Source organism: Citrobacter sp. KH_055_1 (assembly GCF_057838705.1).
Map to the genome: position 1 here is coordinate 2,124,774 of NZ_CM174473.1, position 115,343 is coordinate 2,240,116.

The window sequence follows — 115,343 nt, forward strand, 5'->3', positions numbered from 1 at the left end:
GCATAGCCATGGCGCCGGCAAAGGGCGCGCGTTTTGTGAAAAGCTGGCACAGCAGGCGGGTATCGACCAGTCTCATCCGGCGCTACAGCGCTGGTATGCCTCTATACACGAAACGCAAAACGATCGTGAAGTGGTGAGTCTGTATGCTCATCTGGTGCAGCCTGTGCTGGATGCGCAGGCGCGACGTGAAATCAGCCGCTCAGCGGCAGAATCTACGTTGATGATCGCGGTCAGCCCGCTGGCGCTGGTGGACATGGCATTTATCGCCTGGCGAAATCTGCGATTGATTAACCGTATTGCGACGCTATACGGCATCGAACTGGGCTATTACAGCCGCTTGCGCCTGTTCCGCCTGGTGCTGCTGAATATTGCCTTTGCCGGGGCCAGTGAACTGGTTCGCGAAGTCGGTATGGACTGGATGTCGCAGGATCTGGCGGCACGTTTATCCACGCGTGCTGCCCAGGGCATTGGCGCCGGATTGTTAACGGCGCGTCTGGGGATTAAAGCGATGGAACTGTGTCGTCCGCTGCCGTGGATTGACGATGATAAACCGCGTCTCGGTGATTTCCGTCGCCAGCTGATCACTCAGGTCAAAGAGACCGTACAAAAGAATAAACCTGCGCGTGAAAGCTGAGTAAAAATGGGCGCCGATCGTATAACTTTACGCCCCGGCGCCTAATTTTCCAGCGTGCTGTCAATATTTGTTGACAGAGTCCTTCCTGCTAACGAAATACTGGCTTATCATCTATCACATGATCCCTTGTTTAGGTGAAGGTTCCCATGCGTCTGGAAGTGTTTTGTGAAGACCGACTTGGTCTGACCCGCGAATTACTCGATTTACTGGTGCTTCGAGGCATTGACTTACGCGGTATCGAGATCGACCCCATCGGGCGAATCTACCTTAATTTTGCGGAACTGGAGTTCACCAACTTCAGCAGCCTGATGGCTGAAATCCGCCGTATTGCCGGTGTTACGGATGTGCGCACCGTGCCCTGGATGCCTTCTGAACGCGAACACCTGGCGCTGAGCGCGCTGCTTGAGGCGCTGCCTGAACCGGTCCTTTCACTGGACATGAAAAGCAAAGTGGAGATGGCGAACCCGGCGAGCTGCCAGCTTTTTGCCCACACTCAGGATCGTATGCGCAACCACACGGCGGCGCAACTCATCAATGGCTTTAACTTCCAGCGCTGGCTGGAGAGCAATCCGCAGGATTCCCACAGCGAGCATGTCGTCATTAATGGACAGAATTTCCTGATGGAAATAACCCCTGTCCATTTGCAGGGCGAAAATCAGGAACAGATGTTAACCGGCGCGGTGGTGATGCTGCGTTCCACCATCCGCATGGGGCGTCAGTTGCAAAACATGACCACCCAGGACCTGAGCGCCTTTAGCCAGATTATTGCAGTCAGCGCCAAAATGAAACACGTGGTAGAACAGGCGCGTAAACTGGCCATGCTGAGTGCGCCGCTGCTGATTACCGGCAATACCGGGACGGGGAAAGATCTGTTTGCCCATGCCTGCCATCTGGCAAGCCCGCGAGCGGCGAAACCTTATCTGGCGCTGAATTGTGCGTCGATCCCTGAAGATGCGGTAGAAAGCGAGCTGTTTGGTCATGCGGGGGAAGGTAAAAAAGGTTTCTTTGAGCAGGCTAACGGTGGTTCAGTACTGTTGGATGAAATTGGCGAAATGTCGCCGAGCATGCAGACCAAATTGCTGCGTTTTCTTAATGACGGGACCTTCCGCCGCGTCGGCGAAGATCATGAGGTTCACGTTGATGTCCGTGTGATTTGCGCCACGCAAAAAAATCTGGTGGAGCTGGTACAGAAAGGCTTGTTCCGTGAAGATCTCTATTATCGTCTGAATGTACTGACGCTCAACCTGCCGCCGCTGCGTGATTGCCCGCAAGACATTATGCCGCTCACCGAGCTGTTTGTGGCGCGTTTTGCTGACGAACAGGGCGTGCCGCGCCCGAAACTGTCCGCCGATCTCAGTACGGTGTTAACCCGCTACGGTTGGCCGGGTAACGTGCGCCAGTTGAAAAATGCTATCTACCGGGCATTAACCCAGCTTGAAGGGTACGAACTGCGGCCACAGGATATCTTATTACCGGATTATGATGCGGCGACGGTAGCTGTGGGGGAAGAGGTGATGGAAGGGTCGCTGGATGAAATTACCAGCCGCTTCGAGCGCTCTGTCCTGACGCAGCTGTATATGAATTATCCCAGTACGCGCAAACTGGCCAAACGACTTGGTGTTTCGCATACGGCAATCGCCAATAAGTTACGTGAATACGGTCTGAGTCAGCAGAAAAAAAGCGAAGAGTAATACGTAGATGAAAAAGCCTCCGAATGGAGGCTTTTTGCTTTAGGGCGACTTAGGCTTTCAGTACGTCCAGAGCGGCAGCATAGTCTGGCTCGTTGGTGATTTCATTCACCAGCTGGCTGAAAATGACGTTGTCATTCTCGTCGATAACCACCACGGCACGCGCGGCCAGGCCCTTCAGTGGGCCTTCGGCGATTTCAACGCCGTAGTTTTTCAGGAATTCCGCGTTACGCAGGGTGGACAGAGTGATCACGTTGCTCAGACCTTCCGCGCCACAAAAGCGAGAATGGGCGAATGGCAGGTCGGCTGAAATACACAGTACGACAGTATTGTCGATTTCTGTCGCCAGTTGGTTAAACTTACGTACCGATGCCGCACAGACGCCGGTATCGATGCTTGGGAAAATATTCAGCACTTTGCGCTTGCCGGCAAACTGGCCCAGCGTAACGTCAGACAGGTCTTTAGCCACAAGGGTAAAAGCCTGCGCTTTGCTACCTGCCTGAGGAATGGAGCCGGCAACGGCAACCGGGTTGCCCTGGAAATGAACGGTTTGTGACATGGTTATCTTCCTGTTTACATATAGTTAACGTCGAGGTTAGTTTATGCCATCAACAGTTAACACGGCAAACGCTATTTGCGGATATCCACTTCCGGGACTGCATAAGGAAAACAAATGAGAACAGTGAAGGTATATGAGGAAGCCTGGCCGTTACACACCCCGTTTGTAATTGCCCGTGGCAGCAGGACCGAAGCGCACGTGGTGGTGGTCGAACTGGAAGAAAACGGCGTGAAGGGGATTGGCGAGTGTACGCCTTATCCTCGCTATGGCGAGAGCGATGCCTCGGTACTGGCGCAAATTATGGGTATCGCCCCACATCTGGAAAACGGACTGACGCGCGAAGATTTACAAAAGCTACTGCCTGCCGGTGCCGCACGTAATGCTGTCGACTGCGCGCTTTGGGATTTAAGTGCCCGGCAACAGCAGCAAACCCTGGTGGAGCAGGTCGGTGTCGAACTCGATGCAACGGTAACGACGGCTCAGACGGTGGTGATCGGCCCGCCGGAACAGATGGCGGCAAGCGCTGCCGCACTGTGGGAGAACGGGGCGACGCTGCTGAAAGTCAAACTGGATGCGCGCTTAATCAGCGAACGTATGGTCGCTATTCGTTCGGCTGTTCCTGATGCGACGTTGATTGTTGATGCCAATGAGTCCTGGCGTGCCGAAGGTCTGGCTGCACGCTGTCAGCTGCTGGCTGACTTAGGTGTTGCCATGCTGGAACAGCCGCTGCCTGCTCAGGATGATGCCGCGCTGGAGAATTTTGTGCATCCGCTGCCCATCTGCGCGGATGAAAGCTGCCATACCCGCAGTAGCCTGAAAGCGCTACACGGACGCTATGAGATGGTGAACATTAAGCTGGATAAAACCGGTGGCCTGACGGAAGCACTGGCGCTGGCGACCGAAGCCCGAGAACAGGGTTTTGCATTGATGCTGGGATGCATGCTGTGCACATCGCGCGCGATCAATGCCGCTTTGCCGCTTACGCCGCAGGTCTGCTTTGCCGATCTCGACGGCCCGACTTGGCTTGCGAACGATGTGCAGCCCGCCCTGCATTTTACGACCGGGCAACTCCATCTTTAGGGTGCCAGCGCAGCAAATTGGACATCGCCAGCAGGTATTTTTCGCTGGCTTCATCTGAAGAGATGGGCGGGAACTCTGCGGTAATGCAGTGCAAGTTCAGATCGGCACACCAACTGCCGAAAGAACCCGGTGTTTCATAACCCACGCTGGTGACGAGGGGGAGTTCAAACCCTCGAGCCAGCCACTCGCCCAGTTCGCTGTGCCTCGGATCTTCAATGCATGCCAGCGGGTCGTGAAATGAGACCACCCAGGCGGGATGAATGCGGTGAATCAACTGACACAGCGCCTGGGTTTCCGGTTCGGAACCCGGATGATCCCCCGTCAACAGCACGACATCGCGTTGTTCTGCACTGCTATTCCAGCGATAGACAGTTTCACCTGCTTTCCAGTTTGCTGCCGGGAAATTACGATTGAGATCAACCCCGTTAGCATTGGCGCGCAGGCCGAGTTGACACCCGTCAGGGTTTACCGCCAGTACCACGTGGTGACGGCGCAGGGAAGGGGTAAGCGTACGCAAGGCGCAGGATAGCGTGACAATTGAAGCGTTTTCGTCACCGTGGGTACCCGCCAGAATGAGTCCACTATCACGATCGGCTGCCGGCGCGGGAAACCAAATTAACGGGGCACCTAAGAGTGAACGTCCGTAATGTTCGGTTCCTGGCGGAAATGCGCCGCGCTCGGCACGGGGACGGGTAACGGTCATAGTCATCTCTGAATGCATAAATTGTTATTCGCAGTGTTGTGCAAAATGTATGGATAATCAAATCGTTTTCACACACTTATCTTTTCAGGTGTAATATCACTTTCTTGTCCGAAGTTAATTGCATTTCCTGCTGGCGATACAAATAATTACACATTCACTTAATGGCCAGATTTGAGGGTATCTTATGCGGCATTCTGTTCCAGTAACCTGTTGTGCGCTGTTGGTTAGCAGCATTTCCTTGTCCTGGGCTGCGGATGTACCCAGCGGTACGGTACTGGCAGAGAAACAAGAACTGGTGCGTCATATCAAAGATGAACCGGCCTCGCTCGATCCGGCCAAGGCTGTGGGGTTACCAGAAATTCAGGTCATTCGTGATTTATTTGAAGGGCTGGTTAACCAAAACGAAAAGGGCGAAATTGTGCCTGGCGTTGCCACCCAGTGGAAGAGTAACGATAACCGTGTCTGGACGTTTACGCTGCGTGATAATGCTAAATGGGCCGATGGTACGCCGGTAACGGCACAAGATTTTGTTTACAGCTGGCAGCGTCTGGTTGATCCGAAAACACTGTCTCCGTTTGCCTGGTTTGCGGCGCTAGCCGGGATCAATAATGCGCAGTCGATTATCGATGGTAAAGCCACTCCCGATACGCTGGGCGTTAGCGCGGTAGATGCCCGCACCTTAAGAATTCAGCTGGATAAACCGCTGCCGTGGTTTGCAAATTTAACGGCTAACTTTGCGTTTTATCCGGTACAGAAAGCCAATGTTGAAAGCGGTAAAGAGTGGACGAGACCGGGTCATTTAATCGGTAACGGCGCGTATGTATTAAAAGACCGCGTGGTTAACGAAAAATTGGTGGTGGTACCGAATACGCATTATTGGGATAACGCCAATACCGTGCTGCAAAAAGTCACCTTCCTGCCGATTAACCAGGAATCTGCGGCAACAAAACGTTATCTGGCTGGCGATATTGATATTACGGAATCCTTCCCGAAGAACATGTATCAGAAACTACTGAAGGATATTCCGGGACAGGTTTATACCCCGCCGCAGCTCGGCACCTATTATTATGCGTTTAACACCCAGAAAGGCCCGACGGCTGATTCACGCGTGCGTCTGGCGCTCAGCATGACTATCGATCGTCGTCTGATGGCGGAAAAAGTCCTCGGAACCGGCGAAAAACCAGCCTGGCATTTTACCCCGGATGTCACGGCGGGATTTACGCCTGAACCTTCACCGTTTGAGCAAATGAGTCAGGAAGAGCTGAATGCGCAGGCGAAGACGCTGCTGCGTGCGGCAGGCTATGGACCACAAAAACCGCTAAATCTGACGCTGTTGTATAATACGTCAGAAAACCATCAGAAGATTGCCATCGCCGTCGCGTCAATGTGGAAAAAAAACCTGGGCGTTGATGTTAAGTTGCAAAACCAGGAGTGGAAAACCTACATCGACAGTCGTAATACCGGTAATTTCGATGTTATCCGTGCTTCCTGGGTGGGGGATTACAATGAGCCGTCTACCTTCCTGTCGTTATTAACCTCGACTCACACGGGCAATATTTCGCGGTTTAATAATCCCGCGTACGATAAAGTGTTGACCCAGGCCACGATGGAAAGCACCGAAAAAGCCCGTAATGCGGACTATAATGCGGCAGAAAAAATACTGATGGAGCAGGCGCCAATTGCTCCGATTTATCAGTACACCAATGGTCGTTTAATTAAGCCATGGCTGAAGGGGTATCCGATTACCAACCCTGAAGATGTGGCATACAGCCGCAGCATGTATATTGAGAAGCATTAAATCTGGTATCGGCTGGGGAATTTTCGTGCCAGCCTTTTCCTGTTATTCCGGGGGCTGGTGCTCCCGGCAAATCAGCATTGAATCATCTTCACTCAACACCTCTTTCGTCAGATTACAAAATCCCTGACCCTTTATTTTTTGGTGAAACCGACAGCTATGGCACAGACCAAAGCCTGGCACATTGTGGGTCCGCTGAATTTCTCTTAGTAGTTCGAACAACAGTTCTTTTAGCTGCGTCGCGCGTTCACCCATTGCCGATTCGCCTGCCACTAAAAATGTGGGGGGAAGCAGCGCATCCAGTAAGGTGTTGGCTGACTCAGTTAACTGCAGATGAACGCTGCGTTTATCGCGATCATCCTGCTTGCGCACGATCAACCCTTTGGTTTCCAGAAGCTTAAGCGACTGGGATACCGTACCTTTGGTGAGACCGAGGTAATCCGTCACGCCGAGCGGCGTATTGGAATAGCGGTTGCAGCGCGCCAGATACATTAACGCGCTGAGCTGTACTGGTTGCAGCTCCGACAGTAATGGATGCTGGCGAAACCACATCCGCATCAGGCTAGAAAGCCTGTCCATAACGTCGAAAAGTGACATATCGTGCATAACAAAATCCTCCTCGACATATAGTATCGACTAAAAACTATATTGACAAAGTCTAAATCTATCGTAGTATAAATTATAGTATCGAATCGATACTATAATTTACAGGAGAGATATTATGAGCAAAGCCCGGTTTTATCATGCTGGTTGCCCGGTGTGCGTATCCGCAGAACAAACGCTGCTACAACATCTGTCCCCTGATGTGGAGGTTGATGTCATTCACCTGGGAGAACAGCCTGCTCGGGTGGCAGAGGCTGAGTTGGCTGGCGTGAAGTCTGTTCCGGCGTTGGTCATCGATGGCAATGTGCTGCATATCAACTTCGGCGCACCTATCGAAGCCTTGAAATAACACAAGCGTTCGGGGCGTTGCGCGGGCAATTTCCCGAACATCCGATCGAATGGTCAGGGGCCGTTATGTATTCCACAGAAAAGTATCACCCTGTTGATTGCGACCTTCATGATTATCTGGAGATCGCCTGCTTATACCGCTATATGCTGCGTATTGTGCTCACCGACGGCACAGTCTTTGATGCCAGAGCCGTGACGACACGAACAACGGCAGGTAAAGAGGAGTATTTGGTGGTTGAAAGGCAGGAAAGTCCGCAAAACATTCGTCTGGATTACCTGTCAGCCATCACCGCGTTAACGGCAGGGGCAAAATTTAGCACTGTGCTATTTGCCTCTGTGACTCGTTGACGTCACAGAGAGAGCGTTACACGGTATAAATCCGGATGTCGTGCGCCTGAAAAGCGGTGCCATACTGTTTGCTTATGTTTTCCTCTACCACTATCACATCGATTTCGCTGCTCTGAGCGACCACATATCGGGCCACTGCGGGGATCTTATCTGCCGTCAGCGCGACAATGGTTTCATTGCACTGCTTAATCACCGCTCTCTTGAACTCACAGTCGGCATAGTCAAACCCGGTTAAACCGGATTCCGGTGCCATTGCGCAGCCGCCAATAAATCCCTGGTCAAACAAAATGCCCTGCACCTGGGTTATCGCGGTGGTGCCTACACTTCCACCGGATGAGCGCTGTATCGGGCCACCGAGGATTATGACATCGTACAACGGTTTCTTGAGCAGAGCGGTGGCTATTTCCGGAGAATTAGTCACAACGGTCAAAGCAAGCTCGGCGGGTAACGCTTCAGCCATCGCCAGATTGGTGGTTCCGCTATCAATAAAGATACAGCTGCCGGATTTGACCAGTCGGGCACAGCGTTGCGCGAGGCTACTCTTTTTCGCCGTATTTTTCGTTTTCCTCACCGACATATCTTCAGATTCCGGCAAAGAAATGACGGCGCCACCGTACACTTTTTTGCAGACACCTTCTTTACTTAGCTCATGCAAATCCCGACGAATTGTGTGTTCTGACACGCCGAGTCGACCGGCAAGCTCGGAACAGACAACCCTACCGTTTTCCTGCAGGATTTGATAAATCAGCGACTGACGTTGTTCCGGGAATACAGCATAATCGAGCATAAAAACTCCTGGTAAAATAAACATCGAGCAATAATAATCATGATCGTGCATTATGACTGGTATTGTCAATGTCCCTTAATGGGCGTGTTTGAGAGAGGCAGGTGATGAAGATTGCACATATGGCGCTGTGGACACAGGATCTCGAGCGGCAGGCCCGTTTCTGGGTCACCTTTTTTGGCGGTGAGATTAACGAAAAATACGCCAGTAAAACTAATCCCGGGTTTGAATCCTATTTTGTCAAAATTGGCGAGAGTATTGCGATTGAGTTAATGACTAAACCCAGCCTGAGCCAGGTGGTGCCCGACAATAACACCACCGGGTGGGTACATCTGGCGATCTCTGTTAGTGGGGTAGAGAACGTCGACTCAATATCAATGCGCGCCAAACAGCAGGGGATCCTCGTCTCCGGTCCGCGTACCACTGGAGATGGCTATTACGAAGCGGTCATTCACGATCCCGACGGCAATTTAATTGAGATTGTTGCATAACGCGAGTTGGTTTGCGCATATCGCGGTGGAAATCCCGGCTCCAGGCGCCTCGAACGAATGCCTGGAACCCGTGGCCGACGAAGAATACAACCAACTTCCCTGATTGATAGACTAATAAGACGCGGGGTTCCGCGCCTTATGCCTTTTAATGAGCAGAAGCCTGAGGCTGAGGATTGTCCATATACAGCGTCTGGCTGGGGAAAGCAAAGTCAGCGCCGTTTTCCTGGACCAGGGTGATAATTTTCAAATAAACATCTTGCTGTACGGCAAGCCACTCCTGCCACACGGTTGTCTTGGTGAAGCAGTAAACCATAATATTCAGCGACGAATCGGCAAACTCATTAAAGTAGACCAGTAGGGTCTGCTTCTGGTCAATTCCAGGGTGATTTTGCAGCATTTGTCTGATCGCATCGACAATCGTGCTTATTTTATCGGCATCCTCATACCGCAACCCGATCACCGTTTTTATCCGTCGATTGCTCATCCTGCCCGGGTTTTCTACGCTAATTGATGAGAAAATCGAATTGGGTACATACAGGGGACGATGATCGAAGGTGTTTATTTTGGTCATCCGCCAGCCAATTTCGGTCACCGTACCTTCGATGTTTCTGTCCGGGGAGCGGATCCAGTCACCGATGCTGAACGGTCTGTCAAAATACAGCATGATACCTGAGAAGAAATTGCTCAGAATATCTTTCCCCGCCATACCGACAGCAATACCACCGATACCGCCGAAGGTTAACAGGCCAGACAGGCTCATACCAAAATGCTCGCCATACAGTAAAACGATGGCGACGACGATCGTAATCTTAATAATACGCGACAGGATCCGCGCACTGGTAATGTCCCGGCCTTTGTTGATCTGCGTTTTTTCAAACTGGTTAATCACCAGAAAGAGCTTTGTGGTTAAAATCAATGCAATCAACGAGGTACAAAGAAAATCGACCACGCTGGGCGAGACAAATGTCAGTTTATAGCTGTCGATAACGTTATTGGCGATGCTGCCAAACGTACCGATAATAATGGCATAGACGAAAAACTGCGCCGCGTGGAATATAAATCCTTTGCAGTGTTTTTCACTACGATGAAACCAGACGCTCATCAGCACTAATGCTGCACAGCAACTGAGAATGACCGTCAGATTAAAGGCATTATTCATAAACAATTTAGCGATCATGATTCTCCCTGGCTACTCCGTGTTAGCAAAATATCATCTGACATCCTGATCCTCAGGTATTTTACCTGTAACAGGCTGTCATATCATTCATCATGAGGAGATAGAAATAATACAATTAGCGCTATTTTCAGTTGAATAACGCGGGTGTCAACCCCGTAGGCAGTTTATGTAGCAGACAGTGAGTTGATGTCATGGTATTGTTATTGCAAAGTGACAATATTTTCATCTGCACAAGAAAAGGACGAGACTATGATCATGGCTAAGCTGAAGACAGCTAAGGGAAGAAAATTTCTGTTGTGTCTGCTTGGGGTGTTTATCATCGCCGCATCGGTGGTGACGCGTGCCACTATCGGTGGGGTGATTGAACAGTACAATATCCCGCTGTCTGACTGGACGGCTTCCATGTATGCCATCCAATCGGCAATGATTGGCGTCTACAGTATGGTGTTTACTATTCTGCTGGCAATCCCGCTTGGGATCTATTTCCTTGGCGGCGAGGATAAGCACTAAGCGCTTATGATGCCGGATGACATCGTCATCCGGCAGGTTGCTGCGTGATCAATCGTCTTCGTCGTCCAGTTCAACCGGCGTCTGATACTGATCGGGCTTAATGACCAGCAGATCGCAGCGTAGATGGTCGATGACCTGTTCCGCCGTATTGCCAAGGAATGCGGCAGAAATGCCGGTGCGCCCGACGGTACCCAGTACTACGATACCCGCCTGTAAATGCTCTGCTAAATCAGGAATGACCTCTTCAGGCAACCCTTTTTCAACGTGCGTGACTTTCTCATCGATGCTGAATTTCTGACGCAATGCCTTCATGGCCAGCAGGTGCTGTCCGCGAATCGCGTCGTTATAAACGCTAGGGTCAAACTCAGGCAGTTCAATGGCGATGTTGATTGGGGTAACAGGGTAAGCCCCCACCAAATGTACTTCGGTATGGTTAACCTGATCTGCGAGCATCAGCGTTTCTTTGACCAGCTTTTCGTTAAGCGCGTTGTGATACGCTTCTTCGCTGGCCAGGTTGACGGCAACCAGCGCCTTCCCGCCTTCCGGCCATGGTTGGTCTTTGACCATCCACACCGGACTTGGGCATTTACGTAATAAATGCCAGTCGGTTGGGGTGAAAATCACCGCCTCCAGGCGGTCGTGCTGGTGCGCCATTTTAAGGACCAGGTCATGCTTAGCACTGATGACTTCCTGGATGATGGCTTCGAAGGGACGGTTGTGCCAGACCACTTTAATATCAAGAGGAATACCTGCATCAATATAGTATTTCGCTTGCTCGCGTATCCATGCCGTTCGCTGACTGATAACGCCTTGACGCATTGCCGTCCGCTCATCGGGCGACAACAGGGTAGTCATCTCATAGGAAAAGTCATAGATCGGCAAAAAGGCTTTAATTTTGCCACCAATCCGTTGATGCAAATAAACAGCTCGCCGTAATGCAGGTTGATCGTCCTGGTTCGGATCGATGACCACCAGCATGTTTTGATACATAGCCATACAGGGTCTCCTTACAACTGTCACCGCAGTTTGTCATTAAAAGAGTAACCCAATAATGTGGATTGAAACAGGGGAGAACCTCCTGCCAGATCAATAAATCGGGAGAATCCCGGTTTTTTGTCCGTATCCCACGAAATGAGAGCAACTGTTCTTAGCCGTTGTAACCCTTTGATGCCAGAACGGGTTGAGATTTCTCGTCAATTTAAAAAAACTCATCGAGCATCAAATGAAACTGCAACTTTTTCAGATCAGGAGTTGCGATGCCATATGTATGAAAAAGTCTATTCTGTAAAGACGGTGAAAAATCACCGAGACAGTTCCAGATAATGGCAAGATCCTGGTATCGATCGGCGATACCAACGCGACCAACATCAATACAACCCACCACTTCACCCTGGCTAATAATAAGGTTATCCAGTGAGAAGTCTCCGTGCGTCACCACGGAGTCGGGCGAGAAGGGTAAAAGGGACTGCATCTCATTCCAGACGTGTTCAACAGACCACCCCTTGCGCTCATCATCAAAATCATCAGCATCAACCAGACCGCTATTCATTCGTGTTTGCGCCAATGCGAGCCGAAACAAATGATCGCTGTTAAAAGGACAGTGGCTTACAGGGATCTGGTGTAACCGCTGCAGGAATACAGCAAGTGCATCAACAATACTATTCTGTGCAGCAGGGTATTCTTCTAACATCTGAAACGCAGTCTTGCCGGGTATCGCTGTTGTGAGTAGCAGCGCTTCATCACCTGTGCGGGTAAAATGCTTGATAGCCGGAAGTGGTAAATAAGCCTTCAGCCAATTAAGTCGGATCATTTCATCTGTAATATCATCGGCAACGGTCCCTCTACCTTGCTTCAGGTACAATTCCGGCGCACCAGCTTTACTATACAATCGATAAATGGCTGCGCCAGATTGACCGACATGATCACGCGCCCATTGATAGCCCTTCAGGTCAGCGTCCAGACTTGTATGTAATTGCAGAGCTGAGCACTGCTTTTCCCTTTGAATATAATTCATAACATTCCTTTGTATTGTGACTGACTCATAGCGGATGCATTTGTTGTAAGCAGAAAACGGATACCAGACGGGCAAAGCGGAAAAGAGTCGATGAATGATGATTAGAGCAGAAGAGAACCTTCTGCCAGATCGTTAAATTGGGAACATTTAGCGATGTGACAGAAGGGTAATAGCGATGCTTGCAGAACGATTACGCTACGTTGCGTGAATGGCCAGCAAGAACAGCCAGCGCGTCGCTATTCTCGATAGTGATATATTTGCCTTTCACCGCCAGCATGCCGCTTTTCTGGAATCGACCCAGCAGACGACTGATGGTTTCTACCGTGAGGCCGAGATAGTTACCAATATCTCCGCGAGTCATGGTCAGGCGGAATTCGCGAGGCGAGAATCCACGTTGGGCAAAACGACGGGACAAGTTGTAGATGAAGGCCGCTAAACGTTCTTCTGCGTTCTTCTTCGACAGCAACAGGATCATGTCCTGATCGCCTTTGATCTCGCCGCTCATCAGACGCATCATCTGCTGACGCAGATTCGGCATCTTACCGGACAGATCGTCCAGGGTCTCGAATGGGATTTCACAGACCATTGAGGTTTCCAGCGCCTGTGCGAAGCTCGGATGATGACCGCTACCGATGGCGTCAAAACCGACTAAATCGCCGGCCAGATGGAAACCGGTAATTTGCTCATCGCCTTGTTCGGTAATGGTATAGCTTTTAATCGTTCCGGAGCGGATAGCATAGAGTGATTTAAGTTCATCGCCTGCTTTAAAGAGCGTCTGCCCCTTTTGGATAGGCTTTTTGCGCTCAATGATATTATCGAGCTGGTCAAGCTCGTGCTCGTTAAGTGTGAACGGGATGCAAAGCTGGCTGATGCTGCAATCCTGGCAATGGATAGCACAACCGCCAGACTGAATGCGCCGTATAATTCGCTTTTCCGGGATCATAGGTCTGCTCAAGCCGTAATTGATATTTGTCAATTTTAACATCTTTTTGGTGAGCACGTAAGCCTGACCTACCCCTAAGAGAGAATAATTCAGGCATAAGCGAGTTGAATGTTTGTATCTGTTTGATTAACCGCACTTTATCTGCGGTTGCTTTATGTAGAAGTGTGATGAATAAGGCATTAATTGCCTGGATTCTAGAGTAGCAAATAGCCTTCATGGCGCAATAACCACTCTTTTCGCTGCACGCCACCTGCATATCCGGTCATGGTACCGTTGCGTCCAATCACGCGATGGCAGGGAACAACGATGCTGACTGGGTTAGAACCGTTTGCCGCACCCACGGCCCTGGCGGCACCGGGACGCCCCAGTTGTTCGGCCAGTTGCCCATAGTGCATCACCTGACCACAGGGGATCGCGCGTAGTGCTTGCCAGACTTCCCGCTGAAACGGGGTACCTGCGGTGGCCGTTTCCAGTGTGTCAATAATGCCCAGATTCCCCGCGAAATATTCAGACAACTTATCGCTTAACCCCCCGGGGTTTTTTGCGGCAATGCGCTGGTAGCCTTCAGCGCGATAATGAATATCCAGCAGTTGTTCCATACGATCGCTGTGCTGATCCCATTCGACGGCGCGCAGGCGAAATTGTTCATCGCAAATCACCCACAGTGGACCTAGCGGTGTTGCAATGGTGTCTTCAAGTAAATTAAGCATCCGTTTCTCTCAATACCGGCGGGACAATACCCGTGTCATCTGGCGGCCCTACACCTTATCACGCCAAGGATATTCACAGCTATACCCCCTAAGATCCACGACTTAAACCACCGAGTAGAATCGCCGGATTATTGGAAATAGCTGTAAACCGTTGTCGGTATAGTTGTCGGTATAATAGTGCGCAGTTATGATAATGACCGTCGCAAAATGCTGGAGGATGAAACATGAACCCTGATGACGCATCATTGTTTCTGGACGCTATGGGGGATGTTGAACCTCTGAAAGGCTGTACTGATATCCACTGGCAGCCTTCGCGCAATCCTCGTGCGCCAGCGCGTATTGATACGCTGCAGTTGGATAATTTTCTCTCGACGGGTTTTCTGGAGATCGTACCGTTGAACGAACCGCTGGCATTTCATCGCGAGGGGTTACAGCAGGGCGTTACCGATAAGCTGAGGAGCGGAAAGTATCCCCAGCAGGCGAGTCTCAATCTTTTGCGTCAGCCGGTCGAAACATGTCGTCAGATGTTATTCAGTTTTATCCATCAGGCCCTACAGGAGGGGCTGCGCAACGTCCTCATTATTCATGGCAAGGGACGAGACGATAATTCCCATGCCAATATCGTGCGCAGCTACGTGGCGCGTTGGTTGACGGAGTTTGACGACGTGCAGGCGTACTGCAGTGCACTGCCGCACCATGGTGGTAGCGGGGCATGTTATGTTGCACTTCGCAAAACGGCGCAGGCCAAACAGGAAAACTGGGAGCGCCATGCAAAACGCAGTCGTTAACGGCTGCGATCTCAGGCTGCCAGCACCCGGTTTCTGCCTTCGTTCTTGGCTTTGTATAACGCGTCGTCCACGCGTTTGAACAATTCATCAATGCTTTCATTCGCTTCGTGTCGTGCCACGCCGATGCTGACGGTAAAGCGGGGAAGGCCTGGGAGGCTGACACGGGCAACCGTCGCACGTAGGGTTTCTGCCAGATTAAGTGCAACATCGAGAGATGTACGTGGCAGGAGCAGCAAAAATTCTTCACCTCCCCAACGAAAGACCAGATCGTCTTTACGCGCGCAGGCTTCCAGCGTGCGGGCCAGCGCGCAAAGCACCTCATCGCCCTTCAAATGACCGAAGAGATCGTTAATGCTCTTAAAACGATCGGTGTCGATCAGTAACAAGCTATAGTCCTGCGTCAGCGGCATAGCGTGCGTTTGTTCAGCTTCAGTGATGTGATAAAAATGCCTGCGATTGAATAATCCGGTTAAGGCGTCACGCAGTGCAGCCCGTTCCAGTTCCTGCTCAAGGCGTTTTTGCTCGGTAATATCGTGAATAATGCATAGCATCAGTTTATTACCGTAAATCTCGATGGTGCCAGCGTAGGTTTGCACGTGACGAGTGCTGCCGTCGGCCAGTTTGTGGACAAAATGTAAGGGCTTATGGCCGCCAGGCAGATGCGCAATTTTATGCATCACCGGTAAGACGTGACGCCCCAGCATGTTAATTTCCCAGGTATGTTTCTGGCACATCACGTCATGGCTGTAACCATAAAAATTCAGCGCACTGAGGTTGGCGTCGACAATCAGCCCATCGCGAGACGGATCGATGAGCAGCATCGGCGCTGAGTTTGTCAGGAAAAAACGCGCGTAAAATCCCTGTTTCTTACGTTGGTAATTGGCGGAACGACTGGCTTTAAGCCCTTGTGCCGCCGGGGTTTCAATACCTTCAAAAAGAATGACGTCACCGCAATTAGCCAGAACTCTGATCGACAGACGGCAGGCCTGGGCAATTTCCTCTCCGTCCCGGCAAACTGTGAGGATTTCCACAATGTCATGCTGATTTTTCAGGTCGCTGAGATACTGGGTTAAGTCGGCCTGAGCATGGGTCGAAAACACGCCCTTCCTGAGGCGTGAGAAATCCGCAGCTTGCATGATCTCCCGAGCTACGGTATTGGCGAATACCAGGTCCTCGGTATAGGGCGAAACGAGCCAGACCGGAATGGTTAATAAATCCAGTGAATGCAGTTCGTTTGTGCTCATCGATAATCCCGTTATCTTCATTGGCTATGTTGCCGACCGACTGGCAACTAATATTTCTTTTTCAGTCTCACACGATATTGATTCCTGGTGAGACAATGCCTGTGCGGCCAGTATCGGTTTTACGCTGCTTTCTGTGTGCATCAATTCATGGATCTGATGTGCGGGCAGGGGCTTAGCAAACAGAAAACCTTGTAAAACTCTGCATCCCATTTGGGTGAGGAGTATTTCCTGCTCATGTGTCTCTATACCCTCAGCCACTACGCACATATTCATCGAGTGGGCTATGTCAATAATAGTAGACACGATTTTTGTATTTTTGCTGTTCTCACTAATATCTTTGACAAATATTCTGTCAATTTTTAATTCCCGCGCCGGGAGTGACTTTAACATCAGGATATTTGAATAACCGGTGCCAAAATCATCAATAGAAATGGTGATGCCGAGTGCAGAAAATGCATTCAAAACGTCGACGCTATGCTTTAAATTTTTAAGGGCTGTACTTTCAGTCAGTTCCAGCGTTAATTGTGTCGGTGATAGCTGATATTGCGCGAGAGCATTGCAGACAATATCGACGATATCATGCTGTTCAAACTGGGCGGATGAAAGATTTACGGCGAGCGTCCACTGGCTATGACCTTGCGACGCCCATTGGTGTAACTGAAAACAGGCCTGATGAATAACCCAGTCACCGACTGGAATGATCAGACCTGTCTCCTCAAGCGCGGGAAGAAATTCAGCAGGCAGCAGCATGCCGCGCTCGGGGTGGTGCCAGCGAAGGAGTGCTTCAAATCCGGTCAGCGTATGATCGCCTGCGGTATATTTAGGCTGATACCATAGCTCGAATTGATTACGCTCAATCGCCTGCGACAGTTCCTGTAAAAACGTCGGTGGCGTATCTGCGATTGCCTCCATTTCTGGCGTGTATATTGCCCAACCGTTTCTGCCTGCCTGCTTGACATGGTACATCGCTATATCGGCCTTCACTTTTAACTCATGCAGCGTTGTACCATGCTCAGGGTAAATACTGCTTCCTGCGCTTAACGACACCCGAAGAGAATGTCCACATAACGAAAACGGCTCTTTGAAAACATTGGCAACACGGGTCAGCAGGTCGGAGATAGCCTCTCTGCCGCTATTCGGAACCAGCAGCATAAATTCATCCCCACCCAGTCTTGCGAGGGTCATGGTCTCATCGAGACAGCTATAGATGCGTTGAGTGCTGGCGATCAGCAATTGATCACCAATGTGATGGCCCCAGGTATCGTTGACCACTTTGAACCGATCGAGATCAATAAAGACCAGCGCAAAAGGGTGTTGATGCAGCCTGGAATACTGCAGGCAGGCCTGTAGGCAGGCATCGATCTGGGTGCGGTTGGCAAGCCCAGTCAGCGGGTCAAAGTGGACCTGATGTTCGAGCTGACGGTTTAATTGATGCAAATTATCTGCCAGTCGTGATGTCCGTAGTTGGGCGTCCACCATCGAAATCACCAGCATTATCCCCAGGATCACCATCGTTATGGCGCTGACCCAAATGGAGAGTTCCAGCGTGGAGATCCCCTCGTGCGCGGTGTGCGTGACGTGAGTGAAAGTTGCAGCACTCATCCCGGTGTAATGCATAGACGCAATAGCCAGCGCCATAATGAGCGCGGCAATAAGGCGGTTGATCAACGCGCGCCGGGTATTTTGGCGTAAATGAAACGCCAGCCATAAACCCACGCCCGACGCCACGACGGCAATGACCACAGAGAGCAGAATAAGCCTGCGATCCCAGATAATTGCCACATGTTCAATAATGGCCGCCATGCCAACGTAGTGCATTGCCACTACGCCAGTGCTTAATAGACTCGTGGCGACAACCAGGCGTTTTGTTGAAAGCGTCTGACCCGATATGGCGATATTGATGGCAAACGTTGCACTTACAAGAGCAATGAGAAAAGAGCACGCGGTGAGTACGAAATGATAATTTATCGACATGCTCATTTTCATGGCCAGCATACCAATAAAATGCATTGACCAGATCCCCAGACCCAGCGTCGCACCACCGGATAACCGCCAGAAGGTCGATTCTCGTCGACTGGAGATTGCCACTTTTCCCGCACTGTCGAGAGCAATAAAAGAGGCAATAAAAGCGACTACAAAGGAAATCCCAATCAGTACAGGGTCCCACGACACGTGCAACATCGTACTACCTATAGATAAAAAGTCGTGATGTTAAATCTAGCAGGTTTTGTCAAGTTAACCCGATAAAACCAGGAATAGTCTTAATATTTTATCATGAGTATTAGCTTGAACCTCTCAAAATAGGAAATATTCTATTTTCGCTTATGTAAACATTCACCATATTTATGTTTTTGCGCATTTTGTGTTCGTGGTGTGCTCCTCATCACAATAATCTGAACGTTGGTGCGGTGACCCGCTTTGGCAGAGAAAAATGCGGCATTAATGAAAATTTAAACTGTAATAATACGCCTTAAGTAAAAGTGGGGTAGAGTCCAGTTGAAAATTAAGGTTTCTGCGTAAGCGAATGGTAATCTGCATCGCAACTGCTATAAAAATTACTACCCGTATTTATATTATTTCTTGGTGAGCAGAGCTGAAATGTTGAAAAATATAAGCGTCAGGACGTTTATTATTTCATTTGTGACATTAACACTTTTTATTCTCAATGTGATGGAGTTATTATTATCCACAGAGATTGATACTATTATTTATACTGACGTAGTGAGTCTGATCTCGATATTATGTCTGTGGTGGTACATGACAAAATATCTCGTTGAACCAATCAATACCGTCAAAAAAAGCATTGAAGAGGTCACGTCAGGGAATTTGGCGATCAGTATTCCTGAGTTCGGAAATAATTGCGCCGGGCGACTTATTCCGGGTATCAATAGCTTATCGAGTAATATTTCTGCGTTAGTCAGCGAAATCCGCACTTCTTCACGCACGGCGATGATGCTCTCTGAACAACTTGCGGACCGCAGTGCAGCGCTGTCGGTTAAAACGGAGCAGCAATCAGGGGCGTTAACGCAAACCTCTGCCAATATGGATGAGATAGCCATCAGTACACGTAATAATGCTGAGAATACGCAGTTGGCCAGTGCCCAGGCGAATATCGCTACACACTCTGCCCGTCAGGGGGGCGAATTAATGGTACAGGTTGCGACCAATATGCGCTCTATCACCGAATGCGCGCAGCAGATGACGGAAATCATCGCCCTGATCGATGGCATTGCTTTTCAGACGAATATTCTGGCATTAAACGCAGCTGTGGAATCAGCACGAGCAGGTGAGCACGGCAAGGGGTTTTCCGTGGTAGCGGGAGAAGTGAGGACGCTGGCCCATCGTAGTGCTGAAGCAGCAAAGAGTATTAAACGGCTGATTGATGAAACTCATTATAACGTGCGCGAAGGGGCGGCTATTGTCCGCGAAGCCGAAAAAAATATGCAGGATATCGTGGGCGGCGCCGGGCAATTGGACCAATTGATGGGGGAGATATTAACCACCACGCGGGAACAGGAGAAGGGTATCGTTAAGATTACCCAGGCCCTGGCAGAGTTGGAAAACGTGACTCAAAGTAATGCCATCATGGTCGATGAGTTATCGGATTCATCTGCCATTCTGAAAAATCAGGTAAACGACCTGCAGTCACGAACACATAAATTTCATTTAAGTAACACTCCGGAAAAAGAATTTTTCCCACAACCTCACGGCACCGTAACACCTTCAGAGTTCAGCCGACGGGATAAATACGGTCATTCATTCTAATCCTGTCGTCACCGCGCCGACGTCGTCGGCGTTTTCATTTTTATTTAACTTTTCTGAATCATTTCAGCACAATGGGATAATGAGATATTGCTTAACATAATCTGCAGGCTAGACTAACGAAAAAGACTGAATGACTGTGGAGGCGCTGTGGAAGCCATTAAGGGAGCGGACGTTAATGTGCCGGATGCCGTGTTTGCCTGGCTACTGGATGGCCAGGGCGGAGTAAAACCGCTGGAAGATAACGATGTGATCGATGCTCAGCATCCCTGCTGGTTGCATCTTAATTATACCCATTCTGATAGCGCGAAGTGGTTGGCTACGACGCCTCTGCTTCCTAATATTGTGCGCGATGCGCTGGCCGGTGAAAGTACGCGCCCACGAGTCAGCCGGATAGGTGAAGGCACGCTGATCACCCTGCGGTGTATTAATGGCAGCACGGATGAGCGTCCGGACCAACTGGTGGCAATGCGTTTATATATGGATGAGCGGCTGATTGTCTCGACGCGTCAGCGTAAAGTGCTGGCGTTGGATGATGTGATCAGCGATTTGCAAGAAGGAACGGGGCCGAATGACTGTGGCAGTTGGTTGGTGGATGTCTGTGACGCGTTAACCGATCATGCCAGTGAGTTTATTGAACAGTTGCACGACAAAATTATCGATCTGGAAGACAATTTACTCGATCAACAAATCCCACCGCGCGGCTTTCTGGCACTGTTGCGTAAGCAACTGATCGTCATGCGGCGCTATATGGCTCCACAGCGAGATGCCTATGCACGTCTGGCGAGCGAACGACTGCCGTGGATGACCGACGATCAGCGGCGTCGGATGCAGGATATCGCCGACAGGCTGGGAAGAGGGTTGGATGAGATTGACGCCTGTATTGCCCGGACCGGTATCATGGCGGATGAAATTGCGCAGGTGATGCAGGAATCGTTGGCTCGCAGAACCTATACCATGTCGTTGATGGCGATGGTCTTTCTGCCCAGCACATTCTTAACCGGATTGTTTGGCGTTAACCTTGGGGGAATTCCCGGTGGCGGCTGGCAGTTTGGTTTCTCATTGTTCTGTATTCTGTTAGTGCTCCTGATTGGTGGTGTTACTTTATGGTTGCATCGTAGTAAATGGTTGTAACGGCAACGTTTTTTACCGCCTCTGATGGGCGAAAACGTTTAATATTTTGAGCGAGGTCAATAAACTCTCTACCTATTCGGGGCAATATCTCTCTCGCAGGTGAATGCAACGTCAAGCGATGGGCGTTGCGCTCCATATTGTCTTACTTCCTTTTTTGAATTACTGCATAGCACAATTGATTCGTACGACGCCGACTTAGATTAGTCGGCTTTTTTTTGCCTGCAGGAAATGAGCGTCTACCCTAAAAGAGTCAACCTGAATGACTGGAGGGAATATGACCCGTCTCACGCTATTGCTACCGTTGCCCACACTCAACACCGACTCTGTACCGACCGATCCGGTACCTATTCCTGACCCGATACCTCGTCCGCAGCCGATGCCTGATCCACCGCCGGATGAAGAACCGATTAAATTGTCGCATCACGGGCGCAGATCTGCGAGGATACGCGCCTGCTAATTGTAAGTTCTTACCGCGAGATTAAATTGTGACCGCTTTTTCTACTCTGAATGTTTTACCTGCCGCTCAACTCGAGAATCTTAACGAGCTGGGTTATCTTGAAATGACGCCTGTTCAGGCCGCTGCGCTACCGGCGATCCTGGCAGGAAAAGATGTTCGCGTGCAGGCAAAAACCGGCAGTGGCAAAACGGCCGCGTTTGGTCTTGGACTGTTACAGCACATTGATGCCGCGCTGTTTCAGACGCAGTCGCTGGTCTTATGCCCCACACGTGAACTGGCTGACCAGGTCGCGGGCGAACTGCGTCGATTAGCGCGTTTCCTGCCGAATACCAAGATATTAACGTTGTGCGGTGGGCAACCTTTTGGCGCACAGCGTGATTCTTTGCAACATGCGCCACATATTATTGTCGCCACGCCGGGCAGATTGCTCGACCACCTGCAAAAAGGTACCGTGTCGCTGGAAGCCCTGAATACACTGGTAATGGATGAAGCCGATCGCATGCTGGATATGGGCTTTAGCGATGCCATTGATGAGGTGATCCGCTTTGCGCCTGCGTCACGCCAAACGCTGCTGTTTTCGGCGACCTGGCCGGAAGCGATTGCCGCAATCAGTGGCCGGGTGCAGCAAAACCCGTTAACGATTGAAATCGATACGGTAGATGCGCTACCGGCGATTGAACAACAGTTTTTTGAAACCTCCACACACGGCAAAATTTCGTTGCTGCAAAAGTTGCTCAGTCAACATCAGCCGGCATCGTGCGTTGTCTTCTGTAACACCAAAAAAGATTGCCAGGTCGTGTGCGACGCGTTGAATGCCGCGGGGCAAAGTGCGCTGTCACTACATGGCGACCTGGAGCAGCGCGATCGCGATCAGACGCTGATTCGTTTCGCTAACGGTAGCGCGCGCGTGCTGGTGGCAACCGATGTTGCAGCACGTGGCCTCGATATTAAATCGCTTGAGCTGGTGGTGAACTACGAACTGGCATGGGATCCGGAGGTGCATGTACACCGTATTGGACGTACTGCGCGTGCGGGTAACAGCGGCCTGGCCATCAGCTTCTGTGCGCCAGAGGAAGCCCAGCGTGCCAATATTCTTTCTGAAATGCTGCAACTTAAGCTGAACTGGCTACCTGCACCTGGCAACGGTTCAATTGTGCCGCTTGAGGCCGAGATGGCGACGCTGTGCATTGATGGCGGCAAAAAGGCAAAAATGCGTCCGGGTGATGTTCTGGGGGCATTGACCGGTGATATGGGGCTGGATGGGGCCGACATTGGCAAGATTGCCGTGCATCCGATGCATGTCTACGTGGCCGTTCGTCAGTCCGTGGCGCATAAAGCGTGGAAGCAGTTACAAAACGGTAAGATTAAAGGCAAAACCTGTCGGGTTCGCCTGTTGAAATAAATGTCCGTTGGAGTGCCTGATGGTGCTCTACTTATCCGGCCTACAGGCGTTTATGCATGTCGTAGGCCGGATAGGACGTTTACGTCGCCATCCGGCATGATAAATTACTTCACTTCAACCACGTTCAGGCGTAACTCATCCAGCTGATTTTCATCTTCTTCCGGCTGCCAGCCAGCAGGTTGCAGCGGGATCTCTTCGCGATCGAACGCTAAGTCACCGCCGTCAACGACCGCTGAGCCGTGCTTAATACCTTTAAAGTCGAACAGATTGATATCGCTAAGATGCGAAGGCACCACGTTCTGCATTGCGCTGAACATGGTTTCAATACGGCCCGGGTAGCGTTTATCCCAGTCACGTAGCATGTCAGCAATCACCTGACGCTGCAGGTTCGGTTGTGAACCGCACAGGTTACACGGAATAATCGGGTAGCCTTTGGCTTCTGCAAAACGTTCAATGTCTTTTTCACGGCAATAGGCCAGCGGACGAATGACGATATGCTTTCCGTCGTCGCTCATCAGTTTCGGTGGCATACCTTTCATTTTCCCGCCGTAAAACATGTTTAAAAACAGCGTTTGCAGGATATCGTCGCGGTGGTGTCCCAGCGCAATTTTCGTGGCACCGAGTTCGGTTGCCGTGCGGTACAGAATGCCGCGGCGCAGGCGAGAGCACAGTGAGCAGGTAGTTTTCCCTTCCGGGATTTTGTCTTTGACGATCCCGTAGGTATTCTCTTCGACAATTTTGTACTCGACGCCCAGTTGTTCCAGATACTCCGGCAGAATGTGTTCCGGGAAACCGGGCTGTTTCTGATCCAGGTTAACCGCAACCAGAGAAAAACTGATCGGCGCGCTTTTCTGCAAATTGCGCAGGATCTCCAGCATGGTGTAGCTGTCTTTCCCACCGGAAAGGCACACCATAATGCGATCGCCATCTTCAATCATGTTGAAGTCGGCAATCGCTTCGCCCACGTTACGACGCAGACGCTTTTGTAATTTGTTCAGGTTATACTGATCTTTCTTGCTAATATCTTGATTTTGCGACATTTAATAGAGGCTCAATTCATAGTGTGGCATCAGAAGAGAATGCATCACGCCGGATTGTCCGGCAAAAGAAGTCTGATATAAAAACTGTGGCGTGTATGGTACGGATAAGCGGGAAAAATGTCAGCACATTTAGGTCAGGAATCGCGGGGTAAAAGAGGTAGAAATGAAAAGCCCGCAGCGATGTGCGGGCCAGAAAGCTTAGCGGACGACCAGAACCGAACACTCCGCATGCCGCACTACAGCTGCGGCGTTGGAGCCAAGCAGATAAGTGGTGATGTCAGGTCGGTGCGAGGCAATAATGACCATATCTGCGGGTAATTTCCTGGCAAGCTCCAGAATTTTATCTTTTGGCGAACCTTCAACGACATGAACGTGAATTCTGTCTGCCGGGATATTGAACTTCTTGATCATCTCTTCCAGTTGAGATTTCGCTTCGGCCTTAAGATCGTCCATGGCCGGCAACTCAGCCGAGTAGGCCAGTCCAAGCGAAGCATAATAGGGCAATGACGGAATAACGGTCAGAAAATGGACCTGTGCATCGTCAATTCTTGCCTCGGCTTCTACATGGGCAATAACACGTTGAGTTAATTCTGAGTCTGAAATATCGATGGGTACAAGAATCGTTCTGTTCATAAAACCTCCTGTTTAAGTATCCTCCTAAAGCTTACCGCGTAATGGCACTTTATGTACAATGACAGAGATCACATTTTGGCATCACTTTATTTTGAGTTCAGGGAACTTGCCTTTTATTACGCCATCGTAAAACCGGCCTTTTGAGACCACTGTCAGGAAATCTCGAAAGATACGCGCCGGGACCGAGTGATATTGCAGGATTTCCGTATGGTGAAAACGAATTTCTAACGTGCGGGATGATTCGTCATAACCGACGGATGCAATACGGGATGATTTAACGGGGTGATGATTCATTGCAGGCATCCTCTGCGGCGAGTGTGAAGGCAATATATCATCTATCAGTGATGTGTTTTAACGCAACAGATATAATGTTTTGATCTAGATAAAACGCAATTACGGCGCAAGGGGTGGGAGTAGCCCGCTGTTTCCAGCGGGCTGACAGATTAGAACTGGTAAACCATACCCAGTGCTACAGTGTCATCGGTAGAGATATCGTTTTCAGTGTAGAAGCTCTTGTCTTCATCCAGCAGGTTGATTTTGTAATCAACGTAGGTGGAGAAGTTTTTATTGAAGTAGTAAGTCGCACCTACAGAAGCATATTTAACCAGATCCTGGTCGCCATCAGAACCGTTTACACCCAGATCCTGACCTTTAGACATCAGGAAAGAAACTTCCGGACGTAGGCCGAAGTCGAACTGGTATTGCGCAGTGACTTCAAAGTTCTGCGTTTTGTTGGCAATAGTATTATCAAACTGATTACCATATGGCGTCATATTACGGGTTTCAGAGTACATGGTTGCCAGGTAGATGTTGTTCGCATCGTACTTCATACCCACAGTCCATGCGTCAGCTTTGTCGCCGCCAGCGGTAGAGTGATTAACCTGCTGGTTGGTACGGTCAGAAGAGGTATATGCCGCACCGAAGCTGACGCCCATACCCAGATCGTAGGTAGAAGACAGACCGAAGCCGTCACCGTTGGAGTTCTTCATATTACGATCTTCACCACCGTTATTGGTGCCTTCTTGCTCCGGTGACTGATTTTCGTTCGCGCCCTGGTACTGCAACGCCACGTTCAGACCATCAACCAGGCCGAAGAAATCGGCGTTACGGTAGGTTGCTACGCCGTTGGCACGACCGGTCATGAAGTTATCGGCTTTGGTGTAAGAGTCACCGCCGAATTCTGGCAACATATCGGTCCAGGCTTCTACGTCGTACATCACGCCGTAGTTACGACCGTAGTCGAATGTGCCGTAATCGCCAACTTTAATACCCGCGAAAGCCAGACGGGTCCAGGAATCGCCTTTATCACCTTCTGTACCGTTTGCCTGAACCTGATATTCCCACTGGCCATAGCCGGTGATCATATCATTAACCTGAGTTTCGCCTTTGAAACCCATACGCATATAGGTCTGATCGCCATCACTGCCAGCGTCATCAGAGAAATAGTGCAGACCGTCTACTTTACCGTAGAGATCTAATTTATTGCCGTCTTTATTATAAACTTCAGCAGCGTGTGCAGCGCCTGCAGCTAACAGGGCAGGAATTACAAGGGCCAATACTTTTCTGTTCATTGAAATAATCCTTTAGTTTTTATATTTACCTGCAACGACCCATATAGGGTGTTAAAGCATGCTAAAGGAGAAGTTCCGTAAAGAGATAAATATGAATTGTTACGTCTTAAGTAAAATCTTAAACAAATAATTCCACGGAAATGATGATAATTGTGGTGAATGAGTTAACGATTAAATATATAAAATAAATATTATACAAGTTAATTTTGTTGGGATATTCTGCGCGGGTTATATGCCTTTATTGTCACGTTTTATTTTTCGTTGGAGAGTTGTCCCAGAATTGATTAGCCAGCGAATAAATTGACAAGCCCGAACATCTGTTCGGGCTTTTTTTATTCCAGATTAATACTTAACTTAACGTATTAATCGGTACTGCTTTTTTCGGCTTTTCCCGCCAACTGCGCCAGGAAGTCATAGCGTTTTTGCAAATCTGCGGTCGCATCCTTCCACAACTGCTCTGCCACCTCCGGCTGCTGTGCATTCAGGCGGCGGAAGCGCTGTTCGTTCATCAAAGTCTCAGCCAGCGCATCTGACGGCGGGCGAGAGTCCAGTGCCAGCGGTAGTTTACCTTCGTCAGCGCGACGCGGATCAAAGCGATACAGCGGCCAGAATCCGGTGGCCGTGAGCTGGCGCATCTGATCGTGACTCAGGGCGAGATCGTAGCCGTGTTCTTCACACGGGCTGTAGGCAATAATCAGCGACGGACCTGGGTAAGATTCTGCTTCCTGAATCGCTTTCACCGTCTGGTTTAACTGCGCTCCCAGCGAGATCTGTGCGACGTAAACATGACCGTACATCATCATACTGACGCCCAGATCTTTACGTGCTTTACGCTTACCGTGTTCGCCAAATTTGGTGACCGCGCCAAGCGGTGTCGCTTTCGAGGCTTGCCCGCCAGTGTTGGAATAACACTGGGTATCCAGCACCAGGATGTTAACGTTCTCGGTCAGGCTCAGGACATGGTCCAACCCGCCAAAGCCAATATCGTAGGCCCAACCGTCACCGCCAATCAGCCAGATTGATTTCTCAACCAGTGCATCGGCATCGGTTAACAGTTGCTGTGCGCCATCAACACCTTGCAGATGTTGGCGCAGTGCGGCGACCTGCTCGCGACGAACTTCCGGCGTGGCTTCTGCGTGCAGGGCGTCATTCAGTTCAGCCGGGATCTTATCGGCAAACTGTTCCAGCAAGCGCATGACGCGAACGCGGTGTTGGTCCACCGTCAGGCGGAAGCCCAGACCAAACTCGGCGTTATCTTCAAACAGAGAGTTTGCCCAGGCTGGCCCACGGCCGTTTGCGTCGGTGGTATACGGTGTGGAGGGCAGGTTTCCGCCATAAATCGATGAACACCCGGTTGCGTTGGCGATCAGCATGCGGTCACCGTACAGCTGGGTAAGCAGTTTGATATACGGCGTTTCGCCACAGCCTGAGCAAGCACCGGAATATTCAAACAGCGGGGTGATCAGCTGCGAGGTGCGAATATCAATGCGTTCCAGTTTGCTGCGGTCGATCTCTGGCAGGTTGAGGAAGAAATCATAGTTCACTTTTTCTTCTTCGACATGCTCCAGGCGGGACATCATATTGATGGCCTTGATCTCTGGATTCTGACGATCTTTCGCCGGGCAGACTTCCACGCACAGATTACAGCCGGTGCAATCTTCAGGCGCGACCTGTAGAACATATTTCTGACCGCGCATATCGCGGGATTTCACATCCAGCGAATGCAAACTAGCCGGGGCGTCTGCCATTGCTTCCGGGGAAACCACTTTGGCACGAATTGCCGAGTGCGGGCAGGCGGCAACGCAGTGGTTGCACTGTGTACACAGTTCTTCTTTCCAGATAGGGATTTCTTCGGCGATATTGCGTTTTTCCCAGCGCGTGGTGCCCATGGGCCAGGTACCGTCTGGCGGCAGTGCGGAGACGGGCAGTGCGTCACCCAGACCCGCGAGCATCGCCGCCGTCACGGTTTTCACAAAATCAGGCGCGGCATCGGAGACCACTGGCGGTCGGTTGGCGCTGTGCGGATCAACCGGCTGAAGAGCCACTTCGGCGACCGACTCACGTGCCAGCGCAAGCGCCTGCCAGTTACGTTCAACCAGATCCTGACCTTTGTTGCTGTAGCTTTTTGCAATTGCGCCCTGCAGTTCCACCAGTGCGCTATCACCGGGTAAAATTTGTGTCAGATGGAAAAACGCCATTTGCATTACGGTGTTAATACGTGCTGCCAGGCCGCATTCACGGGCGATTTTGGCAGCGTTAATCACGTAAAAACGGGCCTTCTTCTGGTTCAGAACTGCCTGAACTTCTTGCGGCAGACGTGACCACACCTCATCCACGCTGTACGGCGTATTGAGCAGGAAGATACCGCCTGGCTTCAGGCGTTCTGCCATTTGATATTTATCGATAAACTGCAGCTGATGGCAGCCAACAAAATCCGCCTGCGACACCAGATACGCCGAACGGATCGGTTTTTCGCTGACGCGCAGATGGGACACCGTCAGGCCGCCGGCTTTTTTCGAGTCATAGACGAAATAGCCCTGCGCATACCACGGCGTCGAGTTACCAATAATCTTGATATTGTTTTTGGTCGCTGACACGCTGCCGTCGCTGCCTAATCCGTAAAACAGGGCTTCGAGCTTTGCGGTGGAGGGCAGGGTGTTTTCTGGCAGGGGGAGTGACAGATTGGTGACATCATCATAGATGCCGACGGTAAAGCGCGATTTTGGTTTGGCATGGCTTAACTCATTAAACACCGCCATCACGCAGTCCGGGCCAAACTCTTTCGAGGAAAGGCCATAGCGCCCGCCAATTACACGCGGTAGCGTTTCACGCTCGCCACAGTTAAAGGCTTCGGCCAGCGCGGTCATGACATCCAGATACAACGGCTCAGCCTGTGCCCCGGGTTCTTTGGTGCGATCCAGAACGGCGATGCTGCGTGCGGTTTCCGGCAAGGCCTGCAGTAAATGTCGGGCTGAGAACGGACGGAACAGACGGACTTTCAGTACGCCGACTTTTTCGCCACGGGTAAGCAACTCATCCACGACTTCTTCGCAGGTACCGATGGCGGAGCCCATCAGAATGATGACGCGCTCTGCCTGCGGATGTCCATAGTATTCAAACGGCTGGTACTGGCGACCCGTTGCGGTGGCGAAATCGTTCATCGCCTGTTCGACATGCTCGTAAACCGCGTTGTACCACGGGTTTGTCGCTTCGCGTGACTGGAAATAGGTATCCGGGTTAGCCGAGGTGCCACGAATCACCGGATGCTCCGGATTCAGCGCGCGAGAACGATGGGCGTCGATCTCCGCCTGCGGCATCAGTCCAAGAATGGTGTCATCGGCCAGCGGTACGATTTTATTGATTTCATGTGAGGTGCGGAAACCATCAAAGAAATGAATAAACGGGACGCGGCTTTTCAGCGTGGCGATATGCGAAATCAGGGCAAAATCCTGCGCTTCCTGAACGCTGCTAGCGCACAGCATTGCACAGCCGGTCTGGCGAACGGCCATCACGTCGGAATGGTCGCCAAAAATCGACAGCGCATGGGTGGCAATCGTACGTGCCGCAACATGCAATACAAACGGCGTCAGTTGACCGGCCAGTTTGTACAGCGTCGGGATCATCAGCAATAAACCTTGCGATGAGGTAAAAGATGTAGACAGCGCCCCGGTTTGTAACGCGCCGTGGACGGTCGCAATGGCACCGCCTTCCGACTGCATCTCCACAACGCGAGGTATATCGCCCCAGACGTTTTTTAGCCCGTTCCCGGCCCAGGCATCGGCCTGCTCCGCCATCGTCGAACTCGGCGTAATCGGGTAGATGGCGATAACCTCGCTGGTACGAAATGCAACCGAAGCAACCGCACCATTACCGTCAATTGTTTGCATACTGACACCCTTACATTGCGCAAAAAGAGGGACCCGCAAAACGACGACGAGTCCTGTAGTTATCTTTCTATTTTAGCAAAAGCCATCTGGACACATTTTCGCATTTGTGTCCCTGTAATAAACAGAATGAATGGTTTGATCAAAGGAGCCGTCAAAAAATTGCCAGAAAATGTAAACAGGGCGCATAAATGCGCACTTTACCTCTCGACGACAGTGTTTCTGCTGCCTATTATTTAGGGCTGTGTCGTTGGGTTATTTTTTAGAGGGGAGTGAGATGCGCGCAGCGTTTTGGGTAGGGTGTGCCGCGTTATTATTATCGGCTTGCAGCAGTGAACCTGTTCAGCAGGCAACGGCCGCGCACGTCGCGCCGGGCATGAAGGCTGCAATGTCGGGTTCTGGTGAGGCCAACTGCGCTATGATTGGCGGTTCGTTGTCGATTGCACGTCAACTGGATGGTTCCGCCATCGGGATGTGTGCTTTACCTAACGGCAAACGCTGCAGTGAACAGTCGCTTGCCGCCGGGAGTTGCGGAAACTATTAAGTCTCCGCGTTAATTACATTAAGTCTGCTAGTTTATACGTCAGTGTTTGCTCTGCCGTCGCCAGTGTTAACTGGTTAGCCGTCAAATCGACCTGTGCGCCTTGCTTAAACACGTCGCTGATAACGCCATCAAGTGCGTTCAGCTGTGGGTCGGCGCACATCATGCGGGTCATCGCCAGGTCTTTCACCTTCAATTCGCCGTCAGACAGCTTGCCCTGGCCCGTGAATTGATTACACATTTTTCCCGACACCGTCATATTTTCACCAAAACTCAATTCGGGTTGATTTTTCGCAACGGTGACCGGTTTGCCGTTCACGCTCTCCAGAACGAAACGGTGGTGCTGTAACTGTTCGCGATTAACGGAAACTTTTCCATTGCTCACACAGCCAGCCATAAGCATGCTGAGCGCAATCAACGTGACAATTTTCTTCATTGAATTTCTCTACGTTAGTGACGGGAATACAATCAATATAATAATGATACTGTCGGATTTATCATCAGAGGTTATCTGAAAATGCTCCCCCGAATGCAGGGGAGCGGCATTTTCAGAAGAGGGCGTTCGGGCAGGTTTCGCCTTTGGAAATCTGGGCCAAATTCTGTAAGGTTGTTTCCGAAATGCTGGTTAACGCTTCGGCCGTTAAAAATGCCTGGTGCCCGGTGAACAACACGTTATGACAGGCAGACAAGCGACGGAATACGTCATCCTGGATAACATCATTGGACTTATCTTCAAAGAACAGGTCGCGTTCATTTTCATACACGTCCATACCCAAAGAACCAATTTTCTGGTTTTTCAGGGCATCAATGGCAGCCTGTGAGTCGATAAGGGCCCCGCGACTGGTGTTAACGATCATTACGCCGCTTTTCATTTGCGCGAAGGCTTCTTCATTGAGCAGATGATAGTTTTCCGGCGTTAACGGACAGTGCAGGGAAATGACGTCTGACTCCGCAAACAGCGTGTTGAGATCGACATACTCAACGCCTAATTCAAGAGCCGCAGCGCTTGGATAGGGATCAAACGCCAGCAAACGCATACCAAAGCCTTTCAGGATCCGCAGCGCGGCAATACCAATTTTACCGGTACCGATCACCCCGGCGGTTTTACCGTACATGGTAAAACCAGTCAGGCCTTCCAGAGAAAAGTTGGCGTCACGAGTGCGTTGGTACGCGCGGTGGATACGACGGTTCAGCGTCATCATCATACCAATCGCATGCTCGGCGACCGCTTCCGGCGAATAGGCCGGAACGCGCACAACCTGCAAACCTAGCTCTTTGGCGGCGTCCAGATCGACGTTATTGAATCCGGCGCAGCGCAGGGCGATGTACTTCACCCCGTGCTTTTTCAGTTCTTCCAGAACCGGGCGACTGCCATCGTCGTTGACGAAGATGCACACGGCTTCGCAGCCATGGGCTGTTTTGGCCGTTTTCTCGGTCAGCAGAAAGTCAAAGAATTCAAGTTCAAAACCAAAAGCCTCGTTAACCTGTTGCAGGTACTTCTTGTCGTACTGTTTTGTACTATAGATGGCGAGTTTCATAAGACTTTCTCCAGTGATTCTGAAATCACATTAATCCAATTCAAATTATTTTACAAAATCCAAAAAACAATTGATAGTCATAGATATAATGAATAATTCTAGAGCATCTCTTCTTAATGTGGGCACATTGCTGGATTTAAACCACTCGTCTTAGTATATGTACTCTTTTGGGCGTCCTGCCGTTAAGCATGGTTACCTTTGGGTATGTTGGGCAGATTCGGAAATGATGAGCGAGAGGCGCATCTTTTCATAGCCTTAATGTGGTTAGCCACTCATATTGAAACCGGATTTTAAAACTCTCGATATAGTTCCGGATTGGTAAAGGTTGGGAGTTTGGCTTTTTACGCTGCTGATTCTACCGCTTCGCAATATGCTTGATTACCGTCGCTGGTTGCCCGTGCTCCATTCATGCTGATCATGTGTGAGGGTGACATGGCCGGGGCTTAAGTACCCCCACCGCCGAGTCCAATAAACCGTGTGGTGTTGTCGTGCCGTAACAGCATCCGACACGTCGATCTCCTCCACGTTCGTTAAGCCTGTAACTCGGAGAAAAAGCCAGGTGAATTACCTTCAGGCAGCTACGCTTATACAGGTATCACATATCGGGAGGGGTCATGTTAACTCACTCTGAAGCAAAACGCTGGGCCACCTTAATGCTGAAGGCTGCATTATGTGATGGTATGAAACCTGAAGAAATTTCCCGGCAGGTGCATCTTGTCTGCGATCATCATGGCAAGGCGTGCCTCGAAGAGCTCATAGAGGAAATTCTGATAGAAGCAGGTCGTATCGGACCTAAACATAGCGATGGACAACTGCGCCATCACTGAGTCTGAACGCTTCCGCGTCCCCGTTAATATGATGTCTTAAGAGCAGACAGAACAACGGGGAACCGCGCGATGCACTGCAGATGACTCAACTCAATTCCCTGATTTTTTATATTTCCGCTGTCGCGCGTAACATCGTACCGTTGTCTTGAGGCAACTTTACTCATCCCAGTGTTGGATCAGCGTCGCCCCAATCCCCGCAATCTGTCTGTTTCGCTCCGCCATTGTTGCCTGGCTTTCGGTGACGTAAATCACCACGATACGGGAAGGCTTACCGTCCGGCCCTAACGCCGCGACGATCCCGCGAGAACCGCGTGCCCCGGCACCTGTTTTATCGGCTATAAACCAGCCTGCCGGAAGTACCGAGCGCAACAGTGGCCCCGCGACTTTATCCGTCACCATCCAGTGGGTGAGTTGCTGCTGTGATGTCGTCGTCAAGATTTTTCCGGTGAGCAGTTGGCGCAACGTTTGCGCCATATTTTCAGGTGTCGTCGTATCGCGTTTATCGCCGGGTAGCGCTTCGTTCAATTCGGGTTCCCAGCGGTCGAGTCGGGTCACCCGATCGCCGGTTGTGCGCAGAAACGCGGTTAATCCTTGCGGACCGCCGATGGCCGTAAGCAGTAGATTCGCCGCCGTGTTATCGCTCATGGTGATGGCGGCATCGCATAATTCGCCGACGGTCATGCCATCGGTCAGGTGTTTTTCTGTAACCGGCGAGTATTCGACCAGATCACGCCGGCTGAACGGGATGCGACGATCCAGCCGCTCTTTTCCTGCGTCAACGCGTGCGAGCACCGCGCCGCAGAGTAAAACCTTAAATGTACTCATCATCGGAAAACGCTCTTGCAGGCGATAGCTTTCCAGAATCTCGCCGCTGGTGAGATCCAGCTCGGCATAACCGACGCGTGCGGTGAGCTGGCTTTCTGCTTCTTTGACTTTATTCAGCGTTGTCGGGTGGGCAAACGCGGGCAGACAAAATGCGGTAAGTAATGGGATAAGGGCCAGACGAAAGTGGGGCATAGTTATATTCTTCCTTGGTATCTCTCTGATTAAAGATAACTTATTTAAATTATTCACAAGCTATAAATATTACATATATTTCAATGGCATCTATTCTTAAGGTGGGCATGTTTAGCTAAACATGCCACAATAGACGCCGAAACCGGCTTAAATTTTCGCTAAATCAGGATATTAACTACCCATGAAGGGTAAATATAAAGCCGTATTGGCTCTACTCTTATTATTGACCCTTGTGCCGCTGACGTTATTGATGACGTTGGGCTTGTGGGTTCCTACACTGGCGGGCATCTGGTTGCCTGTCGGTACGCGCATTGCGCTGGACGAGAGTCCACGGCTTACCCGACATGGGCTGCATATTCCCGAACTCCGTTATTTGGTGGATGATTGTCCACTCGCGCGTATCACCGAGGCGGATTTATCCCACCCCAGCCGCTGGTTGCTGAACGTCGGCAGTATTGAACTGGATTCCGCTTGCCTGGCTAAACTGCCGCAGACGGAGCCATCGCCCGCCGCGCCGAAAACGCTGGCAGAATGGCAATCCATGCTGCCCAACACCTGGATTAACATCGATAATCTTATTCTATCTCCGTGGCAGGAGTGGCAGGGCAAACTGTCACTTTCGCTGACGCCTGCCATCCAGCAAGTCAGTTATCAGGGCGAAAAGGTTAAATTTCAGGGACGTCTGCACGGACAAAATCTGACGGTCAACGAACTGTCTGTGGCGGCTTTTGAAGAGCAACCACCGGTGAAGCTGGTCGGGGAGTTTACGATGCCGCTGGTGCCCGACGGACTGCCGGTTGGCGGTCACGCGGTTGCCACCCTAAGCCTGCCGCAGGAGCCAACGCTTGTGGATGCAGAGCTGGAATGGCGAGAAAACAGCGGACAGCTGATCGTGATGGCGCGGGACAATGCAGATCCGTTGCTGGATCTGCCGTGGGAAATCACCCGCCAGCGGCTGACGGTGAGCGACGGGCGCTGGAACTGGCCCTATCAGGGCTTCCCGTTAAGCGGTCGTTTAGGCTTAAACGTCGAAAACTGGCAGGCCGGTGTGGAAAACGCGGTAGTCAGCGGGCGTTTGAACATTCTGACGCAGGGTGATGCAGGCAAGGGTAACGCGGTGTTAACCTTTGGTCCCGGCACGCTTGGCATGGACAACAGCGACATGCCGTTACAGCTAACCGGCGAGGCGAAGCAGGGTGATCTGATCTTTTATGCGATGTTACCCGCGACGCTCAGCGGCAGTCTGAGCGATCCGCAGCTGGCTTTTGAACCTGGCGCCCTGTTACGTTCTCGTGGTCGGATTATCGACTCGCTGGATATAGACGAAATTCGCTGGCCGTTGGCCGGTGTCAAGGTGACCCAACGCGGGGTGGATGGGCGGTTACAGGCTATTTTACGCGCCCATGAAAACCAGATGGGCGGTTTTGAGCTGCATCTTGATGGTCTGGCTAATGATTTCCTGCCTGACGCCGGTCGCTGGCAGTGGCGGTACTGGGGAGAGGGCAGTTTTACCCCGATGCACGCTCGCTGGGACGTGGCAGGCAAGGGGGAATGGCACGACAACACCGTCAAACTGTTTGACCTTTCTACCGGATTTGACCATCTGCAATACGGCACCATGCTGGTGGAAAATCCGCGTCTGGTGATGGATGAGCCGATCGTCTGGGTGCGAGACCCGATCCAGCCCACGTTTAGCGGGGCGCTGTCGCTGGACGCCGGGAAAACCACCTTCTCCGGTGGCAGTACTCTGCCGCCTTCAACCCTGAAGTTCAGCGTAGAAGGGAGCGACCCGACGATATTCCAGTTCAAAGGCCAACTGCATGCTGGCGCCATTGGCCCGGTCCAGTTGAACGGTCGCTGGGACGGGATCCGCTTGCGTGGTCAGGCCTGGTGGCCAAAACAGTCGCTCACTGTATTTCAGCCGCTGGTGCCACCGGACTGGAAGATGAACCTGCGCGAAGGCGAACTGTATGCTCAGGTTGCCTTCTCCGCCGCCGCAGAACAAGGCTTTGAAGCAGGCGGTCATGGCGTATTAAAAGGCGGTAGCGCCTGGATGCCCGACAACCAGATTAATGGCGTCGATTTTGTGCTGCCGTTTCGTTTTAGCGAAGGAGCATGGCAACTGGGCACGCGCGGGCCGATTTCATTGCGTATTGCAGAGGTGGTGAACCAGGTCACGGTGAAAAATATCACCGCGGATCTGCAAGGCGGCTATCCCTGGAGCGAAGATAATCCCTTACTGTTGAGCGATGTTAGCGCCGATTTGCTGGGCGGCAAGGTAGTGATGCAGCAACTGCGTATGCCGCAACACGATCCGGCATTAGTGCGGGTGCAGAATATCTCGTCCAGCGAGTTGATTAGCGCGGTTAATCCCAAACAGTTTGCCATGTCCGGCCCGGTCAGCGGCGCATTGCCGCTCTGGTTAAACAATGAAAAATGGATTATCAAAGACGGCTGGTTGACCAACCCTGGGCCGATGACGTTGCGCATCGATAAAGACACGGCGGATGCGGTGGTCAAAGACAATATGGCGGCCGGTGCGGCGATAAACTGGCTGCGTTATATGGAAATCACCCATTCCTGGACGAAAATAAATCTTGATAACCTTGGCGTATTAACCATGCAGGCAGCCGTCACCGGCAATAGCCGGGTAGATGGCAAAGTCGGGACGGTGAATTTGAATTACACCCATGAAGAAAACGTCTTTACGTTATGGCGCAGTTTGCGTTTTGGCGACAATTTACAGGCATGGCTTGAGCAAAATGCAGCGCTGCCAGAAACCCATTGCCTGGAAGGCAAGGAATGTGAGGAACAACAATGAAAACTATTGCGGCCATGCTGGGACTGCTGGCGTCATCTTTGCTGGTAGGTTGCACCCCGCGTATTGAAGTTGCGGCGCCGAAAGAGCCCATCACCATCAATATGAACGTCAAAATCGAGCATGAGATCCATATTAAAGTCGATAAAGACGTCGAGAGCCTGTTGAAATCACGCAGTGATTTATTCTGAGGTGACGATGAAAAAAACGCTTAAAGTGACCCTGTTGCTCCTGAGTTTACTGAGCGCCAATGCGTTTGCGCTGACCCTGAATGAAGCCAGAAACCAGGGGCGGGTGGGTGAAACGCTCAATGGCTACCTTGTGGCATTGCAAACCGATGCTGAGACCCAGACGCTGGTGAGTGAGATAAACAAGGCGCGTAGCGCCAGCTACCAGCAACTGGCTGAGAGTAACAATATTCCTGTTGATGAAGTGGCAAAAATGGCCGGACAAAAACTGGTGGCGCGCGCTAAACCGGGGGAGTACGTCCAGGGCATTAACGGGAAGTGGTTGAAAAAGTAATCAACATATGTTTATTAAATCTCATTTTGAAATAATGGCAAGTATCAGGCAGGTAATGGTTAATTAATCCACTATAATTGCATCAATAAATTATCAAGGAGTGATGATGACGCTTTATCAGATAAAGCCTGCTTTCCAGGCGCTTTTACGCCCGCTCATGTTCTGGTTAGATAAAAAAAGCGTCACCGCCAATCACGTCACACTGGCCGCGATGGCGCTTTCTTTTATCACTGGTGCTGTGCTGTTTATCTTCCCCGAACCTAAACTTTTCATTCTTTTACCCATCGTTTTATTTATACGCATGGCGCTCAATGCGCTGGACGGCATGCTGGCGCGTGAATGTAACCAACAATCCCGCTTGGGCGCTATTCTCAATGAAACCGGGGATATTCTCTCCGATCTCGCGTTGTATCTGCCGTTTATGCTGCTTTCCGGCAGTAATGCGCTGCTGGTACTGGTTATGCTGTTTTGTGCTTTGATGACGGAATTCTGCGGTGTGCTGGCGCAAACCATCAATGGCGTGCGCAGCTATGCCGGACCGTTCGGCAAAAGCGACAGGGCGCTGGTGTTCGGTACATGGGGGCTGGTGCTGGCGCTGTGGCCGCAGGTGGCGCAGTGGAATAACGTTATTTGGGGTATTGCCACGCTATTGCTGCTGTGGACTATCGTTAACCGCTGTAAGAGCGCATTACGTGACGAGGGGGCGAAATGATGCTGCTGGAAAAATCGCTGGCGGTGATTTTTGCCCTGCTGGTGATAGCGACACTGGCAAACGGTCTGCTGGTGTGGCGTCGACCGGGTAAAGACTGGCGTGAGCTGACGCTGCGTATTCGCACCTGGTGGGTGATCATTGTACTGTTTTCACTGGCTATCTTAAGCCCGCCCTGGCTGGCGTTGACCTTCTTCGCGCTGGTGAGCTTTATGGCGTTAAAAGAGTTTTTAACGCTGGCCCCATCGCGCCAGACCGACCGTATGCCGCTGTTGTGGATGTTTATTGCGATCCCCATTAACTACTGGCTGATTGGTATCAACTGGTACGGCATGTTCGTGGTGTTTATTCCGGTGTATGCGTTCTTATTCTTGCCGGTGCGCATGGTGATTGCTGGCGATACGCAGGGATTTTTACGCTACGCCTCCCAGCATCACTGGAGCTTGATGACCACCGTGTTTGCGTTCAGTCACGTGGCGTTTTTGCTGGTGCTGCCTGATGACGGCAAGCAGACCGGGGCACTGCTGGTGCTGTTCCTCGTCGGCTTAACGGAATTCAACGACATTGCCCAGTACCTGTGGGGAAAATCAATGGGCCGTATCAAGGTGATCCCTAAGATCAGCCCCAATAAGACCCTGGCGGGACTGGTTGGCGGTGTGGCAACCACCACGCTTGCGGCGGCGGTGCTGGGCCCGCTCATGACACCGTTAAGCATCCCGATGGCGATGCTGGCAGGGCTTATTATCGGCATCAGCGGTTTCTGTGGCGATGTGGTGATGTCGGCCATTAAGCGCGATATTGGCGTGAAAGACAGCGGTACACTGCTGCCAGGTCACGGCGGTATTCTCGACCGGCTGGACTCGCTGATCTTCACCGCCCCGGTATTTTTCCACTTCATTCGCTATTTTTACTATTAACGTATGATCAACACATTGCTACGAACGCTGTTTACGCTGTGCATCGTCTGGCCGGTAATATGGCTGTGGCTTGGGCTGCGCGTCAGGCACCGGGATCGCTTGCCGCAGCAGGGGCCGGCGATTGTGGTCGCAAATCACAACAGTCATATGGATGTTTTTGCGCTGCTGTCGCTGTTTGCGCTGCGCCGTCAGGGGGCCATCCATCCGGTGGCCGCCGCTGACTATTTTCTGCGTAATAAATGGATGGCCTGGTTTGCGCTTAATATTCTCAACATTATTCCGATTACGCGTAAGGGCGGCGAAGCTGACCCGCTGGCACAGTGTGAACAGGCCTTACGCGACGGCAAGATCTTGATCCTTTTCCCTGAAGGTACCCGCGGCGAACCGGGAATACTGGCACCACTGAAATCCGGCATCTGGCACCTCAGTCAGCGTATGCCGTCGGTACCGATTATTCCCGTCTGGCTGCGCGGAACGGAGCACGTGATGGCGAAGGGGAATCGTATTCCTCTGCCGCTGTTTATTGACGTCAACATTGGCAGACCGTTGGTCGCGCAGAGCGATAAACGCGTTTTTATGGACGATCTCAGACAGCAGCTGGTGCTGCTACAGCAACAAACTACAGGACCGCACCCTCATGACTAACATTCGAGTGCCCGATGAACGTCCATTTTTGACCAGCGACAACACCGCGCTGTTTTTCCGCCACTGGCCGGCATTAGCAGCAGGTCCTGCGCCAAAAGTGATTGTCCTGTTTCATCGCGGACACGAACACTCCGGGCGTTTGCAACACATTGTCGATGAGCTTGCGATGCCGGACACCGCGTTCTATGCCTGGGATGCGCGCGGTCACGGGCAGTCGCCAGGACCGCGCGGATATAGCCCGTCGCTGGCACGTTCGGTGCAGGATGTCGACGAGTTCGTGCGCTTTGCCGCTGCTGACAGCCAGGCTGCAATGGAAGATGTGGTGGTGGTGGCGCAAAGCGTGGGTGCAGTGCTGGCAGCGACCTGGGCTCATGATTATGCGCCTTCCATTCGTGGGCTGGTGCTGGCGTCCCCGGCGTTCAAAGTCAAACTGTACGTACCGTTTGCCCGTCCGGGGCTGGCCTTAATGCATCGCCTGCGCTGCCTGTTTTTCGTCAACTCCTACGTCAAGGGCAAATACCTGACGCACGATCCTGAGCGCGTGGCGAGTTTTAACCAGGATAAACAGATCACCCGGGCGATTGCGGTGAACATCCTGCTCGATCTCTATAAAACGGCGGAGCGTATTGTCAGCGATGCCAGCGCCATTACTCTGCCTGTACAGCTGTTGGTTTCCGGGGATGATTTTGTGGTCCATCGCCAGCCGCAAATTGATTTTTACCAACGCCTCAGAAGCCCACTCAAGGAACTGCACGTGTTGCCGGGCTTTTATCACGACACACTGGGTGAAAAAGACCGGCATCTGGCGTTCGACAAAATGCGTGATTTTATCGGCACGCTGTACGCGATGCCGCCGCAGCGCTTTGACTACCGTAATGAAGACCGCTGGAGCCCCGGAGCAGATAGCTGGCGGCTGCTTAGTGGCGGACCTGCGCCGTATTCGCTTGACGATATTGCCTATCGTGGCCTGCGCTATGGGATGAAATTACTCGGGACGCAATCAACGGGCGTGCGTCTGGGGTTTGAGACCGGTTTTGATTCGGGTAGTACGTTGGATTATGTCTATCGCAACCAGCCTCAGGGCAGCAGCGCGCTGGGTCGGCTGATTGACAAAAACTACCTGAACAGCGTGGGCTGGAAGGGGATCCGCCAGCGCAAGGTTCATTTGCAGATGCTGATCCGCCAGGCGGTGGCGCAACTGGCAGAGCAAGGAACCGCAGTGCATGTAGTGGATATCGCGGCCGGACACGGGCGCTATGTGCTTGACGCACTGGAAGGCGAAGCGGCGGTCAACTCGATTTTGCTGCGCGATTACAGCGAACTGAATGTTAAGAAAGGCAGTGAGATGATCGCCAGCCGCGGTATGGCTGAAATTGCCCGCTTCGAGCAGGGCGATGCCTTCAACCGCGAACAGCTGGCGTCGCTGGAACCGCGTCCCACATTAGGTATTGTTTCTGGGTTATATGAACTCTTCCCTGAAAATACGCTGGTACGTAATTCGCTCGCCGGGCTGGCTGACGCGATTGCCCCTGGAGGCGTGCTGATCTACACCGGGCAGCCCTGGCATCCGCAGTTAAAAACCATCGCCTGGTCGTTGACCAGCCACAAAGACGGCAAAGCCTGGGTGATGCGCGTGCGTACGCAAGGGGAAATGGATGCGCTGGTGCGTGAAGCCGGGTTTGATAAGTGCACGCAGCTGATTGATGAGTGGGGGATTTTCACTGTCTCGCTGGCGGTGCGCCGTGGGGGCTGAACGCCGTAAGGTGATGGTACAGGCGGTGGGCTGGCTAATGCTGCTGGCGCCTTTTTTCTTTCTTACCTATGGCAAGGTCAATCAGTTTACTGCCTGGCAGGACACGCAGCATGACAATGTGGGCTGCATCGTGTTTGGCTGGGAGTCCGCCATTCCCTTTCTTCCGTGGACTATTCTGCCGTACTGGAGTCTGGATCTGTTTTACGGATTGTCACTGTTTGTCTGCACCACGCGCGTTGAACAGCGGCGGCTGGTGCTGCGTCTGTTCCTGGCGTCGGTGATTGCCTGCGTCGGTTTTTTGCTGTTTCCACTCCAGTTTAGCTTTACGCGCCCGGAGGTCAGCGGCGCGGCAGGCTGGCTGTTTGCTCAGCTTGAACAGTTCGACTTGCCGTATAACCAGTCCCCGTCGCTGCATATTATTCTCTGCTGGCTGCTGTGGCGGCATTTCAGTCATCACCTCAGTGGGGGTTGGCGCAGGTTATGTGACGGTTGGTTCTTGCTGATCGCCGTGTCGGTACTCACCACCTGGCAGCATCATTTTATCGATATCATTACCGGGCTGGCGGCAGGCATGCTGATTGACTGGATGGTGCCGGAAAAACGTTGCTGGTGCTGGCGCAAACCGGATGCGGCGCGCTTAAGGCTGATGCGTCGTTATTTGTCGGGTGCCGCGTTATGCACTATTGCCAGCGTATGGCTAACGCCCTGGCTGCTGTGGCCTGCTGTATCGTTGCTGATGGTGAGCTATGGCTACGGCGGATTCGGCGCGGCGACCACGGGCAAAGATGAACAAGGGCGACTGCCGCCTGCCGTGTACGGGCTGACGCTGCCCTGGCGAGTAGGTATGTGGCTGTCGATGCGCGGATTTACCCGCCGTCTGCCACCGCTGAGCAACATTACCGCTGGCGTCTATCTCGGTAGTTTTCCACGCCGCATACCTGAACAAAACGCGGTACTTGACCTGACCTTTGAGTTTGCGCGCGGGCATGCTACTTCTATGCGCGCCTACGCTTGCGTCCCGATGCTGGATCTGGTGATCCCGAGCGACGCCGAGTTACAACAGGCGGTAGACCGGCTGGAAACGCTACATAAAGAGCAGGGGACCGTACTGGTACACTGCGCGCTGGGGCTGTCGCGCAGTGCGATGGTGGTTGCGGCGTGGTTGTTGCAATGCGGCCATGTGGCAACCGTTGAGCAGGCGGTGGCGTATATTCGCGAACGTCGGGCGCAGGTGGTGCTGACGGATAAACATCTGGAGAGGCTGCAGCAATGGCAACAGAAAGTGACGGTGTAACGAATAATGAGGCGCTGCACCGCGATTTGCTACGACACACGCTGGAAAGCTGGCGTTTCATCCTGCTTTTTAGCGTCCCACCCATGGTGTGGGCGATCGTTGTCGCACCGTCGGGGGGGCTACGTGCGGTTATCGCGCTGTTGTGCGCCATTGTCTGGTTTGGCTGCTGGCGCCTGTGGCTTGATGCCCGCTACTTTTCGCTGCTCAATGTGCAAAACAACGTGCAGGCCGGAGAGGCACTCTTTGCCATCTGGCAGCGCGACAAGCTGAAGACGCTGAGCCTTACCGAGCGCCAGGCGGGGGCATTGGCGCAGTTTCGGCGTACGCTTTATTGGGTTGCTGCGCTGTGGGCGGCCTGGTTGATGATGCTGGTGTAGCGTTTTCGCCAGCGCAATAGTTGCCACACTAGACGGTGTTGATGCTGATATATTCCCTCTCCTGTGTCTCCTGGAGTGAAAACATGTGGCTTCTCAAGTGGTATGTCTGGAATCGTTGGCTGTTCAAACTGTTAAGCCGGGATGTTGCGGAGCCTGAACAATTTTTGTGCCATTGCTGGGAAGAGAATCTGGCGAAATGCCGGGAGTATTCGATAATCTGGCGTGATATCAATCGTATTCACGGCAAGCAGATGCGGATGCGGGCAAAGAAGTAAAATTGGTGTGGGTTAAAAACCCTCCCACCGGATGGTGAGAGGGTGAATTATCAGGCAGCGACGACGCTATCGATGGCGGCTTTGGCGTCAGACTGTGCTTTGGTCGCCACTTCCGGACCGTACGCGATGCCTTCTGCGAACACGAAGTTCACATCGGTGATGCCGATAAAGCCCAGGAAGGTCGACAGATATGGGGTAACCAGGTCAGTCGGCGTATCTTTATGGATACCGCCACGGCTGGTGACAATAACTGCACGTTTACCGGTCACCAGACCTTCTGGCCCTTTCTCGGTGTAACGGAAGGTTACGCCAGCACGCGCAATCAGGTCGAAATAGTTTTTCAACTGCGTCGGGATGTTGAAGTTATACATCGGCGCGGCGATCACAATCACGTCATGGGCTTTCAGCTCAGCAATCAGCTCATCAGACAGCGCCAGTGCTTCCTGTTGACGCGGCGTCAGCGGCGTATCGCTCGGGCGCATTGCACCTACCAGTTCGCCGTCCAGTACCGGAACAGGATTTGCCGCCAGGTCACGGATGGTGATGTCGTCAGCAGAGTGCTTTTCACGCCACTGTTCAACAAAATAATCAGACAACTGACCAGACTGAGAGTACCCTGCCAGAATACTGGATTTAAGAACTAATACCTTGCTCATGGGTGTTTCCTTTTATGTGTTTGAAGGGGATGTGCCCCGTTGCTTGTTGACACTTTATTCACAATCCTGCCGCAGTGATAGCGCAATATATCGAATCCTATGTTCGAAATTATTGAACAACACATGAAAAGCGCCGATGTGGTACTCTATACCTATCATCTTAAAGAGATTTAACCCGGCAGAGCACTGCCCTCTAACGCTATGACAGAACAACAAAAAATAACCTTCAACATGCTACAGCAGCAGCTGGAATCACTGATGCTGCGCGACAAACAGCGTTTCTCCCGCCGCCTGCACGGCGTGAAGAAGGTTAAAAATCCTGATGCACAACAGGCCATTTACCAGGAGATGGCAAAAGAGATTGAACAGGCTGCCGGTAAAGTTGTGCTGCGTGAAGCGGCACGACCGGACATTACCTACCCGGAAAACCTGCCTGTTAGCCAGAAAAAACAAGACATCCTGGACGCGGTTCGCGACCATCAGGTGGTGATTGTTGCCGGGGAAACCGGCTCCGGTAAAACCACCCAGTTACCGAAAATCTGTATGGAGCTGGGGCGTGGGGTGAAGGGGCTTATCGGCCATACCCAGCCGCGTCGACTGGCGGCGCGTACCGTAGCTAACCGTATCGCCGAAGAGCTGCAAACTGAGCCGGGCGGCTGCATCGGGTATAAAGTGCGTTTCAGCGACCATGTTAGCGATAACACCATGGTTAAGCTGATGACGGACGGTATCCTGCTGGCGGAGATCCAGCAGGATCGCATGCTGATGCAGTACGACACCATCATCATCGATGAAGCCCACGAGCGCAGCCTGAACATCGATTTTCTACTCGGCTATCTGAAAGAGCTGCTGCCGCGTCGCCCGGATCTGAAAGTCATTATCACCTCGGCGACCATCGACCCTGAGCGTTTTTCAAAGCATTTCAATAACGCGCCAATTATCGAAGTCTCCGGTCGAACGTACCCGGTGGAAGTGCGCTACCGTCCGATTGTTGAAGATGCGGACGACACCGAGCGCGATCAGCTGCAGGCGATTTTTGACGCGGTGGATGAACTGGGACGTGAAAGCCAGGGGGATATTCTGATCTTCATGAGTGGCGAGCGTGAGATCCGCGACACCGCCGATGCGCTGAATAAGCTGGATTTACGCCACACCGAAGTGTTGCCGTTGTATGCGCGTCTCTCCAACAGCGAGCAGAACCGCGTGTTCCAGTCGCACAGCGGACGCCGTATTGTGCTGGCGACCAACGTGGCGGAAACCTCACTGACCGTGCCGGGGATCAAATACGTCATTGACCCGGGTACCGCGCGTATCAGCCGCTATAGCTTCCGCACCAAAGTTCAGCGCTTGCCCATTGAACCGGTATCGCAGGCCTCCGCCAACCAGCGTAAAGGCCGCTGCGGACGCGTATCGGAAGGGATCTGTATTCGTTTGTATTCCGAAGACGACTTCCTGTCGCGCCCGGAATTTACCGATCCGGAAATTTTGCGTACCAACCTGGCTTCCGTCATTTTGCAAATGACCGCGCTGGGGCTGGGCGATATCGCCGCGTTCCCGTTCGTGGAAGCGCCGGATAAACGCAATATTCAGGACGGTGTGCGCCTGCTGGAAGAGCTGGGCGCAATCACCACTGATGAACAGCAAACCGCATATAAACTCACCCCGTTGGGCCGCCAGCTCAGTCAGTTGCCGGTGGATCCGCGTCTGGCGCGGATGGTGCTGGAAGCGCAGAAGCATGGCTGCGTGCGTGAGGCGATGATTATTACCTCGGCGCTGTCCATTCAGGATCCGCGTGAGCGTCCGATGGACAAACAGCAGGCGTCTGACGAAAAACACCGTCGATTCCACGACAAAGAGTCCGACTTCCTCGCCTTTGTGAACTTGTGGAATTACCTTGGCGAGCAGCAAAAAGCGCTGTCGTCGAATCAGTTCCGCCGCCAGTGCAAGCTCGATTTCCTCAACTATCTGCGCGTGCGTGAATGGCAGGATGTTTACACCCAGCTACGTCAGGTGGTGAAAGAGTTAGGGATCCCGGTTAACAGCGAGCCTGCTGAGTATCGGGAGATCCACGTCGCGCTGCTGACCGGTTTACTGTCGCATATCGGGATGAAAGATGCCGATAAGCAGGAATTTACCGGCGCGCGTAACGCTCGTTTTTCGATCTTTCCCGGCTCCGGTTTGTTCAAAAAACCGCCGAAGTGGACGATGGTGGCAGAACTGGTGGAAACCAGCCGACTGTGGGGACGTATTGCCGCGCGTATTGACCCTGAGTGGGTGGAGCCGGTTGCCCAGCATTTGATCAAACGCTCGTACAGTGAACCGCACTGGGAGCGCGCGCAGGGTGCGGTGATGGCGACAGAAAAAGTCACTGTCTACGGGCTGCCGATTGTCGCTGCGCGTAAGGTCAACTACAGCCTGATAGACCCTGCGCTGTCACGCGAACTGTTTATCCGTCACGCGCTGGTGGAAGGCGACTGGCAGACCCGGCATGCGTTTTTCCGCGACAACCTGAAGCTGCGGGCGGAAGTGGAAGAGTTAGAACACAAATCACGCCGCCGCGATATCCTGGTCGATGATGAAACGCTGTTTGAATTTTACGACCAGCGCATCAGCCATGATGTGGTTTCTGCCCGCCATTTTGATAGCTGGTGGAAAAAGGTCAGCCGTGAAACGCCGGACCTGCTCAACTTTGAAAAGAGCATGCTCATCAAAGAAGGCGCGGAAAAAATCAGCAAGCTGGATTACCCGAACTTCTGGCATCAGGGCAATCTCAAGCTACGACTGAGCTATCAGTTTGAACCCGGCGCTGACGCCGACGGTGTCACCGTACATATTCCGCTGCCGCTGTTAAACCAGGTCGAAGAGTCCGGGTTTGAATGGCAAATTCCGGGGCTGCGTCGTGAACTGGTGATCGCCTTGATTAAATCGCTGCCGAAGCCGGTGCGACGCAACTTTGTGCCAGCGCCAAACTATGCGGAAGCGTTTTTAGGCCGCGTAACGCCGCTGGAACTGCCGTTGCTGGACTCGCTGGAGCGCGAACTGCGCCGGATGACTGGCGTTACCGTTGACCGCGACGACTGGCACTGGGATCAGGTGCCCGATCACCTGAAAATCACCTTCAGGGTGGTGGATGATAAAAACAAGAAGCTGCAGGAAGGTCGTTCGCTGCAGGCGTTGAAAGACACGCTGAAAGGCAAAGTGCAGGAAACGCTGTCGGCGGTGGCGGATGACGGCATCGAACAGAGCGGGCTGCACATCTGGAGCTTCGGCCAGTTGCCGGAAAGCTACGAGCAAAAACGCGGTAACTATAAAGTCAAAGCGTGGCCCGCGCTGGTGGATGAACGCGACAGCGTGGCTATCAAATTGTTTGATAATCCGCTGGAACAACAGCAGGCTATGTGGAGCGGGTTACGCCGTCTGCTGCTGCTGAATATTCCGTCGCCCATCAAGTATCTGCACGAGAAGTTGCCGAATAAAGCCAAGCTGGGGCTGTACTTTAACCCGTACGGCAAAGTGCTGGATTTGATTGATGACTGTATTTCTTGTGGTGTGGATCGATTAATCGACGCCAACGGCGGCCCGGTGTGGACGGAAGAGGGCTTTGCGGCGCTGCACGAAAAAGTGCGCGCCGAACTGAACGACACCGTGGTGGAGATTGCCAAGCAGGTCGAACAGATCCTGACGGCGGTGTTCAATATCAATAAACGTCTGAAAGGCCGCGTGGACATGACCATGGCGCTGGGGCTTTCGGATATCAAAGCGCAAATGGGCGGACTGGTCTACCGTGGATTCGTTACCGGCAACGGCTTCAAACGCTTGGGCGATACGCTGCGTTATTTGCAGGCTATCGAGAAACGTCTGGAGAAACTGGCCATCGATCCGCACCGCGATCGTGCGCAGATGCTGAAAGTGGACAGCGTGCAGCAGGCCTGGCAGCAGTGGTTCAATAAACTGCCGCCCGCGCGCCGCGAAGATGACGATGTCAAAGAGATCCGCTGGATGATAGAAGAACTGCGCGTCAGCTACTTTGCCCAGCAGCTTGGTACGCCGTATCCGATTTCGGATAAGCGTATCCTGCAGGCGATGGATCAGATTACGGGTTAACGCGTGGAGGGGCTGCAGGCCGGATAAGGCGACGCCGCCATCCGGCGAGATATGATGCAGTGCCTGATGGCGCTGCACTTATCAGGCTTACTGAACCCGGTAAAGAATAAACACCAGGAGTCATGAACATGAGACAGTTTCCGCCACTTTCCTCCAGCACCCTTACGGCGATTAACACCGTGGGGCAATGGCTGGCGCAGAATGATTTCGCCGAAAATATCACGGTTCAGGCTGATTGCGTGATTCTGGCCGGGAATGCGGTGATCCCGACCATCGACGCGGCGTGTCGGATTGCGAAAGAACAACAGATTCCCTTGCTGATTAGTGGCGGTATCGGTCATTCCACGACCTTTCTGTACGCCGCTATCGCGCAGCACCCACGCTATAACACCCTGCGTACCGCCGGACGCGCAGAAGCGGCGATCCTTGCCGATATCGCACACCAGTTCTGGCACATTCCCGGTGAGACGATTTGGGTGGAGGACCAATCCACCAACTGTGGGGAGAATGCCCGCTTTAGCTGTGCGTTACTGCGTCAGGCAACTCAGACCATGGAAACCGTGATTGTGGTGCAGGACCCCACCATGCAGCGCCGCACCATGGCGACTTTTGAGCGCGTCACGCGTGACGATCCGCAGGCGCCGCGCTGGCTCAGCTTCCCTGGTTTTGTCCCTGCGTTAACGCTACAGGGCGACGGCGTGGATTTCGCACCAACCGCTGAAGGTCTGTGGTCGGTGGACCGCTACCTGTCTCTTATTACCGGTGAGCTTCCGCGTCTGCGTGATGATGAAACTGGCTATGGACCCCGTGGTCGCGATTTTATTACGCATGTGGATATTCCGCCGACCGTCGAACAAGCAGGGTTACATCTGCAACGCGATGCCGCGCTGATTGACTTCCTGAACAGCCGCTCTCTGTAATCTCTGCTGCCCGTTTGTCGCTTTTTTTGTGCAAACGGGCATTCATCCCGCCGGTTTTTTCTCGTCACCACGGCGTTGCCTGACACTTTTATGAAGCGGCTCACAGAACCACCATCGCAGTGGCAATGTGTTATGCATGATTGATATTAATTAACAATAGTTTTACTTGTTAAAAACAAATCAATCACAGGAGCAACGCATGTCAGTACCCGTACAACATCCTATGTATATCGATGGGCAGTTTGTGACCTGGCACGATGACGCCTGGATTGATGTCGTCAATCCGGCGACGGAAGAGGTCATTTCCCGTATTCCTGATAGCCGTGCTGAGGATGCGCGCAAAGCGATTGACGCAGCGCATCGCGCCCAGCCTGAGTGGGAGGCGCTGCCCGCCATTGAACGCGCCAGCTGGCTACGCAAGATTTCCGCCGGGATCCGTGAGCGTGCCGGTGAAATTAGCGCGCTTATCGTGGCGGAAGGCGGCAAAATCCAGCAACTGGCGGATGTTGAAGTCGCGTTTACCGCCGACTATATCGATTACATGGCGGAGTGGGCTCGCCGCTATGAAGGTGAGATCCTGCAAAGCGATCGTCCGGGCGAGAACATCCTGCTGTTTAAACGCGCCCTTGGCGTAACCACGGGCATTCTGCCGTGGAACTTCCCGTTTTTCTTGATCGCCCGTAAGCTGGCTCCCGCCTTGCTGACCGGGAATACCATTGTCATTAAGCCAAGCGAGTTTACGCCGAACAACGCTATCGCTTTTGCCAAAATTGTCGATGACATCGGCCTGCCGCGCGGGGTGTTTAACCTGGTGCTCGGACGGGGAGAAACGGTGGGTCAGGAGTTGGCCGGGAACCCGAAAGTGGCGATGGTCAGCATGACCGGCAGCGTAGTGGCCGGTGAGAAAATTATGACAGCGGCGGCGAAAAATATCACCAAAGTGTGCCTGGAGTTGGGCGGTAAAGCCCCGGCTATCGTGATGGATGATGCGGACCTCGAGCTGGCCGTGAAGGCGATTGTCGATTCCCGCGTGATTAATACCGGGCAGGTGTGTAACTGCGCCGAGCGCGTGTACGTCCAGAAGGGGATTTACGATCAGTTTGTTAATCGCCTGGGCGAGGCGATGAAAGCGGTGCAGTTTGGCAATCCTGCGGAACGTAAGGATATTGCGATGGGGCCGTTGATTAACGCCGCGGCGCGGGAGCGTGTGGAGCAGAAAGTTGCGCGTGCGGTGCAGGAAGGGGCCCGCGTGGTGCTGGGGGGCAAAGCGGTTGAGGGGAAAGGGTATTACTACCCGCCAACGTTATTGCTGGATGTGCGCCAGGAGATGGCGATTATGCACGAAGAAACCTTTGGCCCGGTGCTGCCAGTGGTGTCGTTTGACGCCCTGGATGAGGCGATTGCGATGGCTAACGACAGCGACTACGGTCTGACCTCATCGATTTACACGCAAAACCTGAACACGGCGATGAAGGCGATTAAAGGGCTGAAATTCGGCGAAACCTATATCAACCGTGAAAACTTCGAAGCGATGCAGGGCTTCCACGCAGGCTGGCGCAAGTCCGGTATCGGCGGGGCAGATGGCAAGCACGGTCTGAACGAGTACCTGCAAACGCAGGTGGTTTATCTGCAATCCTGATATTTTTGCCGGGTTGGTTTAGCGACCTACCCGGCATAATCATTACACCTTGCTGGCTATCCAGTTCATCATCATCTCCGGCCAGATGGCCAGCGGCAGTCCTTGCGTATCACGAATGCCGAACCCATGCTTGCCCCGTTCAAACAGATGCATTTCAACCGGTACGCCGAGCTTGCGCAGCGCAGTAAACAAGACCAGGCTGTTCTCGACTTTGACCGCTGGATCGTCAATCGCATGCAGCAGGAAGGCGGGCGGCGTGGTGTCATCCGCTCTTTCTTCCAGGGAGTAGTGGTGAATGTCTTGCTCTGCGGGCGCGGCGCCAACCAGCTCAAGACGTGAGCCCGGATGGGCGACACCTTCCCGCAGGCTAATAACCGGATAAACCAGCGCCATGAAAGCAGGGCGAGTGGGCTGTTCATCAATGCTATCCATCGGCGCATACACCGACTCTGCAAAGCGGGTTCCCAGGCTGGCGGCGACGTGCCCCCCGGAGGAAAACCCCAGTACGCCGAGACGGAGCGGATCGATTTTCCACTGCTGTGCGTTGGCGCGAATGTAGCGGATGGCGCGCTGGGCATCGGCCAGCGGTGCGTTTGATGCTTCCTCGTGACCGTCTCCCGGCATGCGATAGGTCATCACAAACAGGGTATAGCCACGCGCGGTAAAGAACGGTGCCAGTGCGCTGCCTTCTTTATCCATCACAACGCGACGATAAGAACCGCCAGGGGTGACCAGGATCCCCACGCCGTTCGGTTTGGCGGGGGCGTAGACGGTAATTTCAGGGGCGCGAATGCCGGTTACCGCGCGGTCGTAGTCTGACGTTCCGGTGTGCCGGGGTTCAGGCGTAAATACCGCATCGCTATTTTTTGCTCCGGGGGCTTCGCCCTGCGGCCATATCGGGTAGGTGGTCGCGTGGGCAACGGCTTGCGCCATCATATTCTCTAATGTTTCACGGCTCAGTGCTTCCATTACGTTGCTCCCTCAGTGGCAAAGGGTAGCTATAACATAATTAATACATTGAAAACGGGGAACGATTCACAACGTCTTGAATTCGCGAGAAATAAAAAGGGGTATACGTTATTCCACCTCATGCCTGGACGCGTGGGCACCCTCCAGCTGTTCCTGTTTGCGAAATGCACTGGGTGACAGACCTACCGCACGATGAAAATCCCGTGAGAAATGCAGCGGATCGTTGTATCCCACCTGAACCGCAATTCGGCTGATACTTTCCTGAGTTTCCACCAGTAAGCGTCGTGCCTGGGACAGACGATAATTCTTCAGCCATTTGAGCGGGCTTTGATTAAACGTCGCCTGGAACAAGCGAAAAAGCTGCGACTTACTCACCTGACAATAATGCATAAACTTTTCGATATCCCACTCATCGTTGTAATGGCTGTGGATTTGGTACAGCAGTTTGCCCAGCCCCCGATGGGTGATCACCTGTGACTGCGCGGCGTCGTGGCTCCGGTTTTCCAGCAGGGTAAAAATCAGCTGGCTGCACAGCATATCGCAGTAAGCGTCGGTCACCAGGGTGTAGCTGTTCATACGAGCAAAAATATGGTGATAAATTTCAACAACTTTTTCTGGATCCGCAAACTGGAATACTGGGCGCTGAGGGACATCCATTATCTGCATGATATTATTCAATTTCGATCCCTCTATTCGCAGCCAGAGGATCTCCCATGGGTCGCCTTTATCGGGGAAATGTTCGTGCGGCCAGCGTACTGGCAGCCAGGCCAGTTGCCCCTGACTCACTGGATATAACCGATCCTCAATACGAATAAAACCCGCACCGCGCAGGCAAAAGATCAACTCATGGCCGACGACCGACTGGCGATGAACGCGGAAATCTGCGGCAGTATCTATATGGCCGGCGCGTAAAATTCGATAGTTAATCAAGGGTGAAAACTCATCGGAGCCACGATACCAGTTGGCAATTATGCGGGTCCGTTGTTTTTGCGTGGGCATGGCTGGCCTTTGGCATTGTGTTTTTGATGCGTCCGTTGTACTCACCATGGTGGCACTTTTTCCCAGCCAGCATGCCTTTTACATGAACAATTTTTGAACTCACTCACATTTCCATTGACATGAAAATTTCATCCATGTTTCAGGGAATCCTGCCCATCACGCTTATCGTCAGCCCCGGCTAAAGTAACGTCATCTTCACTGTGTTCTTACAATTTTTTTACTTACCACACAGGAGCTGTCCATGATTGATTTTAACGACCCGCGTCAGATCGCAAAGGCGATTCAGTACACCAACGTCAACCCGGATTTGACGCGTGAAGGGGTGATTCAACATCTGGAAACCTGCATGCAGTACCAGTTTGATGCCGCCATGATTGCACCTTGCTGGGTGGCTCTTGCAAAAGAGATACTGAAAGGAAGCGGCGTGCGCGTGGCGACGACCGTTAATTTCCCGATGGCTAACGATACGACGGCAATGAAAGTGGCGGTGGTGCGCGAACTGGCGAAGCAGGGCGCGGATGAGTTCGACTTCCCGCCGAACCCTGGCTATTTGCTGGGCGGCCAGGACGATCTCTATTTTGATGAGTTGAAGACCGTGACCCATGTGGCCCATGACCTCGGTATGAAAGTGAAAGCCATGCTGGAGTTTGGATTTATTACCGAAGAGGCATTGAAAATCAAAGCAACACGCTATGCTTTCGAAGCTGGTATTGACTGGGTGAAGCAGTCCAGCGGTTGGGGTAAGGGGGGGTGTGAAGCGACGGTAGAAGATGTCCAGCTTCTCAAAGCCCATATTCAGTTACCGTGTCGGGTAAAAGTATCCGGTAAGGTCAATACCCTGGAAAAAATGAAAACGATGTTCGAAGCCGGGGCGGAACTGGTCGGCACCAGTTCCGGACCTGAACTGGTAAAAGGTCTGACAGGGGATATTAACGCTTATTAACGTATGGCCGTCGCAGCCTGGCTGCGATGGCGCATTGTTATGCCATTGTCAGGTGAAAAGGAGAATGACTGATGAGTATTTTTATCCTTGGTAGCTATGCCAAAGCGCTGGTCATGACGGCTGAACGTATTCCGCTGGCGGGCGAGACATTAATCGGCACCGACTTCCGCCAGACCTGGGGTGGAAAGGGGTCGGATATGGCCGTACAGGCGGCCCGACTCGGAGCCCACGTGGCCTATGCAGGTGTGGTCGGCGACGATACGTTTGGCCATGAATTCGTCGCGTTAATGCGTGAAGAAGGCGTCAATATTGAGGCGCTGACCTTAACGCCCGAGCTGCCCACCGGCGCTGGATTGATCATTAAAGATAATCAGGCCCGTAACGTGATCGTCGTGGATATGGGGGCCAATAAGCTTTTCACTCCGGCGCGGGTGGACGAAGCACAAGTGCAAATGGCGCAGAGCAAAGTTGTGCTGGCACAACTGGAAATCCCGCTAGAAACCGCACTCTATGGCCTGACACTCGCCAAACAGCTTGGAAAGATTACCATTTTGAATCCGGCGCCCGCCTGTGACCTGCGCGGCGTGAATCTTCGCCATATCGATTACCTGACGCCGAATGAAACCGAAGCGCGCGTTGCGCTAGGACTGGCTCCGGACGATGGGCGCAGTAACCGTGAAATTGCCGATCTGTTGTTGGAAACCGGCTGCAGCCATGTGGTGATGACGCTGGGGGATGCCGGTAGCGCGGTGTTTACCCGTACCGACACCCTGGAAATCCCGTCCTGCAAGGTCGACGTGGTGGACAGTAACGGCGCGGGTGACAGCTTTAACGCCGGGCTGGCAGTCGCCTTAAGCGAAGGTCAACTTATTGATAAAGCCGCATATTTCGCCAATGCCACCGCCGCACTGTGCTGCTGTGACTGGGAAACGGTCCCTTCCTACAAAACACGCAAAGACGTTGAAGATTTTCTCGGTTGTTAATTATAAAAATTCCATTCGGAGAGATAACAATGAGACCTGAACGTATCCTACATCCTCAACTGGCAGCAGCGCTGTCTACCCTGGGCCACACCGATATTATTCTGGTGACCGATGCTGGTTTCCCGATCCCGGCGAACGCTAACCGTATCGATCTTGGTTTTTGGCCAGGTATCCCGGACGTGACGGATATTCTCCGCGTCCTGCGCCAGGAGGTTTTTGTCGAAGATATTCAGTTCGCTCGCGAAGTGCGCGACTGTAATCCGGATCTGTACCGTCAGGTACAGGATATTTATACCGGTTCCGGCGCGGACTTTAGCGAAGCCAGCCATGAAAGACTGTGCAGCGAGATTGCCCACCAAGCCAAAGTGATTATCCGTTCGGGATCGTTTAACCCGTGGGCCAATTTCGCGCTGGTGGCCAGTACCGACCCCTTCGCCTGGTTTTCCGAGGGTTCGAACGTGCAGCCGCTACCCGCCTACGTAACACGCCGTCAGCGGATTAAAGAAAATTACGTACCACAACTTAAATAATGTGGCGGCTGTTGCGTTTCGCAACAGCCTGGTCATTAGCGGATTATTGCAGGCACACGACAAGGCGATATGGGCAATGTTCTCTCCTCATTAAGCCCGTATGCTGGTAAGGATTGTGACGATGAAATATCCATTTTATTTGTACTTTAGCTGCTGCACGGCTATTTTTGGCGGGATCATGTTTGGCTTTGATATCGCGATTATTGCCGGTGCTATTCCTTTTATTCAGACTTACTTTAACTGGAATGAACTCCAGCTTGGCTGGGGAGTCAGTTCATTATTAGTTGGCTGTATTATCGGTTCATTCAGCTCGGGGTATATCACTAATAAATTTGGCCGCAAACGTGTTTTAATTATTTCTGCCATTATCTTTGGTCTTTCCTGTGTGGGCACCGGCATCGCCACGAATGAAACCACATTTATCCTGAACCGCTTGCTGGGTGGGATTAGCGTGGGGGCGATTTCGGTTTTGTCGCCGATGTATGTCGCGGAAATGGCCCCTGCCTCCATGCGTGGGCGGATGACTGCGATATATCAACTGTGCATCATGCTGGGTATTTTACTTTCCTATCTGACCAACTATTTTCTTAAGGATCTGGAAAATAACTGGCGGTTGATGTTTATTTCCGGCGTTGTCCCGGCGGTCGTATTCTTTGTCGGGCTGCTGTTTATCCCGGAGAGCCCACGCTGGCTTACCCTGAAAGGCCAAAAGCAAAAAGCGCTAAATATATTGCAACGTTTTTATTCTGCTGATGAAGCGCAAAGAATGACCGCTGATGTGGAGAAAAACCTCGCGGCCCATCATGCTACTCAGTCCAGCACGCTGTTTCATAAAGACGCGCGCAGCAGCATTATGCTAGGCCTGATTCTGGCTGTGCTGGTGCAGTTGATCGGCTGTAATGCCGCCCTCGATTATGCGCCGAAAATTATGATGGCTGCCGGGTTCTCAATAAGCTCCGCGCTCTATTTCAATATCTTTATGGGCATTATTAACCTGACAGCCACCGTGGTTGGCGTGGTGTTAATTGATCGAGTAGGGCGCCGCCCGCTTTATCTCTATGGCTCGTTGATTATGGGTGTGTCGCTGTTTTTCCTCGGCTTCTCGTTCCATCATGCCTTGCCAGCGGGGGTGACGCTGTTCTTTTTGTTCTCGTATATCGCCTGTTTTTCTGCCTGTATCGGCCCGGTTTTCTGGACGTTGGTTTCGGAGATGTTTCCTAACGCGATCCGCAGCAAAGCGGTGGCGCTGGTCTCCTTTACCCAGTGGATCTTTAATTTCCTGGTGGTCTGGCTGTTTCCTTTTACGCTCGCCACCTTTGGCGGTAACAACACATTCTATTTCTTTGCCGTGATGTGTCTGATCCAACTGATTATCACCAAACGGATGTTGCCGGAAACCAAAGGCAAATCGCTGGAAGAAATTGAACAATTCTGGTTGCAAAAACAGCGGAGTGCTGCACCACAGCGAGAGCGTTCGGTGGTGAAAGGCCGTGCGCTGCACTAAACAACAGCGGCGAGGTGATCCTCGCCGCCAACGCATATCATCATCAACGGGGGCATCATGGATTCGTTAGAACGCTTATTAGAACAGGCGACTCGTCCGGCGTTACCGCAGAGAAAAGATTATAGAATCGGTATTATCGGGGCCGGCTTTATTGTTGAGCACTGCCATCTGGTGGCGTATCAGAAAGCCGGTTTTACGACCTACGGTATCACTTCGCTGGATACCACCCATAGCCAGCGCCTGTCCGACATGTTTGCCATCCCGAAAGTGTATGCATCCTGGAAGGAGATGGTGTGTGATCCGCAGATTGAGATTATTGATATCGCTGTACCGCCGCATATTCAGTTAGAGATCGTGCGCTTTATCTGCGCTAAAGATTCCCCGGCGAAAAACGTGAAAGCCATTCTTTGTCAGAAACCGCTGGCGATGTCGCTGGAGGCCGGGCGTGAAATCGTGCGGCTGAGTCAACAGAGTGGTATTCCCATCGCAGTGAACTCCAATATGCGCTATGACCCATCAATGCGGGCGCTGAAGTACATTCTCGATAATCAACTCATCGGCACGCCGGTGATTGCCAGTATTGATATGCGCGCTATACCCGACTGGCAGCACTTCCTGCAGCAATACAAAAAGCTCGAGCTGTATGCGATGGCGATTCACCATATCGATGCCTTCCGCTTTTTATTTGGTCATCCGATAAAAGTGACCGCTGTGTGCCGCACTGATCCGCGAACCACCTTTGAACACACCGATGGTATTACGCAATACACCTTCCAGTATGCCAATGGCCTGATCGCGACCAGCCTGGATGATGTCTGGGCCTGGCCGGGGGAACCCTGTGCCAAAAACAACTACATCAACTGGCGTGTGGAAGGAACCGATGGGCTGGCAGAAGGTGATTTTGGCTGGCACCGCCGACCGCCGGAGTATTGCGGCAGCACGTTGAAACTTGCATCGCGCGACTACCCGGATCGCTGGGTGATGCCGCAATGGGAACGTCAGTGGTTCCCGGATGCGTTTATCGGCACCATGGCGAACCTGATGTGCGCCCTGGAGCACGGCGTCGAACCGGACATCAGCGCAAAAGATAACGTAGGCACGCTGGCCTGTATTGAAGCCTGTTACCTCTCAATACAGGAAGAACGAACGGTTTATCTCAATGAAATCCTTCAGGAGAATACAAAATGATTAACGTCGGCATTTTTACCGGTTATTACCCTTACACGCTGGAAGAGACCATTGCGAAGATTAAGCAGGCGGGCATGGGCTGCGTACAGCTCGACCTCGAATTCACTGATATTGATCTCAGCCGTGGACACATTACCAAACAGAAAGCGCACCAGGTGCGTGACGCGTTTCGTCAGGCGAATCTGCCCATTGTTGCCATTTCAGCTTATACCAATCTCGTGCATCCTGATCCGGTAAAACGCGCGGAGAACATCGCAGCGGTAAAAGAGATCCTGGCGCATGCAAGGGATTTTGGTACGCCGTATGTGATCAGCGAAACAGGGACTTATAACGTCGACAGCGACTGGCTATACGATCCCCAAAACAGCACCGAAGAGGCGTATCAGGAATTCAAAAGTATCGCCCGAGAGCTGGCGACCTTTGCCTGGGAGCATGGGGCGGTTTTCCTGGTGGAAAACTACGTCAACAACATCATCGGTTCGGTAAGCCAGGTTGCGCGGTTGATGCGTGATGTTGAACATCCAGGGCTTGGGCTGGCGTTGGATCCCACCAACTATTTCGACGACAAAAACATTGATGCTATTGATGAAACACTACACAGCATCTTCAACGTGCTCGACGGTAAAATTAAAATTGCCCACGCCAAGGACTGCAAAAAAACTGATGTGGTTATTGAGAAATTCGGTGACGGTGCCGCGGAGCATAATAGCTTCCGTGGGGCCGGTTCGGTGGAACTGCCAGCTGCCGGCCTCGGGTCACTCAACTATCTGCTGTATGTGGAACTACTCGCTAAAAACCATCCGAATATTCCGCTGATTATTGAACATGTGGATGAGTCGGATATTCCGCGCGCCAAAAATTTTGTCGATGACGTACTGATGGTGACCGGGACGTAATGCTTCATCTGCAACCGGTATTCCGCTGTACTGGCGGGGTACCGGCAATCGTTATTTTTGCGGTTACACGTAATCAACGGAAAAGGATCTAACAAAGTTAATGAATTTTTAACAAAAGCTGGTTATGTTGACGCATTATTGTTTTTACTCAGGAAGTGTTATGGGGAATAAGTATTCTGGCCTGCAAATTGGCATCCACTGGCTGGTTTTTTTATTGGTGATTGTGACCTACTGTGCCATGGAACTCCGCGGATTTTTCCCGCGCAGCTATCGCCCCGGGTTCAACATGGTACACGTGTCCTGCGGCATCACGATTTTAGCGCTGATGGTAACGCGCCTGCTGGTCAGACTTAAATATCCGACGCCGCCGATTGTGCCAAAACCGAAGCCGATGATGACCGGTATGGCGCATCTTGGGCATCTGGTTATTTATCTGTTGTTCATCGTCCTGCCGATAATTGGTCTGGTGATGATGTACAACAGAGGGAATCCGTGGATCGCCTTTGGCATCGTTATGCCACATGCGACAGAAGCCAACTTTGATATTGTGGATATGCTGAAGTCCTGGCATGTGACGCTGGCAAAACTGGGCTATTTTGTCATTGGTCTGCATGCCGCCGCCGCCCTGATGCATCACTATTTTTGGCGGGATAATACCCTGCTACGCATGATGCCGCGCAAGCGTTCGTAATGTCGATAATCAACGCCCCACATTATGCGGGGCGTGTGTTTTGGGCCACTTATTTTTTGATGCTCTGCACCTGAGGGGACCGTTTTTTCAGACTGACGATCGCCAGCGCCACAACAATCAATACAATCCCGCTTCCTTCAACTACGCCGGGCTCTTCACCCAGCAGCCACCAGGAAAACAGGACCCCGCAAACGGGTACCGCCAATGTGCTTAAACTGGCAATACTGGCAGGTAAATTACGCAGGACAAACAGCCATAAACTCCATGCCAGCGCCGTTGCCAGTATGGCGCTATAGCCTAACGCCCAGAAGACCACCGGCTGCCAGTCAGGGCTGCGCTGAGGGACCAGGAAGGCCACCAGGCTCATTACCAGTGCGGCATACAGCATCTGCCATGAGGTTAGCGCGAGCAGATCGATATTCGGATGACGGGCATACATGCGCTTGGCGACAATGGCGCTCGCCCCCCAACTGATCCCCGACAGGATCGCCAGCAACGCACTTTTCATTGAGGTGAAGTCCATCTGCCACGGCTGTAAAACCAGCAGCAGTCCGGATGCCGCTACCGCAATCGCGGCATACTGTATACGCCGCATGCGTTCGCCCAAAAACATGGCCGCCATAATCACCACCCAGAATGGCATGGTATAGCTCAGGATCGCGACCTTACCAGCCCCGCCGCTGACCAGCGCCCATTGCGACAGCCCAACCATGCCGCAGGTCTGCAACAAAGCAATTGCCAGCGTATAGCGGAAAGGCGTCGGGCGCATCCCTCGGCCTCGAAGCATCAGGACAATAAATAAGACCAGTGCGCCGAAAGTGCAGCGTAGGGCAGTGAAGTCGAACGAGCCGATGTACAGCGTGACCTGTTTCATGGCGATCCAGCTGTAGCTCCAGATGAGCGTCAAGGCGACCAGGCCGCCAATCGCCAGTGGGTTACTTTTCCCTGCAGTGCTCATGGTGTATCCGTTTTAATGATTTTATGGCGCCACTATACCCGGTTTATGACCGCGATACCGTTTATCGAAAAATCATTGTTTTTTTATTACCTCCTTTCTAATCAATAGACTACTAATCATGCATGCACTTTTTTATAAACAATATTGATATGTTTAAAATTGTAAAAATATTGTTTTTTTTAACTGCGTCTTTCATCAATTTGTTTCCTATACTTTTTTTGCCGCTAATGAAAGGAGTTCCACCATGCTCAAGACCGTTCCATTTAAGCGGACAGTGTTGGTCAGTATGTTTACACATGCGGGATGGTGAGTATGAACAAGGTACTGCTCATTTTTTTGATGTGTTTTATTAGCGCTCTGGCTTTTCCCTCATTCGCGGCGGAGCCCCGACAGCAGCCATCGGAACAGGAACGTGCGCGGACGGTGTATATCTTTCACCAGCCGATTGTGATGCTGCAGGCAAAATTTGGCTTAACCACGCCAGAAGAGCGGGTGTTGCGCATCCGTAATACGCTGCGTAATTTTACGCAGGCGGACCTGCGTGAACCGCTGAAAATTGTGCCGATAACCCGCTACAACCAGCCGGGAAGGCTGATCGTCATGAACGGCAAACCGCTGCTGCTGCTGGCGCAAGCCGATCTGGATGAAGGCGACGATCTGACCCTCGATCAGGCCGCTCAGCGGGTGCTGGTGCGCATGGAGACCCAGCGGACGGCGTTGCGCGATCAATTCGACGGCGGTTGGCTGGCGCTGTCTGCGGTGAAAACAGCTGCGGGATTGCTGGGGCTGATTCTTTTTTTCTATAGCGCGTACCGTTCATGGCGATGGGTTCGCCGTTATTACCGGCGTCGAATCATTGCCAACAGAAGCTGGCTCCCCCAGCGCTGGCGGCGTTTTACCGGTGCAATCGAGGCACGTTTGTATGCCTTATTGATGATTCTGCTGGGCATAGTCGCGTTGTATGTCTGGCTCAGTTGGGTATTTAGCCTGTTTCCCTGGACGCGTGTCTGGGGGACATCTTTGGGTGATTGGTCGATACGGGTGCTGCGTGAAATCGCGCTGTCGATTGCGTCGGCATTACCGGGGCTGATGATTGTCCTGATTATTGTTCTTATCACCGCGTTTATTCTTAAGCTGCTTAAAGTTGTACTTAATCAGGTAGAAGCAGGGCGCTTACAGCTTCCCGGTATTCACCCTGAAACCGTGGGGGCGACACGTAAGCTGATTTCCGTGGTGGTGTGGTTGTTCGCCCTTTCAGCAGCCTATCCCTTCCTTCCTGGTGCCAATTCACTGGCGTTCAAAGGGATTAGCGTGTTCTTTGGCCTGATGCTGACACTCGGGTCGGCAGGGGTAATGAATCATGCCATGAGCGGGCTGGTGCTGATCTACTCCCGCGCCCTGCGTAAAGGTGACGTTATTCGCGTTGCGGATAACGAAGGACTGGTGAGCGAGATAGGCATGCTCGCTACCAAAATCATTACCCGTGAAAATTACGTCGTCACGGTGCCGAACGCGGTGGTGGTCAGCGGCAAAATTACCAATCTCAGCGCACAAAACTCGGGGGGCGGTATCAATCTGACCGTCGGTGTCACCATCGGTTATGACACCCCCTGGCGGCAGGTGCATGCCATGCTGGAACTGGCCGCCAAGCGGGCAAAAGGAATCGATCTATCCCAGCCGCCGCTTGTGCGCCAGTTGGCGTTAATGGACTGGTATGTCTCTTATGAATTGCAGGTCAGGTTACTACCGGGGCAGTCATTGGCTGAGGCGCGCAACGCGTTGTACAGCCATATTCAGGATGTGTTCAACGAATTTAACGTACAGATCATGTCGCCGAATTTTGTGTTGCAACCCGATGATGCGGTGAGGGTGCCGAAAGAAAACTGGTATGCCGCGCCTGCCATACCGCCGGAAGGAACCGCGCCATGAAAAAAACCTCCCTTTTGCTGCTGATTTTCTGCGGACAAGCGCACGCCGTTGGCCTGATCGATCCTGAAGATGGGATGCTGGATATGAGCCGCTATTTGCAAGAAAACCGGTACGGCTTTTTACCCATCCCTGTGGTGATTACAGAACCTGCCGTGGGCTATGGCGGCGGCGTGTTTGGTTTATTTCTTCATGGAAAAGGCCAGCAGGTTGACGGGCAATTCATTCCCCCAGCCATGACCGCGCTGGGCGGCGGCGCGACGGATAACGGTACCTGGTTTGTGGGGGGCGGCCACCGGCATACCTGGACGGACGATCATATTCGTTACTTTATTGCGGCAGGTTACGCAAATATCGATCTGGATATCTATTCGGGTGACCTCGCGGGTTTCGGCAACAATCGCGCGATTGAAACTGAGACCAAAGGTTATGGCGGGATACAAAAGTTATTGTTTCGTGTCAGTGATTCTCCGGTGTTTTTAGGGGCCTCACAGTTTTGGGCGAAAATGGATATTTCTGCGCGAAACAACCCGGTTATCGACCGCGTCTGGAAACACGTCCTCGGTGACAGCAGCACGTCATCGGGCTTAGGGATTGTCGCAGAATACGACACCACCGATAACTTTTTCTGGCCGGGACACGGTGTGTCGCTCAGCGGTGAATATCAGTTTTACGGTCACTACCTTGGGGGCGATTACCGCTACGATTTACTGACGCTTGATGGCAAATTTTTCCTGCCGCTAAGTCGGGACTGGACGCTTTCTCTGGCAACTAATTATCAAATGCTGTCCCGACATGACCAACATCTCCCACCGATGACGCGTCCTTATATCGCGCTGCGTGGGATCTCCCGTTATCGCTATCAAGGCAATGATGTCAGCACCGTGCAAACACAGCTTGCCTGGCAAATGACGTCGCGCTGGATTGTTCAGGGATTCGTAGGCGCGGGGAGTGCTACCGACAATGCAGGCGATCTTTACTCCAGCACCGAAGTTGGTTGGGGCGCGGGATTCCGCTATTTAATCGCCCGGGAATACGGTCTGCATACCGGCATTGATGTTGCCCTTAGTGATAACGAAGAGGCGGTTTACTTCAATGTGGGCGCTGGCCTGTAACCAATGAAGCGAGACATAAATGAGGATAATAATGAGATGGACTAATACGATGGTGCCGCTTCTGCTGGTTTCTGGTGTGGCGTGTGCCGCGGATACGGAAGATCGCACCTTTCCCATCTGGGGAGAAGAGGCCAAAGCCCGTGGATACTCGATTCCGTTGCCGTTTGGCGTCAATCTCAGCTATATGAATATGCGCCAGAACATTGACGTCGACAGCATTGGTTTTTCAGGGCTGGCGTTGGGTAACCATGCGATCCCGACCGATATGTTTAATATTGATGCCGGGCATACCCGTGAGCAAAGTAAATCAGAAAACCTGCGTATCGATATGTGGGTGTTTCCGTTTCTCAATATCTACGGGTTAGTGGGACATACGCGCGGTTCATCGGTATCGAACGTTTCCGTCGATGCCGATCCGACACGCTATACCGGTATTGACAGGGTGATTGCCTCGTCGGTGCATCAGCTTTATCAGAGTGGTGAATTGCAGGATATCGATTTTACTCTCGACTTCAAAGGCACGACCTGGGGAACCGGGATCACGCTGGCGGGCGGATATGAAAATTGGTTTGCGCTAGTGGACACCAACTACACCCGTACTGATTTCGACATTCTGGATGGCAAAATTTCGGCGCTAACGGTGTCACCTCGGGTGGGATACCGTTTTCGTTTCCAGGGGCCCGTCGGAGAGTCTCACCTTAGCGTCTGGCTGGGGAGTATGTACCAGAATGTTCAGCAGGAGTTCCGGGGCAGCCTTTCCGACTTGCATATGCCCGCCGCACTGCAACCGCTCATTGACACCGTGAACCAGAATAATGAAGGGCGGTTTGATGTTAAACAGAAGCTAACATCACCCTGGAATATGCTGATTGGTACCCAGTTTGAAATGACGCCGCAATTTAATGTCCTCACAGAATTCGGTTTCAATGAGCGTAACAGTTTCTTCGTGGCGGGAGAGTACCGTTTCTGATGAGACCCCATCGCATCATGCTGACATTGTCACTGACGCTGACCGCCTGGCCTTCGGCGGCAGTAGCGCTGGATCAAAAATCAGTAGATAAACTGCTTTCCGGCCTGGGGGCCGATAACCACTATGATCCGCAGAAGGGCGTTAACTGGAGTGTGTTGCCGGGCCCGTTTTATACCCCTGAGCTCAGGCTGGGGCTGGGGATGGCCGTGGCGGGAATTTATCGGGTTGATCCCAATGATAAAACCACCCAGAACTCGTCGCTGTCTTTTACCGGCTATGTCAGTAGCAGCGGTGCACTAGGGATTGGGTTAAGCAGTTACACCTTTTTTACTGACGATCGTTGGCGACTGTTTGTTGACGGTTCGGTGAACAGAGTGCCGACTGGTTTCTGGGGCATTGGCTACGATGCGGCGCAGGGCAATGAGCAGGAGTACACCAATAACGCCATCCGCGTGCATCCGATTATTATGCGGGAGGTCGTTAAAAATCTTTATCTTGGCGCCGGTTGGGACTTTTCAACGTTGCACGCGACTATTGATGATCCCCGCGCGGATGACACCTTTACACGCTATGACGCGCAGTCCTCCTCACTTGCATCGGGTGCCAGCATCAGCCTGAATTACGATTCTCGCGATGCGATCACTCGCCCGCAACGAGGACAGTTCTTTAAAGTGGAATACACTTGGTTCGATCCATCGGTAGGGTCTGACACCCATTTCAACGCAACCGAGTGGCAATACGATTACTACCACTTACTGAATGAAAAAACGGTACTGGCCTTTGATCTCTGGGGCCGTTTTACGCGAGGGGATGTTCCCTAGGATCGGTTGTCGATGGCTGGCGACGATCGGCGGATGCGTGGCTATTATCAGGGCCGCTACCGGGACAACGATGTTGTCAGTGGGCAGGTAGAGTACCGACGAAAGCTGAACTGGCGACACGGATATGTATTGTGGCTGGGTGCCGGGACGCTGGGAAAAAACATCAGCGCGCTGGACGATCATCCGTTGTTACCCACGGCAGGCGTGGGATATCGGTTTGAAGTGAAGCCCGCGATGAACGTGCGTCTGGATCTGGGGTTTGGTAAAGAAAGTGCCGGTTTTTATTTTCAGGTTGCGGAGGCTTTCTGAATGCGTAAAGGGTTAATGTTTTTGTGGTTGGTGGCGGGTTTGGCCTGTGCAGAAGGGGACCTGTTTCCGATAAAGCACGCGCGCCAGGTTTACCCGGTCGTCAGTCAGCTTTCGCCGCCGGAGTCGTTACGTCCTTGCTGTGCGTTTGGCTATGATCTTCACGTCCGTGCGATTGGGGTCCCGATTCCGGTTTACCAGATTGGCAACGTCCTGACCCTGGATACGCTGGGTAGCCATCATTATAACGATAGTGCGCTGGGTGCCGTGAAGAATATTGTCGGGCTCAGCGCAGAAAAAAGCGGTCTTATTTATACCCATCGCGGTGGGTTTATTGATATCGCCCATGTTCGCGATACGGCGGATAATACGTTCTATATTTTCTCGCGTATTCTTCCCAAACTGGGTCAGCGCTGGCGTTATTTCTACAGTGAAGAGTTGGGCGTTCGCCGAGTGCAGCTCCTGGCATTTACGCCGCCGTCTTCACTGCCCCAGCGCTATACCCTGGCGGCCTGGCTGGCAGGTCATCTGGCGTTTCAGTTGGCACAGTGGCACGAAATTGCACAATGGTACGGTTTTCAGTCTGTTCCCGGATTTTCCGAAGAGATATCTGCATTTTCACCGGAAGATTTATATTCAAATCTTTTGGGGGCACGGCTTGCCATCAACGTGATTTTGCAAGGAAAAGCAGAAACTATCGATGCTTATAACGCCGCGATGGACGGTGAACTGCGCCATGCGCTATTGCAGCTCGGGGTGGTCACCGGAACTGAAACCGAAAGAAAGTTTCGTGAGTTGGACGGTGACTGGTGGAATAGCAAACGCAGGGTGCCTGATAAATTTCTGGTGCTGAAGCGTAACTATAATCTCGACCACAATCGCTTACCGACCCCGGTCTCTTACGAAAAAACGGCACCTTATATGCTCACAATGCCCGCCGTGGTGTTGGGGTATCAGTTGTCTCGACTGGGGGAATTGCAAATATATCCGGGGACGTCGATGGAATCACTTCCTTTACCAAAAGTATTTTATGGTCCGGCTCAATTCCAGCCGTTGGCAAACCAGGCAGAAGAGGCGGATAAAACACAACGTGAACGGTTTCAGAAATAGTTAAATTCAGCGCAGCGGTGGTGTGGGTTGGCTGAAAAAACGTCAACATTTGGGCCTCCCGAAATAATTTACAAAACCGATATTTTTAACCGCAACCCATACTTACACGTGAGGTGGTTAAGCAATAAACAGCGCCCGTCTTCCCATCACTTGATTGCATGCCTCACTACAACTACTGTATATAAAAACAGTATGTGAGGGATGCGTCATGATGTTGTACAGACCTTCAGAACCGCGCGAGGCGATCGCGCTACCCCTTTTCAGTGATGTTGTCGCGTGCGGGTTCCCCAGCCCGGCACAGGACTACGTGGAGCAGCGTATTGATCTGAATGCCTTGTTGATCAAGCACCCCAGCGCGACCTACTTTGTGAAAGCGGCGGGCGATTCGATGGTTGATGCCGGGATCAATGAGGGCGATCTATTGATTGTTGACAGCGCCAGAACCGCCGCTCACGGGGATATTGTGATTGCCGCGGTGGACGGTGAGTTTACAGTAAAATGTCTCCAGCTCAGACCTACCGTGCAGCTTAATCCGATGAACCGCGCCTGGTCACCGATTCGGATCAGCAGTGAAGATACGCTCGATATCTTTGGTGTTGTGACTTTTATCGTCAAATCGACGGGGTGAGAATGTTTGCGCTCTGTGATGTAAATGCATTCTATGCCAGCTGTGAGACCGTGTTTCGCCCGGATTTGAAAGGCCGCCCGGTGGTGGTTCTATCGAATAACGACGGCTGCGTCATTGCCCGCAGCGCCGAAGCCAAAGGGCTGGTAACAATGGGCGCACCTTATTTCAAACAGAAAGAAATTTTCCGCCGGCACGGGATTGTTACCTTCAGTAGCAACTATGAACTGTACGCCGATATGAGCCAGCGGGTGATGACCACCCTGGAAGAGATCGCGCCACGGGTGGAGATCTACTCAATTGATGAGGCGTTTTGCGATCTCTCTGGAGTCAGGAATTGCTGCAATTTGGCGGCGTTTGGACGTGAAATTCGACACACGCTGCACAAGCGCACACATCTGCTCGTCGGCGTAGGTATTGCGCCCACCAAAACCCTCGCGAAGCTGGCGAACCATACGGCCAAAAAGTGGCAACAGCAGACGGGCGGCGTAGTGGACCTCTCGAACAGGGAACGCCAGCGTAAGCTGATGGCGGCGCTTCCGGTCGATGATGTTTGGGGCGTTGGTCGCCGTACCAGCAAGAAACTCGACGCGATGGGTATCAAGAGTGCGCTGGATCTGGCGGATACCCACACTGATGTTATCCGCAAGCATTTCAGCGTGGTACTGGAGCGTACCGTACGTGAACTACGCGGTGAACCCTGCCTGGGTTTTGAAGAGTTTGCAGCGGTGAAGCAGGAAATCATCTGCTCAAGATCGTTTGGTGAGAGGCTCACGGATTACAACGCCATGCGGGAGGCGATTTGCGCCTATGCCGCGCGTGCAGCAGAAAAATTGCGCGGGGAACACCAGTATTGTCAGTTTATCTCTGCGTTTATTAAAACCAGTCCATTTGCCCCGAATGAACCTTATTATGCTAATAGCGCGTCGACCAAATTGCTGATCCCCACCCAGGATAGTCGGGATATTATCAATGCGGCAACACGCTGCCTGGACGTTATCTGGCGGGACGGACTGCGCTATCAAAAAGCGGGCGTGATGCTGGGGGATTTTTTCAGTTCAGGCGTGGCACAGTTGAATCTGTTTGATGACAATGGCCCTCGACGCAACAGCGCGGAGTTGATGACCGTGGTGGATCGGCTCAATAAAGAAGGGCGCGGAACGCTCTGGTTTGCCGGGCAGGGAATAGAACAGCAGTGGAAAATGAAACGAGGAATGCTATCCCCACGATATACCACGCGTTTTGCGGATTTGCTGCGGGTGAGTTGATTGTATAAAACAGGGAGATGTTATTTATTTTCTGGAGACGCCTCGCATTTATTTAATTACCCGATACTGGTGGTCAATGGCGCCTCTCCTCATGACCCCATAAATTTCACCGTTTACACGGGGCTATTAAATGAAATACCATACCCCCCTATAGTATCCGGAGGGCGTATGCCGCATTCACCTGAAGATAAAAAACGCATTCTCACTCGTGTACGACGTATTCGTGGGCAGGTTGATGCGCTCGAGCGCGCGCTGGAGTCAGGCGAACCCTGTCTGGCGATCCTGCAACAAATTGCCGCCGTACGCGGCGCATCCAACGGCCTGATGGGCGAAATGGTTGAGATCCACCTGAAGGATGAACTGGTCAGTGGGGAGACCACCCCGGACCAGCGTGCCGTGCGTATGGCTGAAATCGGCCATCTTCTGCGCGCTTATCTAAAATAACACCATCACCTCGCAATAATGGGAAGAGACAAATGAAATCACGTGCTGCAGTTGCATTTGGCCCCGGCCAACCGTTAAAAATTGTCGAAATCGACGTCGCGCCGCCAAAAAAAGGGGAAGTGCTGGTTAAAATCACCCACACCGGTGTGTGCCATACAGACGCATTTACGCTCTCGGGCGACGATCCGGAAGGTGTATTCCCGGCAGTACTGGGCCATGAAGGCGGCGGCATTGTGGTTGAAGTGGGCGAAGGCGTCACCAGCCTGCAACCGGGCGACCATGTGATCCCGCTGTACACCGCCGAATGTGGCGAGTGTAAGTTCTGTAAATCGGGCAAAACCAACCTCTGTCAGGCCGTGCGCGCGACCCAGGGTAAAGGTCTGATGCCAGACGGCACAACGCGTTTTTCTTACAACGGCGAGCCGATTTATCACTACATGGGCACCAGCACCTTCAGTGAATATACCGTGTGCGCAGAGATCTCGCTGGCGAAGGTCAATCCACAGGCACCGCTGGACAAAGTCTGTCTGCTGGGCTGTGGCGTTACCACCGGGATAGGCGCCGTCCATAACACGGCAAAAGTAAAAGAAGGCGACACCGTGGCGGTGTTTGGTCTGGGCGGTATCGGTCTGGCGGTGATCCAGGGCGCGGTACAGGCGAAAGCCGGGCGCATTTTAGCGGTCGATACCAACCCGGAGAAATTCAAGCTGGCCGGTGAAATGGGTGCGACAGATTTCATCAATCCGAACGATTACGATAAGCCGGTGCAGGACGTGATTGTTGAGCTTACCGACGGCGGCGTGGACTTCAGCTTTGAATGCATCGGTAATGTGAACGTGATGCGTGCTGCGCTGGAGTGCTGCCACAAAGGGTGGGGCGAGAGCATCATCATTGGCGTGGCGGGCGCTGGGCAGGAGATCAAAACACGTCCGTTCCAGCTGGTGACCGGACGCGTCTGGCGCGGCTCCGCATTTGGTGGTGTAAAAGGGCGTACGCAGCTGCCGGGCATGGTCGAAGACGCAATGAGCGGGAAAATTCAGTTAGATCCGTTTATTACGCATCGCCTGCCGCTGGAGCAGATCAACGAGGCGTTCGATTTAATGCATCAGGGTAAGTCTATTCGTACTGTTATCCACTTTGGCGATAACTGATCCATCCGCCAGCGGAACTCTCCGCTGGCACTTTCCTGAATTTTTTAGAATGATGTTGTGAAAGTGTGACGAAACCGGCGCTTTTCGCGGTAAGCAATCCTGGCGGATTGCCGATGACTATCTATCGGGCGTGTTTTCACGCATAAACCCTACAAGAGAGTCGACGGTCATGGACAACACAACATCGATGCAGGCCCAGCATAAACTGGGCTTCCTGCATCAAATCCGACTGGTTCCGCTGTTTTCCTCCATTCTCGGTGGCATCCTTCTGCTGTTCGCCTTAAGTTCCGGGCTGGCGAGCTATTTTCTTATGCAGGCCGACCGCGATCAGCGCGATGTGACTGATGAAATTCAGGTCAGGATGGGGTTATCGAACAGCTCTAACCACTTGCGCACCTCGCGTATCAATATGATCCATGCTGGTGCGGCGAGTCGTATTGCCGAAATGGACGATATGAAGGCCAATATTGCGGAGGCGGAAAAACGGATTAAGCAGTCGCAGGAGGGCTTTAATGCCTATCTGTCTCGGGTGGTGAAAACGCCGGCAGATGAAGCGCTGGACGCTGAACTGAGCGCCAGTTTCAAAGCCTATATCGACGGTTTGCAGCCGATGCTCAAGTACGCCAAAAACGGCATGTTTGAAGCGATCATTAACCATGAAAATGAACAGGCCAGACCGCTGGATACCGCCTACAACAAAGCGCTGCTGAAGGCCATTGAGATCCGCACCGCAAGGGCGAACCAGCTCAGTGAGCAGGCCCATCATCGGACACAAATTGGCATGGTCTTTATGCTGGGCGCATTCGGTCTGGCACTGGCATTGACGCTGATGACGTTTATGGTGCTGCGTCGTACCGTGATCCATCCGCTGCTGCGTGCCGCCCAACGCATTGAGCAAATCTCAGCGGGCGATCTGACCATGCAGGATGAGCCCACCGGGCGCAGCGAGATTGGTCGTTTGAGCCGTCATTTGCAGGCCATGCAGCATTCGCTGGTAAAAACCGTGGGAACCGTGCGTCAGGGGGCAGAAGAAATCTATCGCGGGACCAGTGAAATCTCTATGGGGAATACGGACCTGTCATCGCGTACGGAAGAGCAGGCTGCGGCGGTTGAACAGACGGCGGCCAGTATGGAAGAGCTGACGGCTACGGTGAAACAGAACGCCGATAATGCACATCATGCCAGCAAACTGGCGGAAGATGCTTCCGGCAAAGCCAGCCGGGGTGGTCAGATGGTTTCTGGCGTGGTGCATACCATGGGCAACATTTCGACTAGCTCGAAGAAAATCTCTGAAATTACCGCCGTCATCAACAGCATTGCTTTCCAGACCAACATCCTGGCGCTGAATGCGGCGGTGGAAGCGGCGCGAGCAGGCGAGCAAGGGCGCGGCTTTGCGGTGGTGGCCAGCGAAGTGCGTACACTGGCAAGCCGTAGTGCCCAGGCAGCAAAAGAGATTGAAGGATTAATCAGCGAATCCGTACGGCTGATTGATCAAGGCTCCGGGGAAGTGGTGGCTGCAGGCAATACCATGACGGATATCGTCGATGCGGTAAAACGCGTGACCGATATTATGCTGGAGATTGCTGCCGCCTCCGATGAGCAAAGTCGGGGCATCGTGCAGGTGAGCCAGGCGATTTCAGAGATGGACAAAGTCACGCAGCAAAACGCTTCGCTGGTCGAAGAAGCGTCTGCTGCCGCGGCCTCGCTGGAGGAGCAGGCTGCACGTTTAACCCAGGCGGTTGGCACCTTTCGCTTGCAGGGCGGCAGCGTGAAAAAACGCGCGCCCCTTGCTGCCACACCGGTTTATTCGTCGCCGCAAACGTCGCCATCCCACGGTGAGAATTGGGAAACGTTTTAACGATAAAGGGACCCGCGGGTCCCTTTATTTTTGGCGGCGGGAAAGATCAAAACGGGACAGTTTTGCGGATCGCGGCGATGAGGATCTGTGCGGCGGTAGAGAGCTGAACGTCGCTACGGGTCAAAATGCCAATGGGTTCGCCGGATCCTTGCGACGGTATCGGTAATGACACCAGTGTGGCCTGGCGTAAATCTTCCCGCACCGCGCCTGACGGCACAAACCATACGTAGTCGTAATCCACTGTCAACTGGCGCGACAGCGATGCCGACAGCGTTTCAATACAACCTCGCGGCAGTTCACACCCCTGGCTTAGCAGCAGGGCTTCCGCATGCTGCCTCGGCGCGGTACCTTTTGGCGATACCACGACCGGCCACTCCATCACCCGGCTTAGCGTGATGGTTTCCTGCAACAGCGGGTGGTTAGGGCGTACTACCAGCTTGAGCGACTCGAGAAATAATAATTCGTAGTTTAGCCCGACCATGAGTTCCGCATCGGCCATCCGGCCAATGCCGAGATCGATTTCCCCGGATTTTAACCCAGCGAGGATCATCGGGTTACTCATGGTGGCAACTTGCAGCGTGGTCTCCATTTGCTGCTTGTGGAACGGACCAATGACGGCGGGAAGAATACCCAGTGCAGCCGTCGGTAGTGCCCCGATGCGCACGACATCATTATGTGCTTCTTCCCGACGATTTAATGCCTGACCGGCCGTATTGAGTGCGTCCAGCACTCTTACCGCATGGGTAAGAAACTGTTCGCCGGGTAGCGTTAACTGCGCACCAAGGCGACCGCGCTCGAAGAGGCGTGTCCCGGTCAGTTGCTCCAGTTCGTTGAGTGTTTTGGAGAGAGCCGGTTGACTCAGGTTTAGGGTTTCAGCCGCGCGCCCCAGCGTCCCCTGTTGGGCAACGGCGACAAAAGTGTGAAGATGGCGCAAGCGAATACGCTGATTGAACAGAACATTTTTTTCCATAAGCGATGTTAAAAACAGAGCCGTATCGGTAGCAAGTAAAGTTGTTGGTTTTTGATAACCTGATAGCAAAATATTATTAACATTTATCGTATTTTACTTACAACTGATTTATTTTGCTTATGTTTTGTACTGCCTGACTGCGCAGCGGGATCATGGAAGGGAATGTACCCGATCGTTATACTTTGGTTATTGTTCTCTTCACATTACAAGGCACTGATTAATGATACATGTCATAGGGCACCTTAATCCCGATAGCGATGCCATCTGCACCGCCGCGATGACTGCGCGCTGGTTAACCTTACGCGGCCAGCAGGCGACGGCATGGCGCGCGGGTGAACCTAACCGTGAAACACAATTTATCTTTGAGCACGCGGGACTCTCGATGCCCGAACTGCTGACGTTTCCGTTGACCGACAGAGATGTCTGGCTGGTGGATTTTACTGAACCCGCTCAGGGTCCAGACTCTCTGGCTGAGAGTAATGTCGTTGGTATTATCGATCACCACCGCCTCGGCGGTTTGATGACGCGTTTACCGCCGGAAGTGTGGGTGAAACCGGTCGGCAGTAGCGCGACGCTGTTATGGCAACTGATGTCGGAAGAGGAGCGTCGCCAGATCTCTTCCTCCGAGGCCGTGTTGCTGCTGGGGGCCATTTTGAGTGACACTGTCACGCTACGCTCACCTACCACTACGGCAGACGACTGCCAGGCGGTGGACGCGTTGGTCGAAAAAACGGGAGTTGATCGGGAGGCATTCTGCCGCGACCTGCTATCAGCTAAAACCAGCGTGGAGGGGATGAGCGCCCGGCAACTTCTCAATAAAGATTGCAAAACGTTCACGATTCATGGGCACCAGGTCTGCGTGGCGCAGCTCGAGCTTTACGCACTGGATCAGGTGGCGCCGGTGCTGGACGATTTGCGTGCGGAAATGGTGCGCTATGCTGAGGAACACCATGCTGCGCTGGTCGTGCTGATGCTGACGGATATCAACAAAGGCGACACCAGCCTGTGGTTTGCCGGAAAAGAACTGACAGATATCGCGCAGCCCTGCAAGGTTGAAGGGATGCTGAGTCGTAAAAAACAGATGCTGCCGTGGCTGGAAAACCATTTGAAACCACGCCAGTAAGCACCGTTCATCGTCTACGCGGGTGGGGGGAATTCATGCGGGATCACAGTTTGATATTCGGTATGAATATTAAAAACAACCAGTTGCGAGCTTGTGCAGGTAGTTATTGTATGAAACTGTTGTGATAGCAGCAAGCAAGAACATACACAGGAGTACGTAGTATTCATAGCGCTGGACAAATTTGTCTAGCATGAATACTCCTCACTTTCTCGGGGAAATCCCCGAGAAAGAATAGTTTTCTCTGGACAATTTTGTCCATTGAAATTAAGCCATTTTAAGCGGTTTTGTGAGTAGGTAAGGTGATTGCCTGCCTTGCATCATTTAAACGCTCTGTAGGCTGTCTGGTTAGTCGTCCTTCGGACTCTATACCATTTTGATCTTTCATAGCCAAAGCTATTCATCATGTAGGCGGTGTGATAATTCTCACAGCGGTGAATGTGCTTATCAGTGCGGTAGTAAGAAGGGGAATAATTAACGCAGTAGTAGTATCAAAACTCTTTCCGGTGAAATAAAAACAGAAAAGGGAACCATAATATTAGGCTACCCCTTCTCAACTATTCTAAATGCACAAAAATGTGCATTAATCTTTCCTAAGCTCTCTCAGCTTATCCATCAGCTTACTTAATTCCTCCATCAACCTATTATGATCACGTTCTTCTGATTCTTTCATAATACGTTCTGCTTCTTCCCGTCTTGCCGTACTCAATAGCCGTTCACGTTCTTCAACCTGCTTTCTTAATCGTTGTTCGAATTCTTCTACATCGATGGAAGCTACCACCACTGGATTCTCTAGCAGTTGGTACAGGGGAGTAAATAATTCTGTATAGGGATCTATAGCGTCTACAGTAGGAGGTGAGCGATAGTAGGTTAAACCCTTTCTCCATCGTGCAAGCTGTGCATAGTTCAGGCTAGGTTTCTTCCCTGTACCATCATATGCTTCTTTCACAGCATCCAACACAGCAGCAGGTTTCACACCCTTGCTTATCTTGAGCGCTTCCTTCATACGCTTCTCTTGTGGCTGTGTGCTATCTCCGAGCAATATTAAATTAACGTTCTTCATCATATGCCCCTAAAAAGTTAAGGCCGTATGTTAATACACACTGCCTTTTACGTTCAAGCGTCCTCTGCTGGTTCCCAGTCTGGAAAGATAGCTTTCATCTGATCGATAGCTTTCTGTTTAGCTCGTGTTGCAGCTTGTTCTACAAAGGCTGCTACTTCTGCTTGAGTCTCAAGTTCAATCTTTTCCACGATACCAGCAAAAATAGATTTCTGATTGTCCTCAGAAGCAACCATAGCAATCATCTGATTCTGTTCCTGTGACGCTCTGAGAAGCTCCGTAAGGCGGTTAACCTCTTCCTTTAGCTTGTCCTCTTTACTCTTGCCTGAACGTTGCTGAGAGACTCCTAGCTCGTTAGCGAAGAAGTTAGTTAACCAACGTTCTTGTAAACGACAGCCAGCAGAAGCATTTAACCACTTCAAGAGAACTCGCAAATTAACACGTTTCTCTTTTACAGCATCACGCAGCTTAGCCAGTTCAACACCACGAGAAACAGACACACCTGCTTCATTGTTAGATTTCTTAAATGGATCAAGATTAATCAATTTTAGAAAATCACCCGCATTAAGCATCATTTGCAATATCTCCATTCACAAATTTATTTCCACTAAAAAAAAGGCCGGATTTCTCCAGCCCTAATGTTGTATAAAACAGTGCTTTTAGTTAGATATTCCAATACAAGATGACACTATCACCGTGTTTATCGTTGTACACAGTAGTAACATTTGCTGGAGTAGGATCGACAGCAGGTGTTACATCGGCTGCTGGTGCTACATGAATAACAACCGGAGTTGGCTGTGGTACAACAGGAGTCAGTGGAACAACGTGAATCACCACAGGAGTTGGTGCAGGTGGTGTAATGTCAGTGATCGTTTTCACTGTACCAGTTTTCAGGTTGGCAACTTTCTCAGCATAGTGAGCTGGACCATACATGCCGACAGTTGCAATACCCAGCGTATTCACTGAACGTTCAAAGCCATACTCACCATAGGTGGCAACATGCTTGTTATAACCAATACCAGCCTGCTCATTGCCCACATAACCTTGCATGTGGACAGTTACGCCAGTATCGTCACGAACCGCTACCGTACGGCTACGGAAGTCTGGTGCGATTGCTGTCTGAGCAACACGAGTCATGTCACCAGATTTCAGCATGTGGTTAACGACGCCAGCATTTGCTACATCGTTATATGCTTTCACTGTCCCAATCGCAGTGTCGCCGTCTTTGGTAGCATGAACACTCAGACCACCAATACCGTCAGCATAGCTACGAATACTCACATGAGATACTTCACCGTTAGTGATGGCTTTAGTGTGAGAACGCATATCAGCAGACACAACTGTAGAAGTTTCACGAGTTATATCACCAATGGTGGTGGTAGTTGTGCCCATGAAAGTGCCGTCTTTAAAAGACGCGGTATGAGTGGTATGGTCTGCAATGTTCTGAGCAACAGGATGATCGCTCATGTTGATAGAACCTTTAGAGAAGCCAGTGAATCCGCCACTAGCGTTCATACGCCCTGCCAGTTTACCACCGAAGGAGTGGCTACCAAACGCATGACCAATATTACCACCATGACCATGACCACCAAAGTTGTGACCACCCATTCCGCCATGACCACCATGACCATGAGCAAAAGCAGACATTGGAAGAACAATTAACATTGCAACCACTGATTTCTTAAACATTATGAAAACTCCATTTAGGATTAATAGGGTGCTATCATCATTAATTCTTTATTTATCGTTTTATTTATCGTATGCCGTCTTTCACATAAGTAATTGAAGCTGTGATAGCCATAAGAGCACCAACCCAAACAGCAGGAATGAAAGCAATTAGAGCAATAAATCCCGCGCCTAAACCAGCCATATAAAATTGATCGTCTGTCAGCCAAGATAACCACCAATAAACACGATCACTTCCATATTCCATGAACATAATAAAGCTCACGAGAACATACCAGCCTCCAACTTCAAATCCTCTGTTGAGATTTATTTATATAGAAACTCTTGAACAATATTAATTGCTTATTCACTTGGTGCTTTAGTTTTACCTTGTATATCAACATAAGTTAGAACTTGTCCATTATGTTCTACATAGGCGTGATCAGAGTGGTTATCAGTGAGTTAGTCAGACTTTCTTCCTTCTTATCTTGAATAAGTACAGTTGCATTGTGCAGATAGGTTTCTGTCATTCCGTCATCATATGAGATAAACACATCTTCAATAATTTGCCAAAAAGCGACCACAACAAGATTGATAAATGAAACAGGATGAATAGTAACATCACCCGCTATCACATTCATTGTGTACACCTCTACAACATTACGGCTGCTGTAGCTGAAATCATGTCTATCATCTGTTTTTCGATGCGAACAAGATCAGCTAACAGGGCAGCATAACGACGGTATTCACCAACAGGAAGATTAAACACAATATCCATTTCTCCTCGTTCTTGACACGCATTGAAGGAAGCAACAACGTATTCAAAACCACGCTTATCAGTAGCTGCACGAATGGCCCCTTGCACTTGCTTGATGTTTGACTCTGTTACCTTAATCATTGCATGGCATTCAAAGTTAGCCGTCATCAGTGACGGGGGAAGTGCATTATCAATAAACACAAAAGCAAACACAATGATAAACATAGTGAAACATATGATATGAGCACGAATGGCTAATTGTGGTTGATATATGTTCTATTTTAAGTGCCATTCATGCTCTGCATGATTGTTAACTTTCAATGGGTAAATCAACGGGTAAACCACGGAGGTATTGAGTGGTGCATTCCCGCGTATTGTGTTAGCCAGTATGTGATGGCAATGAGGCATGTAGTACGGGGAGGGTTTTATAACGCGTGAGTTATTTACAAGTAAATCTATACCCACCTGTGTATGATATGGACTACTCAATACACAACATACAAGAGGCATGCACATAACATAGGGTGCGTGTGGCTAAGTGTGTGATATGTCTACGATGAAGTGATAACAGGAGATTATCACGGTGAGAGAACGAGATAGTTTAGCAAGAGTGATCGATTACCTGTAGGCCATGTCACAGGGTAGGGTACACTGAATCGCCTCGTGTTTTCTATGATTCCAGTGTGACCCGCATGATTGCTGGATCTTTAATGTCTCCGTGCTTATCAAAAGTTTGGGTGCTAATCACAGATTGTAAATTCTTCCCACCGGACTCGGTAGCGTTCTCTACACTCCAGGTAATATTCACTGGAGGCATGACATTATGGCGAACACCATCACGGCAGATGAGATTCGGGAACAATTTTCGCAGGCAATGTCAGCAATGTACCAGCAGGAAGTCCCGCAGTACGGCACGTTGCTGGAACTTGTCGCTGATGTGAATCTGGCGGTACTGGAAAATAATCCGACGCTGCATGAAAAACTGGCCAATGCGGATGAGTTAGCGCGTCTTAACGTTGAGCGGCACGGTGCGATCCGGGTAGGGACCGCGCAGGAACTGTCCACGCTGCGGCGGATGTTTGCCATTATGGGCATGTACCCGGTCAGCTATTACGATCTCTCCCAGGCGGGCGTTCCCGTCCATTCCACGGCGTTTCGCCCCATCGATGATGCTTCGCTTTCGCGTAATCCGTTTCGGGTGTTTACCTCGCTATTGCGCCTCGAGTTGATCGATAACGTAACATTACGCCAGCGGGCTGCGGATATTCTCGCAAAACGCGATATTTTTACGCGCCGTTGCCACGAATTACTGGACGAGTTTGATGCGCAGGGTAGTTTTACATCTGCCCTGGCTCAGGAATTTGTGCATGAAGCATTGGAAACCTTCCGCTGGCATCAGCATGCTACGGTAGATGAAGAGACCTATCACGCGCTACACAACGAACATCGACTGATTGCTGATGTGGTGTGTTTCCCCGGTTGCCACATCAACCACCTGACGCCACGCACGCTGGATATCGACCGTGTGCAGTCGATGATGCCGGAATGTGGCATTGAACCGAAAATCCTTATTGAAGGGCCGCCGCGGCGCGAGGTGCCTATTCTGCTGCGCCAGACCAGCTTTAAAGCGCTGGAGGAGGCGGTGCTGTTTGCCGGTGAAATGCGTGGTACGCACACTGCACGTTTTGGCGAGATTGAACAGCGCGGCGTGGCGCTGACCCCAAAAGGCAGGCAGTTATATGATGAACTTCTGAGTCACGCGGGAACGGGTAAAGACAACCTGACGCACCAGCTACATCTTCAGGAGGTGTTTAAAGCCTTCCCTGACAGTGAGTTTTTGCTACGCCAGCAGGGGCTGGCCTGGTTCCGCTATCGACTAACGCCGTCGGGCGAGGCGCATCGTCAGGCGATCCGACCGGAGGATGACCCGCAGCCGCTGATCGAACGAGGCTGGCTGGTGGCTCAACCGATCACCTACGAAGATTTCTTACCGGTGAGCGCTGCGGGCATTTTCCAGTCTAATCTGGGCAATGAAACCCAGGCGCGCAGTCATGGTAACGCCAGTCGGGATGCGTTTGAACAGGCACTGGGCTGTGCGGTTTATGATGAGTTTGTGCTGTATCGGGAGGCTGAAGAGCGCAGTAAACGGCGCTGTGGTTTACTTTAATGGAATTTACACGGGATTCGGTCTGTTCCCATCGACATAATATATTTTCGATTTTGTACAGATAATCGGCGACCAACAATTGGATTATTAATGAATTTTGTCTAGAGTGAGCGGTCAGAAATGTGCACTCTCTTGCCGCAGATTTTGACCGGCGCGGGACCATTCACACGACCAGAAGGACTTACTTTCAGGCATGAATCGTAGACGATTTATTAAAGGTTCAATGGCAATGGCCGCCGTGTGCGGAACCAGTGGTATTGCATCACTCTTTTCCCGTGCTGCCTATGCGGCAGAGTCTGACATTGCAGACGGAAAAACCGTACGTTTTGATTTTTCCGTACTGCAATCAATGGCCCATGATTTGGCACAAAAACCGTGGGGCGGTGCGCCGCGCGCGTTGCCGGATACGCTGGCGAAACTCACGCCTCAGGCTTACAACAGTATTCAGTACGACGCCGAGCAGTCGCTGTGGAATAACGTTGAAAATCGTCAGCTGGACGCGCAGTTTTTCCATGTTGGCATGGGGTTTCGTCGCCGCGTGCGCATGTTCTCGGTTGATGACAGTACGCATCTGGCGCGTGAGATCCACTTCCGCCCTGAACTGTTCAAATACAACGATGCGGGCGTAGATACCAAACAGCTCGAAGGGCAAACCGATCTCGGATTCGCTGGTTTCCGCGTGTTTAAAGCGCCAGAACTGGCCCGTCGTGATGTGGTTTCTTTCCTCGGTGCCAGCTATTTCCGCGCCGTCGATGACACCTATCAGTACGGTTTGTCTGCGCGTGGCCTGGCGGTGGATACCTATACCGACAGCAAAGAAGAGTTTCCTGACTTTACCGCGTTCTGGTTCGAAACGGTCAAACCGGGTGCGACCAGCTTTACGGTGTATGCGCTACTCGACAGCCCAAGCGTAACCGGTGCGTTTAAATTTGTGATCCACTGTGAGAAAACGCAGGTGATCATGGATGTGCAGAACCATGTCTACGCCCGTAAAGACATCAAACAGCTCGGCATTGCGCCGATGACCAGCATGTTCAGCTGCGGTAATAACGAACGTCGGATGTGCGATACCATTCACCCGCAAATCCATGACTCCGACCGCCTGGCAATGTGGCGCGGCAACGGGGAGTGGATCTGCCGTCCGCTGAACAATCCACAAAAACTGCAGTTCAATGCCTACACCGATAACAACCCGCGCGGCTTTGGCCTGTTGCAGTTGGATCGTGACTTCTCCCACTATCAGGACATCATGGGCTGGTACAATAAGCGCCCAAGCCTGTGGGTCGAGCCGCGTAACCAGTGGGGCAAGGGGACCATTGGCTTGATGGAGATCCCAACCACCGGTGAAACGCTGGATAACGTTGTCTGCTTCTGGCAGCCGGAGAAGGCGATCAAAGCTGGTGACGATCTGGAGTTCAAATATCGCCTGTACTGGAGCGCACAGCCACCGGTACGCTCACCGTTGGCGCGCGTGTTGGCAACCCGCACTGGCATGGGAGGATTCCCGGAAGGGTGGGCACCGGGCGAGCATTACCCGGAAAAATGGGCGCGCCGCTTTGCCGTTGACTTCGTCGGTGGCGATCTGAAAGCCGCTGCGCCGAAAGGTATTGAGCCGGTGATTACGCTCTCCAGCGGCGAAGCGAAGCAGATTGAAATCCTCTACGTTGAGCCGATCGATGGCTATCGTATTCAGTTTGACTGGTATCCGACCTCTGACTCAACCGATCCGGTAGATATGCGCATGTTCCTGCGTTGTCAGGGCGATGCGATCAGCGAGACCTGGCTGTATCAGTATTTCCCGCCAGCACCGGATAAACGTCAGTACGTTGACGACCGCGAAATGCGTTAATCGCACGGTCTGTGGCTCTCCTGAAGGGGAGTCACAGACCTCATCTCTGCTGAAACATTCTGTACGCTATTTACTCGATCCTGTTCGCATTTTTCCCTATGTCAAATGGGTAAGCTGAAGGTGTGTATTTCTTATACACGCTTTTTGTCCACTAACAGGGAGAAAGTATGTTTCCAGAATACAGAGACCTCATTTCCCGACTGAAATCCGAGAACCCTCGCTTTCTGTCTTTATTCGAAAAACACAACAGCCTTGATCATGAGATTTCCAGACTGGAAGGTTCGGATGGTCGGGGATACAGTTTGGATATTGTTCGCCTGAAGAAACAGAAACTTCACCTGAAGGAAGACCTGCTCAAAATCCTGCAAAAAGAGAGTGTCAGTGAGAGCTAAATAGTACGGCTCTCACTGTGTAAAAGGGCTTTCCGCAAAAAATGGGAAGCCCTTCCTGTCAAAGACTTAATCGACCATAACCCGTTTGTTCGTCGCGCCCCATAGAATCGACATTTCGGTGAACAGCGCACCGCTGATTTCTTCCACTTCCTCTGCGCTAACCTGTGCCTTGCCCTGTTTACCGAACAGCACCACCTCATCACCAGAGGTCACCAGCGGCAAATCGGTCACATCGACAATCAGCGTATTCATTGACGTTTTACCCAGCACCGGTACCCGTTGGCCGCGGATCAGCACATGTCCTGCGTTGCTGAACACGCGACGATAGCCGTCAGCATAACCTGCCGGAATGTTAGCGAGAACGGAATCGCGTTTGAGTGTATATGTACGGTCATAGCCGACGGTATTACCTTTCGGGTAATGGTTTACCGACGCAATCGATGATTTAAACGTCATCACGCGTTTGTATTCTGTGCTGGCGATGGTATCACCATAAAAAATTCCGCCAACGCGCACCAGATCCAGCCATGATTCACGCACGGTCAGCGTGGCGAAGGTATTGGCCACATGCAACGTCACGTCTTCGCGCTTCAGTCCGGTAATCTTGAGAACCTGGGCTGATTGGATATTGAAGCGGGCCAAATCGCGCTTGACCACCGCGGCATCTTCTTCCGGGAAATGCGACATGATGCCGACAATTTTCAGTCCGGGTAAGGCCGAAATAGCGCGGGCTTCTTCCAGTCCGGCCGCCGTGCTGACTTCCAGACCGTTGCGCGACATCCCGCCAGAGTTTAACGCCAGATGAATACGGATGGTTTTGCCTTTCTCCTGAGCAATGGCGCTCAGACGTTTCGCCATGTCCAGATTGCCAATCAGCTCCTCAGTATCAAAATCTGCCGCCTGACGCATCTCTTTTTCCGTGGCATTACGCACGCGCATCAGTTGTGATGTAAAACCGGCCTGACGCACGATGCTGATTTCTTCATTACTGGCGACGCCAATACACTGCACGCCATTTTGCATCATCACCGGCGTGACGAGAGACAGGTCGTGCCCGTACGCATCGCCTTTGAGAATGGCGCACAAGCGAGTTTTATCTCCCAGCAACTGCTGAACTTTGTGGATATTATATTCCAGCGCGCTGCGGGAGATCTCCAGGGTGGTATTATCCACCACCACCTGCTTGCTAACCGCATAAGGCACGGGACCGGTCTGCGAGGTGGGAACGGGTTGGTGACAGGCGGTGATCAGAAACAGCGGGATAAGTGCTAAACGACCCAAAGGTGCTGCCATGCTTGCTCCTTAGCAAAAAAATAGCGGTATTATTGTCATCATTGCGGATCATCCCCATGAGGATGCCCGGTTAATCAGAGTAGCGGGTTCAGCGCGGTAGATTGTCGCTAAGTGATTGCTGTTACAGCATAAAAGTATGATGTCCGGGGTGATAAATAGATTAATATCTGCGGATGCCAGTCAGAAATGCCCCGTTAACGAAAGTGAAGGAGATAAACATGCCAGAAGTCATCCCCGTCAGCGACACGCTGGAACTGCGGGCAGTCGAAGAGCAACACGTCACGCCATTGCATCAACTGGTACTCAAAAATAAGCGCTGGCTGCAGCAGTCGCTGAACTGGCCACAGTTTGTCGAATCCGAGGATGACACACGCAAGAACGTGCAGGGCAATATGATGCTGCACCAGCGCGGCTACGCCAAAATGTTCCTTATTTTTGAACAGCAGAACGTGGTGGGGGTGATCTCGTTTAACCAGATCGAACCGTTGAACAAAGCTGCCTATATTGGTTACTGGCTGGATGAAGAACATCAGGGGAAAGGCATACTGTCCCGGGCGCTACAGGCGTTTATTCAACATTACGCGCAGCGCGGTGAGATCCGCCGTTTTATCATTAAATGCCGAGTAGATAACCGTGAAAGCAATCAGGTCGCACAGCGCAATGGTTTCCTGCTGGAAGGTTGTCTGAAGCAGGCGGAGTTCCTCAACGGTGAGTACCATGATGTGAATCTCTACGCCCGTATCATTGATTGCGCCTCAGAATAAGCCAGCCAGAGGCGTGCGGGTAATACGTTGCTCGCCGTTGATCACTTTCGGGCCGCGCAGATGAATCGCGTCGCCCTCAAAGGCCTCGATGCAAGCCTGGCCGGTAACCTCAATGTGATGTTCGATCAGCACTTCGCCATGGATACAGGCGTGGCCTTCAATGAGAATGCGATCGTCAAGCAGGATTGGGCCACCGCGTAGGCACGCATGCCCCCCAACCAGCACGTGATGCTTCAGGACGCAGTTACCCTCGATCACGGCGTGCTCCGCCACCTGTGAGCTGTAGCGCAGGGTAGGAATGGCATCTTCATCAGTTCCGGAGGTAACCCGAGCATGGCCGTAAACTTTCGCGCAATCGCAGATCCAGACGTTATTTTCTTCATTGCCTTCTATTCGCGCAAAATCAAAAACTTCGGCGCGGTGTTCGATAAAGGCATAATTGACGACAGCGTCGCCATAGATTTGCGCCTGATGCACAACGCGCGAGTTGCTGACGGTTGCGCGGTCATAAATGTGCAAAATCTGGTCGCTTTCACGGGTTAATCCTTTGGCGGCAATGATTTCTGAACCACTCAACACGCGAGCCTCACCGGAAAGGAGGCATTCCCCACGGACAGTCGAATCTTTGACCGTGACGTTGTCACGTATTTCTGCGCCATGGCTGATTTCTGCCTGGTCAATCCATGCGTTATCGCCAACTTGCGTCCCCTCTCTGATCACGCTTGCACGGGTAATGCGGGCGTTGCCGGAGATAACCGCCCCGGCAAAGGCGATGGCATTCTCATCGTAAATCCAGCAATCACCGTTTTGCGCCAGCACGCTTTCGTCGTCAATCCAGCCGCCTGGCGTACCGGCTTGCACATCATTAAAGTCGGTGAGGGCGATGACCTGGTGTAGCAATACGTTTTTTTTGTGGCCATTATCCTGATAACTGAAGGAACGTGGCTCATCGCTCAGACGGTATTTGGTCATAAAGAATTTCCCAGTTGCGCACCTTAGTTAAACGTAGCAAAGTTTTCAGCACTGGCTAAACAGCCGTAAATTCCATAAAATGTATTTCAAATATACTTTAAAAAATAAACAAAATGAGTAATAACAAATACAGTGAGCGAGTTCTTAATCTTCCGGCCGGTTATTTTGGCATGGTACTGGGAACCATCGGGATGGGTTTTGCCTGGCGATATGCCAGTCAGATATGGCCGGTGAGTCACTGGATAGGTGACGGTCTGGTGATCCTCGCGATGGTCATTTGGGGGCTGTTGACGCTGGCATTTATGACCCGTCTGGTGCGTTTTCCCCACAGCGTGCTGGCGGAAATACGCCACCCGGTGATGAGCAGCTTTGTCAGTCTTTTCCCTGCCACCACCATGCTGGTGGCGATTGGTTTCGTTCCCTGGTGCCGGCCCTTAGCCGTGGTCTTGTTTGGTATTGGGGTGGTGATCCAGCTGTCGTACGCAGCCTGGCAAACGGCAGGGCTGTGGCGGGGTTCTCATCCGGAAGAAGCTACCACGCCGGGTTTGTATCTGCCGACCGTGGCCAATAACTTTATCAGCGCCATGGCCTGCGGCGCGCTTGGTTACACTGATGCCGGGCTGGTGTTTCTCGGGGCGGGCGTCTTCTCCTGGTTAAGCCTTGAGCCGGTTATTCTGCAGCGTTTACGCAGTTCTGGTGAACTGCCGGCGGTATTACGTACCTCGCTGGGTATTCAACTGGCTCCGGCGCTGGTGGCCTGTAGTGCCTGGCTCAGCGTCAACGGTGGCGAAGGCGATACGCTGGCAAAAATGTTGTTCGGCTATGGCCTGCTGCAACTGCTGTTCATGTTGCGTCTCATGCCGTGGTATCTGTCTCAGCCGTTTAATGCATCATTCTGGAGCTTCTCGTTCGGCGTCTCGGCGCTGGCAACGACGGGGCTGCATTTAGGCCACGGCAGCGAGTCAGGTTTTTTTCATACGCTGGCGATCCCGCTGTTTATTTTTACCAATTTTATCATTGCGCTATTACTGATACGCACGTTTGCATTGCTGATGCAGGGAAAACTGCTTATTCGCACGGAGCGTGCAGCATTACTGAAATCTGAGGATAAATAATGACCCGTTGTGACGAAAACTACTTTACTGAGAAATATGATTTAACCCGCACGCATTCCGATGTTGTCGAGGCGGCAAAAATTGTTACGCCAGGCAAAACATTAGATTTAGGCTGTGGGAATGGTCGTAATAGCCTGTACCTGGCGGCTAACGGTTATGACGTGACGGCGTGGGATAAAAACCCAATGAGCATTGCCAACCTTGAGCGCATTAAAGACGCGGAAGGGCTGACCAATCTGCACGCTGAGGTAGCGGACCTCAATGCGTTACGCTTTGACGGTGAATATGATTTTATTCTTTCAACCGTGGTGATGATGTTCCTCGAAGCAAAAACTATCCCGGGCTTGATTGAAAATATGCAACGCTGCACCAAACCGGGTGGATATAACCTGATCGTCGCGGCAATGGATACCGATGATTTTCCGTGCACCGTTGGGTTCCCGTTTGCGTTTAAAGCCGGAGAATTACGCCGCTATTACACCGGATGGGATCTGCTGAAATATAACGAAGATGTGGGTGAACTTCATCGTACGGATGAGAACGGCAACCGTATTAAACTGCGCTTTGCAACAATGTTGGCGCGTAAAGCTGGTTAACCTACCCATTTGTGATAAGCCTTTCTACGTTCAGCATTTTTTTTGTGCTGAACGTTAAGATAACGTTAAGATAAAATTGTGCGGTCCTTACCATTTTTAGTGCATCCAAAATGATTCTGATTTGCTATTCTTTTCAGGCACCATTGCGAAAACTAAAGGGACCGTTTCATGCGTACTCAAACTTTATTTAAAGTTGCAGTGCTTACTGGCCTGTTGGCATTATCTGGCTGTGCATCAAAAGTGACTCAGCCGGAGAAATACTCTGGGTTTTTAAAAGACTATTCTGGCCTGAAGGAAACTAAATCAGCAACGGGGCAACCGGTGCTTCGTTGGGTTGACCCTAGCTTTAATGAATCTAAATACGACAATATCGTTTATAACCCGATTACGTATTATCCGGTTCCTAAACCAACCACTCAGGTTGGACAACAGGTTCTTGATAGGCTGCTGAGCTATACCAATACTCAAATGAAAACCTCCATTGGTAAGCGTAAGCCGCTGGTGACAACGCCTGGCCCACGTACTTTGATTTTCCGCGGGGCGATCACTGGTGTTGATACCAGTAAAGAAGGGCTGCAATTCTATGAAGTGGTTCCGGTTGCACTGGTTGTTGCCGGTACACAAATGGCAACAGGGCACCGTACCATGGATACCCACCTCTATTTTGAGGGTGAGTTGATCGATGCGGCAACCAATAAGCCGGTAATTAAAGTTGTCCGTAAGGGCGAAGGCAAAGATCTGAATAACGAGAGTACGCCGATGGCGTTCGAAACGTTGAAGAAAGTTGTTGATGACATGGCGACCGATGCCTCCATGTTTGACGTAAATAAAAAGCAATAATGAAAAACGCACCGTCTGCTTTCTGCGGATGGTGCGATTTTTTTCAGGCGACCCGGCGGCGGTACAGCAGTTTCCCCATCAGCATTTCCGGGCGGGTGAACATCACCAAATTCCCCAGTAAAATCAGCACTAATCCGGCAATGGCATTAATCTGCCAGACATACCCCTCATACAGCGTAGACAGCGTCAGTGCCACCAGTGGAAAAAGCAGCGTGCTGTAGGCCGCCTTGCTGGGACCGATACGTCCGACCAGCGTGAAATAGGCGCCAAAGGCAATCACCGAACCAAAAATTGCCAGATACAACAGCGCGCTAAGATAACTGAAGGTCCACTGAGGTGTGAAGTTGTCGCCGCGCACCAGGGCAATGGTAGCAATCAACACGGTGCCGTATAACATCGCCCAGCTGTTGGTGGTCATCACCTCGAGGCCATTTTTCTGATGGCGCAGGCTTATCATGTTGCCCAGTGAGAAACCAAACGTGCCGAGGGCGCTCAAGCCAATGCCCAGCAGCAGTGAATGATTTAACCCGCTGTTGACTAAATCTTGCCAGAACAAGGTGACGATGCCTGTCAGGCCCAGTCCGGCGGCGACATAAAAACGTCGCGGCGGTTTTTGACCAAAAAACAAGTAGCTATTAACCGCGTTGAACAGGACTGCCATTGAGAAAATAACCGATTCGAGTCCGGTATTGATCCATGCGGCGGCAGTGTAAAAACACCAGAAGTTAAAACAAAAAACGCAGCCGCCTTGTAACAAACAAAACAGATGGTCACGTGCGGAAAGCTTACGCAATTTTCCGCTGACCAGCAGAATGACTATCATCACCGTGCTGGCAACGGCAAAGCGCCAGAAGATAGAAACAGGGGCGGCAACCGGGCCTTGTTGCAGATAAATGGCAATCCATGTCGTGCCCCATATCACCACCACCAGACTGTACAACAGTGCGTTCATACATCGCTCTCATTTTGCCTATTCAAAGGCAGACTGTGCCACGCCACTTCCGAGGGCGCTTTCATCCGATTGCGGGAGACTTGCAAAATCTTGCGCTTTTTTTTATGCAAAGCGGAAAAGAGGGCTGTTAACACCCTGTTGCTGAGATAGACTGAAAGTCTGCTCACAACGTCTTTTGAAAGTGATGGTATGCCTCAGCCCTACGATGCCTTTGAAAACTTACGCAAACATAATGCCGTGCTGCATGAATCGGTTGCGTTACATTCTGGGATCCAGCTGGCGGCGTGGTCGAACAAACGCGATACCATCACCCAATATTGCGATCACCATACGCTCAGTTTGTATGTGGCAGATGGCTATGAGAGTTACCACAAAACGGCGGGCGGCTGGAAGAACGGCGGTGGCCCGGACCGCTTCTGCCTGATGCCCAAAGAGAGTGAATCCAGTTGGGATATCCGCGACGATCTGTCGTTTGTGCATCTCTACTGCACCGACGCGCATTTGCGTGAGGTGGGGGAGAAAGTCTGGGATAAGAGCCCTTATAGCGTCACGCTGGACGAACATACTTTCGGCAGCGATCCGGGGATCACCGCTGTGTACCGCCAGTTTCTGCTTGGTAATGACTGGCAACAGCCTGCTAACCATCTCACGCTGAGCGCCGCATCTTCGCTGTTATTAACGCACCTGATCCAGCATTACAGTAACGTACAATGGCGACCGCCGGTGGTGACGGGCGGACTCGCGCCCGTCACCTTGCGTAATGTGCTGGCCTATATCGACGCGCATTTGGCGTACCCCATCACCCTGAGCGATTTGGCAGGTGAAGCGGTGTTGAGCGATTTTCACTTCGCCCGAATGTTCCGCCAGTCGATGAACATGGCGCCCCATCAGTATGTCATGCAGCGCCGTATGGCGCTGGCGCAGCAGCTGGTTTGTTACTCTTCCCGCAGCTTGTCTGATATCGCGATGACCTGCGGGTTTAGCTCCGCCAGCCACTTCAGCAACCGTTTTAAGCAGGTGACGGGCAAAACGCCCTCGCAGCTACGTGCGGCGCGCTAATCTCAGCACCGTGTAGCACACCCCTCCGGCAATTAATCCCCAAAATGCAGATCCAATCCCCAGCAGCGTCAAACCACTGGCGGTGACCAGAAAGGTGATTATCGCCGCGTCACGCTCGGCTTCTTGATGCAGCGCCTGATACAGGCTGCCGCTAATCGTCCCCAGCAGCGCCAGACCGGCCAGCATCTGGATCCAGCTCACCGGCAGGGCCGCCATTAACCCGGTCACTGAACCGCCGAATACGCCTGCCAGCAGATAGAAAACCCCCGCGGCAGCGGCCGCTAACCAGCGTCGCTGGGCGTCCGGGTGCGCTTCCGGGCTTTGGCATATCGCGGCGGTGATGGCGGCAATACAGATGGAGTAGACGCCAAACGGGGAAAACAACAGCGCCAGCAGGCCGGTGAACACGATCAACGGCGAAACGGGTAATGAATAGCCGGAGGCCTTCATGGTGGCAATGCCGGGGGCATTTTGCGAGGCCATGGTGACCAGAAACAGCGGCAAAGCAATACTGATGCTGTGGGCGAGGGAAAAATGGGGGGCGATAAATTCCGGCATCACCGGTGAGAGAGTGATGTTGTTAGTGACAGCGTCACCTTTTATCAAAGCAATCATTATTCCCACCAACATCGCAGCAATGACCGCGTAGCGCGGGGCGACAACTTTGAGCACCAACCACGCCAGTAGCATGCTGCCGCACAGGAGCAGCTCGTTGTTCAAACTATTAAATGCCTGTAGGCCAAAACGCAGCAGGATCCCAGCCAGCATCGCTGACGCCAGCGAGTGAGGGATGACTTGCATCAGTCGGGCGAACAATCCTGTCACGCCGCACAGGACAATCAGCGCATTGGCGACAATAAATACGCCAATTGCCTCCTGAATAGTGACACCCTGCAGACCGGTGACCAGCAGCGCTGCACCGGGCGTTGACCACGCGGTTAATATCGGCGCACGGTACCATAACGTTAATGCCAGCGTACTGACGCCCATGGCGATGCCCAGCGCGGTCATCCAGCCGGCAATTTGCCCGGTAGTTGCCCCGGCGGCTATCGCCGCTTGCCAGATAATCGCCGCTGAACTGGCGTAGCCGACCAGCACAGCAACAAAACCAGACAGTACGGTAGGCAGAGGGAGTGAATATGTGCGCATAGCGGCTCCGCGTGCGTTATAACGGTCGGCCACTGTAGCACTGTGCGCTATAGCGTACAAGTGATAGTCTAGTGCTTTGCCACATGAGATCGAGGGAGATAACGAATGGACAATGTTACCCACTATCTGGCGACCACGCTCAGGGCGTTACGTCAGCAGCGGGAATGGAGCCTTGCACGTCTGGCGCAGGAGACCGGCGTGTCAAAAGCCATGCTGGGGCAGATTGAGCGCAACGAATCCAGCCCAACGGTGGCGACATTATGGAAAATCGCCACCGGGCTGAACGTTCCCTTTTCGAGCTTTATCACGCCGCCGGAAGCGGAGAGCACGCCCGCATTCGACCCGCAGCAGCAGGCGATGATCGTCACGCCGTTGTTCCCGTGGGATCCACAGCTCTGCTTTGACCATTTTTCGATACTGCTGGCACCGGGAGCGCTTAGCGAATCTACCCCGCATGAGACCGGTGTTATTGAACATGTGGTGGTGATTAATGGCCTGCTGGATATGGACATTGACGGCAGATGGCGAACGTTAAAAACCGGTGAGGGGGTGCGTTTTGCCGGGGATACCGCACACAGTTATCGGAACAGCAGTGAACTGCCGGTTCACTTTCATTCGCTCATCCATTACCCACGGAGTTAATAGGGAAAACTATTTCGCAACGTCGCGCTTCTGACTACAATAGCCGCCATTTTACCGCTTTTGGATGGTAACAACCGTATGCCTCAGCAACCTCATCGTCTTGAATTGTTAAGCCCGGCCCGTGATACCGCGATTGCGCGCGAAGCCATTTTGCACGGCGCAGATGCCGTTTACATTGGTGGACCGGGGTTTGGTGCACGTCATAATGCCAGTAACAGCCTGAAGGATATTGCTGAACTGGTGCCTTTCGCCCATCGCTATGGGGCAAAAATCTTTGTGACGTTGAACACGATTTTACACGATGATGAGCTGGAACCCGCTCAGCGGTTGATTACCGACCTGTATCAGACCGGCGTTGATGCCCTGATTGTACAGGATATGGGGATTCTGGAGCTGGATATTCCGCCCATTGAGCTGCATGCCAGCACCCAGTGTGATATTCGCAGTGTCGAGAAGGCTAAGTTTCTCGGTGATGTTGGGTTTACCCAGATTGTACTGGCGCGCGAGCTGAGTCTGGAACAGATTAGCGCCATCCATCAGGCTACCGACGCGACCCTTGAGTTTTTCATTCACGGTGCGTTGTGTGTGGCGTATTCCGGCCAATGCTATATTTCCCACGCCCAGACCGGGCGCAGCGCTAACCGTGGTGACTGCTCTCAGGCTTGTCGCCTGCCGTATACCCTGAAAGACGATCAGGGGCGGGTGGTGTCATACGAAAAACACCTGCTGTCGATGAAAGATAACGATCAGACCGCTAATCTGGGCGCGTTGATCGACGCAGGCGTGCGGTCCTTCAAAATTGAAGGCCGCTACAAAGACATGAGCTACGTGAAAAATATCACCGCCCATTATCGCCAGATGCTGGATGCGATTATCGAACAGCGCGGTGATTTGGCCCGTGCCTCAGCCGGTCGTACAGAACATTTCTTTACCCCCTCAACGGACAAAACGTTCCACCGTGGCAGCACAGATTACTTTGTCACCGCCCGCAAAGGGGATATCGGTGCATTTGACTCGCCGAAGTTTATCGGCTTGCCGGTAGGCGAAGTGCTGAAAGTAGCAAAAGATCACCTTGATGTTGCAGTGACGGAGCCGCTGGCTAACGGCGATGGCCTGAACGTGTTGATCAAACGCGATGTGGTTGGATTTCGCGCCAATACCGTCGAGAAAACGGGGAACAACCGCTATCGGGTCTGGCCGAATGAAATGCCGGCCGATCTGCATAAAGTGCGTCCGCATCATCCGTTGAATCGTAACCTCGATCATAACTGGCAGCAGGCGTTGACCAAAACGTCCAGCGAACGTCGCGTGGCGGTCGATATTGAACTGGGCGGCTGGCAGGAACAGCTGATCCTGACGCTCACCAGCGAAGAGGGCGTGAGCATCACCCACACGCTGGATGGCCAGTTTGAGGAAGCGAACAACGCGGAAAAAGCGCTGAGCAATTTGCAGGAGGGGCTGGCAAAGCTTGGGCAGACGCTGTATTACGCCCGTGATATTCAGGTGAATCTGCCGGGCGCACTGTTTGTGCCGAACGGTCAGCTTAATCAGTTGCGTCGTGACGCCGTTGAAATGCTGGACGCAGCGCGACTGGCCAGTTACCAGCGTGGCCGCCGCAAACCGGTAGCCGACCCGGCCCCGGTTTACCCGCAAACGCATCTGAGTTTTCTGGCAAACGTCTATAACCATAAAGCGCGCGCGTTTTATCACCGTTATGGTGTTCAGCTGATTGATGCTGCTTATGAAGCGCATGAGGAAAAAGGCGAGGTGCCGGTGATGATCACCAAGCACTGCCTGCGTTTTGCCTTTAATCTGTGCCCAAAACAGGCCAAAGGTAACATCAAAAGCTGGAAAGCAACGCCAATGCAGCTGGTCAACGGTGACGATGTGCTGACGCTGAAATTTGATTGCCGACCGTGCGAAATGCACGTCATCGGCAAGATGAAACATCACATTCTGAAAATGCCGTTGCCGGGCAGCATCGTGGCTTCCGTCAGTCCGGATGAACTGATGAAAACGCTGCCGAAGCGTAAAGGCTAAGCGTTAACTTTGATGGGTATCGGGTTTGCGCGATTTTTGCCAGTGATGGTGTTCGCGGAGATCGGCGGCGGATTCTTCCGCCGTCATACGCAGTTCATCGCTGTCAGCCGTGTGACGTAATAAGTGATCGGCATCCTGCACCTGAAGATATTCATGTCCCTGATTAGTAGCGAAAAGCTGGCCAGAAAAAAGCGCACTGGTCAGCAATAACACCGTTAACCCTTTCTTAAACATCATTCACCCTCTGGTACGTTTTAACAAAAATTGCTGTAATTTCGTCGGGTTACTATTTCATTATTTAATCGGGTTAAAGGCAATCGGTGTTTCATCAATTCGCCGGTTATTGCATTTTTGTTTATATAACGTTGGGATTTTAGCTGTCGGGTAACGCTACGCTACCCGACCAATATGAATGCAGACTCAGGACTTAAAACCTGCAGCCGTCATCAGCACACGGAAGACCATGCCAACAGCGGCCAGGGCCAGCACGCTGCCGCCCCACAGGATCACCAACCACATCAGGCGTTTCCAGATTGATTGTTGCATCAATGATACCCCTCACCAGGTTGAACTTTGCCGCGAAAAACGTAATAGCTCCAGAAGGTGTAGACGAGGATTATTGGGATAATCAACAAGGCACCTACCAGCATAAAGCCCTGACTTTGTGGCGGGGCTGCCGCCTGCCAGAGGGTGATGGACGGTGGAATGATATGCGGCCAGATGCTGATCCCCAGTCCGCTGAAACCGAGGAAAATTAGCCCCAGCGTCAGGATAAACGCCAGTGCATGGCTGTGCTGCTGGCCCAGCGAACGCCACAACCACAGGCTGATCAGCGCGACCAGGAGTGGAACCGGCATCAGGAACCACAGGTTTGGCAGGCTAAACCAGCGATCGGCAATGGCGCTGTGCGCCAGCGGTGTCCACAGGCTGATAATGGCAATGACGACCAGCAACGCCAGCAGCAGTTTTTTGGCGGCGTTGCGCATTTTATCCTGTAGTGGATTTTCGCTTTTCATCACCAGCCATGTCGCACCCAGCAGCGCATAGGCCACCACCAGGCCCACGCCGCAAAACAGCGTGAAAGGGGTGAGCCAGTCGAAAGGTCCGCCGCTGTAGCTGCGTCCGCTGACTGAGAATCCATTAAGCACCGCACCGACGACAACGCCCTGGGTAAAGGTGGCGAGGATTGAACCGCATATAAACGCTTTATCCCAGAATGGCCGGTGTGCGGGCGTTGCTTTGAAACGAAACTCAAAGGCCACACCGCGAAAAATCAGGCCGATTAGCATCAGGGTTAAGGGGATGGTCAGCGCATCGACGATCACCGCGTAGGCCAGCGGAAAGGCACCAAACAAGCCTGCGCCCCCCAGCACCAGCCAGGTTTCATTGCCGTCCCAGACCGGCGCGACGCTGTTGACCATCACATCGCGATCGTCGGGGTCCTGAATGGCCGGAAATAAAATGCCAATCCCAAGGTCGAAACCATCCATCACGATATACATCAGCGTGGCGAACACGATGATAACGAACCAGATAACTGATAAATCAATACCCATTAGCGATGTGCCTCCGGTTGAGAATCGAGGACCGCAGCGGAAAGCGGTCGTGCAGGAGTACCCGTTGGCGGACTCGTCGGGTCATCTTCCTGCGGTCCTTTACGGATCAGGCGGATCATGTAGCTGTAGCCCACACCGAAGACCGAACTGTAAACCACAAAGAAGGCCATCAGGCTGATGCTCATGTGCAAATCGCCATGTGCGGAAACCGCATCCGCCGTCCGTTGCAGGCCATAAACAACCCACGGCTGACGACCGACTTCGGTGGTCACCCATCCGGCCAGAATGGCAATCAGACCGGAGGGTCCCATCCATAGTGCGAAGCGCAGGAAAGGACGCGAGGTATACAGGCGTTGTTTGTAGCGCAGCCACAGGGCAAATGTGCCGAGCAAGATCATCAACATCCCCAGCCCCGCCATAATGCGAAATGACCAGAACACCATGGTGGAGTTAGGACGATCTTCTTTCGGAAATGCTTTCAGAGCCGGAACTTGTTTATCCAGACTGTGGGTCAAAATCAGGCTGCCCAGCGCGGGTATTGCCAGCCCGTAGCGGGTGCGCTCCTGTTCCATATCCGGCCAGCCGAACAGCAACAGCGGGGTCGGTTCACCGGACACGTTTTCCCAGTGGCCTTCAATGGCGGCAATCTTGGCAGGTTGATGCTTCAGGGTGTTAAGTCCATGCATATCGCCAATCAACGCCTGTAATGGGGCGACGATCAGCATCATCCACAGGGCCATTGAAAACATGGCACGAATTGCCGGCGTATTATTTCCACGTAATAGATGCCAGGCCGCCGACGCCGCGACAAACAGGGCGCTGCTCAGGAAGGCGGCGACGGACATATGCAGTAGACGATAGGGGAAGGACGGATTGAAGATGACGGCAAACCAGTCCACCGGCACGACTTGTCCGTTGATAATTTCGTAACCCTGCGGTGTTTGCATCCAGCTGTTGGAGGCGAGGATCCAGAAAGTTGAAATAATGGTGCCCAGCGCGACCATACAGGTGGCGAAGAAGTGCAGACCTGGACCCACGCGCTGCCAGCCAAACAGCATCACGCCAAGGAATCCTGCCTCGAGGAAGAAGGCGGTCAGTACTTCATAGGTCAGCAGCGGCCCGGTGATACTCCCGGCGAACTCGGAAAAACCGCTCCAGTTGGTACCGAACTGGTAGGCCATTACCAGGCCCGAAACCACGCCCATACCAAAGTTGACGGCGAATATTTTAGACCAGAAATGATACAGCGAACGCCAGGTGGGATTTTTAGTTTTCAGCCACAGACCTTCAAGCACCGCCAGATAGCTGGCAAGACCGATAGTAATGGCCGGAAAGATGATGTGAAACGACACCGTAAACGCGAACTGGATGCGCGCCAGGTGAAACGCGTCAAGACCGAACATGCTTAACTCCGCAGGCAAAATTGATTTAGCGCAATTCTATGCCTGAGGAACAGTGGGGGGCAGAAACAGAACAGTTCTTTTTAACCATAACAGTTGCAGTGCTGTTATTTGTTAGTGGTACTGATATGAAAACTTCATTTTTCAAACGCCCATAAAATCAATTATTTATTCTATTTAAAGCACGCGACGAAAATTGATGCTGTGCAGGGTCGCGGTGTGAGCATGTGGTTAACCGCTTTCGTTCACAATGCAGTAAAAACACAATCCCATAACAGTTGTCAGAATGTTGTTAATTTTATTGACTGATATACACTGCGAGCGTCACCTGCATCTGACTCCCGAGAATCATCATGAAAAAATATCAACGGCTGGCGGAACAAATTCGCGATCAAATCGCCTCTGGCGTCTGGCAACCCGGCGATCGTCTACCTTCTTTACGTGAACAGGTGGCGACCAGTGGGATGAGTTTTATGACCGTCGGCCATGCTTATCAGCTGCTGGAAAGTCAGGGGCGGATCATTGCGCGGCCGCAATCCGGCTATTATGTTGCCGCGCGGCCCGAACGTGAGTCGGCAACCCCGCAATCGCAGGTTGTGCGCGATGAAGCGGTCGATATCAACACGTATATTTTTGACATGCTGCAGGCCAGCCGGGATGCTTCGGTGATGCCGTTTGCGTCCGCATTTCCCGACCCCCGTTTATTTCCCCTGCAGCAGCTTAACCGTTCGTTGGCGCAGGTGAGCAAAACGGCGACGGCAATGAGCGTGATTGAAAACCTGCCGCCGGGTAATGCCGAATTGCGTAATGCCATTGCCCGTCGCTATGCCCAGCAGGGGATCACTATTTCGCCGGATGACATTGTGATTACCGCCGGGGCGCTGGAAGCCCTCAACCTGAGCCTGCAAGCGGTGACCGAACCTGGCGACTGGGTGATTGTCGAAAATCCCTGTTTTTACGGCGCCTTGCAGGCGCTTGAAAGGCTACGTTTAAAAGCGCTGTCTGTTGCCACCGACGTCAAGGACGGGATCGATCTCGTTGCACTGGAGCAGGCTTTACAAGAGTATCCGGTGAAGGCTTGCTGGCTGATGACCAACAGCCAAAACCCGTTGGGATTTACGCTCAGCGCAGAGAAAAAGGCCCATCTGGTCGCGTTGCTGGAAAAATACAACGTGATGCTGATCGAGGATGATGTTTACAGCGAGCTGTATTTTGGCCGTGAAAAACCGCTGCCCGCCAAAGCCTGGGATCGTGGCGACAGAGTGCTACACTGTTCGTCGTTTTCAAAATGCCTGGTGCCCGGATTTCGCGTTGGCTGGGTGGCGGCGGGGATGCATGCGCGGCGCATTCAGCGGCTTCAGTTGATGAGCACCTTATCAACCAGTTCCCCGATGCAACTCGCATTGGTGGATTACCTGTCTACCCGGCGTTATGACGCGCATTTGCGTCGGCTACGTCGTCAACTGGCAGAACGCAAACAGCAAGCCTGGCAAACGCTGCTGCGCCATCTTCCGGCGGAAGTCAAAATTCATCATAGCGATAGCGGCTATTTTCTGTGGCTCGAACTGCCTGAACCGCTTGATGCGGGCGAGCTCAGCACGCAGGCACTGGCGCACCATATCAGCATTGCACCGGGGAAAATGTTCTCGACGTCAGGAACCTGGACACGCTTCTTTCGCTTCAATACCGCATGGCACTGGGGAGAACGCGAAGAGCAGGCAGTGAAACAACTTGGGAAATTAATTCGCGAGATGATGAAATAATAATGAATGGGCTATTCAATATAAAAGAATAGCCCATTCTTATTTTTGAAATAGCACCAGTAAAATCACGATGTTATTTTTTTCAGGTGCAACCATACAAAATATCAATACCTCTAATTATTCCCCTCCGTGCATCTAACTCGTTGTCTATACTCCAGAAGATTAAATAACGTTGCAATAACTGACAGCGTAATGAGCGTTAGCTCACAACCTGATTAAATTTCCTTGCGCCAGCAGGAACGCTGCCAACACCCCGACTACTTTTAGGAAAGGACATATATTTACGGCAAGGCTGCCGCTCATTATTTTTTTTCGACAGGAGTAAGACGTTATGAGCAAGCAATTTGCCCTCACGAGCCTGTGTGCGCTCAGTATGACACTGATGACCGCCCACGCAGCTGAACCCCCAACATCATTAGATAAACCAGAAGGACGCCTGGATATTATTGCCTGGCCGGGGTATATCGAACGTGGCCAAACGGATAAACAATATGACTGGGTCTCACAGTTTGAGAAGGAAACGGGCTGCGCGGTGAATGTGAAAACGGCGGCCACCTCAGACGAAATGGTTAGCCTGATGGCAAAAGGCGGATATGACCTGGTCACGGCATCCGGTGACGCGTCACTGCGTTTAATTATGGGGAAACGTGTTCAACCTATTAATACTGCACTTATTCCGAACTGGAAAATCATCGATCCGCGTGTAGTCAACGGTGAATGGTTTAATGTCGGGGGAAAAGTGTACGGCACACCGTATCAGTGGGGGCCAAACCTGCTGATGTACAACACCAAGACCTTCCCAACGCCGCCGGATAGCTGGAAAGTGGTGTTTGTAGCGCAAACGCTGGAAGACGGCAAAAGCAATAAAGGGCGCGTCCAGGCTTACGACGGTCCGATTTATATCGCCGATGCGGCGTTATTTGTTAAAGCCACCCAACCACAACTGGGCATTACCGACCCCTATCAGCTGACCGAGAAACAGTATCAGGCCGTCATTAAGGTCCTGAGAGATCAGCATAGTCTGATCCATCGCTACTGGCATGACACCACCGTGCAAATGAGTGATTTTAAAAACGAAGGTGTTGTCGCTTCCAGCGCATGGCCTTATCAGGCTAACGCCCTGAAGGCTGAAGGGCAACCTGTCGCCACCGTCTTCCCAAAAGAAGGGGTTACCGGTTGGGCGGATACCACCATGTTGCACAGCGAAGCAAAACATCCGGTCTGTGCTTACAAATGGATGAACTGGTCATTAACCCCGAAAGTGCAGGGCGACGTTGCCGCCTGGTTTGGATCGCTGCCGGTCGTGCCTGAGGGATGCAAAGCCAGCCCGCTGCTGGGTGAAAAAGGATGTGAAACCAATGGCTATAGCTATTTCGACAAAATCGCCTTCTGGAAAACGCCGATCGCCGAAGGGGGCAAGTTCGTTCCTTACAGTCGCTGGACGCAAGATTACATAGCCATTATGGGCGGTCGCTGATTCCGCTGGGGGTTTTATGACGTACGCAGTGGAATTTAACAATGTCTCGCGATTGTACGGGGATGTTCGTGCCGTCGATGGGGTCAGTATTGCGATTAACGATGGTGAGTTTTTCTCTATGCTGGGGCCATCCGGCTCTGGCAAAACTACCTGTCTGCGCCTGATAGCTGGTTTTGAACAGCTGTCAGGCGGTGCAATTAGCATTTTTGGCAAGCAGGCCAGCGAGTTGCCGCCCTGGGAGCGGGACGTCAACACGGTATTTCAGGATTACGCGTTGTTTCCGCATATGTCGATCCTCGATAACGTGGCCTACGGGTTGATGGTCAAAGGGATGGATAAAAAACAGCGCCATGCCAAAGCGCGAGAAGCGCTGGAGAAGGTGGCGCTCGGCTTCGTTTATGAGCGTAAACCGTCGCAGCTTTCCGGTGGACAGCGCCAGCGCGTGGCGATCGCCCGCGCACTGGTTAATGAACCACGCGTGCTGCTGCTGGATGAACCGCTTGGGGCGCTGGATCTTAAACTGCGTGAACAGATGCAGTTGGAATTGAAAAAACTACAGCAGGCGCTGGGCATTACCTTCATTTTTGTTACCCACGATCAGGGTGAGGCGCTGTCGATGTCCGATCGCGTGGCGGTGTTTAATAACGGCCGCATTGAGCAAGTGGACTCTCCCCGTGAACTCTATATGCGCCCACGCACGCCGTTTGTGGCGAGCTTTGTCGGGACATCAAACGTCTTTGATACCGCCATGTCGGAGAATGTCTGCGGCCTGCAGGGAATGTTCTCTCTGCGCCCGGAACACATTCGCTTGAATGATCCTGGTGCAGAAGTGCAGGCGCCGGGCGTTATTCAGGCGGTGCAGTATCAGGGGGCCGCGACGCGGTTTGAGCTAAAACTGGCTGGTGGCGAAAAGTTGCTGGTAAGCCAGGCGAACCTGACGGGAGAAACGCTGCCGTCAACGCTGTCGCCGGGTCAGCAGGTCATGGCCTCGTGGTCACGTGACGTGATGGTCCCGCTGGTTGAGGAGAGGTGAATGGCGATGAACGTTTTACATTCACCTCCCCAGACCACCAGGTTGAACAAAATCTCAGGTTATTTCTGGCGTAATCCGGGGCTGGGGCTGTTTTTACTGCTGCTCGGACCGCTGATGTGGTTTGGTGTCGTCTACTTTGGCTCATTGCTGACATTACTGTGGCAAGGGTTTTATACCTTTGACGATTTCACCATGTCCGTTACGCCAGATCTGACGCTGGCGAACCTGCAGGCGCTGTTTAACCCGGCGAATTACGACATCATTTTACGCACGTTGACCATGGCAATAGCGGTGACTATTGCCAGCGCCATTCTGGCGTTTCCGATGGCGTGGTATATGGCGCGTTACACCAGCGGCAAGATGAAAGCCTTTTTTTACATCGCCGTCATGTTGCCAATGTGGGCCAGCTATATCGTCAAAGCCTACGCGTGGACGTTGCTGTTAGCTAAAGACGGCGTGGCGCAGTGGTTTTTAACCCATCTCGGGCTGGAGCCGATCCTGACCGCGTTTCTGACGCTGCCAGCCGTGGGCGGGAATACGCTGTCGACGTCAGGATTAGGGCGTTTTCTGGTTTTCGTCTACATCTGGCTACCTTTTATGATCCTGCCGGTACAGGCTGCGCTGGAGCGGTTACCGCCGTCATTGCTGCAGGCCTCGGCGGATTTGGGCGCCCGCCCGCGTCAGACCTTCCGCTATGTAGTGCTGCCGCTGGCTATCCCCGGTATTGCTGCTGGTTCAATCTTTACCTTCTCGCTGACGCTGGGTGATTTTATTGTGCCGCAACTGGTGGGGCCGCCGGGTTTTTTCATCGGCAACATGGTCTATTCGCAACAAGGGGCTATCGGCAACATGCCAATGGCGGCGGCATTCACCCTGGTGCCGATTGTATTAATCGCACTGTATCTGGCGTTCGTGAAGCGTCTGGGAGCGTTTGATGCACTCTGAACGCGCACCGTTTTTACTCAAACTGGCCGCATGGGGTGGCGTGATTTTCCTGCACTTTCCCATCCTCATCATCGCCGCCTATGCGTTTAATACCGAGGAAGCCGCTTTTAGCTTTCCACCGCAGGGGCTTACGCTACGGTGGTTTAGCGTGGCGGCACAGCGTAGCGATATTTTGGAATCAGTGACACTGTCACTTAAGATCGCCGCGCTGTCGACGGCCATCGCACTGGTGCTAGGAACGCTGGCGGCGGCGGCCCTGTGGCGGCGGGATTTCTTTGGCAAGAACGCAATATCGCTGTTGTTGCTTTTGCCTATTGCGCTACCGGGCATTATCACCGGTCTGGCACTGCTGACTGCATTTAAAACCATCAATCTGGAACCCGGCTTCCTGACCATCGTGGTGGGACATGCGACGTTTTGTGTGGTAGTGGTATTTAACAACGTTGTGGCCCGTTTTCGTCGCACATCATGGAGTCTGGTTGAAGCGTCAATGGACCTGGGGGCGAACGGCTGGCAAACCTTCCGCTATGTGGTGCTGCCGAATCTTGCGTCGGCGCTGTTGGCCGGAGGCATGCTGGCGTTTGCGTTGTCGTTTGATGAAATCATCGTAACAACGTTCACGGCCGGACACGAAAGAACACTTCCGCTGTGGCTACTCAATCAACTGGGACGTCCGCGTGATGTCCCGGTGACCAACGTAGTGGCATTGCTGGTGATGGCGGTCACAACACTGCCGATTTTAGGGGCCTGGTGGCTGACGCGTGAAGGCGACACTCTCGCCGGAAACGGTAAATAAACGACAATATGGGAAATTGCTATGCAACATCAATTACTGATTAACGGCGAACTGGTCAACGGTGAAGGTGAAAAGCAGCCGGTCTATAACCCTGCTACCGGTGACGTGATCCTGGAAATTGCCGAGGCGTCAACCGTGCAGGTTGATGCAGCCGTCCGTGCCGCCGACGAGGCTTTTGCCAGCTGGGGGCAAACCACACCGAAAGTGCGTTCAGAGCTGTTACTGAAGCTGGCGGACACTATCGCCGAAAACGCGCAGACATTTGCTGAGCTGGAATCCTTGAATTGCGGTAAGCCTTTTCACTGCGTGCTAAATGATGAAATTCCGGCGATTGTGGATGTTTTCCGCTTCTTTGCCGGTGCGGCACGTACGCTCAACGGCCTGGCGGCCGGGGAGTATCTGGAAGGGCATACGTCCATGATCCGTCGCGATCCGCTGGGGGTGGTGGCGTCTATCGCACCGTGGAACTATCCGCTGATGATGGCCGCGTGGAAACTGGCACCGGCGCTGGCGGCAGGTAACTGCGTGGTGATTAAACCATCCGAAATTACCCCATTAACGGCACTGAAGCTAGCTGAGTTGGCGAAAGATATTTTCCCGGCAGGCGTGATTAACGTGCTGTTTGGTCGTGGTAAAACCGTGGGCGATCCGCTGACCGGTCATGAAAAAGTGCGCATGGTTTCACTGACCGGCTCTATTGCTACCGGGGAGCACATTATTGGACATACTGCGCCATCGATTAAGCGCACGCATATGGAGTTGGGCGGCAAAGCCCCGGTTATTATTTTTGATGATGCCGATCTCGATGCGGTGGTGAGCGGCGTACGCACGTTCGGTTATTACAACGCCGGGCAGGATTGCACCGCAGCCTGTCGCATCTACGCGCAGAAAGGTATTTACGACGCGCTGGTCGAAAAATTGGGTGCGGCGGTCGCCAGCCTGAAAACCGGTTCACCGAATGATGAATCAACAGAGTTGGGGCCGGTAAGCTCTCAGGCTCATTTGGATCGCATAACCAAAGCGGTGGATGAGGCCAAAGCGCTCGGGCACATCAAAGTCATCACCGGCGGTAAAAAAGTAGAGGGTGCAGGCTACTATTTTGCCCCAACGCTGCTGGCGGGCGCGAAGCAGGACGATGCTATCGTTCAGCGGGAAGTCTTCGGCCCGGTGGTCAGCATCACCCAGTTTGATGATGAGGCTCAGGTCCTGGCATGGGCTAACGATTCAAAATACGGGCTGGCATCTTCGGTCTGGACGCGAGACGTCGGTCGTGCCCATCGCCTCAGCGCCCGCTTGCAGTACGGCTGTACCTGGGTCAACACCCACTTCACGTTGGTGAGCGAAATGCCGCACGGCGGGCAAAAACTCTCCGGTTACGGTAAGGACATGTCGGTTTATGGACTCGAGGATTACACCGTTATCCGCCATGTGATGATTAAACACGAGTAAAATCAGTACCCGCGCATGGCCATAGACGCACGGATAGCTAATTACTGGTAGAAGGGTGTCTATACTATGCGCGGCACTGGCCTCGTCGCCATCGGACGGCGGTAAGTTGGAAATATCCGCGAGGTCAGGCTAATTTACATACATTGGAGTCGCGTTCCGTTCTCTTAATGAACATCACTTCGCTGATGCCCGGTATCTGGGTTTCATGGCAACTTCCCCTTCGATTAAGGATAGCGTTGCATCTACCCCTTGAACTCACCGTGTGAATCGGTCACCGCCTTACCTACATACGCTATCGGTTTGACTGATAATTCAAATTCATGGATACAAACTTTCATCATCTGAGGGTACGCGGCTTTTTTCTTTTAGTATGTGTACATTAGCCTTACAGAATTCTATGTAGGCTCTGGCCGCCGTGGAAACATGTCGGTGTTTTTTATAAACCAGATGCAATGATGAGTAGGGCAAACGTGTCTGGGGTAAAACCTCAATCAGTTTTCCACTATTAATGTATTCCGCAGCAAAAAAAGCAGGTAACTCAGTAATGTAGTCGCCAGCAAGGGCTCCAGAGCGCAAATGAAGATAATCATTGACGATGAAGGTTGCTGGAACATCGTAGGTATGTTCACCGAGCATCCACACCGGACGCGCGCCTATCACCGAACCCCAGGCGGCACAGGGATACTTCATCAGGTCTGATGGCTCTTTGGGGGGCTCACTGCCCTGAAAAAGCGCCGGGCTGGCGACCAGAATATGCCTGAAATCCATGAGATGGCTCGCAACGACATCATCATCAGAGATGCTTCCAACTCTCAGCGCGACATCAATACCTTCAGAAACTAAATCCACTCGACGTTCAGTCGTATAAACGTTAATGGCAATACCCGGATATATACGCTGAAACTGTCTGATGATTTCCCACCACGGTTCAAGTGATTGAGGCATTGTCAGGCGTAATCGGCCTGTAATGCGGGAATCGGCAGTGGTGAGGAACTGCTCGGCATCATTAAGCGTATCAATAGCCGAACTGGCCTGATCCAGCAATTTTTTACCCGCCTCTGTTGCTCTGCAACCTTTCACAGTGCGTTCTAGCAGAACAACATCCAGCTCATGCTCAAGTTCAGCGATCCTACGGCTTAGCGTCGGAAGCGGTATGTTGTTTTCCCGCGCTGCTGCAGAAAGGCTACCGCAGCGGGCTGTCAGAACAAACATCTTTAAGGCATTTAAGTCCATCGACTCCTCTCAAATATGAAAACATTATTCTCAATTTAGACGCTACACAGTACTGAATGTGGGTAATAAAATACAGCCACTTTCAGTTAGCAATGCCCGTAATTATAGAGGAAATGTATTGCCTGGAGCAGATTTAGAATCTATCTGACGCCATCAGTCCTTTTTAAAGCTCCAAACCTTCCCTCTGATAAACTCTCAAAAATGAAACATGTACAGACTTAGGAAAATGACATTAACATGAACGATTTAGTAAAAGCCTATCTGGCTCGCCTTGGCCTTGACGCAGAAAAACCCTCCATTGAGGCACTTACCCGTTTACATCAAGCTCATGTAGAGCGGATCCCTTACGAAACATTCTGGATCCACCTTGGTCAGGATTGGGGAATTGACGCCATGGAAAGTTTCAGAAGAGCGGCAACAACCCGACGAGGTGGTTATTGTTTTCAGCTCAATGGCGGCTTACATACGCTACTCACCCACCTTGGTTATCGTGTGAGTATTCACCCAGCAAACGTCCACGGCGCTGAAGGCCCTGAGCATATAAAACTGGAAAACCATGCAGCTATCATCGCTGAGGGGTTGCCGAGTGAAAATAATCCCAACGGGAGATGGTGGGTGGATGTCGGTCTTGGCGATGCGCTTCATGAGCAAATGCCTCTGATGAATACTACCGTTAACCAGGACTCGATGCAGTTTGGCATGGAAGCCATGGACAAGGACGGCGTGGGCGATTGGCATCTCATTGCCGATCCATCGTGCTGGATCGCAGGCGTGAATATGGCTGAGCAACCCGCTTCTATGAGTGATTTCGTAGACCGTCATCACTTTAATATGCATTCCCCTGAATCCGGATATGCAAAAGTTGTTACTGCACAACTCCGGAAGCCACACGGCAAAACGATACTGCGAGGTTGCGTTTTAACAAAAACCGATGGCGAAGTCGTTACGACTCACATTTCAACGTCTTTACCAGAGTGGCAGGAAGTGCTTGATGAAGAATTCGGTCTGACTTTCGAAAACGTTCCTGAGATATCGCTTAAAAAACTGTGGGTTAAAGTACAGAAGATCCATGAAGAATGGGTCCAGACTCGCGAAAGTACGTAAAACAGCAAGTTGTTGACGACCGGCCCGATACATACGTTGATGTTATCGGCCGGAGCAGTATCATTGAGCGGAGTACCAACAATCGTATACTGGATTTGCTCATTATTCGGCAGCGAGCGAAATCTTATTAATATTGCAACTGCACTAATCGCACTTTCCCCTACATAAATCCATGCTTAATGTCCGCTGCTGGCACACAGCGGACAATTTTTGGGGTCAGAAGGTACGGTCGGTTTTGAACTATGTTTAACACCAGTCAGAATAATAAGATGGTTGAGGTTATTAGGGCCTGAACGGTGGCGGCCTCATTCCGGGAGCATTAGATAACCAGAACCTCACTCAGAAGTGTGCCAACATTGCGTGGGTAAGAACAATATCCGGAGAATAAAGTGTTCGGAAAATTTTTTTTAAATTACATGCCTGGTTTACAAAATTTATTAGCCTACGATAAAAGCTGGCTAAAACATGATGTTAAAGCCGGGTTATCTGTTGCGGCTGTCGCACTACCCGTTGCTATTGCGTACGCTGAGTTGGCGGGTGTTGGGGCAATCGTAGGGCTGTATTCCTGCGTTTTACCGATGATCGCTTATGCACTGTTTGGTTCTTCACGTCAGCTTATTGTTGGCCCTGATGCTACAACCTGCGCGGTGATTGCGGCCGTCGTGTTTCCCCTCTCTGCAGGTAATCCCGAACTGCACTGGCAACTGACGATCATCATGACATTGATGATGGGCGGATGGTGCCTGCTTGCCAGTAAATTTCGCCTGGGCGCACTTGCCGATCTGCTTTCTCATCCCATTCTTACTGGTTTGCTTAATGGCGTAGCCGTGACGATTATTGTCGGGCAATTAGGTAAGGTTTTAGGGATCACACTTGATGAGGCGCAGGTTATTGAAAAAATAATTGCCTTGCCAGGCCGAATCGCAGACAGCCATTTATTAACCTTAGGACTATCACTTTTAACGTTAGTTATTTTAATGGTTATCAAAACGTATCGCAGCCACTGGCCAGCACCGTTGATTGCCATTGTGATAACAACGGCGCTGGTATGGGGAACATCAGCACAAAATCATGGGATTACCACTATTGGGGGGGACGGTTTTCAGCCTGGTTTACCCGTCGTTAACTGGGCGGCGTTCCAGCCAGGTCTGATGCGTGATTTAGTGATCCCGGCGCTGAACCTGGCTTTGGTCAGTTTTGTCAGTCTTATGCTGACCGCCCGTAGTTTCGCCGCGAAAAATGGCTATGACATTAATGCTGATGCTGAGTTTAGAGCTCTGGGTATTGCGAATCTCATGTCTGGATTATCTCAGGGGTTTGCTATCAGTGGAGCCGATTCCCGAACCGCTGTTAATGATTCAACTGGGGGGAAAAGTCAGCTGGTTTCCGTGGTCGCAGCCTTACTCATCGGTATCATAGTCGTATTTTTTACTCAGCCATTACAGTTTATTCCGGTTTCTGCATTAGGTATTGTTCTAATGTATGCCTCGTGGTCATTGATTGATTTACGTGGGCTATGGAACCTGAGGCGAAGAAATAAACAGGCATTTCGTTTGGCCTTCTTCACCTTTGGCTGTGTGTTAATTATCGGTGTAATCCAGGGAATCGGGCTTGCCGTGTTGCTCGGTCTGTTACAGTTCCTGCGTACAGTCTTTCGTCCTTCTGAGCACTTACTGGGAACTGACGAAAATGGAATGATTCACTCATTAGGTAATTCAACCGATATTAAAATGGTTCCGGGCGTGTTGATGTATCGATTTAACTCCCCGTTGACCTATTTTAATGTGGCTTATTTTAAACGTCGGGTATTGAACTTAGTTGATGGTACAACATTACAACCTAAATGGGTGGTTATTGATGCCGTTGCCTGCTTCACCTATTCAGATATAAGTGTCCTGGCCACCATTAATGAGTTAAAGCGTGACCTGAAAAGTCGACAGATTACGTTAATCCTTGCGGGCCGGAAAACGGAATTAACACGCTGGTTTAAAGAAAGCCGACCAACAATGAATGATGATGACATGCTTCTGGCTCCAGACCTCTATTTGGCACTCCGGTTCATTCAAAGCAAAGAGAGTGCGGGTGAGGGCGAATCCGACGGTGATGTACCATCCCAGCGACACAATTCCTGAAAGGGGTCCAAATTCAGTAGACCACTTCATACGGAACAGTTTAGGGGGCAATGCATGCCGGGTTTCGCTATCTCATTACCGCAGAAAGGTTAGGGCTATTACACACTAAGTATAATTTACTGGCAGGTGAAGCAGTGGGAAGATCGCACATCAATGGCAGAGAGAATGTTCTCTCTGCCAGCAGACGCTGCAATTAATCAACAAGAGTCACATCAAGCAAACCAGCCAAACCTTGCGGATATCAGGCTGAAAAGTCCTACAGCAGCAAAGAGATTTATCAGTACTACGGTTTTACTGGAAACATTCATTTTTGCCACCTTTCGATTTAACCCTTATGGGTATAGTACGGGTTAAAACTATCCGCAATAGTACGAAATCTGAACATTACGGAGAGCGGTTGTTTTCTCGCCAGTTTTCTTAAAAAAATGAATAAAACTTGATGTGTGTCATAAAAAAGAGCATATTGCGCGCGATTTTCCCTTCTGGCCCGGATGCTCTAAATGTCTTTGTACCAAAACATGCTGGTTTTTTATGCGGTAATGGCCGCCATCGCGGCTATCATCACCTGGTTTCTATCGCGCGATAAAAAGCGTATTCGCTTTCTCAGCGCGGTATTAGTCGGGGCGACGTGGCCGATGAGCTTTCCCGTCGCACTCCTGTTTTCTCTTTTCTAATGACGTCGTCAGGCCTTTAGCAGCGCGATTAATCGCAACCTGTCAGCGTCAGTCACGTCCAGCGGATGCTGATAGCCGACGTTTTCATTGGCGCGGGTGTACAGGGCAACCAACCAGTCATACACGTATCGGCTGGCACCATGCCGAGGTTGCTCGTCCAGTTTTGCCAGTCGACGCATCGGTTGTTGCGGCGGGGCGCTAAAGATAGCGGCACCTTTTAGGATCCTGCTGGCAGGGCGCTGTTCCTCGGCAACGCGAGCAAACCCAAGCCAGGTAATAAAATCACCGATATCCGCGTGCAGCTGCGCTGCGCAGACGTTCTCGCGCTGCATAATAGCGTGCAGGCGTTGCGGCATCTCCAGCCGGTAACTGGTGGTCACCAGGATGTCAGCAACCTGCCTTAAAGTTTCCGGCTCCAGGTGCAGGCGACGCGCGTTATTCTCATTACGACACCACTGGCGCACATGGTTGATCCACATTTTATGCGCCAGGTATCCGGTCTCTTCACTCTCTTGCGGGTGAGACGTATCTCGCGCGTCAGCAAACAGGTCGATCGTATCATTAAATAAGCCGCTAACCTGCTCCTCACGCGGTTGTTGAATACGTAACAACGACTCCACGCTGCGCATAGGCGGCAGTAGTCCCTCCAGCAGCTCGCCATGTTTTGCCGCCTGAGCTTGCAACTGGCGAATAAGTGATTCACTCGCCCCGGTCGTCTCGTCATCCGTGTGTAACCAGCTCATTAACGTGGCGCGAATTCGCTGCTGGAGCTGCTCGTGCAGAGAGATAAACCGAGCCTGACGCTGAGCGGGCGAAGTGGCCTGCGACAACCATTCAACCAGCCGCTGTAAACTGTGCTTATCCAGCGCCTGCAGCGTGCCCCAGTGCAGTCCGGGTTTGCCCAGTAATTGCTGAACGGCTTCATCGAGGTTCTGTTGGGTGCTAAAACGTGCATCCTGTGGGGTAATGGCCCACACCACGCCCGGTAACGCAGCATCGTGCAGCGGCTGGGTATCGTTGATCCAACCGAGTAGTGTGCGGGTGACGGTCGGCGTCTGCGAACGGGTGGATACCGCGTTGCAGATGACTAACACATCAGGTTGCAGACACTGGCGGTAATGCTCCAGCATCCAGCCTAATTTTGCTCGCCATAGCGGGTGTGGATGCGCATCCGGTGCCAGGGGGATATCCAGCAGGTCTGTGCTCTCCAGCACCGCGTCTTCTACCGTCAGTACCAGTTCGCGGGTCAACAGCGCCAGTGATTCCAGCGACAGGCTGACCGCATTAAGCAACTGATTGTCGGCAATAGGATGCACCACCACATCACTTGGCGCGTCGTTCCCGGTCAGTGCCGCCTGAGTGAGAAAGCTTTCGGCGGGCAAGCCGAAATGGTCGACCAGCAGGCTAAACGGCGCAGCTAATTCTTTGGCATGCCCGGTTTGCTGCAGCGTATGCGCCAGTGCCAGAAACTGCTGCGTGAGTTCTGGCTGTTCTCCCCACAGTAATGCCCAGGCATGTGCCCGGGTGGTGAGATCCAGTGCCGGAAGCAGCATGGCAAACTGGTGCCACAGCGCATCGTCAATTTGCTGCTGGTTTGAGGGAACACGAGAACGCCAGAAACGCGTGATGGTGGCCACGTCTTGTGCGCAGATCCCCGGCACAGGATGGCGCTGGCGCAGCGTCTGCCATTTTTCTAACCGCGTCTCAATGATCGCTTTTTCAACCTGACGGTTGTCAGGTAACGCACAGAACTGGGCGATAAACAGCTGAACCAGCTCCGCCTCGCTCATCAACCGCAGGCGCAGCGGCCATGCGCTGTCCAATGGGGTTTCGTCGCGGGTGAAGCGAATAGCCATGTTGGTTGGCGCATGGCCGGGGTTAATGTGCGTAAAGTAATCGATGCTGCGATCCGGCGTGATGATGTTCAGTTTGCCACCCGAATCGCTGCACAATGCGCAGAGCAAATGCGCTTTCGCCGCCTGTGAGTGGCCGTACAATCCCACACAACCCGGCGCGGCGAATGTCTCATTGAGCGCGGTTTCATTGACCGCGGCTAACGTGAGCTGAGCCAGCAGGGAATCTGCTTCATCATCCAGGCGTGCCGCGCGTGTACGTACGTCCGTTACCCATTCGATGGCGGCCTGTGCGGTGTTTAACGTCTTGCTCATTTCAGGTACACACTCCCGCTATCAATCCAGTAATGGCTGCCGCTGTGGCGGCGGTCTGCCAGCGTATTCAGTTTTAAGGTTAAGGCGTTAGCAGCAACGGGTGTGCCATCCTGCAGCCAGGCATCGCTGAGGACGAAGTATTCCGGGCCGGTCTCTTTGCTACCGCCACGTAATTGCAGACGCACATTTAATACGCCATCACCGGCGATGGTTTTCGCCAGCTCAGCAGAGTTGATACTGAGCGTATATAGCGGGGTGGCGGGCCAGCGGCTGTTCTCCAGTTGGCGGAAACCTAACGTCACATTGCCACGCAGCGGGAAATTCAGGCGCGCGTCCAGCTTTGCGCCTGGCTTGTCGAGGTCGATATCGTGATACCAGATATTCTCATCGCGCAGCGTATTAACCGTGTTATCTAACACGCCGAGATAGCGTACCGTCGAGTACGCGCCGATATCGGCGGCTTTAAAGTTAAAACGCGGCAGACGCAAATCCAGCGCCAGGCTGCACAGCATGGCGCCCACGGCGGCGGTGGACTTCGGATTGCCAATACGCCCTTGCTGGCTAAACGGATACCACTCATGCACACGGTAGCTGTCCATCCAAATCATACGATTAACCGGAACGGGTTGCAGATGACGAATCAGCGCCTGTACGCCTGGTAAACAGGCGGGTCTGCCGGTCACCAGTAAAATGTCGCAACGATAGTGCGAGATGGCTTCACACACGGCGTGCAGCGGAGAGGTCAGGGTAAACTGCCCGGCCAGTAAGGCTTCCTGTAATGGCCTGAACTGCACTTGCAGTGGCACGCTCAGCACGTCAAAAACCGGCGAGCCCGCAGGCAACGCATGATCGATGGCCTGCTGGATATAGTTCATCACGTTGCGCGTTGGCGGCTGGGCCAGCAGTTCACCAAAGGTGGCATGTAGCCCCGCTACCGGGTCGTTAACATCGCTTTGCTCCCACGCGGAGAGCACCGCATGCCCGAGCGGCATAAACAGCTGTAACGCCGTTTGCTGGCGTAAAATCGCTTGGGTGTCGATGCGCCCGGAGTCGCCAAACAGCGTGGCCAGCAGGGCGGCGGCGTCGGTAACCCCCGCCTGTTGTAAGCGGGTTTGCAGGGCAGGTAGCACGCAGCGTTGGATAACATCGAGCAGCAAGTCATCCCCGGCAACCTTGAATCCTTCACGAAACAACAGATGCGGCGTGATTTTGACATTCGCTCCCACGCCATCATCTAACTGATAATGGACCACGGCCATATCCGTGGTGCCGCCGCCAATGTCGATTGATGCCACACGCAGGGCGCGACCGTTGACTTCACCCGGTTCCGGAAGGCGGTCCGGGCGGGCGAGGGCGTTGAAGAACGATTCGGTGTGCCCGTCGTAGTGTGAAATCGCTTCATTGTATAGCCAAACCAGCTGCCCACAGCTGGCTTCATCCCATTCCATCTGGATCTCAGGGACGGGGACCACGCTTTTTTCCTGCTGCTTGCGGGTGGTAAAATCGTCATCCTGCGGATGCCAGCCCATCGCTTTCCACACTAATGCAATAGCCTCAAACATGCGCAGGCGGAAGATCTCACGCTCTTGTTTTGGCATCGCCGACGGCAGGGTCAGGATCAGCGTACGCAGCTGGCGAGGCGAGGCCGGAAAACCGAGGCGCAGACGTGTCGCCACGCTGTTAATTTGCCCCAGCGCCTGCGCCAGAACTTCGCACAGCATATGAGTCATCAGCGTGCTGCGACTGTACTGCGGTGAGAATACCGGCAGCCGGTCATCCTGCGGCAGGCTAAACAGCGGTTGGCCATCATCGTTCATCAGATTCATCAGCGGGAAGGCAGTTGCCAGCGGTTCGCGCTGAGTTTTGCCATTCATCTGGCTAAAGCGCCAGTCGTGCAACACCGGTGTTTCATCCCACAGATACCGACGTGGGCTGGAGATCCCGCTGCTGCCTTCGGTGCCGACGCGCTGCATGGCCAGCTTGCGGGCTTCATCGCCGACACGAACGATCGACGGCCATATGAAGGCATCGTCACGACCGCTCTCCACGGAAAAGTGCTGTTTCCCAAAACGCGCCTCGGAAAACTCCAGTCGGCTGGTGAACAGCGGATCGTTGAGGTATTGCGGCTCGCTTAATGAACGGACCTGTAATTCTGCCGTCTGGCGTAGCCCGTCATTGGCGTCACCGTGATCTTCAATCAATACGCCGCAGGTATGGGTATTGCCGATATCCAAGATCAGATCGACGGGAATGGCCGGGGTGCTAAGGGTGTGCGTCACCAGCTTTACTTCCGGAATGGCAAGCTGCTCGCCTAACAGGGTCAGCACATTCAGCCAGTGCGCCTGATATTCGAAATTTCGCAGCGCGAGCTGGATCTCTTGTTCGGCGCGGTTTTCTTGTTGCGTCACATAGTGCAAAAAAGACTCGCGCAGCCAGCCGTCAATCCACGTCTGGTCGAGAAAATCAGCGATTTCTTTATCGTGCCAGGCCAGCGCAAATCGCGTGCCGTTGAGCAAATCGTTTTCATTTGGCGTCAATACGGCGGGGGCATGCTCGGTTAACTGGCTGTCCAGCGCCACGGTCACACGGTGCGTGTTGCCCGCACTGTCCGGTTGTGCCAGCTTGCGCACCTGTACGCGCGCCCAGTTATCCGGGCCTTCGACAAATGTGCGCGGCGGGTTAAAGCGCAGGAACGGCAGCGGCAGCCAGACGCCGTCGAGCACGTCCAGTGAATAATGTAATGTCTGGGTGCTTTCTGGCTTGACCACTTCGGGTTGCCCGCCAGTGCTACCTGGTAACGTATAGCGGCCCGTTGTCAGGTCGAAATCCAGTCGCAGCAGCGGGCCGTTGGCCGTTTTGCGCACAAAGCGCCCGTGATGCGCGGATTCCTGCGGCGTCAGGCCAAAATCCAGAAACTGTACGCCGCTATTGGCGATGAGCGTCACGCTCTGTTTGTAATCACACAGATTCACCAACATAAAATCAGGCACCTATCTTTTTGATGGTCATGGGGATCTCCGCGTGATCGTCATAACGTGCGGTACAGGCGGCTACGTCGTTGGTTCCCGCTTTACAGGTGATTTCCGGCATCGGATAACGCGAGCCGTCCGTACAACGCGCGTTCCCACGACTTTTAATCATTAATTCACCCGACTGGTGCAGACCGGAGAAAATCTCCGCACGACACACCACATTGTCGCCGTGGACGACTCGCGCAGTGCCTTTATTGGTCTGGATCTGATAACGCAGCGAGGGCGCTTTACCGCTGACCGGATCTTTGATGTCGACCATCACGCGCCAGTTACCGTTGAGGAAGCGGGTGGTGCCGACCTTCATCTGGTTCGCGTCCATGACCAGCGCATCTTTCGGGATCGCGGCAATCACCACCGGCCCCTCGGCAGGCTTCTCTTTTTTTACCACCGGGACAACTTCCGCGCGATGCAGCGGCAGCGAAGGTGTCAGTACGGGTAACGGCTTGATGTCGACCCTCGCAACCTCAATCGGCTGCAGCGCGGGCGCAGGGCGTGTCGCCTGCTGTTTCCACAGTAACGGTCCAACGATAGCGGCAATAATGACCGCGGCAACCGGCAGGCTCCACAGCGGCAGTTTACGCGCAGGTGTTGGCAATACGGGCGGTGGTGAGGCCTCGGGTTCATTTACGATGACCGGGGGCTGCGGTTCAGGTTCTGCGGGCTTGGGTGTTTCCACGACCGGCGTCAGTAAAGGTGCATCGGCTTCGGCAAAGGCGATTTCCGGGACGACCATATCTTCTTCAGGTTCGGCTTGCGGTGCGGGCATGACCGGAGGAACATCGGCAATCCGCAAGCAGTCGAGCACATCGTCACGCGTGTTTTCGTTCAGATTGACGAATCCCCAGAACGTTATCACCGGTTTGCCATCAACCAGAAAAACGTGATTTTCCCCAGGAAACTGAACGGCCTTTTCCAGCAGAGATCCAAACAATTGCAGCGAGGTTTTACCCGATTGCAGGCTTTTACGACTGAGAGTCGCCGCGCTGTCCAGCGTGCTGGCCAGATAGCGTAATGCCCGAAAGCGCGCGTCTTCATCAGCGGCTTTCCAGGCGACGGCTTGTCCTTCAATC

107 protein-coding genes and 2 pseudogenes (2 of these 109 cut by a window edge) are annotated in these 115,343 nt (G+C 52.3%); 66 read left to right on the forward strand and 43 right to left on the reverse strand.

Going from position 1 to position 115,343, the window contains the following annotated elements:
- Positions 1-634: the 3' portion of a YcjF family protein gene (locus AC3ITF_RS09870; protein ID WP_096756894.1), read on the forward strand. 428 nt of this gene lie to the left of the window's left edge; the window shows 634 of its 1,062 coding nt (coding positions 429-1,062); its start codon lies off the left edge, out of view; its stop codon occupies positions 632-634.
- A 146-nt stretch (positions 635-780) separates the two neighbouring features.
- Positions 781-2,325, forward strand: coding sequence for a transcriptional regulator TyrR (tyrR, locus tag AC3ITF_RS09875; protein ID WP_115258340.1), 1,545 nt, complete (start codon positions 781-783; stop codon positions 2,323-2,325).
- Between the two features lie 49 nt (positions 2,326-2,374).
- Here the strand turns inward: tyrR and tpx are convergent, their stop codons facing one another.
- Positions 2,375-2,881, reverse strand: coding sequence for a thiol peroxidase (tpx, locus tag AC3ITF_RS09880; RefSeq protein ID WP_096756896.1), 507 nt, complete (start codon positions 2,879-2,881; stop codon positions 2,375-2,377).
- Positions 2,882-2,995: 114 nt separating this feature from the next.
- Here tpx and ycjG point away from each other — a divergent pair, with 114 nt between their 5' ends.
- Positions 2,996-3,961: an L-Ala-D/L-Glu epimerase gene (ycjG, locus tag AC3ITF_RS09885; RefSeq protein ID WP_279270983.1), complete on the forward strand. Its 966-nt coding sequence runs from the start codon at positions 2,996-2,998 to the stop codon at positions 3,959-3,961.
- Here the strand turns inward: ycjG and mpaA are convergent.
- A complete protein-coding gene (mpaA, locus tag AC3ITF_RS09890) occupies positions 3,936-4,664 on the reverse strand; it encodes a murein tripeptide amidase MpaA (RefSeq protein ID WP_115258342.1) in 729 nt (242 codons plus the stop codon). The two genes, ycjG and mpaA, sit on opposite strands and share 26 nt — an antisense overlap.
- Before the next feature lie 184 nt (positions 4,665-4,848).
- On the opposite strand from mpaA, the gene mppA reads away from it, so the two are divergent.
- Positions 4,849-6,462 (forward strand): murein tripeptide ABC transporter substrate-binding protein MppA, encoded by a 1,614-nt coding sequence (gene mppA, locus AC3ITF_RS09895; RefSeq protein WP_115258343.1) that lies wholly within the window; start codon positions 4,849-4,851, stop codon positions 6,460-6,462.
- Positions 6,463-6,504: 42 nt separating this feature from the next.
- Here the strand turns inward: mppA and AC3ITF_RS09900 are convergent, their stop codons facing one another.
- Entirely contained in the window at positions 6,505-7,065 is a 561-nt protein-coding gene (locus AC3ITF_RS09900) for a MarR family winged helix-turn-helix transcriptional regulator (protein WP_115258344.1), read from the reverse strand.
- Between the two features lie 115 nt (positions 7,066-7,180).
- Between AC3ITF_RS09900 and AC3ITF_RS09905 the strand changes: the two genes are divergently transcribed.
- Positions 7,181-7,411 carry a glutaredoxin family protein gene (locus AC3ITF_RS09905; protein ID WP_096756901.1) on the forward strand — a complete coding sequence of 77 codons (231 nt, stop codon included), beginning with the start codon at positions 7,181-7,183 and terminating at the stop codon, positions 7,409-7,411.
- Between the two features lie 65 nt (positions 7,412-7,476).
- Complete coding sequence (locus AC3ITF_RS09910) at positions 7,477-7,758, forward strand: Rho-binding antiterminator (RefSeq protein WP_115258345.1); 282 nt, start codon at positions 7,477-7,479, stop codon at positions 7,756-7,758.
- Positions 7,759-7,774: 16 nt separating this feature from the next.
- Here AC3ITF_RS09910 and AC3ITF_RS09915 read toward each other — a convergent pair whose 3' ends face one another.
- Complete coding sequence (locus tag AC3ITF_RS09915) at positions 7,775-8,545, reverse strand: DeoR/GlpR family DNA-binding transcription regulator (protein WP_489176373.1); 771 nt, start codon at positions 8,543-8,545, stop codon at positions 7,775-7,777.
- 104 nt (positions 8,546-8,649) lie between these two features.
- On the opposite strand from AC3ITF_RS09915, the gene AC3ITF_RS09920 reads away from it, so the two are divergent.
- Both AC3ITF_RS09920 and AC3ITF_RS09925 read left to right on the forward strand, forming a co-directional pair.
- The gene (locus AC3ITF_RS09920; protein ID WP_489176374.1) at positions 8,650-9,033 is read left to right on the forward strand and encodes a VOC family protein; all 384 of its coding nucleotides are present in this window, start codon (positions 8,650-8,652) and stop codon (positions 9,031-9,033) included.
- A 4-nt stretch (positions 9,034-9,037) separates the two neighbouring features.
- A pseudogene (locus AC3ITF_RS09925) lies at positions 9,038-9,136 on the forward strand (cupin domain-containing protein); the annotation flags it as partial.
- Positions 9,137-9,178: 42 nt separating this feature from the next.
- On the opposite strand, the gene AC3ITF_RS09930 reads toward AC3ITF_RS09925, so the two are convergent.
- Entirely contained in the window at positions 9,179-10,210 is a 1,032-nt protein-coding gene (locus AC3ITF_RS09930; RefSeq protein ID WP_115258348.1) for a mechanosensitive ion channel family protein, read from the reverse strand.
- A gap of 249 nt (positions 10,211-10,459) precedes the next feature.
- Between AC3ITF_RS09930 and AC3ITF_RS09935 the strand changes: the two genes are divergently transcribed.
- A complete protein-coding gene (locus AC3ITF_RS09935; RefSeq protein WP_096756906.1) occupies positions 10,460-10,720 on the forward strand; it encodes a DUF2534 family protein in 261 nt (86 codons plus the stop codon).
- A 48-nt stretch (positions 10,721-10,768) separates the two neighbouring features.
- Here the strand turns inward: AC3ITF_RS09935 and uspE are convergent, their stop codons facing one another.
- The 4 genes from uspE to ogt form a co-directional block, all read right to left on the reverse strand.
- Positions 10,769-11,716, reverse strand: a complete 948-nt coding sequence (gene uspE / locus AC3ITF_RS09940; protein WP_096756907.1) for a universal stress protein UspE — start codon at positions 11,714-11,716, stop codon at positions 10,769-10,771.
- A 202-nt stretch (positions 11,717-11,918) separates the two neighbouring features.
- The gene (gene aph(3')-Ie, locus AC3ITF_RS09945) at positions 11,919-12,734 is read right to left on the reverse strand and encodes an aminoglycoside O-phosphotransferase APH(3')-Ie (protein WP_115258349.1); all 816 of its coding nucleotides are present in this window, start codon (positions 12,732-12,734) and stop codon (positions 11,919-11,921) included.
- Positions 12,735-12,924: 190 nt separating this feature from the next.
- Positions 12,925-13,677, reverse strand: coding sequence for a fumarate/nitrate reduction transcriptional regulator Fnr (gene fnr, locus AC3ITF_RS09950; protein ID WP_135911931.1), 753 nt, complete (start codon positions 13,675-13,677; stop codon positions 12,925-12,927).
- 194 nt (positions 13,678-13,871) lie between these two features.
- Positions 13,872-14,387 carry a methylated-DNA--[protein]-cysteine S-methyltransferase gene (gene ogt / locus AC3ITF_RS09955; protein WP_135911932.1) on the reverse strand — a complete coding sequence of 172 codons (516 nt, stop codon included), beginning with the start codon at positions 14,385-14,387 and terminating at the stop codon, positions 13,872-13,874.
- A gap of 224 nt (positions 14,388-14,611) precedes the next feature.
- On the opposite strand from ogt, the gene smrA reads away from it, so the two are divergent.
- Positions 14,612-15,175, forward strand: a complete 564-nt coding sequence (smrA, locus tag AC3ITF_RS09960; protein WP_096756911.1) for a DNA endonuclease SmrA — start codon at positions 14,612-14,614, stop codon at positions 15,173-15,175.
- A gap of 11 nt (positions 15,176-15,186) precedes the next feature.
- On the opposite strand, the gene AC3ITF_RS09965 is transcribed toward smrA, so the two are convergent.
- Together AC3ITF_RS09965 and AC3ITF_RS09970 are read right to left on the reverse strand one after the other, a co-directional pair.
- Complete coding sequence (locus AC3ITF_RS09965; protein ID WP_489176375.1) at positions 15,187-16,419, reverse strand: GGDEF domain-containing protein; 1,233 nt, start codon at positions 16,417-16,419, stop codon at positions 15,187-15,189.
- 24 nt (positions 16,420-16,443) lie between these two features.
- Positions 16,444-18,600 carry a putative bifunctional diguanylate cyclase/phosphodiesterase gene (locus tag AC3ITF_RS09970; protein WP_489176376.1) on the reverse strand — a complete coding sequence of 719 codons (2,157 nt, stop codon included), beginning with the start codon at positions 18,598-18,600 and terminating at the stop codon, positions 16,444-16,446.
- 417 nt (positions 18,601-19,017) lie between these two features.
- On the opposite strand from AC3ITF_RS09970, the gene AC3ITF_RS09975 reads away from it, so the two are divergent.
- The 4 genes from AC3ITF_RS09975 to dbpA all read left to right on the forward strand — a co-directional run bounded on the left by AC3ITF_RS09975 (position 19,018) and on the right by dbpA (position 23,174).
- Positions 19,018-20,184: a methyl-accepting chemotaxis protein gene (locus tag AC3ITF_RS09975; protein WP_181518222.1), complete on the forward strand. Its 1,167-nt coding sequence runs from the start codon at positions 19,018-19,020 to the stop codon at positions 20,182-20,184.
- 147 nt (positions 20,185-20,331) lie between these two features.
- Entirely contained in the window at positions 20,332-21,315 is a 984-nt protein-coding gene (gene zntB, locus AC3ITF_RS09980) for a zinc transporter ZntB (RefSeq protein ID WP_096756915.1), read from the forward strand.
- A 274-nt stretch (positions 21,316-21,589) separates the two neighbouring features.
- Positions 21,590-21,772: a proline-rich small protein YnaL gene (ynaL, locus tag AC3ITF_RS09985; RefSeq protein ID WP_096756916.1), complete on the forward strand. Its 183-nt coding sequence runs from the start codon at positions 21,590-21,592 to the stop codon at positions 21,770-21,772.
- Between the two features lie 28 nt (positions 21,773-21,800).
- Positions 21,801-23,174 carry an ATP-dependent RNA helicase DbpA gene (gene dbpA, locus AC3ITF_RS09990; protein ID WP_182038125.1) on the forward strand — a complete coding sequence of 458 codons (1,374 nt, stop codon included), beginning with the start codon at positions 21,801-21,803 and terminating at the stop codon, positions 23,172-23,174.
- A 104-nt stretch (positions 23,175-23,278) separates the two neighbouring features.
- On the opposite strand, the gene ttcA is transcribed toward dbpA, so the two are convergent.
- From ttcA to nifJ, 5 genes are all read right to left on the reverse strand, one after another.
- Positions 23,279-24,214 (reverse strand): tRNA 2-thiocytidine(32) synthetase TtcA, encoded by a 936-nt coding sequence (gene ttcA / locus AC3ITF_RS09995; RefSeq protein ID WP_115258357.1) that lies wholly within the window; start codon positions 24,212-24,214, stop codon positions 23,279-23,281.
- Between the two features lie 198 nt (positions 24,215-24,412).
- On the reverse strand, positions 24,413-24,847 hold the full coding sequence (gene uspF, locus AC3ITF_RS10000) for a universal stress protein UspF (protein WP_115258358.1): 435 nt from the start codon (positions 24,845-24,847) through the stop codon (positions 24,413-24,415).
- Positions 24,848-24,928: 81 nt separating this feature from the next.
- On the reverse strand, positions 24,929-25,141 hold the full coding sequence (locus AC3ITF_RS10005; RefSeq protein ID WP_096756920.1) for a KTSC domain-containing protein: 213 nt from the start codon (positions 25,139-25,141) through the stop codon (positions 24,929-24,931).
- Between the two features lie 149 nt (positions 25,142-25,290).
- A complete protein-coding gene (gene ompC, locus AC3ITF_RS10010) occupies positions 25,291-26,418 on the reverse strand; it encodes a porin OmpC (protein WP_489176377.1) in 1,128 nt (375 codons plus the stop codon).
- A gap of 362 nt (positions 26,419-26,780) precedes the next feature.
- Positions 26,781-30,305 (reverse strand): pyruvate:ferredoxin (flavodoxin) oxidoreductase, encoded by a 3,525-nt coding sequence (gene nifJ, locus AC3ITF_RS10015; protein WP_135911974.1) that lies wholly within the window; start codon positions 30,303-30,305, stop codon positions 26,781-26,783.
- 274 nt (positions 30,306-30,579) lie between these two features.
- Between nifJ and AC3ITF_RS10020 the strand changes: the two genes are divergently transcribed.
- Complete coding sequence (locus AC3ITF_RS10020) at positions 30,580-30,846, forward strand: putative hemolysin (protein WP_096756923.1); 267 nt, start codon at positions 30,580-30,582, stop codon at positions 30,844-30,846.
- A gap of 13 nt (positions 30,847-30,859) precedes the next feature.
- Here the strand turns inward: AC3ITF_RS10020 and hslJ are convergent, their stop codons facing one another.
- Both hslJ and ldhA read right to left on the reverse strand, forming a co-directional pair.
- On the reverse strand, positions 30,860-31,279 hold the full coding sequence (hslJ, locus tag AC3ITF_RS10025; protein WP_115258361.1) for a heat shock protein HslJ: 420 nt from the start codon (positions 31,277-31,279) through the stop codon (positions 30,860-30,862).
- 112 nt (positions 31,280-31,391) lie between these two features.
- Entirely contained in the window at positions 31,392-32,381 is a 990-nt protein-coding gene (gene ldhA / locus AC3ITF_RS10030) for a D-lactate dehydrogenase (protein WP_096756925.1), read from the reverse strand.
- Positions 32,382-32,995: 614 nt separating this feature from the next.
- Between ldhA and AC3ITF_RS10035 the strand changes: the two genes are divergently transcribed.
- On the forward strand, positions 32,996-33,208 hold the full coding sequence (locus AC3ITF_RS10035) for a hypothetical protein (protein WP_096756927.1): 213 nt from the start codon (positions 32,996-32,998) through the stop codon (positions 33,206-33,208).
- 156 nt (positions 33,209-33,364) lie between these two features.
- Here the strand turns inward: AC3ITF_RS10035 and blaGIL are convergent, their stop codons facing one another.
- On the reverse strand, positions 33,365-34,225 hold the full coding sequence (gene blaGIL, locus AC3ITF_RS10040; protein ID WP_346341844.1) for a GIL family class A beta-lactamase: 861 nt from the start codon (positions 34,223-34,225) through the stop codon (positions 33,365-33,367).
- Positions 34,226-34,406: 181 nt separating this feature from the next.
- On the opposite strand from blaGIL, the gene AC3ITF_RS10045 reads away from it, so the two are divergent.
- From AC3ITF_RS10045 to AC3ITF_RS10090, 10 genes are all read left to right on the forward strand, one after another.
- Positions 34,407-37,046: a YdbH family protein gene (locus AC3ITF_RS10045; protein ID WP_489176378.1), complete on the forward strand. Its 2,640-nt coding sequence runs from the start codon at positions 34,407-34,409 to the stop codon at positions 37,044-37,046.
- Entirely contained in the window at positions 37,043-37,234 is a 192-nt protein-coding gene (locus tag AC3ITF_RS10050) for a YnbE family lipoprotein (RefSeq protein ID WP_003020350.1), read from the forward strand. The genes AC3ITF_RS10045 and AC3ITF_RS10050 overlap by 4 nt, the downstream gene beginning before the upstream one ends.
- Before the next feature lie 7 nt (positions 37,235-37,241).
- Positions 37,242-37,565, forward strand: coding sequence for a YdbL family probable chaperone protein (locus AC3ITF_RS10055; protein WP_137399048.1), 324 nt, complete (start codon positions 37,242-37,244; stop codon positions 37,563-37,565).
- 106 nt (positions 37,566-37,671) lie between these two features.
- Positions 37,672-38,277, forward strand: coding sequence for a CDP-alcohol phosphatidyltransferase family protein (locus AC3ITF_RS10060; RefSeq protein ID WP_096756931.1), 606 nt, complete (start codon positions 37,672-37,674; stop codon positions 38,275-38,277).
- On the forward strand, positions 38,274-39,191 hold the full coding sequence (locus AC3ITF_RS10065; protein ID WP_117342860.1) for a phosphatidate cytidylyltransferase: 918 nt from the start codon (positions 38,274-38,276) through the stop codon (positions 39,189-39,191). The genes AC3ITF_RS10060 and AC3ITF_RS10065 overlap by 4 nt, the downstream gene beginning before the upstream one ends.
- Positions 39,192-39,197: 6 nt before the next feature.
- Positions 39,198-39,836, forward strand: a complete 639-nt coding sequence (locus AC3ITF_RS10070) for a lysophospholipid acyltransferase family protein (protein WP_370316940.1) — start codon at positions 39,198-39,200, stop codon at positions 39,834-39,836.
- On the forward strand, positions 39,829-41,589 hold the full coding sequence (locus tag AC3ITF_RS10075; RefSeq protein ID WP_489176379.1) for a bifunctional alpha/beta hydrolase/class I SAM-dependent methyltransferase: 1,761 nt from the start codon (positions 39,829-39,831) through the stop codon (positions 41,587-41,589). The genes AC3ITF_RS10070 and AC3ITF_RS10075 overlap by 8 nt, the downstream gene beginning before the upstream one ends.
- Positions 41,579-42,883 (forward strand): phosphatase PAP2/dual specificity phosphatase family protein, encoded by a 1,305-nt coding sequence (locus AC3ITF_RS10080; protein ID WP_489176380.1) that lies wholly within the window; start codon positions 41,579-41,581, stop codon positions 42,881-42,883. Before AC3ITF_RS10075 ends, AC3ITF_RS10080 begins: the two co-directional genes overlap by 11 nt.
- Entirely contained in the window at positions 42,859-43,260 is a 402-nt protein-coding gene (locus tag AC3ITF_RS10085; RefSeq protein ID WP_117342857.1) for a hypothetical protein, read from the forward strand. Before AC3ITF_RS10080 ends, AC3ITF_RS10085 begins: the two co-directional genes overlap by 25 nt.
- Before the next feature lie 83 nt (positions 43,261-43,343).
- Entirely contained in the window at positions 43,344-43,535 is a 192-nt protein-coding gene (locus tag AC3ITF_RS10090; RefSeq protein WP_096756937.1) for a hypothetical protein, read from the forward strand.
- A gap of 50 nt (positions 43,536-43,585) precedes the next feature.
- On the opposite strand, the gene azoR is transcribed toward AC3ITF_RS10090, so the two are convergent.
- Complete coding sequence (gene azoR, locus AC3ITF_RS10095) at positions 43,586-44,191, reverse strand: FMN-dependent NADH-azoreductase (protein WP_115258370.1); 606 nt, start codon at positions 44,189-44,191, stop codon at positions 43,586-43,588.
- Positions 44,192-44,392: 201 nt separating this feature from the next.
- Between azoR and hrpA the strand changes: the two genes are divergently transcribed.
- The 3 genes from hrpA (at position 44,393) to aldA (ending at position 50,854) form a co-directional block, all read left to right on the forward strand.
- Complete coding sequence (gene hrpA / locus AC3ITF_RS10100; RefSeq protein WP_137399051.1) at positions 44,393-48,295, forward strand: ATP-dependent RNA helicase HrpA; 3,903 nt, start codon at positions 44,393-44,395, stop codon at positions 48,293-48,295.
- 122 nt (positions 48,296-48,417) lie between these two features.
- Complete coding sequence (locus tag AC3ITF_RS10105; protein ID WP_489176381.1) at positions 48,418-49,215, forward strand: YdcF family protein; 798 nt, start codon at positions 48,418-48,420, stop codon at positions 49,213-49,215.
- Between the two features lie 199 nt (positions 49,216-49,414).
- Positions 49,415-50,854, forward strand: a complete 1,440-nt coding sequence (aldA, locus tag AC3ITF_RS10110) for an aldehyde dehydrogenase (RefSeq protein ID WP_489176382.1) — start codon at positions 49,415-49,417, stop codon at positions 50,852-50,854.
- A gap of 42 nt (positions 50,855-50,896) precedes the next feature.
- Here the strand turns inward: aldA and AC3ITF_RS10115 are convergent, their stop codons facing one another.
- Positions 50,897-51,823 (reverse strand): alpha/beta hydrolase, encoded by a 927-nt coding sequence (locus AC3ITF_RS10115; RefSeq protein WP_115258374.1) that lies wholly within the window; start codon positions 51,821-51,823, stop codon positions 50,897-50,899.
- A 108-nt stretch (positions 51,824-51,931) separates the two neighbouring features.
- Positions 51,932-52,822 (reverse strand): helix-turn-helix transcriptional regulator, encoded by an 891-nt coding sequence (locus AC3ITF_RS10120; RefSeq protein WP_161959026.1) that lies wholly within the window; start codon positions 52,820-52,822, stop codon positions 51,932-51,934.
- A 241-nt stretch (positions 52,823-53,063) separates the two neighbouring features.
- Here AC3ITF_RS10120 and deoC point away from each other — a divergent pair, with 241 nt between their 5' ends.
- The 7 genes from deoC (at position 53,064) to cybB (ending at position 59,557) form a co-directional block, all read left to right on the forward strand.
- Positions 53,064-53,765 carry a deoxyribose-phosphate aldolase gene (gene deoC, locus AC3ITF_RS10125; protein ID WP_115258376.1) on the forward strand — a complete coding sequence of 234 codons (702 nt, stop codon included), beginning with the start codon at positions 53,064-53,066 and terminating at the stop codon, positions 53,763-53,765.
- 71 nt (positions 53,766-53,836) lie between these two features.
- On the forward strand, positions 53,837-54,748 hold the full coding sequence (locus AC3ITF_RS10130; protein ID WP_170974155.1) for a ribokinase: 912 nt from the start codon (positions 53,837-53,839) through the stop codon (positions 54,746-54,748).
- Positions 54,749-54,777: 29 nt separating this feature from the next.
- Positions 54,778-55,278: a D-ribose pyranase gene (rbsD, locus tag AC3ITF_RS10135; protein ID WP_115258378.1), complete on the forward strand. Its 501-nt coding sequence runs from the start codon at positions 54,778-54,780 to the stop codon at positions 55,276-55,278.
- A gap of 121 nt (positions 55,279-55,399) precedes the next feature.
- Positions 55,400-56,782: a sugar porter family MFS transporter gene (locus tag AC3ITF_RS10140; RefSeq protein WP_161959024.1), complete on the forward strand. Its 1,383-nt coding sequence runs from the start codon at positions 55,400-55,402 to the stop codon at positions 56,780-56,782.
- Positions 56,783-56,839: 57 nt separating this feature from the next.
- Positions 56,840-57,970 (forward strand): Gfo/Idh/MocA family protein, encoded by a 1,131-nt coding sequence (locus AC3ITF_RS10145; RefSeq protein ID WP_146716871.1) that lies wholly within the window; start codon positions 56,840-56,842, stop codon positions 57,968-57,970.
- Positions 57,967-58,866, forward strand: a complete 900-nt coding sequence (locus tag AC3ITF_RS10150; protein WP_115258382.1) for a sugar phosphate isomerase/epimerase family protein — start codon at positions 57,967-57,969, stop codon at positions 58,864-58,866. Before AC3ITF_RS10145 ends, AC3ITF_RS10150 begins: the two co-directional genes overlap by 4 nt.
- A gap of 160 nt (positions 58,867-59,026) precedes the next feature.
- Positions 59,027-59,557, forward strand: coding sequence for a cytochrome b561 (cybB, locus tag AC3ITF_RS10155; protein ID WP_115258383.1), 531 nt, complete (start codon positions 59,027-59,029; stop codon positions 59,555-59,557).
- A gap of 49 nt (positions 59,558-59,606) precedes the next feature.
- Here cybB and AC3ITF_RS10160 read toward each other — a convergent pair whose 3' ends face one another.
- Positions 59,607-60,515 (reverse strand): DMT family transporter, encoded by a 909-nt coding sequence (locus AC3ITF_RS10160; RefSeq protein ID WP_135911989.1) that lies wholly within the window; start codon positions 60,513-60,515, stop codon positions 59,607-59,609.
- 312 nt (positions 60,516-60,827) lie between these two features.
- On the opposite strand from AC3ITF_RS10160, the gene AC3ITF_RS10165 reads away from it, so the two are divergent.
- The 10 genes and pseudogenes from AC3ITF_RS10165 to AC3ITF_RS10210 all read left to right on the forward strand — a co-directional run bounded on the left by AC3ITF_RS10165 (position 60,828) and on the right by AC3ITF_RS10210 (position 72,109).
- Entirely contained in the window at positions 60,828-62,444 is a 1,617-nt protein-coding gene (locus tag AC3ITF_RS10165) for a mechanosensitive ion channel family protein (RefSeq protein ID WP_153879611.1), read from the forward strand.
- Positions 62,441-63,556 (forward strand): BamA/TamA family outer membrane protein, encoded by a 1,116-nt coding sequence (locus AC3ITF_RS10170; RefSeq protein WP_181491362.1) that lies wholly within the window; start codon positions 62,441-62,443, stop codon positions 63,554-63,556. The genes AC3ITF_RS10165 and AC3ITF_RS10170 overlap by 4 nt, the downstream gene beginning before the upstream one ends.
- A 31-nt stretch (positions 63,557-63,587) precedes the next feature.
- Positions 63,588-64,526 (forward strand): hypothetical protein, encoded by a 939-nt coding sequence (locus AC3ITF_RS10175; RefSeq protein WP_489176383.1) that lies wholly within the window; start codon positions 63,588-63,590, stop codon positions 64,524-64,526.
- Positions 64,526-65,656: pseudogene (locus AC3ITF_RS10180) on the forward strand (BamA/TamA family outer membrane protein). The gene AC3ITF_RS10175 and the pseudogene AC3ITF_RS10180 overlap by 1 nt, the downstream one beginning before the upstream one ends.
- Positions 65,657-66,763 carry a DUF4056 domain-containing protein gene (locus AC3ITF_RS10185; protein WP_135911993.1) on the forward strand — a complete coding sequence of 369 codons (1,107 nt, stop codon included), beginning with the start codon at positions 65,657-65,659 and terminating at the stop codon, positions 66,761-66,763.
- A 208-nt stretch (positions 66,764-66,971) separates the two neighbouring features.
- Entirely contained in the window at positions 66,972-67,391 is a 420-nt protein-coding gene (locus tag AC3ITF_RS10190; protein WP_117342847.1) for a translesion error-prone DNA polymerase V autoproteolytic subunit, read from the forward strand.
- Between the two features lie 2 nt (positions 67,392-67,393).
- Positions 67,394-68,656: a Y-family DNA polymerase gene (locus AC3ITF_RS10195; protein WP_489176384.1), complete on the forward strand. Its 1,263-nt coding sequence runs from the start codon at positions 67,394-67,396 to the stop codon at positions 68,654-68,656.
- Between the two features lie 168 nt (positions 68,657-68,824).
- Complete coding sequence (locus AC3ITF_RS10200; protein WP_003833178.1) at positions 68,825-69,100, forward strand: metal/formaldehyde-sensitive transcriptional repressor; 276 nt, start codon at positions 68,825-68,827, stop codon at positions 69,098-69,100.
- 32 nt (positions 69,101-69,132) lie between these two features.
- The gene (locus tag AC3ITF_RS10205; RefSeq protein ID WP_096756948.1) at positions 69,133-70,251 is read left to right on the forward strand and encodes an S-(hydroxymethyl)glutathione dehydrogenase/class III alcohol dehydrogenase; all 1,119 of its coding nucleotides are present in this window, start codon (positions 69,133-69,135) and stop codon (positions 70,249-70,251) included.
- A 169-nt stretch (positions 70,252-70,420) separates the two neighbouring features.
- Entirely contained in the window at positions 70,421-72,109 is a 1,689-nt protein-coding gene (locus AC3ITF_RS10210; protein ID WP_489176385.1) for a methyl-accepting chemotaxis protein, read from the forward strand.
- A 46-nt stretch (positions 72,110-72,155) separates the two neighbouring features.
- Here the strand turns inward: AC3ITF_RS10210 and AC3ITF_RS10215 are convergent, their stop codons facing one another.
- Positions 72,156-73,079, reverse strand: coding sequence for a LysR substrate-binding domain-containing protein (locus AC3ITF_RS10215; RefSeq protein ID WP_117342843.1), 924 nt, complete (start codon positions 73,077-73,079; stop codon positions 72,156-72,158).
- Between the two features lie 220 nt (positions 73,080-73,299).
- Between AC3ITF_RS10215 and AC3ITF_RS10220 the strand changes: the two genes are divergently transcribed.
- On the forward strand, positions 73,300-74,202 hold the full coding sequence (locus tag AC3ITF_RS10220) for a manganese-dependent inorganic pyrophosphatase (RefSeq protein WP_181689077.1): 903 nt from the start codon (positions 73,300-73,302) through the stop codon (positions 74,200-74,202).
- Between the two features lie 580 nt (positions 74,203-74,782).
- Here the strand turns inward: AC3ITF_RS10220 and AC3ITF_RS10225 are convergent.
- The 6 genes from AC3ITF_RS10225 to AC3ITF_RS10250 all read right to left on the reverse strand — a co-directional run bounded on the left by AC3ITF_RS10225 (position 74,783) and on the right by AC3ITF_RS10250 (position 77,906).
- Entirely contained in the window at positions 74,783-75,265 is a 483-nt protein-coding gene (locus tag AC3ITF_RS10225) for a hypothetical protein (RefSeq protein WP_135911998.1), read from the reverse strand.
- Between the two features lie 50 nt (positions 75,266-75,315).
- Positions 75,316-75,834 carry a hypothetical protein gene (locus AC3ITF_RS10230; RefSeq protein WP_135911999.1) on the reverse strand — a complete coding sequence of 173 codons (519 nt, stop codon included), beginning with the start codon at positions 75,832-75,834 and terminating at the stop codon, positions 75,316-75,318.
- 88 nt (positions 75,835-75,922) lie between these two features.
- Entirely contained in the window at positions 75,923-76,948 is a 1,026-nt protein-coding gene (locus tag AC3ITF_RS10235) for a hypothetical protein (RefSeq protein WP_115258435.1), read from the reverse strand.
- 64 nt (positions 76,949-77,012) lie between these two features.
- Complete coding sequence (locus AC3ITF_RS10240) at positions 77,013-77,210, reverse strand: hypothetical protein (protein ID WP_489176386.1); 198 nt, start codon at positions 77,208-77,210, stop codon at positions 77,013-77,015.
- A gap of 142 nt (positions 77,211-77,352) precedes the next feature.
- Positions 77,353-77,565 (reverse strand): hypothetical protein, encoded by a 213-nt coding sequence (locus AC3ITF_RS10245; RefSeq protein WP_489176387.1) that lies wholly within the window; start codon positions 77,563-77,565, stop codon positions 77,353-77,355.
- 11 nt (positions 77,566-77,576) lie between these two features.
- The gene (locus tag AC3ITF_RS10250; RefSeq protein ID WP_115258438.1) at positions 77,577-77,906 is read right to left on the reverse strand and encodes a hypothetical protein; all 330 of its coding nucleotides are present in this window, start codon (positions 77,904-77,906) and stop codon (positions 77,577-77,579) included.
- A gap of 598 nt (positions 77,907-78,504) precedes the next feature.
- On the opposite strand from AC3ITF_RS10250, the gene hglS reads away from it, so the two are divergent.
- The 3 genes from hglS (at position 78,505) to AC3ITF_RS10265 (ending at position 82,089) form a co-directional block, all read left to right on the forward strand.
- The gene (gene hglS / locus AC3ITF_RS10255) at positions 78,505-79,848 is read left to right on the forward strand and encodes a 2-oxoadipate dioxygenase/decarboxylase HglS (RefSeq protein WP_115258439.1); all 1,344 of its coding nucleotides are present in this window, start codon (positions 78,505-78,507) and stop codon (positions 79,846-79,848) included.
- A gap of 193 nt (positions 79,849-80,041) precedes the next feature.
- Complete coding sequence (locus tag AC3ITF_RS10260; RefSeq protein WP_096756958.1) at positions 80,042-81,697, forward strand: glucan biosynthesis protein D; 1,656 nt, start codon at positions 80,042-80,044, stop codon at positions 81,695-81,697.
- 167 nt (positions 81,698-81,864) lie between these two features.
- On the forward strand, positions 81,865-82,089 hold the full coding sequence (locus tag AC3ITF_RS10265) for an HP1242/YdcH family protein (RefSeq protein WP_003833168.1): 225 nt from the start codon (positions 81,865-81,867) through the stop codon (positions 82,087-82,089).
- Positions 82,090-82,155: 66 nt separating this feature from the next.
- On the opposite strand, the gene alr is transcribed toward AC3ITF_RS10265, so the two are convergent.
- On the reverse strand, positions 82,156-83,382 hold the full coding sequence (gene alr, locus AC3ITF_RS10270) for an alanine racemase (RefSeq protein ID WP_137362267.1): 1,227 nt from the start codon (positions 83,380-83,382) through the stop codon (positions 82,156-82,158).
- Positions 83,383-83,600: 218 nt separating this feature from the next.
- Between alr and rimL the strand changes: the two genes are divergently transcribed.
- The gene (gene rimL, locus AC3ITF_RS10275; RefSeq protein ID WP_117342836.1) at positions 83,601-84,146 is read left to right on the forward strand and encodes a 50S ribosomal protein L7/L12-serine acetyltransferase; all 546 of its coding nucleotides are present in this window, start codon (positions 83,601-83,603) and stop codon (positions 84,144-84,146) included.
- On the opposite strand, the gene ydcK is transcribed toward rimL, so the two are convergent.
- Positions 84,138-85,118, reverse strand: a complete 981-nt coding sequence (gene ydcK, locus AC3ITF_RS10280) for a YdcK family protein (RefSeq protein WP_489176388.1) — start codon at positions 85,116-85,118, stop codon at positions 84,138-84,140. The two genes, rimL and ydcK, sit on opposite strands and share 9 nt — an antisense overlap.
- 113 nt (positions 85,119-85,231) lie before the next feature.
- Between ydcK and tehA the strand changes: the two genes are divergently transcribed.
- From tehA to AC3ITF_RS10295, 3 genes are all read left to right on the forward strand, one after another.
- Positions 85,232-86,233, forward strand: a complete 1,002-nt coding sequence (tehA, locus tag AC3ITF_RS10285) for a dicarboxylate transporter/tellurite-resistance protein TehA (RefSeq protein ID WP_115258443.1) — start codon at positions 85,232-85,234, stop codon at positions 86,231-86,233.
- The gene (gene tehB, locus AC3ITF_RS10290) at positions 86,233-86,829 is read left to right on the forward strand and encodes a tellurite resistance methyltransferase TehB (RefSeq protein ID WP_117342834.1); all 597 of its coding nucleotides are present in this window, start codon (positions 86,233-86,235) and stop codon (positions 86,827-86,829) included. Before tehA ends, tehB begins: the two co-directional genes overlap by 1 nt.
- Positions 86,830-86,997: 168 nt before the next feature.
- The gene (locus AC3ITF_RS10295) at positions 86,998-87,669 is read left to right on the forward strand and encodes a DUF3313 domain-containing protein (RefSeq protein WP_115258444.1); all 672 of its coding nucleotides are present in this window, start codon (positions 86,998-87,000) and stop codon (positions 87,667-87,669) included.
- A gap of 43 nt (positions 87,670-87,712) precedes the next feature.
- On the opposite strand, the gene AC3ITF_RS10300 is transcribed toward AC3ITF_RS10295, so the two are convergent.
- Entirely contained in the window at positions 87,713-88,621 is a 909-nt protein-coding gene (locus tag AC3ITF_RS10300; protein WP_096756966.1) for a DMT family transporter, read from the reverse strand.
- Positions 88,622-88,810: 189 nt separating this feature from the next.
- Here AC3ITF_RS10300 and AC3ITF_RS10305 point away from each other — a divergent pair, with 189 nt between their 5' ends.
- A complete protein-coding gene (locus AC3ITF_RS10305; protein WP_489176389.1) occupies positions 88,811-89,680 on the forward strand; it encodes a helix-turn-helix domain-containing protein in 870 nt (289 codons plus the stop codon).
- Here the strand turns inward: AC3ITF_RS10305 and AC3ITF_RS10310 are convergent.
- Positions 89,663-90,829 carry a benzoate/H(+) symporter BenE family transporter gene (locus AC3ITF_RS10310; protein WP_489176390.1) on the reverse strand — a complete coding sequence of 389 codons (1,167 nt, stop codon included), beginning with the start codon at positions 90,827-90,829 and terminating at the stop codon, positions 89,663-89,665. The genes AC3ITF_RS10305 and AC3ITF_RS10310 overlap by 18 nt on opposite strands.
- A 105-nt stretch (positions 90,830-90,934) precedes the next feature.
- Between AC3ITF_RS10310 and AC3ITF_RS10315 the strand changes: the two genes are divergently transcribed.
- Positions 90,935-91,471: a helix-turn-helix domain-containing protein gene (locus tag AC3ITF_RS10315; RefSeq protein WP_115258447.1), complete on the forward strand. Its 537-nt coding sequence runs from the start codon at positions 90,935-90,937 to the stop codon at positions 91,469-91,471.
- A 78-nt stretch (positions 91,472-91,549) separates the two neighbouring features.
- Positions 91,550-93,511: a peptidase U32 family protein gene (locus AC3ITF_RS10320; protein WP_489176391.1), complete on the forward strand. Its 1,962-nt coding sequence runs from the start codon at positions 91,550-91,552 to the stop codon at positions 93,509-93,511.
- A 3-nt stretch (positions 93,512-93,514) separates the two neighbouring features.
- On the opposite strand, the gene AC3ITF_RS10325 is transcribed toward AC3ITF_RS10320, so the two are convergent.
- The 4 genes from AC3ITF_RS10325 to AC3ITF_RS10340 all read right to left on the reverse strand — a co-directional run bounded on the left by AC3ITF_RS10325 (position 93,515) and on the right by AC3ITF_RS10340 (position 96,470).
- Positions 93,515-93,745, reverse strand: a complete 231-nt coding sequence (locus AC3ITF_RS10325; RefSeq protein WP_096756971.1) for a DUF2554 family protein — start codon at positions 93,743-93,745, stop codon at positions 93,515-93,517.
- A gap of 186 nt (positions 93,746-93,931) precedes the next feature.
- Positions 93,932-94,057: a DUF2474 domain-containing protein gene (locus AC3ITF_RS10330; RefSeq protein ID WP_096756972.1), complete on the reverse strand. Its 126-nt coding sequence runs from the start codon at positions 94,055-94,057 to the stop codon at positions 93,932-93,934.
- Positions 94,057-95,067 (reverse strand): cytochrome d ubiquinol oxidase subunit II, encoded by a 1,011-nt coding sequence (cydB, locus tag AC3ITF_RS10335; protein WP_115258450.1) that lies wholly within the window; start codon positions 95,065-95,067, stop codon positions 94,057-94,059. The genes AC3ITF_RS10330 and cydB overlap by 1 nt, the downstream gene beginning before the upstream one ends.
- Positions 95,067-96,470: a cytochrome ubiquinol oxidase subunit I gene (locus AC3ITF_RS10340; RefSeq protein WP_489176392.1), complete on the reverse strand. Its 1,404-nt coding sequence runs from the start codon at positions 96,468-96,470 to the stop codon at positions 95,067-95,069. Before AC3ITF_RS10340 ends, cydB begins: the two co-directional genes overlap by 1 nt.
- A 350-nt stretch (positions 96,471-96,820) precedes the next feature.
- Between AC3ITF_RS10340 and AC3ITF_RS10345 the strand changes: the two genes are divergently transcribed.
- The 6 genes from AC3ITF_RS10345 to patD all read left to right on the forward strand — a co-directional run bounded on the left by AC3ITF_RS10345 (position 96,821) and on the right by patD (position 103,930).
- Positions 96,821-98,230: an aminotransferase-like domain-containing protein gene (locus AC3ITF_RS10345; RefSeq protein ID WP_181695587.1), complete on the forward strand. Its 1,410-nt coding sequence runs from the start codon at positions 96,821-96,823 to the stop codon at positions 98,228-98,230.
- 331 nt (positions 98,231-98,561) lie between these two features.
- Positions 98,562-99,707: a putative ABC transporter substrate-binding protein YdcS gene (gene ydcS, locus AC3ITF_RS10350; RefSeq protein ID WP_117342825.1), complete on the forward strand. Its 1,146-nt coding sequence runs from the start codon at positions 98,562-98,564 to the stop codon at positions 99,705-99,707.
- A 16-nt stretch (positions 99,708-99,723) separates the two neighbouring features.
- Complete coding sequence (locus tag AC3ITF_RS10355; protein WP_115258453.1) at positions 99,724-100,740, forward strand: ABC transporter ATP-binding protein; 1,017 nt, start codon at positions 99,724-99,726, stop codon at positions 100,738-100,740.
- Complete coding sequence (locus AC3ITF_RS10360) at positions 100,741-101,685, forward strand: ABC transporter permease (RefSeq protein WP_096756980.1); 945 nt, start codon at positions 100,741-100,743, stop codon at positions 101,683-101,685.
- The gene (locus AC3ITF_RS10365) at positions 101,675-102,481 is read left to right on the forward strand and encodes an ABC transporter permease (protein ID WP_096756981.1); all 807 of its coding nucleotides are present in this window, start codon (positions 101,675-101,677) and stop codon (positions 102,479-102,481) included. The genes AC3ITF_RS10360 and AC3ITF_RS10365 overlap by 11 nt, the downstream gene beginning before the upstream one ends.
- Positions 102,482-102,502: 21 nt before the next feature.
- Positions 102,503-103,930, forward strand: a complete 1,428-nt coding sequence (patD, locus tag AC3ITF_RS10370; RefSeq protein WP_117342824.1) for an aminobutyraldehyde dehydrogenase — start codon at positions 102,503-102,505, stop codon at positions 103,928-103,930.
- A 318-nt stretch (positions 103,931-104,248) separates the two neighbouring features.
- On the opposite strand, the gene AC3ITF_RS10375 is transcribed toward patD, so the two are convergent.
- A complete protein-coding gene (locus AC3ITF_RS10375; protein WP_489176393.1) occupies positions 104,249-105,163 on the reverse strand; it encodes a LysR family transcriptional regulator in 915 nt (304 codons plus the stop codon).
- A gap of 237 nt (positions 105,164-105,400) precedes the next feature.
- On the opposite strand from AC3ITF_RS10375, the gene AC3ITF_RS10380 reads away from it, so the two are divergent.
- Both AC3ITF_RS10380 and AC3ITF_RS10385 read left to right on the forward strand, forming a co-directional pair.
- Complete coding sequence (locus tag AC3ITF_RS10380) at positions 105,401-106,267, forward strand: arylamine N-acetyltransferase family protein (RefSeq protein ID WP_115258457.1); 867 nt, start codon at positions 105,401-105,403, stop codon at positions 106,265-106,267.
- A gap of 389 nt (positions 106,268-106,656) precedes the next feature.
- Positions 106,657-108,399, forward strand: coding sequence for a SulP family inorganic anion transporter (locus AC3ITF_RS10385; protein WP_181636794.1), 1,743 nt, complete (start codon positions 106,657-106,659; stop codon positions 108,397-108,399).
- 212 nt (positions 108,400-108,611) lie between these two features.
- On the opposite strand, the gene yncL is transcribed toward AC3ITF_RS10385, so the two are convergent.
- Positions 108,612-108,707 carry a stress response membrane protein YncL gene (yncL, locus tag AC3ITF_RS10390; RefSeq protein ID WP_115258458.1) on the reverse strand — a complete coding sequence of 32 codons (96 nt, stop codon included), beginning with the start codon at positions 108,705-108,707 and terminating at the stop codon, positions 108,612-108,614.
- Between the two features lie 192 nt (positions 108,708-108,899).
- Between yncL and AC3ITF_RS10395 the strand changes: the two genes are divergently transcribed.
- Positions 108,900-109,073, forward strand: a complete 174-nt coding sequence (locus tag AC3ITF_RS10395) for a GhoT/OrtT family toxin (protein ID WP_096756988.1) — start codon at positions 108,900-108,902, stop codon at positions 109,071-109,073.
- Positions 109,074-109,081: 8 nt separating this feature from the next.
- Here the strand turns inward: AC3ITF_RS10395 and AC3ITF_RS10400 are convergent, their stop codons facing one another.
- The 3 genes in view from AC3ITF_RS10400 to AC3ITF_RS10410 are tightly spaced (at most 4 nt apart) and all read right to left on the reverse strand, a layout consistent with a single transcriptional unit that may run on beyond the window.
- A complete protein-coding gene (locus tag AC3ITF_RS10400) occupies positions 109,082-111,241 on the reverse strand; it encodes a virulence factor SrfC family protein (protein ID WP_489176394.1) in 2,160 nt (719 codons plus the stop codon).
- Positions 111,238-114,219: a virulence factor SrfB gene (locus AC3ITF_RS10405; protein ID WP_096759398.1), complete on the reverse strand. Its 2,982-nt coding sequence runs from the start codon at positions 114,217-114,219 to the stop codon at positions 111,238-111,240. The genes AC3ITF_RS10400 and AC3ITF_RS10405 overlap by 4 nt, the downstream gene beginning before the upstream one ends.
- A gap of 4 nt (positions 114,220-114,223) precedes the next feature.
- Positions 114,224-115,343 carry the 3' portion of an SrfA family protein gene (locus AC3ITF_RS10410; protein WP_411509080.1) on the reverse strand. Its footprint extends 191 nt past the window's final position, so the window shows 1,120 of its 1,311 coding nt (coding positions 192-1,311); its start codon lies off the right edge, out of view; its stop codon occupies positions 114,224-114,226.

What these genes read in the sequence shown, in the direction of transcription:
- tyrR (WP_115258340.1), top strand. Translation starts at nt 781, where the DNA reads ATGCGTCTGGAAGTGTTTTGTGAAGACCGACTTGGTCTGACCCGCGAA.
- tpx (WP_096756896.1), bottom strand. Translation starts at nt 2,881, where the DNA reads ATGTCACAAACCGTTCATTTCCAGGGCAACCCGGTTGCCGTTGCCGGC.
- ycjG (WP_279270983.1), top strand. Translation starts at nt 2,996, where the DNA reads ATGAGAACAGTGAAGGTATATGAGGAAGCCTGGCCGTTACACACCCCG.
- mpaA (WP_115258342.1), bottom strand. Translation starts at nt 4,664, where the DNA reads ATGACCGTTACCCGTCCCCGTGCCGAGCGCGGCGCATTTCCGCCAGGA.
- mppA (WP_115258343.1), top strand. Translation starts at nt 4,849, where the DNA reads ATGCGGCATTCTGTTCCAGTAACCTGTTGTGCGCTGTTGGTTAGCAGC.
- AC3ITF_RS09900 (WP_115258344.1), bottom strand. Translation starts at nt 7,065, where the DNA reads ATGCACGATATGTCACTTTTCGACGTTATGGACAGGCTTTCTAGCCTG.
- AC3ITF_RS09905 (WP_096756901.1), top strand. Translation starts at nt 7,181, where the DNA reads ATGAGCAAAGCCCGGTTTTATCATGCTGGTTGCCCGGTGTGCGTATCC.
- AC3ITF_RS09910 (WP_115258345.1), top strand. Translation starts at nt 7,477, where the DNA reads ATGTATTCCACAGAAAAGTATCACCCTGTTGATTGCGACCTTCATGAT.
- AC3ITF_RS09915 (WP_489176373.1), bottom strand. Translation starts at nt 8,545, where the DNA reads ATGCTCGATTATGCTGTATTCCCGGAACAACGTCAGTCGCTGATTTAT.
- AC3ITF_RS09920 (WP_489176374.1), top strand. Translation starts at nt 8,650, where the DNA reads ATGAAGATTGCACATATGGCGCTGTGGACACAGGATCTCGAGCGGCAG.
- AC3ITF_RS09930 (WP_115258348.1), bottom strand. Translation starts at nt 10,210, where the DNA reads ATGATCGCTAAATTGTTTATGAATAATGCCTTTAATCTGACGGTCATT.
- AC3ITF_RS09935 (WP_096756906.1), top strand. Translation starts at nt 10,460, where the DNA reads ATGATCATGGCTAAGCTGAAGACAGCTAAGGGAAGAAAATTTCTGTTG.
- uspE (WP_096756907.1), bottom strand. Translation starts at nt 11,716, where the DNA reads ATGGCTATGTATCAAAACATGCTGGTGGTCATCGATCCGAACCAGGAC.
- fnr (WP_135911931.1), bottom strand. Translation starts at nt 13,677, where the DNA reads ATGATCCCGGAAAAGCGAATTATACGGCGCATTCAGTCTGGCGGTTGT.
- ogt (WP_135911932.1), bottom strand. Translation starts at nt 14,387, where the DNA reads ATGCTTAATTTACTTGAAGACACCATTGCAACACCGCTAGGTCCACTG.
- smrA (WP_096756911.1), top strand. Translation starts at nt 14,612, where the DNA reads ATGAACCCTGATGACGCATCATTGTTTCTGGACGCTATGGGGGATGTT.
- AC3ITF_RS09965 (WP_489176375.1), bottom strand. Translation starts at nt 16,419, where the DNA reads ATGAGCACAAACGAACTGCATTCACTGGATTTATTAACCATTCCGGTC.
- AC3ITF_RS09970 (WP_489176376.1), bottom strand. Translation starts at nt 18,600, where the DNA reads ATGTTGCACGTGTCGTGGGACCCTGTACTGATTGGGATTTCCTTTGTA.
- AC3ITF_RS09975 (WP_181518222.1), top strand. Translation starts at nt 19,018, where the DNA reads ATGTTGAAAAATATAAGCGTCAGGACGTTTATTATTTCATTTGTGACA.
- ynaL (WP_096756916.1), top strand. Translation starts at nt 21,590, where the DNA reads ATGACCCGTCTCACGCTATTGCTACCGTTGCCCACACTCAACACCGAC.
- ttcA (WP_115258357.1), bottom strand. Translation starts at nt 24,214, where the DNA reads ATGTCGCAAAATCAAGATATTAGCAAGAAAGATCAGTATAACCTGAAC.
- uspF (WP_115258358.1), bottom strand. Translation starts at nt 24,847, where the DNA reads ATGAACAGAACGATTCTTGTACCCATCGATATTTCAGACTCAGAATTA.
- AC3ITF_RS10005 (WP_096756920.1), bottom strand. Translation starts at nt 25,141, where the DNA reads ATGAATCATCACCCCGTTAAATCATCCCGTATTGCATCCGTCGGTTAT.
- ompC (WP_489176377.1), bottom strand. Translation starts at nt 26,418, where the DNA reads ATGAACAGAAAAGTATTGGCCCTTGTAATTCCTGCCCTGTTAGCTGCA.
- nifJ (WP_135911974.1), bottom strand. Translation starts at nt 30,305, where the DNA reads ATGCAAACAATTGACGGTAATGGTGCGGTTGCTTCGGTTGCATTTCGT.
- AC3ITF_RS10020 (WP_096756923.1), top strand. Translation starts at nt 30,580, where the DNA reads ATGCGCGCAGCGTTTTGGGTAGGGTGTGCCGCGTTATTATTATCGGCT.
- hslJ (WP_115258361.1), bottom strand. Translation starts at nt 31,279, where the DNA reads ATGAAGAAAATTGTCACGTTGATTGCGCTCAGCATGCTTATGGCTGGC.
- ldhA (WP_096756925.1), bottom strand. Translation starts at nt 32,381, where the DNA reads ATGAAACTCGCCATCTATAGTACAAAACAGTACGACAAGAAGTACCTG.
- AC3ITF_RS10035 (WP_096756927.1), top strand. Translation starts at nt 32,996, where the DNA reads ATGTTAACTCACTCTGAAGCAAAACGCTGGGCCACCTTAATGCTGAAG.
- blaGIL (WP_346341844.1), bottom strand. Translation starts at nt 34,225, where the DNA reads ATGCCCCACTTTCGTCTGGCCCTTATCCCATTACTTACCGCATTTTGT.
- AC3ITF_RS10045 (WP_489176378.1), top strand. Translation starts at nt 34,407, where the DNA reads ATGAAGGGTAAATATAAAGCCGTATTGGCTCTACTCTTATTATTGACC.
- AC3ITF_RS10050 (WP_003020350.1), top strand. Translation starts at nt 37,043, where the DNA reads ATGAAAACTATTGCGGCCATGCTGGGACTGCTGGCGTCATCTTTGCTG.
- AC3ITF_RS10055 (WP_137399048.1), top strand. Translation starts at nt 37,242, where the DNA reads ATGAAAAAAACGCTTAAAGTGACCCTGTTGCTCCTGAGTTTACTGAGC.
- AC3ITF_RS10060 (WP_096756931.1), top strand. Translation starts at nt 37,672, where the DNA reads ATGACGCTTTATCAGATAAAGCCTGCTTTCCAGGCGCTTTTACGCCCG.
- AC3ITF_RS10065 (WP_117342860.1), top strand. Translation starts at nt 38,274, where the DNA reads ATGATGCTGCTGGAAAAATCGCTGGCGGTGATTTTTGCCCTGCTGGTG.
- AC3ITF_RS10075 (WP_489176379.1), top strand. Translation starts at nt 39,829, where the DNA reads ATGACTAACATTCGAGTGCCCGATGAACGTCCATTTTTGACCAGCGAC.
- AC3ITF_RS10085 (WP_117342857.1), top strand. Translation starts at nt 42,859, where the DNA reads ATGGCAACAGAAAGTGACGGTGTAACGAATAATGAGGCGCTGCACCGC.
- AC3ITF_RS10090 (WP_096756937.1), top strand. Translation starts at nt 43,344, where the DNA reads ATGTGGCTTCTCAAGTGGTATGTCTGGAATCGTTGGCTGTTCAAACTG.
- azoR (WP_115258370.1), bottom strand. Translation starts at nt 44,191, where the DNA reads ATGAGCAAGGTATTAGTTCTTAAATCCAGTATTCTGGCAGGGTACTCT.
- hrpA (WP_137399051.1), top strand. Translation starts at nt 44,393, where the DNA reads ATGACAGAACAACAAAAAATAACCTTCAACATGCTACAGCAGCAGCTG.
- AC3ITF_RS10105 (WP_489176381.1), top strand. Translation starts at nt 48,418, where the DNA reads ATGAACATGAGACAGTTTCCGCCACTTTCCTCCAGCACCCTTACGGCG.
- aldA (WP_489176382.1), top strand. Translation starts at nt 49,415, where the DNA reads ATGTCAGTACCCGTACAACATCCTATGTATATCGATGGGCAGTTTGTG.
- AC3ITF_RS10115 (WP_115258374.1), bottom strand. Translation starts at nt 51,823, where the DNA reads ATGGAAGCACTGAGCCGTGAAACATTAGAGAATATGATGGCGCAAGCC.
- AC3ITF_RS10120 (WP_161959026.1), bottom strand. Translation starts at nt 52,822, where the DNA reads ATGCCCACGCAAAAACAACGGACCCGCATAATTGCCAACTGGTATCGT.
- deoC (WP_115258376.1), top strand. Translation starts at nt 53,064, where the DNA reads ATGATTGATTTTAACGACCCGCGTCAGATCGCAAAGGCGATTCAGTAC.
- AC3ITF_RS10130 (WP_170974155.1), top strand. Translation starts at nt 53,837, where the DNA reads ATGAGTATTTTTATCCTTGGTAGCTATGCCAAAGCGCTGGTCATGACG.
- rbsD (WP_115258378.1), top strand. Translation starts at nt 54,778, where the DNA reads ATGAGACCTGAACGTATCCTACATCCTCAACTGGCAGCAGCGCTGTCT.
- AC3ITF_RS10140 (WP_161959024.1), top strand. Translation starts at nt 55,400, where the DNA reads ATGAAATATCCATTTTATTTGTACTTTAGCTGCTGCACGGCTATTTTT.
- AC3ITF_RS10145 (WP_146716871.1), top strand. Translation starts at nt 56,840, where the DNA reads ATGGATTCGTTAGAACGCTTATTAGAACAGGCGACTCGTCCGGCGTTA.
- AC3ITF_RS10150 (WP_115258382.1), top strand. Translation starts at nt 57,967, where the DNA reads ATGATTAACGTCGGCATTTTTACCGGTTATTACCCTTACACGCTGGAA.
- cybB (WP_115258383.1), top strand. Translation starts at nt 59,027, where the DNA reads ATGGGGAATAAGTATTCTGGCCTGCAAATTGGCATCCACTGGCTGGTT.
- AC3ITF_RS10160 (WP_135911989.1), bottom strand. Translation starts at nt 60,515, where the DNA reads ATGAGCACTGCAGGGAAAAGTAACCCACTGGCGATTGGCGGCCTGGTC.
- AC3ITF_RS10165 (WP_153879611.1), top strand. Translation starts at nt 60,828, where the DNA reads ATGAACAAGGTACTGCTCATTTTTTTGATGTGTTTTATTAGCGCTCTG.
- AC3ITF_RS10170 (WP_181491362.1), top strand. Translation starts at nt 62,441, where the DNA reads ATGAAAAAAACCTCCCTTTTGCTGCTGATTTTCTGCGGACAAGCGCAC.
- AC3ITF_RS10175 (WP_489176383.1), top strand. Translation starts at nt 63,588, where the DNA reads ATGAGATGGACTAATACGATGGTGCCGCTTCTGCTGGTTTCTGGTGTG.
- AC3ITF_RS10185 (WP_135911993.1), top strand. Translation starts at nt 65,657, where the DNA reads ATGCGTAAAGGGTTAATGTTTTTGTGGTTGGTGGCGGGTTTGGCCTGT.
- AC3ITF_RS10190 (WP_117342847.1), top strand. Translation starts at nt 66,972, where the DNA reads ATGATGTTGTACAGACCTTCAGAACCGCGCGAGGCGATCGCGCTACCC.
- AC3ITF_RS10195 (WP_489176384.1), top strand. Translation starts at nt 67,394, where the DNA reads ATGTTTGCGCTCTGTGATGTAAATGCATTCTATGCCAGCTGTGAGACC.
- AC3ITF_RS10200 (WP_003833178.1), top strand. Translation starts at nt 68,825, where the DNA reads ATGCCGCATTCACCTGAAGATAAAAAACGCATTCTCACTCGTGTACGA.
- AC3ITF_RS10205 (WP_096756948.1), top strand. Translation starts at nt 69,133, where the DNA reads ATGAAATCACGTGCTGCAGTTGCATTTGGCCCCGGCCAACCGTTAAAA.
- AC3ITF_RS10210 (WP_489176385.1), top strand. Translation starts at nt 70,421, where the DNA reads ATGGACAACACAACATCGATGCAGGCCCAGCATAAACTGGGCTTCCTG.
- AC3ITF_RS10215 (WP_117342843.1), bottom strand. Translation starts at nt 73,079, where the DNA reads ATGGAAAAAAATGTTCTGTTCAATCAGCGTATTCGCTTGCGCCATCTT.
- AC3ITF_RS10220 (WP_181689077.1), top strand. Translation starts at nt 73,300, where the DNA reads ATGATACATGTCATAGGGCACCTTAATCCCGATAGCGATGCCATCTGC.
- AC3ITF_RS10225 (WP_135911998.1), bottom strand. Translation starts at nt 75,265, where the DNA reads ATGATGAAGAACGTTAATTTAATATTGCTCGGAGATAGCACACAGCCA.
- AC3ITF_RS10230 (WP_135911999.1), bottom strand. Translation starts at nt 75,834, where the DNA reads ATGATGCTTAATGCGGGTGATTTTCTAAAATTGATTAATCTTGATCCA.
- AC3ITF_RS10235 (WP_115258435.1), bottom strand. Translation starts at nt 76,948, where the DNA reads ATGTTTAAGAAATCAGTGGTTGCAATGTTAATTGTTCTTCCAATGTCT.
- AC3ITF_RS10245 (WP_489176387.1), bottom strand. Translation starts at nt 77,565, where the DNA reads ATGAATGTGATAGCGGGTGATGTTACTATTCATCCTGTTTCATTTATC.
- AC3ITF_RS10250 (WP_115258438.1), bottom strand. Translation starts at nt 77,906, where the DNA reads ATGTTTATCATTGTGTTTGCTTTTGTGTTTATTGATAATGCACTTCCC.
- hglS (WP_115258439.1), top strand. Translation starts at nt 78,505, where the DNA reads ATGGCGAACACCATCACGGCAGATGAGATTCGGGAACAATTTTCGCAG.
- AC3ITF_RS10260 (WP_096756958.1), top strand. Translation starts at nt 80,042, where the DNA reads ATGAATCGTAGACGATTTATTAAAGGTTCAATGGCAATGGCCGCCGTG.
- AC3ITF_RS10265 (WP_003833168.1), top strand. Translation starts at nt 81,865, where the DNA reads ATGTTTCCAGAATACAGAGACCTCATTTCCCGACTGAAATCCGAGAAC.
- alr (WP_137362267.1), bottom strand. Translation starts at nt 83,382, where the DNA reads ATGGCAGCACCTTTGGGTCGTTTAGCACTTATCCCGCTGTTTCTGATC.
- rimL (WP_117342836.1), top strand. Translation starts at nt 83,601, where the DNA reads ATGCCAGAAGTCATCCCCGTCAGCGACACGCTGGAACTGCGGGCAGTC.
- ydcK (WP_489176388.1), bottom strand. Translation starts at nt 85,118, where the DNA reads ATGACCAAATACCGTCTGAGCGATGAGCCACGTTCCTTCAGTTATCAG.
- tehA (WP_115258443.1), top strand. Translation starts at nt 85,232, where the DNA reads ATGAGTAATAACAAATACAGTGAGCGAGTTCTTAATCTTCCGGCCGGT.
- tehB (WP_117342834.1), top strand. Translation starts at nt 86,233, where the DNA reads ATGACCCGTTGTGACGAAAACTACTTTACTGAGAAATATGATTTAACC.
- AC3ITF_RS10295 (WP_115258444.1), top strand. Translation starts at nt 86,998, where the DNA reads ATGCGTACTCAAACTTTATTTAAAGTTGCAGTGCTTACTGGCCTGTTG.
- AC3ITF_RS10300 (WP_096756966.1), bottom strand. Translation starts at nt 88,621, where the DNA reads ATGAACGCACTGTTGTACAGTCTGGTGGTGGTGATATGGGGCACGACA.
- AC3ITF_RS10305 (WP_489176389.1), top strand. Translation starts at nt 88,811, where the DNA reads ATGCCTCAGCCCTACGATGCCTTTGAAAACTTACGCAAACATAATGCC.
- AC3ITF_RS10310 (WP_489176390.1), bottom strand. Translation starts at nt 90,829, where the DNA reads ATGCGCACATATTCACTCCCTCTGCCTACCGTACTGTCTGGTTTTGTT.
- AC3ITF_RS10315 (WP_115258447.1), top strand. Translation starts at nt 90,935, where the DNA reads ATGGACAATGTTACCCACTATCTGGCGACCACGCTCAGGGCGTTACGT.
- AC3ITF_RS10320 (WP_489176391.1), top strand. Translation starts at nt 91,550, where the DNA reads ATGCCTCAGCAACCTCATCGTCTTGAATTGTTAAGCCCGGCCCGTGAT.
- AC3ITF_RS10325 (WP_096756971.1), bottom strand. Translation starts at nt 93,745, where the DNA reads ATGTTTAAGAAAGGGTTAACGGTGTTATTGCTGACCAGTGCGCTTTTT.
- AC3ITF_RS10330 (WP_096756972.1), bottom strand. Translation starts at nt 94,057, where the DNA reads ATGCAACAATCAATCTGGAAACGCCTGATGTGGTTGGTGATCCTGTGG.
- cydB (WP_115258450.1), bottom strand. Translation starts at nt 95,067, where the DNA reads ATGGGTATTGATTTATCAGTTATCTGGTTCGTTATCATCGTGTTCGCC.
- AC3ITF_RS10340 (WP_489176392.1), bottom strand. Translation starts at nt 96,470, where the DNA reads ATGTTCGGTCTTGACGCGTTTCACCTGGCGCGCATCCAGTTCGCGTTT.
- AC3ITF_RS10345 (WP_181695587.1), top strand. Translation starts at nt 96,821, where the DNA reads ATGAAAAAATATCAACGGCTGGCGGAACAAATTCGCGATCAAATCGCC.
- ydcS (WP_117342825.1), top strand. Translation starts at nt 98,562, where the DNA reads ATGAGCAAGCAATTTGCCCTCACGAGCCTGTGTGCGCTCAGTATGACA.
- AC3ITF_RS10355 (WP_115258453.1), top strand. Translation starts at nt 99,724, where the DNA reads ATGACGTACGCAGTGGAATTTAACAATGTCTCGCGATTGTACGGGGAT.
- AC3ITF_RS10360 (WP_096756980.1), top strand. Translation starts at nt 100,741, where the DNA reads ATGGCGATGAACGTTTTACATTCACCTCCCCAGACCACCAGGTTGAAC.
- AC3ITF_RS10365 (WP_096756981.1), top strand. Translation starts at nt 101,675, where the DNA reads ATGCACTCTGAACGCGCACCGTTTTTACTCAAACTGGCCGCATGGGGT.
- patD (WP_117342824.1), top strand. Translation starts at nt 102,503, where the DNA reads ATGCAACATCAATTACTGATTAACGGCGAACTGGTCAACGGTGAAGGT.
- AC3ITF_RS10375 (WP_489176393.1), bottom strand. Translation starts at nt 105,163, where the DNA reads ATGGACTTAAATGCCTTAAAGATGTTTGTTCTGACAGCCCGCTGCGGT.
- AC3ITF_RS10380 (WP_115258457.1), top strand. Translation starts at nt 105,401, where the DNA reads ATGAACGATTTAGTAAAAGCCTATCTGGCTCGCCTTGGCCTTGACGCA.
- yncL (WP_115258458.1), bottom strand. Translation starts at nt 108,707, where the DNA reads ATGAATGTTTCCAGTAAAACCGTAGTACTGATAAATCTCTTTGCTGCT.
- AC3ITF_RS10395 (WP_096756988.1), top strand. Translation starts at nt 108,900, where the DNA reads ATGTCTTTGTACCAAAACATGCTGGTTTTTTATGCGGTAATGGCCGCC.
- AC3ITF_RS10400 (WP_489176394.1), bottom strand. Translation starts at nt 111,241, where the DNA reads ATGAGCAAGACGTTAAACACCGCACAGGCCGCCATCGAATGGGTAACG.
- AC3ITF_RS10405 (WP_096759398.1), bottom strand. Translation starts at nt 114,219, where the DNA reads ATGTTGGTGAATCTGTGTGATTACAAACAGAGCGTGACGCTCATCGCC.